General features: G+C 71.3%; 84 protein-coding genes and 1 pseudogene. 36 read left to right on the top strand and 49 right to left on the bottom strand.

Annotated elements, in window-relative coordinates; translation table 11 throughout:
* Positions 1 to 123 precede the first annotated feature (123 nt).
* Positions 124 to 741 carry a TetR/AcrR family transcriptional regulator gene (locus ACPA54_RS35210; protein ID WP_423536037.1) on the bottom strand — a complete coding sequence of 206 codons (618 nt, stop codon included), beginning with the start codon at positions 739 to 741 and terminating at the stop codon, positions 124 to 126.
* Between the two features lie 138 nt (positions 742 to 879).
* On the opposite strand from ACPA54_RS35210, the gene ACPA54_RS35205 reads away from it, so the two are divergent.
* Both ACPA54_RS35205 and ACPA54_RS35200 read left to right on the top strand, forming a co-directional pair.
* On the top strand, positions 880 to 1,812 hold the full coding sequence (locus tag ACPA54_RS35205) for an SDR family NAD(P)-dependent oxidoreductase (RefSeq protein WP_423536035.1): 933 nt from the start codon (positions 880 to 882) through the stop codon (positions 1,810 to 1,812).
* An 80-nt stretch (positions 1,813 to 1,892) separates the two neighbouring features.
* Positions 1,893 to 2,702: a methyltransferase domain-containing protein gene (locus tag ACPA54_RS35200; RefSeq protein ID WP_423536033.1), complete on the top strand. Its 810-nt coding sequence runs from the start codon at positions 1,893 to 1,895 to the stop codon at positions 2,700 to 2,702.
* A 127-nt stretch (positions 2,703 to 2,829) separates the two neighbouring features.
* Here ACPA54_RS35200 and ACPA54_RS35195 read toward each other — a convergent pair whose 3' ends face one another.
* Together ACPA54_RS35195 and ACPA54_RS35190 are read right to left on the bottom strand one after the other, a co-directional pair.
* Positions 2,830 to 3,546, bottom strand: a complete 717-nt coding sequence (locus ACPA54_RS35195; RefSeq protein ID WP_423536031.1) for a CBS domain-containing protein — start codon at positions 3,544 to 3,546, stop codon at positions 2,830 to 2,832.
* A gap of 276 nt (positions 3,547 to 3,822) precedes the next feature.
* Entirely contained in the window at positions 3,823 to 3,954 is a 132-nt protein-coding gene (locus ACPA54_RS35190; protein ID WP_423536029.1) for a hypothetical protein, read from the bottom strand.
* 618 nt (positions 3,955 to 4,572) lie between these two features.
* Here ACPA54_RS35190 and ACPA54_RS35185 point away from each other — a divergent pair.
* Positions 4,573 to 7,281, top strand: coding sequence for a bifunctional acetate--CoA ligase family protein/GNAT family N-acetyltransferase (locus tag ACPA54_RS35185; RefSeq protein ID WP_423536028.1), 2,709 nt, complete (start codon positions 4,573 to 4,575; stop codon positions 7,279 to 7,281).
* A 27-nt stretch (positions 7,282 to 7,308) separates the two neighbouring features.
* Here the strand turns inward: ACPA54_RS35185 and ACPA54_RS35180 are convergent, their stop codons facing one another.
* The 4 genes from ACPA54_RS35180 to ACPA54_RS35165 form a co-directional block, all read right to left on the bottom strand.
* On the bottom strand, positions 7,309 to 7,851 hold the full coding sequence (locus ACPA54_RS35180; protein WP_423536026.1) for a hypothetical protein: 543 nt from the start codon (positions 7,849 to 7,851) through the stop codon (positions 7,309 to 7,311).
* A gap of 100 nt (positions 7,852 to 7,951) precedes the next feature.
* The gene (gene bla, locus ACPA54_RS35175) at positions 7,952 to 8,857 is read right to left on the bottom strand and encodes a class A beta-lactamase (protein WP_423536024.1); all 906 of its coding nucleotides are present in this window, start codon (positions 8,855 to 8,857) and stop codon (positions 7,952 to 7,954) included.
* Between the two features lie 73 nt (positions 8,858 to 8,930).
* Positions 8,931 to 9,446 carry a COG4315 family predicted lipoprotein gene (locus tag ACPA54_RS35170; RefSeq protein WP_423536022.1) on the bottom strand — a complete coding sequence of 172 codons (516 nt, stop codon included), beginning with the start codon at positions 9,444 to 9,446 and terminating at the stop codon, positions 8,931 to 8,933.
* Positions 9,447 to 9,685: 239 nt separating this feature from the next.
* Positions 9,686 to 10,126: a MarR family winged helix-turn-helix transcriptional regulator gene (locus tag ACPA54_RS35165; RefSeq protein WP_423536020.1), complete on the bottom strand. Its 441-nt coding sequence runs from the start codon at positions 10,124 to 10,126 to the stop codon at positions 9,686 to 9,688.
* A gap of 85 nt (positions 10,127 to 10,211) precedes the next feature.
* Between ACPA54_RS35165 and ACPA54_RS35160 the strand changes: the two genes are divergently transcribed.
* On the top strand, positions 10,212 to 10,931 hold the full coding sequence (locus ACPA54_RS35160) for a GNAT family N-acetyltransferase (protein WP_423536018.1): 720 nt from the start codon (positions 10,212 to 10,214) through the stop codon (positions 10,929 to 10,931).
* A 28-nt stretch (positions 10,932 to 10,959) separates the two neighbouring features.
* On the opposite strand, the gene ACPA54_RS35155 is transcribed toward ACPA54_RS35160, so the two are convergent.
* Positions 10,960 to 11,313, bottom strand: coding sequence for a UBP-type zinc finger domain-containing protein (locus ACPA54_RS35155; RefSeq protein ID WP_423536016.1), 354 nt, complete (start codon positions 11,311 to 11,313; stop codon positions 10,960 to 10,962).
* A 227-nt stretch (positions 11,314 to 11,540) separates the two neighbouring features.
* Here ACPA54_RS35155 and ACPA54_RS35150 point away from each other — a divergent pair, with 227 nt between their 5' ends.
* The gene (locus ACPA54_RS35150; RefSeq protein ID WP_423536014.1) at positions 11,541 to 11,951 is read left to right on the top strand and encodes a hypothetical protein; all 411 of its coding nucleotides are present in this window, start codon (positions 11,541 to 11,543) and stop codon (positions 11,949 to 11,951) included.
* 25 nt (positions 11,952 to 11,976) lie between these two features.
* Here the strand turns inward: ACPA54_RS35150 and ACPA54_RS35145 are convergent, their stop codons facing one another.
* From ACPA54_RS35145 to ACPA54_RS35130, 4 genes are all read right to left on the bottom strand, one after another.
* On the bottom strand, positions 11,977 to 12,549 hold the full coding sequence (locus ACPA54_RS35145) for a dihydrofolate reductase family protein (protein WP_423536012.1): 573 nt from the start codon (positions 12,547 to 12,549) through the stop codon (positions 11,977 to 11,979).
* Between the two features lie 86 nt (positions 12,550 to 12,635).
* Positions 12,636 to 13,367 carry an SRPBCC family protein gene (locus tag ACPA54_RS35140; protein WP_423536010.1) on the bottom strand — a complete coding sequence of 244 codons (732 nt, stop codon included), beginning with the start codon at positions 13,365 to 13,367 and terminating at the stop codon, positions 12,636 to 12,638.
* Entirely contained in the window at positions 13,364 to 14,008 is a 645-nt protein-coding gene (locus ACPA54_RS35135; RefSeq protein ID WP_423536009.1) for an ArsR/SmtB family transcription factor, read from the bottom strand. The genes ACPA54_RS35140 and ACPA54_RS35135 overlap by 4 nt, the downstream gene beginning before the upstream one ends.
* A 136-nt stretch (positions 14,009 to 14,144) precedes the next feature.
* Positions 14,145 to 15,863, bottom strand: a complete 1,719-nt coding sequence (locus ACPA54_RS35130; RefSeq protein ID WP_423536007.1) for a serine/threonine-protein kinase — start codon at positions 15,861 to 15,863, stop codon at positions 14,145 to 14,147.
* A gap of 455 nt (positions 15,864 to 16,318) precedes the next feature.
* Here ACPA54_RS35130 and ACPA54_RS35125 point away from each other — a divergent pair, with 455 nt between their 5' ends.
* Entirely contained in the window at positions 16,319 to 18,343 is a 2,025-nt protein-coding gene (locus tag ACPA54_RS35125) for a N,N-dimethylformamidase beta subunit family domain-containing protein (protein ID WP_423536005.1), read from the top strand.
* A 31-nt stretch (positions 18,344 to 18,374) separates the two neighbouring features.
* Here ACPA54_RS35125 and ACPA54_RS35120 read toward each other — a convergent pair whose 3' ends face one another.
* Positions 18,375 to 19,484 carry an acyl-CoA dehydrogenase family protein gene (locus ACPA54_RS35120; RefSeq protein ID WP_423536003.1) on the bottom strand — a complete coding sequence of 370 codons (1,110 nt, stop codon included), beginning with the start codon at positions 19,482 to 19,484 and terminating at the stop codon, positions 18,375 to 18,377.
* 161 nt (positions 19,485 to 19,645) lie between these two features.
* Here ACPA54_RS35120 and ACPA54_RS35115 point away from each other — a divergent pair, with 161 nt between their 5' ends.
* Entirely contained in the window at positions 19,646 to 20,716 is a 1,071-nt protein-coding gene (locus ACPA54_RS35115; protein WP_423536001.1) for a tyrosine-protein phosphatase, read from the top strand.
* 102 nt (positions 20,717 to 20,818) lie between these two features.
* Here ACPA54_RS35115 and ACPA54_RS35110 read toward each other — a convergent pair whose 3' ends face one another.
* Both ACPA54_RS35110 and ACPA54_RS35105 read right to left on the bottom strand, forming a co-directional pair.
* Positions 20,819 to 21,781: a helix-turn-helix transcriptional regulator gene (locus ACPA54_RS35110; protein WP_423535999.1), complete on the bottom strand. Its 963-nt coding sequence runs from the start codon at positions 21,779 to 21,781 to the stop codon at positions 20,819 to 20,821.
* A 75-nt stretch (positions 21,782 to 21,856) separates the two neighbouring features.
* Positions 21,857 to 22,387: a pyridoxamine 5'-phosphate oxidase family protein gene (locus ACPA54_RS35105; RefSeq protein WP_423535997.1), complete on the bottom strand. Its 531-nt coding sequence runs from the start codon at positions 22,385 to 22,387 to the stop codon at positions 21,857 to 21,859.
* 205 nt (positions 22,388 to 22,592) lie between these two features.
* On the opposite strand from ACPA54_RS35105, the gene ACPA54_RS35100 reads away from it, so the two are divergent.
* From ACPA54_RS35100 to ACPA54_RS35090, 3 genes are all read left to right on the top strand, one after another.
* The gene (locus ACPA54_RS35100) at positions 22,593 to 23,069 is read left to right on the top strand and encodes a VOC family protein (RefSeq protein ID WP_423535995.1); all 477 of its coding nucleotides are present in this window, start codon (positions 22,593 to 22,595) and stop codon (positions 23,067 to 23,069) included.
* A 15-nt stretch (positions 23,070 to 23,084) separates the two neighbouring features.
* Positions 23,085 to 24,440 carry a glucose-6-phosphate dehydrogenase gene (locus ACPA54_RS35095; RefSeq protein ID WP_423535993.1) on the top strand — a complete coding sequence of 452 codons (1,356 nt, stop codon included), beginning with the start codon at positions 23,085 to 23,087 and terminating at the stop codon, positions 24,438 to 24,440.
* Positions 24,441 to 24,534: 94 nt separating this feature from the next.
* Positions 24,535 to 25,077, top strand: coding sequence for a gluconokinase (locus tag ACPA54_RS35090; RefSeq protein WP_423535992.1), 543 nt, complete (start codon positions 24,535 to 24,537; stop codon positions 25,075 to 25,077).
* Here ACPA54_RS35090 and ACPA54_RS35085 read toward each other — a convergent pair.
* Positions 25,022 to 25,477, bottom strand: coding sequence for an SRPBCC family protein (locus tag ACPA54_RS35085; protein ID WP_423535990.1), 456 nt, complete (start codon positions 25,475 to 25,477; stop codon positions 25,022 to 25,024). The two genes, ACPA54_RS35090 and ACPA54_RS35085, sit on opposite strands and share 56 nt — an antisense overlap.
* 199 nt (positions 25,478 to 25,676) lie before the next feature.
* Between ACPA54_RS35085 and ACPA54_RS35080 the strand changes: the two genes are divergently transcribed.
* The 6 genes from ACPA54_RS35080 (at position 25,677) to ACPA54_RS35055 (ending at position 33,160) form a co-directional block, all read left to right on the top strand.
* Positions 25,677 to 27,395, top strand: coding sequence for an AMP-binding protein (locus ACPA54_RS35080; RefSeq protein ID WP_423535988.1), 1,719 nt, complete (start codon positions 25,677 to 25,679; stop codon positions 27,393 to 27,395).
* Between the two features lie 84 nt (positions 27,396 to 27,479).
* Positions 27,480 to 28,085: a TetR/AcrR family transcriptional regulator gene (locus ACPA54_RS35075; RefSeq protein ID WP_423535986.1), complete on the top strand. Its 606-nt coding sequence runs from the start codon at positions 27,480 to 27,482 to the stop codon at positions 28,083 to 28,085.
* A gap of 156 nt (positions 28,086 to 28,241) precedes the next feature.
* Positions 28,242 to 29,420, top strand: a complete 1,179-nt coding sequence (locus ACPA54_RS35070) for a hypothetical protein (protein WP_423535984.1) — start codon at positions 28,242 to 28,244, stop codon at positions 29,418 to 29,420.
* Between the two features lie 133 nt (positions 29,421 to 29,553).
* A complete protein-coding gene (locus ACPA54_RS35065; RefSeq protein WP_423535982.1) occupies positions 29,554 to 30,348 on the top strand; it encodes an SDR family NAD(P)-dependent oxidoreductase in 795 nt (264 codons plus the stop codon).
* A gap of 400 nt (positions 30,349 to 30,748) precedes the next feature.
* Positions 30,749 to 32,254 carry an MFS transporter gene (locus ACPA54_RS35060; protein WP_423536045.1) on the top strand — a complete coding sequence of 502 codons (1,506 nt, stop codon included), beginning with the start codon at positions 30,749 to 30,751 and terminating at the stop codon, positions 32,252 to 32,254.
* 96 nt (positions 32,255 to 32,350) lie between these two features.
* On the top strand, positions 32,351 to 33,160 hold the full coding sequence (locus ACPA54_RS35055; protein WP_423535981.1) for an IclR family transcriptional regulator: 810 nt from the start codon (positions 32,351 to 32,353) through the stop codon (positions 33,158 to 33,160).
* Here the strand turns inward: ACPA54_RS35055 and ACPA54_RS35050 are convergent.
* The gene (locus ACPA54_RS35050) at positions 33,136 to 33,501 is read right to left on the bottom strand and encodes a hypothetical protein (RefSeq protein ID WP_423535980.1); all 366 of its coding nucleotides are present in this window, start codon (positions 33,499 to 33,501) and stop codon (positions 33,136 to 33,138) included. The two genes, ACPA54_RS35055 and ACPA54_RS35050, sit on opposite strands and share 25 nt — an antisense overlap.
* A gap of 278 nt (positions 33,502 to 33,779) precedes the next feature.
* On the opposite strand from ACPA54_RS35050, the gene ACPA54_RS35045 reads away from it, so the two are divergent.
* Positions 33,780 to 34,862 carry an ABC transporter permease gene (locus ACPA54_RS35045; protein ID WP_423535978.1) on the top strand — a complete coding sequence of 361 codons (1,083 nt, stop codon included), beginning with the start codon at positions 33,780 to 33,782 and terminating at the stop codon, positions 34,860 to 34,862.
* A complete protein-coding gene (locus tag ACPA54_RS35040; RefSeq protein ID WP_423535977.1) occupies positions 34,859 to 35,629 on the top strand; it encodes an ABC transporter ATP-binding protein in 771 nt (256 codons plus the stop codon). The genes ACPA54_RS35045 and ACPA54_RS35040 overlap by 4 nt, the downstream gene beginning before the upstream one ends.
* 349 nt (positions 35,630 to 35,978) lie before the next feature.
* Here ACPA54_RS35040 and ACPA54_RS35035 read toward each other — a convergent pair whose 3' ends face one another.
* Complete coding sequence (locus ACPA54_RS35035; RefSeq protein WP_423535975.1) at positions 35,979 to 37,394, bottom strand: DUF4437 domain-containing protein; 1,416 nt, start codon at positions 37,392 to 37,394, stop codon at positions 35,979 to 35,981.
* Between the two features lie 98 nt (positions 37,395 to 37,492).
* Between ACPA54_RS35035 and ACPA54_RS35030 the strand changes: the two genes are divergently transcribed.
* Positions 37,493 to 39,043, top strand: coding sequence for a class I adenylate-forming enzyme family protein (locus ACPA54_RS35030; RefSeq protein WP_423535973.1), 1,551 nt, complete (start codon positions 37,493 to 37,495; stop codon positions 39,041 to 39,043).
* A gap of 5 nt (positions 39,044 to 39,048) precedes the next feature.
* On the opposite strand, the gene ACPA54_RS35025 is transcribed toward ACPA54_RS35030, so the two are convergent.
* Positions 39,049 to 40,485 (bottom strand): dihydroorotase, encoded by a 1,437-nt coding sequence (locus ACPA54_RS35025; RefSeq protein ID WP_423535972.1) that lies wholly within the window; start codon positions 40,483 to 40,485, stop codon positions 39,049 to 39,051.
* Between the two features lie 135 nt (positions 40,486 to 40,620).
* Between ACPA54_RS35025 and ACPA54_RS35020 the strand changes: the two genes are divergently transcribed.
* The 7 genes from ACPA54_RS35020 to ACPA54_RS34990 all read left to right on the top strand — a co-directional run bounded on the left by ACPA54_RS35020 (position 40,621) and on the right by ACPA54_RS34990 (position 48,455).
* Positions 40,621 to 41,874, top strand: a complete 1,254-nt coding sequence (locus tag ACPA54_RS35020) for a CaiB/BaiF CoA transferase family protein (RefSeq protein WP_423535970.1) — start codon at positions 40,621 to 40,623, stop codon at positions 41,872 to 41,874.
* Positions 41,871 to 42,680 carry a cyclase family protein gene (locus ACPA54_RS35015; RefSeq protein ID WP_423535968.1) on the top strand — a complete coding sequence of 270 codons (810 nt, stop codon included), beginning with the start codon at positions 41,871 to 41,873 and terminating at the stop codon, positions 42,678 to 42,680. The genes ACPA54_RS35020 and ACPA54_RS35015 overlap by 4 nt, the downstream gene beginning before the upstream one ends.
* Complete coding sequence (locus tag ACPA54_RS35010; protein ID WP_423535967.1) at positions 42,677 to 44,134, top strand: MmgE/PrpD family protein; 1,458 nt, start codon at positions 42,677 to 42,679, stop codon at positions 44,132 to 44,134. The genes ACPA54_RS35015 and ACPA54_RS35010 overlap by 4 nt, the downstream gene beginning before the upstream one ends.
* A gap of 32 nt (positions 44,135 to 44,166) precedes the next feature.
* Positions 44,167 to 45,252 carry a nitrilase-related carbon-nitrogen hydrolase gene (locus ACPA54_RS35005; RefSeq protein ID WP_423535965.1) on the top strand — a complete coding sequence of 362 codons (1,086 nt, stop codon included), beginning with the start codon at positions 44,167 to 44,169 and terminating at the stop codon, positions 45,250 to 45,252.
* Positions 45,249 to 46,664 carry an aldehyde dehydrogenase family protein gene (locus tag ACPA54_RS35000; RefSeq protein ID WP_423535963.1) on the top strand — a complete coding sequence of 472 codons (1,416 nt, stop codon included), beginning with the start codon at positions 45,249 to 45,251 and terminating at the stop codon, positions 46,662 to 46,664. Before ACPA54_RS35005 ends, ACPA54_RS35000 begins: the two co-directional genes overlap by 4 nt.
* Before the next feature lie 94 nt (positions 46,665 to 46,758).
* The gene (locus tag ACPA54_RS34995; RefSeq protein ID WP_423535961.1) at positions 46,759 to 47,211 is read left to right on the top strand and encodes a DUF3598 family protein; all 453 of its coding nucleotides are present in this window, start codon (positions 46,759 to 46,761) and stop codon (positions 47,209 to 47,211) included.
* 140 nt (positions 47,212 to 47,351) lie between these two features.
* On the top strand, positions 47,352 to 48,455 hold the full coding sequence (locus ACPA54_RS34990; protein ID WP_423535959.1) for a Rieske 2Fe-2S domain-containing protein: 1,104 nt from the start codon (positions 47,352 to 47,354) through the stop codon (positions 48,453 to 48,455).
* Here the strand turns inward: ACPA54_RS34990 and ACPA54_RS34985 are convergent.
* The 13 genes from ACPA54_RS34985 to ACPA54_RS34925 all read right to left on the bottom strand — a co-directional run bounded on the left by ACPA54_RS34985 (position 48,430) and on the right by ACPA54_RS34925 (position 60,924).
* The gene (locus ACPA54_RS34985; protein WP_423535957.1) at positions 48,430 to 49,446 is read right to left on the bottom strand and encodes an LLM class flavin-dependent oxidoreductase; all 1,017 of its coding nucleotides are present in this window, start codon (positions 49,444 to 49,446) and stop codon (positions 48,430 to 48,432) included. The genes ACPA54_RS34990 and ACPA54_RS34985 overlap by 26 nt on opposite strands.
* 22 nt (positions 49,447 to 49,468) lie before the next feature.
* Positions 49,469 to 50,329, bottom strand: a complete 861-nt coding sequence (locus ACPA54_RS34980; RefSeq protein WP_423535956.1) for an HpcH/HpaI aldolase/citrate lyase family protein — start codon at positions 50,327 to 50,329, stop codon at positions 49,469 to 49,471.
* Positions 50,326 to 51,489, bottom strand: coding sequence for an acyl-CoA dehydrogenase family protein (locus ACPA54_RS34975; protein WP_423535954.1), 1,164 nt, complete (start codon positions 51,487 to 51,489; stop codon positions 50,326 to 50,328). Before ACPA54_RS34975 ends, ACPA54_RS34980 begins: the two co-directional genes overlap by 4 nt.
* A 1-nt stretch (position 51,490) precedes the next feature.
* On the bottom strand, positions 51,491 to 51,922 hold the full coding sequence (locus ACPA54_RS34970; RefSeq protein WP_423535952.1) for a Zn-ribbon domain-containing OB-fold protein: 432 nt from the start codon (positions 51,920 to 51,922) through the stop codon (positions 51,491 to 51,493).
* The gene (locus tag ACPA54_RS34965) at positions 51,919 to 53,067 is read right to left on the bottom strand and encodes an acetyl-CoA acetyltransferase (protein ID WP_423535950.1); all 1,149 of its coding nucleotides are present in this window, start codon (positions 53,065 to 53,067) and stop codon (positions 51,919 to 51,921) included. Before ACPA54_RS34965 ends, ACPA54_RS34970 begins: the two co-directional genes overlap by 4 nt.
* A complete protein-coding gene (locus tag ACPA54_RS34960) occupies positions 53,064 to 53,498 on the bottom strand; it encodes a MaoC/PaaZ C-terminal domain-containing protein (RefSeq protein WP_423535948.1) in 435 nt (144 codons plus the stop codon). Before ACPA54_RS34960 ends, ACPA54_RS34965 begins: the two co-directional genes overlap by 4 nt.
* Positions 53,495 to 54,007, bottom strand: coding sequence for an FAS1-like dehydratase domain-containing protein (locus tag ACPA54_RS34955; RefSeq protein WP_423535946.1), 513 nt, complete (start codon positions 54,005 to 54,007; stop codon positions 53,495 to 53,497). The genes ACPA54_RS34960 and ACPA54_RS34955 overlap by 4 nt, the downstream gene beginning before the upstream one ends.
* A complete protein-coding gene (locus tag ACPA54_RS34950; RefSeq protein WP_423535944.1) occupies positions 54,004 to 55,176 on the bottom strand; it encodes a Rid family hydrolase in 1,173 nt (390 codons plus the stop codon). Before ACPA54_RS34950 ends, ACPA54_RS34955 begins: the two co-directional genes overlap by 4 nt.
* On the bottom strand, positions 55,173 to 56,552 hold the full coding sequence (locus tag ACPA54_RS34945; protein ID WP_423535943.1) for a CaiB/BaiF CoA transferase family protein: 1,380 nt from the start codon (positions 56,550 to 56,552) through the stop codon (positions 55,173 to 55,175). Before ACPA54_RS34945 ends, ACPA54_RS34950 begins: the two co-directional genes overlap by 4 nt.
* Positions 56,552 to 57,076: a MaoC family dehydratase gene (locus ACPA54_RS34940; protein ID WP_423535941.1), complete on the bottom strand. Its 525-nt coding sequence runs from the start codon at positions 57,074 to 57,076 to the stop codon at positions 56,552 to 56,554. The genes ACPA54_RS34945 and ACPA54_RS34940 overlap by 1 nt, the downstream gene beginning before the upstream one ends.
* A gap of 174 nt (positions 57,077 to 57,250) precedes the next feature.
* Entirely contained in the window at positions 57,251 to 59,014 is a 1,764-nt protein-coding gene (locus ACPA54_RS34935; protein ID WP_423535940.1) for a hypothetical protein, read from the bottom strand.
* A 134-nt stretch (positions 59,015 to 59,148) separates the two neighbouring features.
* On the bottom strand, positions 59,149 to 59,931 hold the full coding sequence (locus ACPA54_RS34930) for an SIR2 family NAD-dependent protein deacylase (RefSeq protein ID WP_423535938.1): 783 nt from the start codon (positions 59,929 to 59,931) through the stop codon (positions 59,149 to 59,151).
* A 147-nt stretch (positions 59,932 to 60,078) separates the two neighbouring features.
* Complete coding sequence (locus ACPA54_RS34925; RefSeq protein ID WP_423535937.1) at positions 60,079 to 60,924, bottom strand: oxidoreductase; 846 nt, start codon at positions 60,922 to 60,924, stop codon at positions 60,079 to 60,081.
* Between the two features lie 95 nt (positions 60,925 to 61,019).
* On the opposite strand from ACPA54_RS34925, the gene ACPA54_RS34920 reads away from it, so the two are divergent.
* Both ACPA54_RS34920 and ACPA54_RS34915 read left to right on the top strand, forming a co-directional pair.
* A complete protein-coding gene (locus tag ACPA54_RS34920; protein WP_423535936.1) occupies positions 61,020 to 61,928 on the top strand; it encodes a LysR family transcriptional regulator in 909 nt (302 codons plus the stop codon).
* A 361-nt stretch (positions 61,929 to 62,289) separates the two neighbouring features.
* The gene (locus ACPA54_RS34915; RefSeq protein WP_345679840.1) at positions 62,290 to 62,673 is read left to right on the top strand and encodes a VOC family protein; all 384 of its coding nucleotides are present in this window, start codon (positions 62,290 to 62,292) and stop codon (positions 62,671 to 62,673) included.
* A gap of 78 nt (positions 62,674 to 62,751) precedes the next feature.
* Here ACPA54_RS34915 and ACPA54_RS34910 read toward each other — a convergent pair whose 3' ends face one another.
* Complete coding sequence (locus ACPA54_RS34910; RefSeq protein WP_423536043.1) at positions 62,752 to 67,443, bottom strand: BTAD domain-containing putative transcriptional regulator; 4,692 nt, start codon at positions 67,441 to 67,443, stop codon at positions 62,752 to 62,754.
* 544 nt (positions 67,444 to 67,987) lie between these two features.
* The gene (locus ACPA54_RS34905) at positions 67,988 to 68,566 is read right to left on the bottom strand and encodes a helix-turn-helix domain-containing protein (protein ID WP_423535935.1); all 579 of its coding nucleotides are present in this window, start codon (positions 68,564 to 68,566) and stop codon (positions 67,988 to 67,990) included.
* A 21-nt stretch (positions 68,567 to 68,587) separates the two neighbouring features.
* Here ACPA54_RS34905 and ACPA54_RS34900 point away from each other — a divergent pair, with 21 nt between their 5' ends.
* Complete coding sequence (locus tag ACPA54_RS34900; protein WP_479729432.1) at positions 68,588 to 69,316, top strand: AzlC family ABC transporter permease; 729 nt, start codon at positions 68,588 to 68,590, stop codon at positions 69,314 to 69,316.
* Positions 69,313 to 69,636 carry an AzlD domain-containing protein gene (locus tag ACPA54_RS34895; protein ID WP_423535933.1) on the top strand — a complete coding sequence of 108 codons (324 nt, stop codon included), beginning with the start codon at positions 69,313 to 69,315 and terminating at the stop codon, positions 69,634 to 69,636. The genes ACPA54_RS34900 and ACPA54_RS34895 overlap by 4 nt, the downstream gene beginning before the upstream one ends.
* Positions 69,637 to 69,653: 17 nt before the next feature.
* Here the strand turns inward: ACPA54_RS34895 and ACPA54_RS34890 are convergent, their stop codons facing one another.
* A complete protein-coding gene (locus ACPA54_RS34890; protein WP_423536039.1) occupies positions 69,654 to 71,192 on the bottom strand; it encodes an MFS transporter in 1,539 nt (512 codons plus the stop codon).
* A gap of 979 nt (positions 71,193 to 72,171) precedes the next feature.
* Between ACPA54_RS34890 and ACPA54_RS34885 the strand changes: the two genes are divergently transcribed.
* Both ACPA54_RS34885 and ACPA54_RS34880 read left to right on the top strand, forming a co-directional pair.
* The gene (locus ACPA54_RS34885; protein ID WP_423535931.1) at positions 72,172 to 72,999 is read left to right on the top strand and encodes an oxygen-binding di-iron domain-containing protein; all 828 of its coding nucleotides are present in this window, start codon (positions 72,172 to 72,174) and stop codon (positions 72,997 to 72,999) included.
* 612 nt (positions 73,000 to 73,611) lie between these two features.
* Entirely contained in the window at positions 73,612 to 75,606 is a 1,995-nt protein-coding gene (locus ACPA54_RS34880) for a hypothetical protein (RefSeq protein WP_423535929.1), read from the top strand.
* 53 nt (positions 75,607 to 75,659) lie between these two features.
* Here the strand turns inward: ACPA54_RS34880 and ACPA54_RS34875 are convergent, their stop codons facing one another.
* Complete coding sequence (locus ACPA54_RS34875) at positions 75,660 to 76,139, bottom strand: MarR family winged helix-turn-helix transcriptional regulator (RefSeq protein WP_423535927.1); 480 nt, start codon at positions 76,137 to 76,139, stop codon at positions 75,660 to 75,662.
* Positions 76,140 to 76,200: 61 nt separating this feature from the next.
* Between ACPA54_RS34875 and ACPA54_RS34870 the strand changes: the two genes are divergently transcribed.
* Positions 76,201 to 76,608 carry a VOC family protein gene (locus ACPA54_RS34870; RefSeq protein ID WP_423535925.1) on the top strand — a complete coding sequence of 136 codons (408 nt, stop codon included), beginning with the start codon at positions 76,201 to 76,203 and terminating at the stop codon, positions 76,606 to 76,608.
* 23 nt (positions 76,609 to 76,631) lie between these two features.
* Here the strand turns inward: ACPA54_RS34870 and ACPA54_RS34865 are convergent, their stop codons facing one another.
* The 6 genes from ACPA54_RS34865 to ACPA54_RS34840 form a co-directional block, all read right to left on the bottom strand.
* Positions 76,632 to 77,165, bottom strand: a complete 534-nt coding sequence (locus ACPA54_RS34865) for a GNAT family N-acetyltransferase (RefSeq protein ID WP_423535923.1) — start codon at positions 77,163 to 77,165, stop codon at positions 76,632 to 76,634.
* Positions 77,166 to 77,315: 150 nt separating this feature from the next.
* Positions 77,316 to 77,528, bottom strand: coding sequence for an e9imm peptide (locus ACPA54_RS34860; protein ID WP_423535922.1), 213 nt, complete (start codon positions 77,526 to 77,528; stop codon positions 77,316 to 77,318).
* 17 nt (positions 77,529 to 77,545) lie between these two features.
* A complete protein-coding gene (locus ACPA54_RS34855; protein WP_423535920.1) occupies positions 77,546 to 78,013 on the bottom strand; it encodes an SRPBCC domain-containing protein in 468 nt (155 codons plus the stop codon).
* 66 nt (positions 78,014 to 78,079) lie between these two features.
* Entirely contained in the window at positions 78,080 to 78,598 is a 519-nt protein-coding gene (locus tag ACPA54_RS34850) for a MarR family winged helix-turn-helix transcriptional regulator (RefSeq protein ID WP_423535918.1), read from the bottom strand.
* Positions 78,595 to 80,061 (bottom strand): MFS transporter, encoded by a 1,467-nt coding sequence (locus ACPA54_RS34845; protein WP_423535916.1) that lies wholly within the window; start codon positions 80,059 to 80,061, stop codon positions 78,595 to 78,597. The genes ACPA54_RS34850 and ACPA54_RS34845 overlap by 4 nt, the downstream gene beginning before the upstream one ends.
* A gap of 131 nt (positions 80,062 to 80,192) precedes the next feature.
* Positions 80,193 to 80,747 (bottom strand): CGNR zinc finger domain-containing protein, encoded by a 555-nt coding sequence (locus ACPA54_RS34840; protein ID WP_423535914.1) that lies wholly within the window; start codon positions 80,745 to 80,747, stop codon positions 80,193 to 80,195.
* 119 nt (positions 80,748 to 80,866) lie between these two features.
* On the opposite strand from ACPA54_RS34840, the gene ACPA54_RS34835 reads away from it, so the two are divergent.
* Positions 80,867 to 81,730 (top strand): NAD(P)-dependent oxidoreductase, encoded by an 864-nt coding sequence (locus ACPA54_RS34835; protein WP_423535912.1) that lies wholly within the window; start codon positions 80,867 to 80,869, stop codon positions 81,728 to 81,730.
* Positions 81,731 to 81,785: 55 nt separating this feature from the next.
* Here ACPA54_RS34835 and ACPA54_RS34830 read toward each other — a convergent pair whose 3' ends face one another.
* From ACPA54_RS34830 to ACPA54_RS34820, 3 genes are all read right to left on the bottom strand, one after another.
* Positions 81,786 to 82,373 (bottom strand): TetR/AcrR family transcriptional regulator, encoded by a 588-nt coding sequence (locus tag ACPA54_RS34830; protein WP_423535911.1) that lies wholly within the window; start codon positions 82,371 to 82,373, stop codon positions 81,786 to 81,788.
* Positions 82,374 to 82,521: 148 nt separating this feature from the next.
* Positions 82,522 to 87,210, bottom strand: coding sequence for an FG-GAP-like repeat-containing protein (locus tag ACPA54_RS34825; RefSeq protein ID WP_423535909.1), 4,689 nt, complete (start codon positions 87,208 to 87,210; stop codon positions 82,522 to 82,524).
* 68 nt (positions 87,211 to 87,278) lie between these two features.
* A complete protein-coding gene (locus tag ACPA54_RS34820; protein ID WP_423535907.1) occupies positions 87,279 to 92,180 on the bottom strand; it encodes an FG-GAP-like repeat-containing protein in 4,902 nt (1,633 codons plus the stop codon).
* A 380-nt stretch (positions 92,181 to 92,560) separates the two neighbouring features.
* Between ACPA54_RS34820 and ACPA54_RS34815 the strand changes: the two genes are divergently transcribed.
* Both ACPA54_RS34815 and ACPA54_RS34810 read left to right on the top strand, forming a co-directional pair.
* Complete coding sequence (locus ACPA54_RS34815; RefSeq protein WP_423535905.1) at positions 92,561 to 99,691, top strand: polymorphic toxin-type HINT domain-containing protein; 7,131 nt, start codon at positions 92,561 to 92,563, stop codon at positions 99,689 to 99,691.
* Between the two features lie 123 nt (positions 99,692 to 99,814).
* Positions 99,815 to 100,519: a hypothetical protein gene (locus ACPA54_RS34810; RefSeq protein ID WP_423535904.1), complete on the top strand. Its 705-nt coding sequence runs from the start codon at positions 99,815 to 99,817 to the stop codon at positions 100,517 to 100,519.
* A 166-nt stretch (positions 100,520 to 100,685) separates the two neighbouring features.
* On the opposite strand, the pseudogene ACPA54_RS34805 reads toward ACPA54_RS34810, so the two are convergent.
* From ACPA54_RS34805 to ACPA54_RS34790, 4 genes and pseudogenes are all read right to left on the bottom strand, one after another.
* Positions 100,686 to 100,840: pseudogene (locus ACPA54_RS34805) on the bottom strand (transposase); the annotation flags it as partial.
* Positions 100,841 to 101,387: 547 nt separating this feature from the next.
* On the bottom strand, positions 101,388 to 101,540 hold the full coding sequence (locus tag ACPA54_RS34800) for a hypothetical protein (protein WP_423535902.1): 153 nt from the start codon (positions 101,538 to 101,540) through the stop codon (positions 101,388 to 101,390).
* Positions 101,540 to 102,487, bottom strand: a complete 948-nt coding sequence (locus ACPA54_RS34795; protein ID WP_423535900.1) for an FG-GAP repeat domain-containing protein — start codon at positions 102,485 to 102,487, stop codon at positions 101,540 to 101,542. Before ACPA54_RS34795 ends, ACPA54_RS34800 begins: the two co-directional genes overlap by 1 nt.
* The gene (locus ACPA54_RS34790) at positions 102,409 to 105,435 is read right to left on the bottom strand and encodes an FG-GAP-like repeat-containing protein (RefSeq protein ID WP_423535898.1); all 3,027 of its coding nucleotides are present in this window, start codon (positions 105,433 to 105,435) and stop codon (positions 102,409 to 102,411) included. The genes ACPA54_RS34795 and ACPA54_RS34790 overlap by 79 nt, the downstream gene beginning before the upstream one ends.
* Positions 105,436 to 105,592: the final 157 nt, after the last annotated feature.

The raw sequence follows: 105,592 nt of genomic DNA, 5'->3' as shown, positions 1-105,592 counted from the left end.
GTCGCGCACAGCACCCCGTCGGTTAAGTCTGCGGGTCGGGGCGGCCGCTGGGAATCTTGTGGCCCGGCCCCGGGGGCGTGGGGGGGGGCGCGGGGTGCCGGGCCCCGGGCCCCCGCGGCATCGTCATGAGGCCCGCAGGCCGCGGAGCGCGGTCTCCACGACCGCGTCCGTGTAGGCCGTCGTGACCGGGCCGGTGCGCAGCAGCCAGCGGTTCAGGAGCGGGCCCCAGATGGCGTCGACGGCGACGTCGAGGTCGAGGTCGGCGGCGAGCTGGCCGGCCTGCTGGGCCTTGCGCAGCCGCGCGCGCTTCAGTTCGCGGACCGGCTCGTCGAGGCGTTCCGCATACAAGGCGGCGAGTTGCGGGTCGTGCGCGATCTCGGTGCTGAGCGCACGCATCGGCTCGGCGATCCGCGGGTCGGCCAACTCCTCGACGGTCGCCCGCAGGACGGCCTTCAGATCGGCTTCGATGTCGCCGGTGTCCGGGAGTTCGGCATCACCCTCCGGGCCTTCGCTGAGCATGAGTAAGGCGTCGAACAGCACGGCGCCCTTGGTCGGCCACCAGCGGTAGATCGTCTGCTTGCCCACCCCGGCACGGGCCGCGATGGCCTCGATGCTCAGCTTCGCGTAGCCCAGCTCGCCGGCCAGGTCGAACGCGGCGGTGAGGATCGCCCGGCGCGAGGCCTCGCTGCGGCGCGCGGAGTTGGGCCGGGCGGGGGCGGGGGATTTCTCGGCAGAGGGCATGGGAGCAGGCTAGCAGGGGGCTAGACGAGACGGTCCGTCTTGACTCGTGGCGCGTGGACGTGCATAGTGATGACTCGAAGCGAGACGATCCGTCTCGTCTCGAATGATTGAATCCTGACAAGAGGAGTTGACGCGCAGATGCGTACCACCGCGAACCCCACTGCCGCCGCGACCACCGCCGCCGACACCGCGGCCACCGAGGAAACCCGTTCCCGTGTCTGGCTCGTCACCGGCGCCAGCCGCGGTCTCGGCCGGGCCTTCGCCGAAGCCGCGCTGGCGGCCGGCGACCGGGTCGCCGCGCTCGCCCGCACGACGTCCGCGCTCGACGGCCTCGCCGCCGCACATCCCGGCCGCGTGCTGCCGCTGACCGCCGACGTGACCGACCACGACGCGGTGTTCGCCGCGGTCGCCGCCGCCGTCGACCACTTCGGGCGGCTCGACATCGTCGTCAACAACGCGGGAACGCTGTCGATGGGCATGATCGAGGAGTTCACCGAGGCCGAGGCCCGCGCCCAGATGGAGACCAACTTCTTCGGCGCGCTCTGGGTCAGCCAGGCCGTCATGCCGCACCTGCGGGCCCAAGGTGCCGGGCACATCGTGCAGGTGTCCAGCATCGGCGGACTCGGCGGATTCCCGTCGACCGGCATGTATGCCGCGAGCAAGTTCGCCCTGGAGGGCATGAGCGAAGGGCTCGCCATGGAAGCCGCCGGCTTCGGCGTCAAGGTCAGCATCCTCCAACCCGGCGGCTACTGGACGGACTTGTACACCGCGATGCGCACCACCACCCCGCTCGACGCGTACGCCCCGCTACGCACCGAACTCGAAAAGCAGTTCGCCGACGGCTCCATCGACAGCGAGCCCCGCCTCGCCGCCGAGGCGTTGCTCACGCTCGTGGACGCCGACGACCCGCCGCTGCGCCTGCTTCTCGGGAGCATGGTCTACGACTTGGCCTTCGACATCGCGCGGAAGCGGATGGCCACGTGGTCGCAGTGGGAGGACGTCAGCCGCGCCGCCGAGCACGCCGTTCCGCCGCCCGCCGACCTGCTCGAACGCCTCGGGGGAGCTTCGTGAGACGGCTGCCACGGAGAGCAGGTGTCCGCATAGTGAGAAATATTGTCCCGTATAGTGGATGGTGGGAGTAGGGTCTGGACATGGCTCGAGAAACCGCCGTTTACACACACGGCCACCACGACTCCGTCCTGCGCTCCCACCGTTCGCGCACCGCCGAGAACTCCGCCGCCTACCTGCTGCCCCACCTGCAGCCGGCCATGAAGGTCCTGGACGTGGGCTGCGGCCCGGGCACGATCACCGCCGACCTGGCGCGGCGTGTCCCCCAGGGCTCCGTCACCGCCGTCGACGCCTCCGCGGACGTCCTGACCGCGGCGAGCGCGTACGCGGCGGAACGCGGGGTGGACAACGTCGAGTTCGCCACCGCGGACGTCCACGCACTGGAGTACGCGGACGACACGTTCGACGTCGTCCACGCACACCAGGTACTGCAGCACGTGGGCGACCCGGTGCAGGCGCTGCGCGAAATGCGCCGCGTCTGCAAGCCCGGCGGCTTCATCGCCGCACGCGACGCCGACTACGGCGGCTGGTTCTGGTACCCGGACGTCCCAGGCCTGACCGCATGGCAGGACCTGTACCGGACCGTCGCCCGCGCCAACGGCGGCGAGCCGGACGCCGGCCGGCGCCTGCACGCGTGGGCACGCGAGGCGGGCCTGACCGACGTCACGGCGTCGACGTCCACGTGGACCTACGCCACGCCGGACGAGCGGGCCTGGTGGGGCGGCCTGTGGGCGGAACGCACGCTGGCGTCCACCTACCGCGAGCGCGCGGTCGGCGGCGGCCACGCGACGGACGCCGACCTGGAGCGCATCGCCGGTGCGTGGCGTGCGTGGGCCGCCGAGCCGGACGGGTGGCAGGTCATCGTGCACGGCGAGATCCTGTGCCGCGCTTGACGGTTGGCGGGGCGGCGGCGAGCCGGACGTTTGCCGGCCGAGGCGGCGTCCGGTGCGGCCGCGTCGCACGAGGCCGGCGGAATACCGCGGGTGCCCGGGTTCGCCCCGGGCACCCACGGTCGCCGTCTCAGAGACGGGCCATCCAGATGTCGGTGATGCCGCGCGGTCCGCGGGACCCCGGCCGGACGCGCGTGTCGTCGTAGTCGTAGCGGAGGTCGTGGGTCACCCCCACCACGCCGTCGACCGCCCGGCACAGCCGGACCACGAGCGGGACGAGGCTCCGCGTCTCCAGACTCCCGGCGAGGTGGACCCGCCCGGCGTCGACGGTGACGGACACCGTCGCCGGATTGATCCACAGCGCGCGGCGCAGCACGTCGCCGACGATTTCGTCGCGGATCTCCCGGTCGCCGCGCAGGAACACACGCAGGAGGTCGCAGCGGCTGACGACGCCTTCCAGACGGCCGTCGGCGTCCACGACCGGGAGGCGTTTGACGCCGCGGCGTTCCATGAGGCGGGCGGCGTCCACGACCGTGCCGTCCGCGCGGATGGTGACGGCGGGCGAGGTCATCAGGTCGCGGGCGACCTCGGCGCGGGACTTGTCGGCTGTGCCGCGGCCCCCGAAGAGCCGCCGCGCCGGAGCGCGGCACGCCTCGTCGGCGTGGGCTTCCTTGCGCAGCAGGTCGGCCTCCGAGACGACGCCGAGGATCCGGCCGTCGGCGGCCGCCACGGGCACGGCGCTGATCCGCGCGCTCCGCAGAGTCCGCACGATGTCGGTGAAGTGGGCGTCGGGGTCGATGGTGACGACGTCCGTGGTCATGACGGAGCGGACGAGCTGATGACCCATGGCGTGCCTCCGAACGTGGGTGGGACGGGGGATAGGCGCGGGGGAAGGGACGCGGAGCGGCGCCGTCGGGCGCATGATCGGCTCGGGCGGCACGGCGGCACGGCGGCACGGCGGCACGGCGGCAGGGGGCTCCTCGGCGTGGACCACCGCGGGCTGACAGCCATGCCGACGGCCGTGAACGGCGTCGGGCACGGTCACACCTCCGCCTTGGGCCCCCGGTCCGTGGGCCCGGCCCGGCCGGGCCTGGCGCGTCCGGCCGTCTGCCGGGGGCGTCGGTCAATGATGCCGCGGGCGGCGGTGGTGCCGCGGCGGGCCGCCGAGCGCGACGCCGGCCAGGAACGCGACCAAGCCCGCGCAGCCGACGATCAGACCGAAGACCGCCCAGAAGTGGGCGTCGAAGAGGAACACGGCCGACCCCTTTCCTTTTCCTACCGTTGCGCCCGGGCGGTCTGCCCGGTCGTCCTGGGAAAACCGTCGCGCGGCAGGGGAGTTCGCCCGCAGAGGCGGTGGACCCGACGTCATGGGTCGAATGGCCGGTTGGGGTGTGCGCCAGGCCGAGGCCGGATCGCCCACCCGGCGGGTGGCAAGGCAGGGGTCACCGCCCGCCGGACGGCAAAGCGGCAGGCAGCTTCGGGTCGGACCGGCGCGGGGACTGGGCATAACGATCAAAGGGACGCGCGGCACCGGGTCGGCGGCCGGCTCAGGCGCCGGCGGGCTCGGCCGAGGGACCTCGGCTCCGCCCCCCGCCTGCGGCGCGGCGTCCGCGACCCGGGCAGCCGGCTCGGTCGTCGGGCTGCGCCTTCCGGTGATTCGTCGCCGGGCCCCGCCAACGGGATCCGGGTGCCGAATTCCGTTGGCGGCCCGTCGGCCCGTCGGCCCGTCGGTCCGCACGGGCCGAACGGCCCTGTCCGTGTCGTTCCCCGACCCGGCAGGGTCGTGGCGCGAGGCCGTCGCGCCCACGGGGTGCGCCGCCCGTCGGCCTCGGGCGTGCCCGCCCGCAACTCCGCACCCGGAGGAACACCGCTCATGAACACCACCCCGCCCTTCGGAGCCCCCGCCGCGGCGGGCGAACGCCACGCTCTCGCCGCCGATGGCACGATGCTGCGCTTGGCCGTGCCCGATCCCGCGGACGAGCCCGCCGTCCGGGCGTTCTTCACGGGACTGTCCGACGAGAGCACGCGGATGCGGTTCTTCGGCGCGAGCCGCGTCGCCGGGACCCAGACGGCCGCCCGCATATGCCGTCCGCCCGCGGAAAGCGGCGCCCTGCTCGCGTGGCGCGGCGACCGGGTGGTCGGCGCCGCCGAGTTCCACGGCACCACACCGCACGAAGCCGAACTCGCCCTCGCGGTCGCCGACGACTGGCACCACCGCGGCATCGGCACGCTCCTCATCGAGCACCTCATCGACATCGCCCGCGGCCGCGGCGTGCGCCGCTGGACTGCCGACGTGCTCGCCGAGAACCGGGCGATGCTGCGCGTGCTGCAAGACCTCGGGCTGCCGCTGCACCGCCGTGCGGAAGCCGGAGTGGTCACCGCCGTGATCCCGCTCGACCCGGCCGCCGACGACCCCGGGCGCGAGGAGTTCCTGTCCGCGATGGGGCTGCGCGAGCGCCAGGCCGACACGGCCAGCCTGCTGCCGTTGTTCCGCCCGTCCGCCGTGGCCGTCGCGGGCGCCGGGCGGCGCCCCGACTCGATCGGCCGCGCGCTGCTGGCGAACCTGACCTCGGCCGGATGGCGCAACGGGCTCTACGTGCTGCACCCGACGGCCGAGTCCGTCGCGGGCGTGCCCGCCTACCGCCACATCGCCGATTTGCCGCGGCTGCCCGAGCTGGTGGTGGTCGCCGTCCCCGCCAAGGCCGTCCCCGATCTGGCCGAGGAATGCGGGCAGGCCGGCGTCGCCGCGCTCGTCGTGGTCACCGCCGGTCTGGACCCGGACCAGACCGCCCGGGTCCGCAACGCCTGCCACCGCTACGGCATGCGCATGATCGGTCCGAACGGCGTCGGCATCGCCGACACCGGCGGCCGTACCCCGCTCAACGCGAACTTCACCGGTATCCGGCCGGTCGCCGGGCACGCCGGCGTCGCCGTGCAGTCCGGCGGTGTCGGGATCGCGCTGCTGCGGCAGCTCGACCGGCTCGGCATCGGGGTGTCCACCTTCGTGTCGCTCGGCGACAAGTACGACGTCAGCGGCAACGACATGCTGCAGTGGTTCGAGACCGACCCGCGGACCGAACTCGCCGTCCTGCACCTGGAATCCTTCGGCAACCCGCGCAAGTTCTCGCGCATAGCCCGCCGCGTCGGGCGGTCCATCCCCGTGCTCACCGTGGACGCGGGCCGCTCGGCCTCGGCCCGCCGCGCCGCCGCGTCGCACACCGCGGCCGCGGTCACCCCGACCGTCGCCCGCGCCGCGCTGTTCCGCCAAGCCGGTGTCACCGCCACCCACTCGATCGGCGACCTGGTCGCGGTGTCCGCGCTGATGTCCGCACAACCGCTGCCGCGGAACAGCGCGGTCGCCGTCCTCGGCAACGCGGGCGGCCTGGGCGTGCTGGCCGCGGACGCGTGCGCGGATGCCGGACTGGCCGTCCCGTACCTCGGTGAGGAACTGGAGCGCGAGCTGAAGCAGATCCTGCCGCCCGGTGCGGTGTGCGCGAACCCCGTCGACACCACCGCCACCGTCACCGGCGAAAGCCTGCGCCGCGCGGTCGACGCCATCGCCGCGACCGGACGGATCGGCGCGGTCCTGCTCGCCCTCGCCCCGACGGCGCTGGGCGACCCGCTTGCCGAACTCACCCGGGGATCCGCGGTGCGCGGGATCCCGCTGGCCGTCGTCGCCCCGGAACGCGCCGAGGCCGTCGACCTGCTGCCCGCCTGGCACGGCGCGCTCCCGGTGTTCGCCGACTCGCGGACCGCCGCCGTCGCGCTCGCCCACGCCCGCGACCGCGCGCAATGGCTCGCCCGGCCGCGCGGTGTCGTCCCGCTCCTCCCCGGAATCGACCCGGACCGGGCCCGGGCGGTGGTCGCCGAGTACCTCGCCGGACACGAAGGCGGCGGCTGGCTGCCGCCGGAGGAGTGCGCCACGGTGCTGGCCGCCTACGGCATCCCGCAGGCACCCATGCGCTACGTGACGTCGGACGACGCCACGGTGCGGGCGTTCCGCGAACTCGCCGACCTGTCGCCCGCCGGGACCGTCGCGGTGAAGGCGTATGGTCCGGAACTCCCGCACAAGTCCGACGTCGGCGGCGTCCTCCTCGACATCGCCGACCCGAACGCCGCCCACGCGGCCTACGCCGAACTCGCGCACCGCCTCGGCCCGCGGCTGGCCGGCGCCGTCGTCCAGCCCATGGCGGCGCGCGGGGTGGAACTCATCGTCGGCATCGACCAGGACGAAGTTCTCGGCCCGCTCCTGTTGTTCGGCCTCGGCGGCACCGCCGTCGACCTCTTCGGCGACCACGGCGCCCGGCTGACCCCGCTCACCGACCTGGACGCCGACGACCTGCTCGGCGAGTCCCGCGCCGCCAAACTGCTTTACGGCCACCGCGGCGAACCGCCGTGCGACACCGACGCGGTCGCCGACCTGCTGCACCGGGTCTCGCGCCTCGCCGACGACCTCCCGCAGATCGCCGAACTCGACCTCAACCCGGCGATCGCCACCCCGGGCGGCGTCACCGTCGTGGACGCCCGCATCCGCGTCGCGGTGCGGCACCCGCGCGACCCCTACATACCGCGTGTGCGCTAGTAGCTACTGCGCTGGGCCAGGCTGCGGCTAGGCCGTCTCTTCCTCCGCCCCGGACAGCGCGTCGGCGATCATGCGGGTAGCGAAGTCGTGGTCGTCGGTCATGCGGTTGATGTGCTCGGCGAGGAGGAACGCGGTGGCTTCGAGCGGCGTCATCTCCTCGTTCGTCCAGTAGCCGTACTGCTTGCGCCACAGGTTCGGGCTCAGCCCGGTGCCCGCGGCGACGAGCAGGCCGGCCATCGTCGGAATGACCTCCGGGCGGATGCTCTTCGGCATCATCCGCATGGTGGCCACGAGGTTCGGCACCACGGCCTCGATGGGGTCCTGGTCGTGGTCCTCGTAGGCCTGCCGCAGCCATGCCATGAACATGTAGATGAGCGTGCACGTGCCGTCCAGCACCGCGTCCGCACCCTCCGGGCCGAGCGACGCGATGTACTGGTCGACCAACGCCTGTTCCTCGGGGTCCGGGCCGGCCTTGCCGTCGTAGATGCCTTTGAGGCGCGAGTCGATCAGCATCAGCGCGGCGGCGACGTCGCCGGCCGGAGCGTGCCGGGGGTCGCAGGGTGATGGCACGAGGTCCCCTCCTCGGGTGCGCGTCCGGGTAACGCGGCGTACACGTACCGTAGTCCGCCGGGGAAGCCCGCGTCTCGACCGGGTCGAGGCGCTGGGTCCGTCACGTGTGTGCGGCGACGACCGACGCCGCTGCGGCGAGCAGCGGTTCGTCCGCGGCCGCGGCCGCGTCGGGCTTGGTGGTCAGCACGGCAAGCACGAGAGGACCGCGGGAGGGCGGCCAGGCGAGCGCGACGTCGTTGGCGGTGCCGTAGCCGCCGGTGCCGGTCTTGTCGGCGACCGTCCAGTCGCGGGGCAGTCCGGCGCGGATGCGGTGGGCGCCGGTGGTGTTGGCGAGGAGCCAACCGGTGAGCAGCTCGCGGTGCCGGGGGTCGAGGGCGCGTCCCAGGGTGAGGCGGGCGTAAGTGGCGGCCAGGGCGCGGGGCGTCGAGGTGTCGGTGATCCGGTCGGGCTCCGCCGAGTTGAGGGCGGGTTCCCAGCGGTCCAGGCGGGTCACCGGGTCGCCGAGGGAGCGGCAGAAGCGGGTGACGGCGGCGGGGCCGCCGAGTCGGCGGAGCAGCAGGTTCGCCGCGGCGTTGTCGCTGTAGGCGATCGCGGCGGCGCACAGGCCGGCGACGGTCATGCCGTGCGCGAGGTTGTCGGCTTGGCCGGTGATCGGGGCGTAGCCCGCGGCGGTGGTGTCCTGTTCGGTGTAGTGCAGCCGGGTGGCCAGGAATTCGCCGTCCCGGTCGAGGTCGCGCAGGACCGCGCCGACCGCGAGCGTCTTGAACGTCGAGCACATCGGGAAGCGCTCGTCGGCGCGGTAGGCGACGCCGCGGCCGGTGTGCGGGTCGTGGGCGAAGACGCCGAGGCGGGCGCCGTGCGCCTGTTCGAGTGCGCGCATTTGTGCGGTGACACCCGCCGGTGCTGTTTCCCGGGCGAACGCCCGTGCGCCGGAGGGGTAGACCAGGGCGGCGCCCGCCGCGGTGAGGCCGACGAGTAACCCGCGCCGGCTCGGATTCCGTTCCATGATCCTCATACTGCCGCGCGGCGCGGGTCGGCAACCGCGCCTGACCCCTCGGCAGGCGTGTCGGCAACCAGCCTCAGTAGCCGCCGCCGGAGCTGCCGCCGGACGGGCTGGGCGCCGTGGTGACCGGGTTGCCGTGGGCGTCGAGCACCCACCAGGTGCCGCCGAAGGTGTTCAGGCCTTGGCCGTTGACGTCGCCGGGCTTGGCGTCCTGGGCGTAGGTGTAGACCGGATGCCCGTTGTAGGTGACCTGGCTGCTGCTGTCGTTACGCGGTGTGGATCCGACCTTGGAGGCGTCGACTTGGCCGCTGGTGGGGGCGTTGACCTGCGTGTCGGGCGGCCAGATGGAGGCGCATTCGCCATAGCAGTTGGACGTCGTGCCCGCGTCGGCGGTGAGGAGGTACAGCGTGCGCCCGGAGCCGTTGACGAGGATCTCGCCGTACCGCGAGTTCGCGGTGTGCAGCCCCGCGGCGCTCGTCGCCGCGGACGGCGTGGGGGACGAACTCGACGAGCTGGACGACGAACTGCCGCAGCCCGCGGCCAGGGCCGCGACGGCGACCGCGCCCGCGGAGAACGCGAGGAGTCGATTCATGACGGACTTCTTCCACGAGTGACCCGGCTCGCCGCGGCGCGGCGGCGTCCGAGGTCCGACGTCGTGGTTACGGACCGAAGGGCCCCGGCCGGACCCCTTCCGCGGGCCCGGGACTGAGGCCGTGCCACCGGACACGACCTGAGGGTCATACCCCAAGCCTTGCACCGCGCGCGGACCGCCCGCCGCTCGTGCCCGCCGGTCGTCCGGATTTCCCGACCTACCCGCGGCGGTTCGGCGGATCAGGTGGCGGGCCGGCGGTCCACGTTGCGGGCCAGCGTGGTGAGGAGCCCGGGCAGGCCCGCCGCGGTGCCGGCCGGAAGCCCCGCCACCGTCTCCTCGGCGAGGGTGCGCCACAGCTCCTTGACCTGTTCGGTCAGCGCCGCGCCGCGCTCGGTCAGCTCGACGACGCCGGCGCGCTTGTCGGACGGCGCGGGCGTGCGGCGCAGGTAGCCGGACGCCTCGAGCTTGCGGGTCATGAGCGTGACGCTCGGCGGTTCGACCCCGAGCGCCCGACTGAGCCTGGCCTGGATCATCGGGCCGCTTCTGGCCAGTTCGAGGAGCACCGCCTCCTGCCCGGGATGCAGGCCCAACGGGGCCAGCAACGCCGAGATCCGCGCGCGGTGGCGCAGGGTCAGCAGGCGGACGGCCTGGTTGACGGCGTCGGCTTCCTCGAAGTCCACGGGCTCTCCTCGACAGGTTGGTTATGCGGATAACCATCGACGGGGAATATTATCCGCACAACCAGGTGTGAGCGAGGAGAACGGCATGTCCGCACGTCCCAACGAATACGGCCAACCCGTCGGCCGCCCTCTGCCCGCCTGGACGGCTGTTCCCGCGCCCGCCAGGGTCACCCTCGAGGGCCGCTTCTGCCGGGTGGAGCCTTTGGACGCGGGCCGCCACGCCGACGACCTGTACGCGGCCTTCGCCCTCGCGGCGGACGGCAGCGACTGGACCTATATGTCGGCCGGCCCCTTCGACAGCCCGGCCGACTACCGCGCCTACGTGACGGCGACGACGCAGGCGGACGACCCCCTGCACTACGCAGTCGTCGACCCGCGCACGGGCAAGGCCGCGGGCAGTCTCGCCCTGATGCGCCAGGACCCGTCCAACGGCGTCGTCGAGGTCGGCAGCGTGGCGTTCTCGCCCCTGCTGAAGCGGACCCCGATATCCACCGAGGCCCAGTACCTGCTCATGTCCTACGCCTTCGACGAACTCGGCTACCGCCGCTACGAGTGGAAGTGCGACAGCCTGAATGCACCCTCGCGCACGGCAGCCCTGCGGCTGGGCTTCACCTTCGAAGGGATCTTCCGCCAGGCGGTGGTCTACAAAGGCCGCAGCCGCGACACCGCCTGGTACTCCGTCATCGACTCCGAGTGGCCGCGCGTCGGCGCGGCGCTGCGGGAGTGGCTCTCGCCCGGGAACTTCGACGCGGAAGGCCGCCAGAAACGGTCCCTGTCCGACATCCGTGTTCCGGGCGACGTGTGAACCGTCGAAGCTTCTCCCGGGCAGGAAGCTAACCCCCGAGCTGCTGCCGCCAGTCGTCCGGGAGCCGGTCCGCGGGGCCCGGTGTGGACTGGTCGACGGGGTGGTGCTCCGGCGGGGCGAGCGCGGGGCCGGACTCGTAGAACTCGGATGTGGTGTAGTCCCAGAACCAGGCCTCGCCCGGTTCGAAGCTGCGGATCACCGGATGCCCCGTGTCGTGGGCGTGCGCGGTGGCGTGCTTGCTCGGCGAGTCGTCGCAGCAGCCGATGTGTCCGCACCGCGCGCACCTGCGCAAATGCAGCCACCAGCCGCCGGTCGCGTCGCATTCGGCGCAGCCGGTGCCGCTCGGCGGCACGGTCGGGTCGATCGCCTTCTCGGGGTTCATCGGGACTCCTCCGCGGGGTCGGTGTCGGCTCGGGTCCGTGCTTCCGCTTCACAGGCTAGGCGGGGTGGCGGGAATCGGCCCGGTACGGCACGACACCGGTGTGTTGTCCGGGGCGCCGGGAAAACCCTTTGTCTTGGTCAACTCGTATGTTTGCCAAGTGGGTTACCATCCGCTCGGAGATCGTCCGAGAGGGGGCCGCGGTGCCGGCTGGGGGAAGATTCGTCGCGATGCTGGCGGCCGCGGGGGCGGTGGCCGTGGCGGGGGCCGTCGCCTCGGTCGTGGTGGCGACGTCCACGGGCGGGGGCGGCAACCGCGAACTGGAGAAGACCACGAAGGAGTTCCTGGCCGCGACGGCCGCGGGCGCGTCGGCGGACGGGTACTACGGTGTCTGCGACGGATCCCCCGACACCGGGGCGCCCCGGCGGCTCGTCGAGACGGAAGGCCCGGGGTTCACCTTCGACCTCACGTCGTCGACGGCGACGGGGGACACCGCGTACGTCAACCTCACCGTGGTCGGCCGGGACCGGTCCCCGACGCCGTACGCCGTGGACTTGCGGCGGGAGGGCGGGATATGGCGGGTCTGCAGGGTGGAGACCGGGAACATCCAGATCGACGTGGGAGGCCCCGGGTCGTGGTGACCCGGGGCCGGCGGCGGGAACCGGGTCAGCGCACGACGTCGAGGACCTGCTTCTGCAGCCCGTTGCCGTAGACCTCGTGCTCGACGATCTTCAGCTTCTGCGCGTCCTTGTCCGTGGTGCTGAACAGTCGCTTGCCCGCGCCGAGCAGCAGCGGGAAGACGAGCAGGTGGTAGCGGTCGATCAGGCCGGCGTCGGACAGGGCGCGGTTCAGCGATGCGCTGCCGTGCACGATGATCGGGTCGCCGTCGGTCTTCTTCAGCTCGGCGACCTCGTCCAGCGAGCGCAGGATCGTGGTCTCGCCCCAGTTGGAGACCAGCTGGTCGTCAGTGAGCGTCGTCGAGACGACATACTTCGGCAGCGTCTTGTAGCGCGCGAAGTCGGCCATGCCCGGCCATACGGGGCTGAAGGCCACGTAGCTTGCCCGGCCCAACAGCATGGCGCCGGCTTCCTCCTGCTCACGGCCCTTGATCTCGAACGCCTCGGGGAGGAACTCGACGTCCTTGAAGGTCCATCCGGAGTTGCGGTAGCCGGGCTCGCCGCCGGGGGAGTCGACGACGCCGTCGAGGGACACGAAGGCGGAGGTGATGAGGGTGCGCATGGGGTGCTCCTGGTGAGGTGTTCGTGTTCGTGTTCGCGTTTGTGTTCGTGTTTGTGTTCGTGTTCGTGTTTGTGTTCGGGCAGCGCTCAGGCGAGGGTCGTGGACAGCCACTGCTGCCACGCGGCTTCGGCGCCGTCGGTGTCGGTCTTCGGGCCGAAGAGGTGGTGGAACATGAGGGCGATGTCCGCGGAGTGGTGGAACGTGTAGAGGCCGTCGGCGCTGCGGACTTCGAAGCGCTCGTCGTCGGCCCAGACGACCTCGCCGTCGAGCGGCGGCCGGTCGGCCTGCGCGCGGGCGCCCTGGACCACCGGGATGCCGAGCCCGAGCGCGCGGGCCAGCGCGGCGCGGACCTCCGGTGCGGTGCGGTCGCCCGCCGGGGCCATGCCGAAGACCGGGACGCCGGTACGGCCGGCGAAGTGCGCGAGGTACTCGCGCAGCGTGTTGAGGTGGAACGGCCAGCCGCGGCGCAGCGCGTCGTACTCGTCCTGCCAGTCGTCGCCGAGCATGCCGCTGTGCACGACGCGGAGGACGGTGCTGCCCTGGTCGCGGCCTTCAACCAGGTACTCGAACGCCATGAAGCGGCCGTCCGGCGCGGTGCCGGTCCGGGTGGCCAGGCGCCGCCCGGGCTCGTAGGCGGTGATCGCGGCTTCCTCGCGGTGGCCGCCGGTGTCCATCGCGGCGGTGCCGGCCTCGGGGTCGACCTCGTTGCGCCCCATGAACCAGGAGTCGAGGCCCGGTCCGGTGGCGATGGCCTCCCAGACCTGCTCCGGGGTGGCGGGCAGCGTGGTCTCGAGGCGGATCTCGAAGGGCTCCGTCATGTTCCTGGTTCCTGTTCCGGTGCGGATTCGTGCGGGGTGCGGTCCGGGGCTCCGGGCGCCGGTGCGTCGGGGATCTGGTGGATGCCGACGACGACGCGGTGCCGTCGGCCGCCGGGCGCCGACTCGTCGTGGTAGCGGCTCACCAACGCGGCCACGGCCTGCGTCAGTTCCTCGGTGAACGCGGCCCGGTCGGCGGCGGACGCGAAGCGGACCTCGGAGTCGAGGCCGTACGTCGCCACCCGCCGCCCCACCCGCGCGGCCCCGGTCACCAGCCCCCCGACTTCCTGCACCAGCCGGGCGCCGAGGGCGACCAGCCACCGGGCGGAGAGCTGGTCGGGCGCCCGCGCCGGGTCGGGGCTGACGGCGGCCAGGGCGGCCGGCGAGATGACGTACGAGGCCGCGACCGCCTGGTAGATCCGCTCGTTGACATTGCCCTTGCGGCGCTCCTCGGCCAACTCGACCAAGCCGTGCCGTTCGAGTTCCTTGAGGTGGTAGTTCACCTTCTGCCGGGGCAGGCCCAGGCGGGAGGCGACCATCGCCGCCGACCCGGGCTCGGCCAGGGACGCCAGGATCTCGGACCGTATGGGGTCCAAGGAGGCCTCCGCGGCCGCGGATTCTTCGATCACGAGTACGTCGAGCACGCATCCAGAATCCCTCCGACAAAAAAATTTGTCAAGGAGGATCCGATTGTCGGTGATGGCCGGCGCCCCTGGCGGAAGGCGGCGCGGCCGGGTCCACCGTGGTGATCCCGACCGCGCCGTCCGGACGCTGTCCCCGCTATTCGCCCACCAGCACCTCGGATGCCGTCTCGACCCCCACCCGCCGCCAGTGCTCCCACCGCGTGCGGACGCTCCCCGGGTACGGATCCGTCGCCGGCAGCCCCGTCACCATCCACGCCAGCAGTTCGCCGTAGAGCCGCGCGGCGCGCCGCGGGTCGCCGGAGACGCCCAGCCAGTGGGCGTAGGCGTTCATCGCGTACAGCGCGACGTCGGAGCCGTCGCCCAACGTGCGGCGGCACTCGTCGACCAGGTGGGACAACTGGCGCACGGCTCGGGCCGGGTCGCCCGCGACGCCCAGCCACAGCGCGCGCTCGGTGCGGGCGGCGAGGGCCAAGGGGTACTGCCGGGTGCAGTCGGCGGTGAGGAGCCCCAGGGCATGGGCGGCGGTCTCGGGGTCGCCGGAGTGGCCCGTCCAGTACGTGTGTTCGCCGCGGAGCAGCAGCGTCCGCACGTCGCTGCGACCCAAGGCCCGCGCGGCGCGGTCCGCGGCGGTGCCCACCTGGTCGCGGGCGGCGCCGCACCAGCCCATCGCCCCGGTCATGTGGACGTGGCCGAGCAGCGCGAACACCGTCTGCGGGTGCCAGGGGCCGAAGTCCCGGGTCGTCTGGGCGTGGAGCGCGCGGAACGCCTTCCGGGCCTCGTGGTGCCGGTCGGCGCGGGCCAGTGCCGCCGCCGTGTCGTGCCGGGCCGCGCACGCGACCTCGGCGGCGGTGGCTGGGCGCGTGAACGACCGGAGGGCCGCGTAGCGGACGGCCCGCGGCTCGGGTGCGGAGACCGTGAGCGGCGGTGGAGCCGTCGGGACGGCCTTGGCGGCAGAGGCCATCGACCCGTCCCGGCCGCTCGCCGCTTTCGGCAGCGGCGGCATCGCCTCGCGGAACCGTTGCACCAGCGTCCACCCCCGCCGGTCCAGCCAGCCCTCGGCGTCGGCGTGCGCCGTGAGGTCGACCGCGTTCCCCAACGCGCGGATCAACGCCGCCGGCGTCGGCCGCTTGTGCGGCACCGGGCGCAGGCAGTCGGCGACGATTCCGCGCAGCGGTTCCGGGAGTTCGGCAGGCAGCTCGCCGGTGGGGGCGGCCGCCCCGGTGGCCAGGTACAAGGCGGTCTGCCCCAGCGCGTAGATGTCCGCCTTGGCGGTGACCGGCCGCCCGTGCACCTGTTCCGGCGCCATGAAAGACGGCGTGCCCACGGCCGTCGTCCCCCCGGTGGCGGCACGGCCCCCGAGTGCGTGCACGAGGCCGAAGTCGATGACCCGCGGTCCCTGTGCGTCCAGCAGCACGTTGGCCGGCTTGAGGTCTCGGTGCACGACTCCCGCGGCGTGGATCGACTGGAGGGCCTCGGCGATTCCCGCGGTCAGCCACAGCACGGTGTCGGTGCGCAGCGGGCCGCCGTCGGCGGTGAGCAGGTGCAGGGAAGGGGCGGCGATGTACGCCGTGGCGATCCACGGCACGGGGCCGTCCGGATCGCTGCCCAGGACGGGTGCGGTGAACATTCCGTTGACCCGTGCGGCGGCACGCCCTTCCTGTGCGAAGCGGTCGCGGAACGCCGGGTCGCCGGCGAACTCCGGGCGAATCGTTTTGACGGCGACCCAGCGGCCGGTGGCGGAGCGGGCGAGGAACACCTGCCCCATCCCGCCCGCGCCCAGCCGGGCCGTGACGCGGAACGGCCCGATGCGGAGCGGGTCTTCCGGGTCCACGGCGGACCATGGTGCAACCAGCATGACTTTCCCCCCAGGCTTGCGGCGGCGGCGCGTGGCCGTGGCCGCGGCCGATCCGCCGTCGTGATGCGCGGCATCCTCCCACGGCCCGCGACCCCCGGCGTGCGGTCCGCGCGGGACGGCAACCAGGCGCGCTCGCAACGGATGACGAGGTCATTTGATATGACGTATATCGCCCGTGCGGCGCATGATCCGGGACGAACTTCCGTGCCCTGTCAACCGACACGCCGATTCGTGTTGCGCAGAGTGCGCGCCAACCCGCCTGTAGCGTGTCCGATATGTCACTTTCTGTTGCTTTATGGTCTGGTGACGACTCGGGTAGTGCGGCGCTCTCCCGGCGGCGGGTCCTCCAGGGCACGGCGGCTCTCGCCAGTGCCGCGGTCCTTCCGGTGGGCCTGGCCGCCAACACCGCCTCCGCCGCAACGAATCCGGTCGATCCCGAGCAGAGCCAAACACGGATGGTTCCCGGGGGAAACGGGGTCATCTACAGCGTTCAAGCCGACGGCCGCCTGAAGTGGTTCCGCCACCTGGGGCGCGAGAACGGCACCGGAGTGTGGGTCGGCGGCGGCAGCCCCCGGGAGATCGGAACCGGCTGGCACATCCATACGAACGTGTTGGCGGCCGCCGACGGACAGCTGTTCGGCTTCTGCGGCGACGGCTCGCTCGTCTGGCACAAGTACCAGCTGGCCAACCAGGACACCGGCGAAGGTTCCTGGCATCCCAAGAGCAACACCGTCATCCACACCGGCTTCGGCGGCTTCGGCCAGATCTTCGGCGGCTGGGACGGCGTCATCTACGGGATCGACGCCAACGGCGACCTCTACTGGTTCAAATACCTCGCCGGTGACGGGTCGACCGGCTCCGGTGCCTGGGCGAACGGCGGCCGAGGGTCCCGCATCGCCGCCGGGCGCCGCGACTACGACATGCACTTCGCGGACTCGGACGGCGTCATCTACGGCGTCCGGCACGGCGCCACCCTCGACTGGTTCCGCTACCTCGCCGGCGACGGCTCCAACGGCTCCGGCGCGTGGGCCAACGGCGGCAACGCGATCCACATCGACGACGGCTGGGACTGGGGCTCCCTCACCGAACGCTTCGCCGACCACGGAACGTTCTACTCCGTGTGGCTCGACCGGAAGGATCCCCCCGGCCGCGACCACGAACTCCACTGGAGCCGGCTGACGAACTGGCAGACCGTCGACCGCGACGGCCGCGGCACCTGGGCGGGCTCGGCCGGCGCCCTCGTCGGCAACGGCTTCACCGTCGGCCGCACCGCGAACCTCCAGGGATACGCCGACCGCTGGTCGGTGGCCAACGGCCAAGCCCTCAACGTCTCCGTCTCGTCCGCGTTCGACCGGTACCAGGCCACCGTGCTCCGCCTCGACGGCCCGATCACCCCCGGCACCACGCTCGACCGGACGAACAGCCAAGTCGTGTCCGGCCCGACGAGCCACACGGGGCATCTCCGCAGCGTGCAGTCCGGCTACCGCACCAAGGGCTGCGGCTGGCCCACCGACTTCACCGTCCCCATCGCCCAGGACTGGAAGTCCGGGTTCTACGTCGTGCAGCTCACCGGCGACCGCGGCGTGCGACGCTACGTCCCCTTCGTCGTCCGCCCGCCCAAGCCGGTCGCCAAGATGGCGCTCATGCTGCCGTTCCTCACGCACAGCGCCTACAACCACTGGGGCGGCCACTACCAGTACAGCTGGGACAACCCGCCGCACAACCGCACGCACACCATGCTCCGGCCGTTCGCCAACGCCTACATCGAACCGCCCGGCCACATGGACGTGCGCTTCTACGGCGACCTGCTGCTGCTGCGCTGGCTCGCGGACAACAGCGTCGCGTACGACTGCTACCAAGACCTCGACCTGCACAACGACGACACCTGGCTCGGCGGCTACAAGGCCCTCATGCTGGCCTCGCACCCCGAGTACTGGACCGACACGATGCGCACCCGCCTCGAGGCCTACCTCACCGGCGGCGGACGCGTGATCTACACCGGCGGCAACGGCATGTACGAACGCGTCGAACCCTCCGTCAACGGCACCGCCCTCACCCACCGCAACGAGCGCGGCGACCGCTGGCTGTGGCGCGACCAAGGCCACTCCGAGAAGAACATCCTCGGCGTGGCCTACAACGGCGCGTCCTTCATGGAGTTCGCGCCGTACGAAGTCGACGCCGACCACCCGTTCCTGGCCGGCACCGGCCTGCAGCCCGGCGACCAGTTCGGCAGGACCGGCTACAACTTCGCCGCCAGCGGCTGGGAAGTCGACACCTGCGACGAGAACGGCGCGCGGCTGCCCGGCGTCCAACGCATCGCCCACGGCACCCAGCAGGGCGGCTCCCACATGGTGTACTTCGAGCGCGGCAACGGAGGCTGGGTGTTCTCCGCCGGCTCCTTGTGCTTCAACGGCGCACTCGCGCACGACCGGGCGCTGGCGGGGATCCTGCGGAACGCCGTCAACGCGGGGGTGCAGTAGCCGCCCCGACTCGTCCCCCGCAGACCGGGCGTTACGCCCCCGTGCCCTCCATCAGCCCCTTGCCGATCATGTCCCGGCACACCTCCACCGAGAACGCCATCAGCGCGCCCGCCTGGGCGTCGCGGAAGTGACGTTGGATGGGGGAGGTGCGCAGGAATCCCGAGCCGCCGCCGACCCGGACGCCGAACTCGGCGATCTCCTTGGCGACTTGGTTCGCGTACAGCTTGGCCTCCATGGCTGCCGGGAGGCAGCCGGGGTCCTTGCGGTCCGCGAGCCACATCGCGCGTTCCGCGAGCGTGCGGGCCGCGAGGAGTTTGACGTGCGAGTCCGCCGCGTCGAACTGCACCCACTGCATCGCGCCCACCGGCGCACCGGTGCCCGGGACGATGCGGGTGCGCGCGTGATCGGTCAGCGCGTCGAGCGCGGCTTCGGCGATGCCGATGGACAGCCACGGCAGGCCGAGCCCGATGATGTTCGGCGCGAGCGGGTCGACCATGTGGGCGCGGTTCTCCGCGCGCAGCAGCGTCCCGCGGAAGTTCAGCAGCTGGCTGCGGGTGCCGCGCAGGCCCATCGAGTCCCAGATCGGGACCATCTCGACGGAGTCGTCCCGGTCCACGCCGAAGAACGCCGGGACGTCGTCGACCAGCGCGTTCACCAGGAAGTGGTCGGCGATCTCGCAGCCCGACACGAAGCGCTTCGCGCCGTCCAACACGTAGCCGCCGTCGGCCGGTTCGGCGTGCTGCAGGGGCATGAGGAAGCGGTTGCCGCCGCTGGGCTCGGACAGGGCGTTGGCGAACCGCTCGCCCGCGCGCAGCGCGTCCGCGTACCGCGGCGGCCCGAACGAGACGAGGGCCTGCGCCGCGCCCAGGTGCATCGTCCAGATGCACGCCGTCGCCGGGCAGGCCTTGCCGACGATGCGCAGGATCTCGCCCAGCGCCTGGTACGACATCCCCGACCCGCCGCGCTCCTCGGGCATCGCGGCCATGTCCAGCCCGGCCGCGTGCAGCGCCGTCAGGTTGTCCACCGGCAGGGTCGCCTCGTGGTCGTGGGCGTCCGCCCGTGCGGCGAACTGCGGGGCGAGGTCCCGCGCCGCGTCGACGAACCGCCGGTCGTTCCCGGGAACCGCAAACGGTGAGTTCACCGGGACAGCTTAGGGCGGTGGAGCTGCGGCGCGGGCCGAACCGGGGCATCCCGTCCGCCGGCGGCGGCGCGGGGCTCAATCGTTTAAGCGCCACGTGATCATCGCGTCCGCGCTCGACGGCGTTCACCGCCGGTTTTCCCGGCGCCGCCAGCATTCCCGGCATGAAGTCGTTCCCTCGTGCCACCGTCGTCCTCGCCCCCGCCCTCGCGTTCGCCGCGCTGGCCGCATCCGCGCCCGCCGCGTCCGCCCACCCCGCGAAGACGCCGGACGCCCAGCACATCCCGTTCACCGCCGCGACGGTCACCGCGCAGTCGGACGGTTCGTTCACCATCGCCTGGGACGCGCCGGGTGTCCGCCGCGTCGTGATCCGCGCCGAAGGCAAGACCGTCGCCTCGGGCGGTGGCCGCGGAGAAGCCGTCGTCCGCGGCCTGCGCGCCGCCGACCGGCAGTGGTTCGACCTGGAGCCCGACCACGGCGGCTCGCTGCACCTCGCCGACCGGCTGGTCAAGCTGGACGGCACGGTCAACTTCCGCGACGCGGGCGGCTACCGCACCGCCGACGGCCGCTGGGTGAAGATGGGCGAGATCTACCGCTCGGACGCGCTCGACAAGCTCACCGACGCCGACCGCGCCAAGCTGCGGCGCCTCGGCATCACGACCGTGTTCGACCTGCGCCAGACCACCGAGCGCGCCGCCGCACCGGACCGCCTCCCGGCCGGGACGGACTACGTCGTCGCCGACGTCCTCGCGGGCGGCGGCGGCATCTTCGCCATGCCGAAGACCGCCGGGGAAGCCGCGCAGATGATGGTCGACGGCGAGCGGTTCATGGTCTCCGGCGCCACCGCCAAGACCGCCTACACCGCGGTCTTCCGCGGCATCGGCACGGACGGCGCGCACGGCGTCGTCTTCCACTGCACCGCGGGCAAGGACCGAACCGGTTGGTCCGAGGCCGCACTCCTGACCGCCCTCGGCGTGCCCCGCGAGACCGTCATGGCGGACTACCTCGCCAGCAACGACTACCGCGCCGCGGCGAACCAGGCGGCCCTCGACCAGATGCCGCCCGCCCAGGCCGCGGTCTACAAGCCGCTGCTCGACGTCCGGCCCGAGTACCTCAACGCCGGCTTCGACGAGGTCCGCAAGCAGTACGGCTCCTTCAACTCCTACCTCAAGCGGGCACTCGACCTCGACGCCCGCGACGTGCGCGCGCTGAAGAACGACCTGCTGGTGGGCTGACCCGGCGAGCCGCCTCCGCGGCCCGCCCCGGGCAAGCGGCGCCGGAACCCCGCACGGGCGGGTTCCGGCGCCGCTGTGGTTGCCGGGTCGCTGCGGTTGCGGTCACGCCGTCGGGTGGTCGTCCGCGTACAGTGCCGCCGCGCGGCGGGTTGCCTCGGCGACGCGGTCGCGGAGGTGCGGCGGGTCCAGGACCTCGGCTTCCGGGCCGAAGCGCAGGATCTCGAAGTAGCCGATCTCCCACGACTCGACCGGCAGCGTGACCGTCACCCAGCCTTCCGCGTCCGGCTCGCCCGCGGTGGCGAGCGCGTCGGCCGCGGCGGTGGCTTCCAGCAGCACGGCCAGGTGTGCGACGGCGATCGGGCTCAGCCGGACTCGCGCTTTCTCGCGCAGCATCGAGCGCGCGAAGTCCCGCGACGCCTCCTCCCAGTAGCCCGGCAGATCGAACTCCGGGTCGCGGGCGAACTTTTCGCCGCCGACCTCGGCGCTGGTGAACCGGTCGACGCGGTACGACGCCATCCGGCCGGACGGGCCGCGCGCCGCGACGTACCACTGCCCGGCCTTCAGCACGAGGCCGTATGGCTCCAGCCGCCGCTCCCGGCCGCCGTACCCGCCCCGCAGCACCCGGTCCTCCCAGACCGCACGCGACACCGCGCCGAGCAGCGGCGGGGTGTCGGCCTCGCGGAACCAGGCCGGCGCGTCCAGGTGGAACCGCTGCGTCGCCGCCGCGGGCGCGTCGCCGAGCGCCGCGGCGACCTTCAGCCGCGCCGCGAGGGCCTGCCCGGCCAGGCCCATGTCCCGCAGCGGGCCCGGCAGACCGGCGAGGAACAGCACCTCGGCCTCGGGCCGCTCGAGGCCGGTGAGGCGGGTCCGGTAGCCGTCGACGAGGCGGTAGCCGCCGGCCCGGCCGCGTTCGGCGTACACCGGCACGCCCGCTTCGGACAGCGCCGCGACGTCGCGCTGCACGGTGCGCTCCGAGACGTCCAGCTCGGCGGCCAGCTCGGCCGCGGTCATCGCGCGGCGGGATTGGAGCAGCAGCAAGAGCGCGATGGCCCGGCTCGCGCGCATGCTGCTCCTCTCCGGTGTGTGTGGTGCCCGGTCGTCTCGTCCCCGGCCGGTGCGGCGACCCTACCGAAGGGCCGGTTAGGCCTTCCGGGCCGCGAGCAGCTTGGCGAAGTCGGGCGCGAAGACGGTCATCCAGTGCGGGTGCAGGCGGAAGTAGACGATGTCCCGCTCCCAGTCGAAGGCGTCCGCGCCGTAGAAGTCCTTGAAGTACGCGAGCAGCTCCGGCCAGTCCGCGGCGGGCTCGCCGTCCGCGGGGTTGAGGATCTCCACGGTGCCGTGGGTGAACACGCCGAGGTCTTCGCCGACCATGTGCGCCGCGCTCGCCGCCGGCCGGGCGGCGAGGTGGCGGGCTTTGGCCGCGGTGCGGGCCGTGCCGAAGTGCCATTTGCCGTGCAGGAAGTGGCCGTCCACGCCGCTGATCCGCGGCTCGCCGTGCGCGGTCACGGTGGACAGTGCCAGCGTGCACATGCCGGTGAGGACCTGGGTGAGCTGGTCGGCGGTGAGGCTGCGTTCGGCGTTGATGATCGAACGGAGGTGGGACGTCGCGCGGGAGAGCGAGGCGTCGAGGAGTTCTTGGAGCGCGTCCAGCTCCGCGGGAGTTTCGTACATGGTCGTCCTTGCCGGTCGGTGCGGTGACGGTTCCCACGATCGCGCCCATACCCGACGTCTTGTGTCGGCATTTCCGGCGGCTTTTTCGCGGCATTGGCCCGTCCGGTCGATACGCCGGGGCACGCCGGGGTGTCGCCGTTCGCGCGTGCCTCCGAAATGTCAGGATTATTGCTCTTTGGTCGTCACTCGAAGGAAGGCGGAATCCGTGAGCGTGAAGCCGATCCCGGAGAACTACCCCCGGATCACGCCGTACATCTGCGTCGACGACGCGGCCGCCGCGATCGACTTCTACGTCGCGGTCCTGGGCGCCGTGGAGCAGGTGCGGATGGCGGGGCCGGACGGCCGCATCGGCCACGCCGAGATCCAGCTCGGCGACGGGATCGTCATGCTCGCCGACGAGTTCCCGGACATGGACTTCCGCAGCCCCAAGTCGATCGGCGGCACCGCGGTCACGCTGCACGTCTACGTCGAGGACGCGGACGCCGTGTTCGCCGCCGCGGTCGCCAAGGGCGCGAAAGCCATCCGGCCGGTCGCGGACCAGTTCTACGGCGACCGCAGCGGCCAGTTCGAGGACCCGTTCGGGCACCGCTGGAACATCGCCACCCACGTCGAGGACGTCCCGCCGGACGAGATGGCCCGCCGCGCCGAGGCGGCCATGCGGTCCGCACCCGGCGGCGAGTGAGCGCACGCGCACCCGATGATCGAGCGGCTCGTCCTCTTCGGCGCGACCGGTGACCTCACCGCGCGCTACCTGCTGCCCGCGCTGGCCGCCCTGCACGAAGCCGGACAGCTCGGCGCCGCCGTGCGGCTCACCGGGGCGAGCCGGGAGGACCTGGACTCCGCGGACTATCGCGCGTGGATCGCGGAGCAGCTGGAGCGGCACGGCGGCACCTATCCGGCGACGGCCCGGGAGGCCGTCGTGGCGATGGCCGACTACCGGCGTACCGACGTCACAGACCCCGCCGCGGTCGCCGACGCCGTCGCGGGGGAGGGGCCCGTCGCGGTCTACCTCGCCCTACCCCCGGTGCTGTTCCCCGGCGTCGTCACCGCCCTGCACGCGGCTCGCCTGCCGGCCGGGAGCCGGATCGTCCTGGAGAAGCCGTTCGGCGACAACCTGGCCGGGGCCCGGGAGTTGAACCGCATCCTCGGCGAACTCCTCCCGGAGAACGCGGTGTTCCGGGTCGACCACTTCCTGGCGATGACGACCGTGCAGAACATCCTCGGCAGCCGCCTCGCCAACCGGATCCTGGAACCGCTGTGGAACGGCGTCCACATCGACGAGGTCGAGATCGTCTGGGAGGAGACCCTCGCGCTCGAAGGCCGGGCCGGCTACTACGACCACGTCGGCGCGCTCAAGGACATGATCCAGAACCACCTCCTCCAACTGCTCTGCCTGGTGGCGATGGAACCCCCGATCACCCTCGGCGAACGCGACCTGCGCGACCGCAAAGTCGACGTGCTGCGCTCGGTGCGCCCGCTGACCGAGGACGACGTCGTCCGCCGCACGCGCCGCGCCCGCTACCTGCCCGGCCGCATCGGCGACCGGGACATCCCGGCCTACGCCGACGAGGACGGCGTCGACCCCGGCCGCGGCACCGAGACCTTCGCCGAGATCCGGCTCGAACTCGGCAGCCGGCGGTGGGCCGGCACGACGTTCCGGCTCCGCACCGGCAAAGCGCTGGCGGCCGAGCGCAAAGAGGTCGCGGTGCGGTTCCGCCCGGTGCCGCACCTGCCGTTCCGGCACGCCGGCGACGTCCTGCCCAACGTGCTGCGCTTCGGACTGGAACCCGAGGGGCTCACGCTCGACCTGACCGGCACGGGCGCGCGCCCCCAGGAACTCGCCGCGCTGTCGCTGACCGCGCACATGGAACCGCCCGCCGTGCCCGCCTACGGCCGGCTCCTGCTCGACGTCCTGACCGGCGACGCCGCACTGTCCATCCGCGGCGACGAGGCCGAGGAGTCGTGGCGGGTCGTCGAACCCGTGCTCGCCGCCTGGCAGAGTGGCCTGGTCCCGCTGGAGGAGTACCCGGCGGGCTCGGCCGGCCCGGCCTAGGCCGGGCCGGCGGACACGACCCCGTCCGGGAGACGGCCGCCCCCGAAGACGGCCGGCCCCGGAGACGCCCGGCCCGGAGACCAGGAGGGACGCGATGCCGCACGCCGAAGCCGAGCCGCCGACCATCGTGGTGATGGGCGTCTCGGGCACCGGCAAGACCACGGTGGCCCGGCTCCTCGCCGAGCGGCTGGGCGTCCCGTTCGCCGACGCGGACGACTTCCACCCGCGCGCCAACATCGTCAAGATGTCCGCAGGTATCCCGCTCGACGACGCCGACCGGCGGCCCTGGCTGCAGTCCATCGGCCGCAAAGTCCGCGACTGCCGCGCCGCGGGCACCGGCTGCGTCATCGCCTGCTCGGCGCTGAAACGCAGCTACCGCGACATCCTCCGCGACGTCTGCCCCGGCATCTGGTTCGTGCACCCGACCGCGCCCCGCGACGTGCTCGCCGCCCGGATCGCCCGCCGCACCGACCACTTCATGCCCGTCTCGCTGCTCGACTCCCAGCTCACCGAACTCGAACCCCTCGGACCGGACGAGCACGGCGTCACCCTCGACGCCGGACCGCCCCTCGACGTCCTCGTCACGAAGGCCCTGCAGGCCTTGCCGTACCGGCCTCCGCCGCCCGCGCCAGCTTGACCAGCATCGCCCGGTTGCGCAGGTTGACCGCCCACTCGATCGGCAACCCGTGCATCCGCCCGCCCAGGCCGCGCAGCGGATGCCAGTCGAACACCACCAGCGTGTCCGCACCCCACGGGATCAGCCGGATCGCGATCCGCGCCGCCCCGAAAGGCGACGCCTGCGCTTCGAGCTCCAGACGGCGCACCGGCTCGCTGATCCGCACCGTGCACGTGTCCTCCAACGAGACCGGCCCCGCACCCACGCGCACCCGCAGGTGCGCGCCCGCCCGCGGCCACTCCGGCTCCACGTACGTGATCCGCTGCGCCCCGCTCACCCACTCCGCGTAGCGGTAGCCGTCGGCGAGCAGGTCCCAGACCGTGCGGGGCGGGCATTCGATCAGCTGGTGGCAGCGCGCCATGGGGCGGCTCCTTCCGCGTCGGACGGCCGGGGTTTCCCTCCAGGGTTCGCCGGGTCGCACGCCCGCGCACGTCGGCGAAATCCCACGTCACGTGCCCATTGCCTTCTCCGAAGAACCATGGGAATGTCCCCAAAGGCTTTGGGAAAGAGTTGTGGGAACGGCTCGGCCGGCACCACCGTGAGCACCTGATGGAGGCGACGTGACCGGGGTTGACGTGCGTACCGGAGGCGGGGAAGCGGCCGCGGCGCCGCCCGCGACGATGGCGGAGATCCTGCTCGCCCGCCGTGGCGACCAGGCCCCCGGCCTGCTGCACGAAGACCAGGTCTGGACGTGGGACGAGGTCGTCGGCGAAGCCGCCGCCCGCGCCGCGGCCGCCGCGGAACTGCGCCCGGCCGGGGGCCCGGCCGAGGGGCCGGCGCATATCGGCGTGCTGCTGGACAACGTGCCCGAATACCTGTTCTGGCTCGGCGGCGCCGCGCTCGCCCAGACCGCGCTGGTCGGCATCAACCCGACCCGGCGCGGCGAGGAACTGGCGGCCGACATCGCGTTCACCGACATCGCCGTGGTGATCACCGACGACGCCGGGGCGGAGATCCTCAAGGAATGCGGCACCGACGTGCCCGTCCTGTCCGTCGAGTCCGCCGAGTACGCGGCGCTCCTCGCCCGCCACACCGGTGCCGAGCCGCCCGCCGGCCCGTTCGACCCGCAGGCGCTCTACCTGCTCCTCTTCACCTCCGGCACGAGCGGCGGCGCGTCCAAGGCGGTGCGGTTCTCGCAGGGCAAGCTCGCCCGGTCCGCGCCGCACGTCGCCAAGCTGCACGGCATCGGCCGCGACGACGTCTGCTACTGCCCGATGCCGCTGTTCCACGGCAACGCCCTGATGGTGGTGTGGCACCCGACCATGGTCAGCGGCGCGCGCATGGTGCTGCCGCGCAAGTTCTCCGCGTCGAAGTTCCTCGACGACGTACGCCGCCACAAGGCCACGTTCTTCAGCTACGTCGGCAAGGCCATCACCTACGTCCTCGCGCAGCCGGAGACCCCGTACGACGGCGACAACGCGCTGGTCCGGGCCTTCGGCAACGAGGCGTCCGCCGCCGACATCCGCGAGTTCCGGCGCCGCTTCGGCTGCGAACTCGTCGAGGGCTACGGCTCCAGCGAAGGCGGCGTCGTCCTCGCCCGCACCCCCGAAACCCCCGACGGCGCCCTCGGCATACCCACGATCGGCGACGTCGCCGTCGTCGACCCGGTGACCCGCGAGGAATGCCCCCGCGCCCGCTTCGGCCCGGACGGGCAGTTCCTCAACGCCGCCGAAGCCATCGGCGAACTCGTCAACCGCGAGGGGGCCCCCGGCTTCGAGGGCTACTACAAGAACGAAGAAGCCATGGCCGAACGCCTGCGCGACGGCTGGTTCTGGTCCAACGACCTCGCCTACGTCGACGAGGACGGCTGGTTCTGGTACGCCGGACGCGCCGCCGACTGGCTGCGCGTCGACGGCGAGAACTTCCCCGCCGTGCCCGTCGAACGCGTCCTCGTCCGGCACCCCGACATCATGCTCGCCGCCGTCTTCCCGGTCCCCGACCCGCGCACCGGCGACGAGGTCATGGCCGCGCTCGAACTGCGCGACGGCACCCGCCTGGACCCCGCCGCACTCCCGGAGTTCTTCGCCGCGCAGACCGACATGGGCACCAAGTGGCTGCCGCGCTACCTGCGCGTCGTCGACGTCATGCCGTTCACCGGATCCAACAAGGTCCTCAAGAAGGAACTGCGTGCCGAAGCCTGGGCCCGGCCCGGGACCGACACCGTCTACTGGCGGCCGGACCCCCGCTCGGACACCTTCCGGCCGATGGACGAAGCGGACCGCGACGCGCTCGCCGCACAACTGCGCGCACACGGCCGCGGCCACCTGATGGGCTGGTGAGCACGGACCCCCGTCCGTGTGCGATCTTGGGGCGGACGCCGCCGGGGAACCCGCCCGGTGGCACCGGCGTGCGGAGGAGGCCCGATGGCGGGCGGTGAGCGGCTCGACCGCACGGCGGTGATCACCGCCGCCGCGCGGCTCGCCGACACGGATGGGGTCGGCGCGCTGACCCTCTCCCGGCTCGCCCGCGCCCTCGACCGGCACGTGGCATCGCTCTACACGCACGTCAAAGGCATCGACGGGCTGTACCGCGACGTCGCGCTGCTCACCCAGCGCGAACTCGGCGCCCGGCTCTGGCAGGCCGCCGTGGGACGCTCCGGGCCCGACGCGATCCTCGCGCTCGCCGAGGCCTACCGCGGCTACGTCGTCCGATACCCCGGCCGCTACGAAGTGCTGGTCCGCTACCACCACCCCGCCGACGACGAGGAGTTCCAGGCCAACGCGCAGTACGTCGCGGAACCCATCCGCGCCTCGCTGCGCTCGTTCGGCCTGGGCCCCGCCGAAGTGTCGTCCGCACTCCAAGTGTTCAGTGCTTCGATCCGCGGCCTGTGCCTCAACGAGTCGGTCGGCTTCCACGGCGACAAGCGGCAGGGTCCGGAACACACCCTGCGGCAGTTCGTCGCCCTGTTCACGACCGGACTGGCAAGCGGTACATGGCCGGTGGCGAAGGACGCCGATCCGGCGGACTGACCGCCTTTCCGGCGCGGCCGGCACGAGTGCGGCGGGAGCCCGGCGCGAGACCAGCCCGAGGGAAGTCCCTCTGCGGTGATCGCCGAGGCTGCGTATATTCGCCGGGACCGACGGGCGACGGCCGGTGTTGCCCGCGCGATTCGGGGAGTACGGCGCATGCCGGAAGAGTTTCATGACACGGCACGTGCCGCCGCCGCGAACGTGGCGCGGGCGATGGGAACGGACGCGTGGCCCCGGCTGCGCCCGGCACTCCTGGAGCTGCTGGCCCGCCACGGCACCGACCCGGCCGCGGCCGACTGGGCGGACGGCTTCGCCGACATGATCGCCAACGCGCGGGGGGCGGAGCAGAACAGCCTCCGGGACGCGGTGTACGCGCGGTGCGAGACGACCTTCACGAGTCTGCTGGCGGCCCGGCCGGAGGCGGCGGGGGAGCTGGCCTGGCTCGCCGGGTCCGGGGCGTCGGCCGGCGGGCCGGGGTCGGCGCCGGCCGCGGGACCACCGGCGGGGACGCCCGGGGCGCCGGGGGCGCCGAACTTCGCGAAGCCGCCGGAGCAGGTGCCCGCGCCGGGTGGGTCGTACGGGCCGCCGCCGGTCGCCGCTGCGCCGCCGGTCGCGTCGCAGCCCCAGTTCCCGCCGCAGCCGCAACCGCAGCCCCAGCCGCAGTTCCCGTCGCAGCCTTTCGCCGCGCCGCCGCCTCCGCCCGGTCCGCCGGGCCCGCCGCCCGGTCCGGCCGGGTATCCGGGGGCGCCGGGGGCGTTCCCGCAGCAGCCCGGTCCGTACCCGGCGCCGCCGCAGCCTGCCGGCGCCTACCCGTCGGGCCCGTACCCGGGCGCTCCGGGCGCCCCGACCGGCGCGCGCAACAACAACAAGCTCGTCCTCGGCGGCATCCTCGCGGTCGCCGTGATCGTCGGCGGGGTCTTCGGCGGCATCGCCCTGTTCGGCGGCGATGACGACGACAGCGGCAACGCCTCCGGACCCGGTGCGACCGGCCCGGCGAAGCCCGGGGGCTCGGACGGCTCCGGCGGCGAGGTCGAAGGGCCGTGGATCGGCACGTACTCCAACCAGAAGCCGGTCAAGGCGAACGGGCCCGTGTCGGTCGTCCTCACCCAGGACGGCGACGAAATCACCGGCGATCTGCAACTCGAAGCCCCCGGCTGCGACTTCACCGGTCCGGTCACCGGCAAGGTGAAGGGCTCGAAGATCACCCTCGAGTCCGGCCCCGACACGGCCTACCGCATCCAGATGGAAGGCACCGTCTCCGGCGACCGGATGTCCGGCAGCTACACCACGACCTGCGAGAACGCGTCCGGGACCTGGAAGGCCGACAAGGGCTGACCGGTCGGCGATTCACCCGCCTGCCGGGTGGGTTGCGCGTGCCCCCGGCGGACGTGTCGGTTCATGCTGGCCGGGTATCCGTCGGCGGGCCGGCCGGGCCGCGGGGCCCGCAACCAGGAGGCGACACCGGTTCATGCGTGTGGATCTGAGCGGCAAGACGGCCTTGGTCACCGGCTCCAGCCGGGGGATCGGCTTGGCCATCGCCACCGAACTGGCACGCGCCGGGGCCCGGGTCGCGGTCAACGGCCGCCGTGCCGATGCCGTGGACGCGGCGATCGCCAAGGTCCGCGAGGCCGTGCCCGACGCCGACACGGTCGCCGCAACCGCCGATGTGGCCACCGCCGAGGGAGCAGCCGAGCTGGCCCGGCTGCTCCCCGACGTCGACATCCTCGTCAACAACCTCGGCATCTTCGGCGCGGTTCCGCCGCTGGAGATCACCGACGCGCAGTGGCGGGAGTACTTCGACGTCAACGTCCTCGCCGCCGTGCGCCTGACCCGCACCGCCCTGCCCGGCATGACCGCACGCGGGTGGGGGCGGATCCAGTACATCGTCAGCGACTCCGCGGTGGTCATCCCCGCCGAGATGATCCACTACGGCATGTCCAAGACCGCGCTGCTGGCGGTCTCCCGCGGCTTCGCGAAGACCGCCGCCGGGACCGGTGTCACCGTCAACGCCGTCGTCGCGGGCCCGACGCACACGCCCGGCGTGGAGGACTTCGTCTACCAGCTGGTCGACCGCGACCTGCCGTGGGAGGAGGCGCAACGCGAGTTCATGCGCCTCCACCGCCCGCAGTCGCTCTTGCAACGACTCATCGAGCCCGAGGAGATCGCCCACATGGTGGTCTACCTCAGTTCCCCATACGCCTCGGCGACCACCGGCGGCGCGCTCCGCGTCGACGGCGGCTACGTGGACGCGATCCTGCCGTAGGCCGTGCCGGCGACCCGGCCCGAACGTTTCCTCGGCTTGCCAGGCCCGCACGGGCCTCGTCGTCGTGCGCCGCGCCGGGCACCGCGACCACGGTGGTCGGCAGCACTGCCGGTCAGTCCGAGCGCGGGGAGGATACGTCGCACCGTCGTCTCCTGTCGTCAAGACGCGGAAGGGGTCGGCCGAGTCAATCCGCGGCAGACGACGCGGCCTGCCGGCCGAGTCGGCCGACTGATGAACCTCGGGAGAACGTACGGACGTTGGAGCGAGGAGTCGGCCGCCCCGCGCGCCGGCTTGCGACGATATGTGCCTTCCCGCCGTATCCGGCCTCGGTATGCGCCAATCCCGGCCGCGCCTTGCCACCCCGGTGTGGTGGCGGGCATCGGACACGTGATGTGGATAGATTCATCCCTGTTTGTCTGATCCGGCGGCCGGCACGGCCGACGACGTGAGGAGACGCGTGGGCAGGGACGACGTGCTGCGCATGGAGGACATCACCGTCGTCGACCCCAAGACCGTCGACACAGCGGTCCGCGCCACCATGCTCGGCAACGCCATGGAGTGGTACGACTTCGGCATCTACGCCTACATGGCCGTCACCATCGGCCACGTTTTCTTCCCGTCCGGCAACGACACCGCGCAAGTGCTGTCGTCGTTCGCCACCTTCGCCGCCGCCTTCGTCGTCCGCCCGCTCGGCGGCTTCTTCTTCGGACCGCTCGGCGACCGCATCGGCCGCAAAAAAGTCCTCGCGACCACGATGCTGATGATGGCCGGCGGCACCCTCAGCATCGGACTGATCCCCAGCTACGCCACCATCGGCTTCGTCGCACCCATCCTGCTGGTGCTGTTCCGCATGGTCCAAGGCTTCTCCGCCGGCGGCGAGTACGGCGGCGCCAGCACCTTCATCGCCGAATACGCCCCCGACAAACGCCGCGGCTTCTACGGCAGCTACCTCGAATTCGGCACCCTCATCGGCTACATCAGCGCCGCGAGCCTGGTCACCCTGCTGAAGGCCCTCCTCGACGACAGCCAGATGGAAGGCTGGGGCTGGCGCATCCCGTTCCTGCTCGCCGCGCCGATCGGCATCGTCGGCCTCTACCTGCGGCTCCGCCTGGAAGAATCGCCCGCGTTCACCAAGGCTCTGGAGGAACACGCGGCGGCGGGCGGCGCCAAGGGACAGCGCGCCGACGCGGAACGCGGCGCGGAGGTACCCGACAAGAACCTCGACGCGGGCTCGTTCGCCGAATTCCGCCGCATGTTCGCCGAGCAGCGCAAACCCATGCTGCTGTGCGTCGCGCTGGTCGCCGCGTACAACATCAACGACTACATGCTGCTGTCCTACATGCCGACCTATCTGTCGGACACCTTGGACTACGACGAGACCCACGGCCTCCTGCAGATCGTCGTGGTCATGCTCGTCCTCCTCGCCGTCATCCACCCGCTCGGCGCCTACACCGACCGCATCGGGCGGCGCCCCGTCGTCATCGCCGGGTGTGTCGGCTTCATCGTGCTGTCCGTACCGTGCTTCGCACTCATCCAGAACGGCGGCCTGGTCACCATCTTCCTCGGGCTGCTCATCCTCGGACTCGTCCTCGTGTGCTTCCTCGCCACGATGTCCGCCGCGCTGCCCGCGCTCTTCCCCACCGAGATCCGCGCGGGCGCCCTGTCGGTGTCGTTCAACATCTCGGTGTCCGCCTTCGGCGGCACGACACCGTTCGTCGCCGAGGCGCTGGTCAGCGGAACCGGCAACAACTACACACCCGCGTTCTACATGATGTTCGCCGCAGCGGTCGGCCTCGTCGCCGCGTGGATGATGGAGGAGACCGCCGGCCAACCGCTCATGGGCTCGCATCCGTCGGTCGCGACGGACGAGGAGGCCCGCGAACTCGTGGCGACGGCACAGGAGTAGCCCGTATCCGGTCCGAGGCAGACCGCCGTTCCGCAGCGCGAAACGGAACCCGCCCCCTCGCTATGATGGAAGCCCCGTCCACGCGAGGAGTGCGCTGTGCCCGGAGCCGTCGACGCCGACACCGAGGAAACCACCGGCAAGTCGATCGCCGCCGTCGAACGCGCCATCGACGTCCTGCTGCTGTTCGGCCGCAGCGGCCGCCCCGACCTCGGCGTCACCGAGATCGCCCAGGAACTCGGCATCACCAAAGGCGCCGTGCACCGCATCCTCACCGCGCTGCGCAGCCGCCGCCTCGTCGCCGCCGACCCGGCCACCCGCCGCTACGCCCTCGGGCCGGCCGCCGTCGCTCTCGGCCGCGCGTATCTGGCCCGCACCGACCTGCGGATGACGGCCGCTCCCGAACTCCGCGCGCTGGCCGCGGAACGCGGCGAAACCGCGACCCTGTCGGTACGGCGCGGGGACACCCGGATCTACGTCGACCAGGTCGTGCCCGCCAGCGAGTTGCGCATAGAGGTCGCCATCGGCAGCCCGTACCCGCTGCACGCGGGCGCGTCGTCGAAGGCGATCCTGGCGTTCCTGTCCGACGCGGAAATCGACGCCTACCTCGACCGGTCCCGCCTCGAAGCCCTCACCGCCCGCACGGTCACCAATGCGGCCGCGCTGCGCAAGGAAATCGCGCTGATCCGCAAGCGCGGCTACGCGACCTCGGCCGGCGAACGCCAAGAAGGAGCCGCGGCCGTCGCCGCCCCGGTGCTGGACCACGACGGCGGCGTCATCGCGGTGGTGAGCCTGGCCGGACCGCAGTTCCGCTTCCGGCAGCGGCTGACCGAGTGCGCGCCGAGCGTCCTGCAGGCCGCCCGGCGGCTGTCCGCCGAATTCGGCTACGGGCTCGCCGACGCCGACTGACCGCGCGCGAACCCGACCGGCACCGGGCAGTCGGTGACGATGCGCGTGTCCAGGAACTCCCACCAGTCATCCTGGCTCACCCGCTCCGACTCCCAACCGGTGTCGGCCTTCAGACCGGACAGCGCCTTGCGGTACGCGCCCCACGCCGCCTCGTCGTCGAACGCGGCCCAGTTCTCCAGCACGTACACGTCACCGATCACGCTGTAGTACCAGCGGACTTCGCGCACCATCGGCAGGTCGCGGTAGAACCATCGCTCGCGTTCCTCCAGCCACGCCCAGAATTCCTTCTGGTTGCGGCGCGACCGCTCGGTCATCTTCATGCGGTAGACGAGATAGATCACCGGCCGAACTCCCCAGCGTGCGGCGATGGTTCGATCCCGGCATGCTATGACCGCGGAACACGGTTCCACAACAAGGAACAGGCCTGGGCGTGACCGGCCTTCCGCGCGTCGGCCTGCCGCGCGGGCTCCATCCATCGAAAGGTTGATATTCGCCTGCATCCTTCGATCCCGGCGGCACCATCCCGCGCGCGATGTGCATCCTTTCCGGCCCGGCGAGAGTGGAGACACGCTCACCCCCGGCGGTGAGTCCGCCCCCTGCGTCTGGAGGATTCCGCGTCGTGTTCGTCGCCCTGCGAGACCTGCGCTCGGCCCGCGGCCGGTTCGCGTTGATGACGCTCGTCGTCGTCCTCATCACGGCGCTGGTGGTGCTGCTGTCCGGCCTCACCGCGGGCCTCGGCCGGGAGAACACCTCGGCGATCGACGGCCTCAACGCCGACCGGCTCGCCTTCTCCGACACCGACGGCGGCATCTCCTTCGGTGCCTCGTCGGTACGCGAGCAGACCTGGCAGGACTGGGCCCGGCAGCCCGGTGTGGATTCCGCGTCGCCGCTCGGCATCGCCATGACCCGCCTCGGCGCCGACGGCCGCACCGCGGGCGCGGCCGCGTTCGGCATCGACCCGGCCGGCCCCCTCGCCCCCGACGGCGCCCGCCCGGCCCCGGGCAGCGTCGTCCTGTCCCGGCCGCTGGCCGACGACCTGCACGTCACGACCGGCGACACCATCGCGCTCGGCCCCACCGGAAACGTCCGCGTCGGCGCCGTGGTGAGCGGCGCGTCGTTCAGCCACGCGCCCGTCGTGTGGACGGCCTTGTCCGACTGGCAACCGCTGATGCCGGGACCGCGCGCCCCGGAAGGCCTCCAGGCCACCGTCGTCGCCCTCGACCTGGGCAAGGGCGCCGACCTCGCGGCGGGCGACACCGCGCTGCACACCGACACCGTGACGAAGTCGGACGCGCGCACCGCCATCGGTTCGTACACCTCCGAGAACGGCTCGCTGCAGCTCATGCGGGGCTTCCTCTTCGCCATCTCGGCCCTGGTCATCGGCGCGTTCTTCACCGTGTGGACAGTGCAGCGCTCCGGCGACATCGCCGTCCTCAAGGCCCTCGGCGCCTCCACCGGCTACCTGGTCCGCGACGCCCTCGGCCAAGCCGCCGTCGTCCTGGCCGCGGGGACGGCTGTGGGCACCGGCATCGCGGCGATCGGCGGACGGATCGCGGAGAACACCGTGCCGTTCGTCATCGACGCGGGGACGACCGTGCTGCCCGCCGCCATCATGATCGCCCTCGGCCTCGCCGGCGCCGCGCTGGCCGTCCGCCGCGTCACCTCCGTCGACCCCCTGATCGCCCTGGGAAGTGCCCGATGAGCCTCCGCCTGACCGGCGTCACCCTCACCTACCCGGACGGCGACCGCCGCCTCACCGCCCTCGACGACGTCAGCCTCGACGTCCCCGCCGGCACCTTCGCCGCAGTCGTCGGCCCCTCCGGCTCCGGCAAATCCAGCCTCCTCGCCGTCGCCGCAACGCTGATCACGCCCGACAGCGGCGACGTCGACATCGCCGGCATGCCAGTCCGCGCCCTGCGCCCCGCCGAACGCGCCGCGCTGCGCCGCCGCAGCCTGGGGATCGTCTTCCAGCAGCCCAACCTGCTCGGCTCCCTGACCGCCCGCGAACAACTCCAGGTCATGGCCCACATGGACGGCCGCTCCCCGCGGCAGGCGAAGACGAAGGCCGCGGAACTCCTCGACGCGGTCGGCCTCGCCGACCTGGCCGACCGCCACCCCCAGCGGATGTCCGGCGGCCAGCGCCAGCGCGTGAACATCGCCCGCGCGCTGATGAACGACCCGGTGGTGCTCTTGGTCGACGAGCCCACCAGCGCCTTGGACCACGAACGCGGCACAGCTGTTGTGGAACTGCTGGCACGGCTGACCCGCGAGCGCGGCACGTCCACGGTGATGGTGACGCACGACCGGAGCCAGTTGACACACACGGACGCGGCGTACGAGATGGTGGACGGGCGGCTGGCGACGGCTTCGGGGACGGCATCGGGGGCGTCGTCGTCGGCTTCGCCGACGGGGGAGTGGACGGGGGAGCAGAGGGGGAGCAGACGGGGGTGCGTAGCTGAGGCAGGATAGGCCTGGGCCTGGGCGTGGGGTGCCGGCTGCGTGTTGCGGCGAGGCGAAGCGACCGGTGTTCGAGCCGACCTTCGAACGCGGTGTCGCTCATGCGAGAACGGGTGCGTGACGTTTTCGGCTGCCGTTCGTTGGCGGAACAAAAGGAGCCTCGCAAGCCGGCCGGAACGGGTCTGCCGCGGGGGCAATGGTGCCGGGCTGGTCGTTGGTGTTGGGGGCTGTGTACCAGACGTCGGTTTCCCGACCCCGGTTTCCCGGGCCCGGTTTCCCGACCCCGGTTTCCCGACCCCAGCTTCCCGGGCCCGGTTTCCCGACCCCAGCTTCCCCGACCCCGGTTCGCGCCCCGTCCCCCTTACATCCCGTCCCCGTCCCACCTCCCCAGCGACCGGCTGCGCACCGGCAGCGTGGAGATGATCGGCGGGACCGGCCGACTCACGCCGCGCTGCCACGGCCGCCCCGCGCCGCGGTTGTGGCGCCTGCCGTCCGTGCGCTCGTCCTCGTGCTCCAGCGTGTCGGGGGTCGGCCAGCCCAGCGCGTCGTGTGTCGGCACGTGGGCGTCGTCGTGGGCGTGGTCGTGGTTGTGCCCAAGGCCCCCGTCCTGCGCGTGCTCGGCCCCGTCCCCGTGTGTGTGGCCGGCCGCCTCCCGGTCCCCGTGCGCGTGGCCACCCGCGCCCCCGGCCGCCTCCCGGTCCCCGTGCGCGTGGCCACCCGCGCCCCCGGCCGCCTCCCCGTCCCCGTGCGCATGACCGCCCCCGCCCCCGCCATGCCCCTCCCCGAGCCGTGCCAAATCGAACGCCCTCGCCATCGCCACCAGGCTTTGGTCCGCCCCCGTGCCGTGCTGCGCATAGTCGGTGTCCGGAGCGCCCTGTTCCTTCTGGTAGTTCAGCGCCTTGTGCAGGACCCCCAGGTCCTCGTCCGACCGCCAGCTCGCGCCGCCCGCCAGGTCGTGCGACGAGTACGACCACGTCATCCGGCCGCCGTTGGGCCCGTAGTTGACCGCGTCGCCGCCCCAGCGCACCCACTCGTTCTGCGTGTACCAGTTCTCCAGCTCGCCGTCGGAGCGCATCAGCCACGTCGTGCCGCCCTCCATCGCGACGAAGTGGCCGTGCTTGACGCGCGCCGGGCGGAAAAAATACGTGCCGGGGTCCAAGTCGCCGAAGTTGTAGGACATCTTCCCCTCGGTCGTGTACGCCTCCTCGTAGCAGGGGTGGTGCGCCAGCCGGTGGTCCGCCCACCCCTCCTGCGCGTACACCAGCCGCGTATAGAACCCGCTGACCGGGTCGATGTGCAGGTACTTCACGAACAGCCCCGGCATCGGCCCCGCGTTCGGCACCGCGATCCACTCCATGCCCGCGCTGTCGTGCACGGTGACGTCCTCGCGGGCCGCCCGCGCCCACCGCGGCGCGGCAAGCGAGTCGACCGGGTCAAAGCCCGCGTCGCCGTACTCGCGGTAGTGCAGGATCCGGGTGCCCTCCGCGAACCGCACCGCATCCGTCGGCACGCCCCGCGGCGCTTGCACGTATCCGCCTTTGCCGATCACCCGGTCCCCGTACCGCATTTCGCCGTCGAGGACGTAGTACTCGGTGTCGGCATGGTGGATGCCCGGTCCGCGCCCCCAGTCGGTGTGGAAGTCGATGCGGAGCGACGACGACCCGTCCTCCTCGTCGACGGACAGCCGGCGTTCGCTCGCCCGCCCCTCGCCGGCCACCAACTCCGCGGCGTGCCAGATGTAGTCCGTTTCCTGGATGGTCTCCACGTGGGGTCGCATTGGACATCCTCACCCGGTAGAAATGTTCCGATAGACGGGACGTCGTTCCAATCTTGTGCATCCATGACGGTAGGCCGCCACCCTGCGGGAGGACAAGAGTGGGCATCAGCTTCGGGGGTGCGCCCCTGACGATCGTCGACGGCGTCCGCGGTTTCGCCGCCGCCCAGCCGGACACCCCCGCCGTCCGGGACGGCAATCGCATCCTCACCTACCGCGAACTCGACTGCCGGGCCAGCCGCTTGGCAAATGCCCTCACCGAGACAGGCGCCTCGCCCGGCGCCCGCGTGGCCGTCCTCCTCGGCAACCGGCTGGAGTACTGCGAGATCGCCGCCGGGATCGCCAAAGCCGGCCTGGTCATGGTCCCGCTCAACCCGCGGCTCGCCGAAGCCGAAGTCCGCTACATCCTCGGCCACTCCGGCAGCACCGTGCTCATCGCCGACGACACCGCGGCCGCGGCGGTCGCCCCAGCCGTGACCGGGATCGCCACAACGCTGACCATCGACGGCACCCGCCACGGCGACCCCTACGAAGCCGCCCTGTCCGCCGCCCCCGACACCGACCCCGCCCACCCCCTCGCCGAACACGAGCCCTTCTGCATCGCCTACACCTCCGGAACCACCGGAAACCCCAAGGGCGTTGTCATCTCGCACCGCTCCCGCGCGCTGACCTTCCACATGAGCGCCCTCGAATGGAACCTCGGCATAGGCCGCCGCTCGCTGGCCGTCGCGCCGATGTACCACGGCGCCGGATTCGCCTTCGGCTACGCCCCCGTGCACACCGGCGGCACCGTCTCGATGCTCCGCGCCTGGGACCCGCAAGGCTGCCTCGCCGCGATCGAACGCGACCGCATCCAGTCCCTGTTCCTCGTCCCGACCCACGCGCACATGCTCCGCGCCCTGGGCGCCAAGGCCATCGCCGGATACGACCTCACCAGCCTCGACACCGTCTTCTTCAACGCCGCCGCCTTGCCCGCCCCGCTCAAAGCCTGGGTGCTCGCCGCCTTCCCCGGCGTCGGCGTCCACGAGCTGTACGGCTCCACCGAGTCCGGCATCATCACGAACCTGCGCCCGGCGGACGCTCGCCGCAAGACCGGATCGGTCGGCCACCCGTGGTTCCACACCGAGATCCGGATCGTCGACGCCGAGGGCGCCCCGGTCGCCCCGAACGAGCCCGGTGAGCTGTTCAGCCGCTCGCCGTACCTCATGAACGGCTACCTCGACGACGCCCCGGCCACCGAAGCGTGTACCACCGACGACGGCTTCCTCACCTGCGGCGACATCGCCATCCGCGACGCCGAGGGCTACATCTACCTCGTCGACCGCAAGAAGGACGTCGTCATCACCGGCGGCAGCAACGTGTACCCGCGCGAGGTCGAGGACGCCGCCCGCGCGCACCCCGCCGTCGACGACATCGCCGTCGTCGGTCTGCCCGACGAGAAATGGGGCGAGAAGGTCGCCGCCGTCGTCGTCCTCGCACCGGGCACGACCTTGGACGGCGACGAGCTGGTCGCATTCCTGCGCCCGCTGCTCGCCGGCTACAAACTTCCCCGCCACGTCGCCATCGCCGCCGCCTTGCCCCGCAACGCCGCCGGCAAAGTCCTCAAGCGCGAGCTGCGGGCCCGGCTCATCGACGAAAGCCGACGCCCGTAGACGGGTCAATGCCGCCGCAGATATGCGCCCGTCGGCTCGCCCACCACCTCCCCGTCCCGCAGCCGCACCCGTCCGCCGACCGCCGTGTGGACCGGCCAGCCCGTCAGCGCCACGCCCTCGAACGGGCAGTGGTCCTGCCCCGAGCGGCACAGTTCGGCCGTGACCGTCTGGGTCTTCGCCAAGTCGACGACGGTCAGGTCGGCGTCGTAACCCGGCAACAGGTTGCCCTTCCCCGGCAGGTTGAACGCCCGCGCCGGGTTGGCGGACACCGCCTCCACGATGCGCGGCAGCGGAATCCCGCGCTTCAGATGCCCCTCCGAGATCAGCACCGGATACAGCAGCGCCGTCCCCCCGAACCCCGGGGCCGCCGGCCAGAGCCGATCCCCCTTCAACTCCTCCAGGCAGCACGCGTGGTCGGACGCCACCCAGTCGAGTTCCCCGGCCGCGAACCGCGCCCACAGCGCCACATTGTCCGCCGCCGTGCGGATCGGCGGATTGACCTTGCCGCCGAGCCCGCCCCGCGCGTCGAGGGTGTCGTGGTCGAGGCACAAGTGGTGCAGCGTGGTCTCGAAGCGCATGTCGACGTGCGGGTACGCCTGCCGGGCCTGCGCGGCGGCCTGCGCCGCGTCCCCGCTCGACAGATGCAGCAGGTTGATGTTCGTCCCCGTGTGCGCGGCGATCGTGGTCGCCTCGCCGATGGCGACCTGCTCGGTCAGCGGCGGACGGCCTTCGTGGTACGCCTTGAGCGTCTGCGGATCCCCGGCCGCCTTCACCCGATCGATGAACACCCGCATCAGCTCGCTCTGTTCGCAGTGCAGCGACAGCGACAGCCGCAACCGCGGGTACTCGGCCTGCACCTCGGCGATCTTCTCCATCATCAGGAACAAATGCCCGAGGTCGTACTCGTCGCCCATCGTGAACGCCTGCGCGTCCCGGCTGTTCGACGCCAGGTCGAAGCCCTTGTAGAACATGTAGTACTTGAACGACGTGACGCCGTGGTCGCGCACCAGCGCGGGGATCTCCTCGATCTGCGCCACCGTCATCGGTGCGAGATGGAAGCCGTAGTCCGTCCAGGCGTGGCCGTCGACGGCGGCCAACACCTCGGGAAACAGGTCGAGATAGGGCCCGGTCTTGTTCAGATAGTGCGCCCCGGTGCGGAAGTACGAGACCACCGTGGTCGCCCCGCCGACCAGCGACGAGCGGGTCTCCTCGAAGGCGTCGACGGCGAGGTCCCGGTAGATGCCGAGGTGGAAGTGCACGTCGACGGCGCCGGGCAGCACGACCTTGCCGCGGGCGTCGAGGACGTCGTCGGCGTCCGCGGTGGGGATGCCCGCGGCGATCGCCGCCACCTTGCCGTCGCGGGCCGCCAGGTCGGCGCGGATCGCACCGCCGCCGGGCAGGACGATCGTGCCGTTCTTGACCAGGAGTTCGTAGCGCGCCATGGGTGTCGGTCTCCGTCCGTGACGAACAGGTCCGCATGAATGGGACAGCGTTTCGCTGGATGGAATGCTCTGGCATGATGACGATACGGCCGCCGACGAGGCCCGCCAAGGGACATGGAGGGAGCGCCCCCTGTCATGACGACCCCAGCGCACGCGGCCGACGACCCCCGGGACCCGCCGCTGGCCGGCGTCCGCGTCCTGGATGCGGCCACCTTGTTCGCCGGCCCGATGGCCGCGACCATCCTCGGCGACTACGGCGCCGACGTGGTGAAGATCGAGCACCCGACCCGCGGCGATCCGGTCCGCGACCACGGCCCGAGCAAGGACGGAATCGGCCTGTGGTGGACCCTCCTCGGCCGCAACAAGCACACCGTCGGCCTCGCCCTCAACACCCCCGAAGGCGCGGATCTGCTAAGGCAGTTGGCCGCGCAAGCGGACGTCCTCGTGGAGAACTTCCGGCCCGGCACCCTGGAACGCTGGGGGATCGGCCCCGACGTCCTGCACACCGCCAACCCGCGGCTGGTCGTCGCCCGCGTCACCGGCTTCGGCCAGTTCGGCCCCTACGCGCGCCGCCCCGGCTTCGGCACCCTCGCCGAATCCATGAGCGGCTTCGCCGCCATCACCGGCGAAGCCGAAGGCCCCCCGACCCTGCCGCCGTTCGGCCTCGCCGACGGCATCGCCGCACTCACCGCCGCGCAGGCCGTGATGACCGCGCTGTACGAACGCGACACCCGCAGCGGCCGTGGCCAAGTCGTCGACCTCGCCATCATCGAGCCGATCCTGGCGGTCCTCGGCCCGCAGCCCACCGTGTACGACCAACTCGGCATCGTCCAGACCCGCACCGGCAACCGCTCGGTGAACAACGCCCCCCGCAACACCTACCGGTGCCGCGACGGCAAATGGGTCGCCATCTCCACCTCCGCGCTCAGCATCGCCGAACGCGTCCTGCACCTCGTCGGACACCCCGAGGTCATCACCGAGCCGTGGTTCGGATCCGGTGTCGAACGCGCGGCACACGCCGACGAGTTGGACGCCTGCGTGGCCCCCTGGATCGCCGCCCGCGACCTGCCCGACGTCCTGGAGGCATTCGCCGCAGCGGAGGCCGCCGCCGCGCCCGTCTACGACATCGCCGACGTCTTCGCCGACCCGCAGTACCAGGCCCTCGACACCGTCACCACCGTCGACGACCCCGTCCTCGGCCCGGTGCGCATGCAGAACCTGCTCTACCGCCTGTCCGCCAGCCCCGGCCGTATCAACTGGACGGGGCGGCCGCACGGCGCCGACACCTTCCGGGTGCTGCGCGACCGGCTCGGACTCGGCGACGACGACCTGGCCCGGCTCGCCAAGGCCGGCGTGATCGCGGGGGAGACCGCAGGGGAGGGCGCATGACGTTCGACTGGTCCGCACTCGCGGACGCGCAGGTGTTCGACCTGGCGCAGCCGATGCGCCGCGGCATGCCGCAGTCGCCGAACCATCCCGCGTTCCACATGTCCCTCGTCCGGCGGCACGGCGACCACGTCCGCGCCGACGGCTCGTCCGCGGCCAACGAGGTCATCATGACCGGCGGCCACGTCGGCACCCACGTCGACGCCCTGGCCCACGTCAGCCACGAAGGCCGCCTGCACGGCGGCGTCGACGCGGCCGCCGCGGCCTCCCACGAAGGGTTCGCCCGCCTCGGCATCGACGGCTTCGCCCCCTACGTCGGCCGCTGCGTGCTCCTCGACGTCGCCCGTCTGCACGGCGTCGCCACCCTGCCGCCCGGCTACGGCGTCACCGCCGCCGACCTCGCCGCCGCCGAGAAGGCCGCCGGCACCAGCGTGCGCCCCGGCGAAGCCGTCCTCGTCGGTACCGGCTGGTCACGGCTGTGGGACGGCGGCGGCGACTTCGCGGGCATCCGCGGCGGCGTCCCCGGCCCTGACGAAAGCGCCGCCGCGTGGCTGGCCGCCACCGGCGCCCGTCTCGTCGGCGGCGAAACGATCGCGTTCGAGCAGATCAAACCGGGCGTCGGCCACGCGCTCCTGCCGGTGCACCGGATGCTCCTCGTCGAGCACGGCGTCACCCTTGTGGAGACCATGCGCCTCGCCGCGCTGCTCGACGCCGATGCCGCCGAATTCCTGCTCGTCCTCGCCCCGTTGAACATCGTCGGCGCCACCGGCGCGCCCGCCCGGCCGCTGGCGCTGGTGGCGGCGCGGTGACCCGGACCCAGGTGCGGACGCTCGCGGACTTCGCCGTCGCCTGCCGCGACACCCCGCTGCCCGCCGAGGTCGTCGACGACGTCGCGCACCGCATCCTCGACGTGATCGGCAACTGCCTCGCCGGCCGCGCCGAGTCCGCCGACGCACCCACCGCACCCGACAACGCCGTGCTGCGCGTCCTGACCGGATGGGGCGGCACCCCGGAAGCCACCGTCATCGGCAGCGGCGAACGGCTCCCCGCACCTGCCGCCGCCCTCGCGAACGGCACCTTCGCGCACCTGCTCGACTTCGACGACACCCACCTGCCGAGCATCCTGCACCCGTCCGCCAACGTCGTGCCCGCCGCCCTCGCCGCCGCCGAAGCCGCCGACGCGACCACCCGCGACCTGCTCGCCGCCACGGCCGCCGGCATCGAGGTGACGAACCGCCTCGGCATGGCCTCCTACCTGCCCGAGCTGGGCAACTCCGGCTTCTTCGAGAAAGGTCTGCACGCCACCTCCATCTGCGGCACGCTGGGAGCCGCCACCGCGGCCGGGCTCCTGCACGGCCTGGACGCGTCCGCGCTGGCGTCGGCACTCGGCATCGCGGCCAGCATGGGTGCGGGCCTGCTGGAGGCCAACCGCACCGGAGGCAGTGTGAAACGCATCCACTGCGGCTGGGCCGCGCACGGCGGGGTGACCGCCGCCGCACTCGCGGACGCCGGAATCACCGGACCGGAGACCGTCCTGGAAGGCCGGTTCGGGTTCTTCCACGCCTACCTCGACGGCGCCTACGACGCCGACGCCATGCTCGGCGGACTGGGCGAACGCTGGGAACTCCTCCGTACGGTCTACAAGCCTTACCCAAGCAACCACTTCACCCACCCGGGCATCGACTGCGCGCTTGCGCTACGCGCCGCGGGACTGTCCGCGACCGACGTCGCCCACGCCGAACTCGGCGTCGCCGCCCCGGTCTTGCGGACCATCGCCGAGCCGCGCACGCTCAAGATCCGGCCGGAGAGCGGCTACCACGCCAAGTTCAGCGGCCCGTGCACGGTGGCGCGCGCCCTGCTCGGCGGCGGCGGACTCGGCCTGCACCTGGCCGACTTCACCGACGCGCAAGCCGCCGACCCGGCACTGCACGCACTCGCCGCCCGGATCGACGTCGTCGCCGACGAACGGGCGACCCGGCTGTTCCCCGGCGCCTTCGCCGCCGTCCTCCGGGCCACGACCCACGACGGCCGGGTGCTCGAACACCGGGTCGACTCGTCGCGCGGAGGACCGGGCAATCCACTGTCCCGCGCCGACGTCCTGGACAAGTTCCGGCTCAACGCGGAACGGGCGCTGTCCGCCGACGACACCGCCCGACTCGTCGACGCGGTCGCCGGAATGGCGGCCGGACACCGCGACTTCGGCGACGTCCTGAAGCTCACCTGTCCCGCACCCCGGCCGCAGTTCCGGGACAATCCGACGTAAAACCGTCCGCCGACACGATCGGAGGTCCGGCGATGCCCACACCGTCGCCTTCCGCACCACCCGCCCCGACCCCGGCGTTCCGCGCCGTCGCCCTGCAAACGCGGACGCGCGCCGTCAACGCCCTCGGCACCGACGAAGCCCGCGCCGCCATCGTCGACGCGATCGACCGGATCGGCGCCCAAGTCGCCGCCGCCGTCTCCTGGCACGGCCCCGACACCCGCCTGGTCGTCTTACCGGAGTACGCCCTCACCGGCTTCCCGATGGGCGACACGATCGAAGGCTGGGCCGCGAAAGCCGCACTCGCCCCCGACGGACCCGAATACGACCGCTTCGCCGCCGTCGCCCAACGCCACCGCATCCACCTCGCCACCAACGCCTACGAGACGGACCCGCACTACCCCGGCCTCTACTTCCAGGCCACCGTCGTCTTCGGCCCCACCGGCGCCACCGTCCTCCGCTACCGGCGCCTGCACTCCCTCTACACGCCGAGCCCCTACGACGTCTGGGACTCCTACCTCGACCACTACGGCCTCGACGCCGTCCTCCCCGTCGCCCGCACCGCCATCGGCAACCTCGCCGCCGCCGCCAGCGAAGAGATCCTCTACCCCGAACTCTTCCGCGCCCTCGCCTTCCGCGGCGCCGAGGTCTTCCTGCACCCCACCGGCGAAGCCACCAGCCCCGACCCCACCGTCAAGGAACTCGCCCGCCGCTGCCGCGCCGCGGAGAACATCGCCGCCGTCGTCACCGCCAACAGCGCCGGAATCACCGGCATCCCCCTGTCCGGCGACTCCACCGACGGGCACTCCGAGATCGTCGACCACACCGGACGCTCGCTCGCCCGCGCCGCCTCCGGCGAATCCCTCGTCGCCGCTGCCGAAATCGACCTCGCCGCGCTGCGCCGCGAACGCCTCCGCCCCAGCATGAGCAACCTTCCCGCCCGGGTGAAATCCGCCCTCTGGGCGAGCGAATACGCCGCACACCCCGGCGACGAACCCAACGGCCTCAAAGGCGTCGCCCCCGAACGGGCGTTCTTCGCCGCCCGACACGCCGACAACATCGCCCGCGCCTACCGCAGCGCCCACCCGACCACCGACCCCGGCGACCGGGAGCAGCCGTGAACCCGACCGGCGTCCGCGACCCGCGCACCGGCCGCGTCGAACGCCTCCTCACCCCGCCCACCGACGACGAACTCGCCGCCACCGCCGCCCGCCTCCGCACCGCCCAACCCGCGTGGGAAGCCCGCGGTCCGCGCGGCCGCGCCGCCGTCCTGCACGCCTGGGCCGACGTCCTCGACAAACACACCGACGCGCTCGTCGACGCCCTGGTCCGGGACACCGGCCGGACCCACGAATCCCGCATGGAAGCCGCCCAGATCCCCGCCATGGCCCGGCGCTGGGCCGCCACCGCCGAACGGCTCCTCGCCCCCGCCGAACGGTCGTCCTCCGTGCTCCCCGGCATCACCCTGGAAACCGGATCACGCGCCTACCCGCTCGTCGGCGTCGTCAGCCCCTGGAACTTCCCCCTCCTCCTCGGCCTCATCGACGCCATCCCCGCCCTCGCCGCGGGCAGCACGGTCATCGTCAAGCCGAGCGAAGTCACCCCGCGGTTCATCGCCCCGCTGCGCCGCGCGATCGACGAAGTCCCGGATATCGCCGACGTGCTGGCCGTCGTCGAAGGCGGCGCGCCGACCGGTGCCGCGCTCGTCGGTCTGGTCGACCTGGTGTGCTTCACCGGCAGCGTCCCGACGGGCCGCATCGTCGGCGCGGCGGCGCAGCGGCGCTTCATCCCCGCCTTCCTCGAACTCGGCGGCAAAGACCCGGCGATCGTCCTGCCCGGCGCCGACCTCGACCGCACCAGTTCGGCCCTGCTGTGGGGTGCCTGCGCGAACGCCGGACAGTCCTGCCTGTCCATCGAACGCATCTACGCGCACGCCTCGATCCACGACGACCTGGTCGACCGGCTCACCGCCAAAGCCGCACAGGTCGCGTTGGCCCACCCCGACCCCGCCGACGGCGCCATCGGCCCGCTCATCGACCCCGACCAGGCCGCCGTCATCGCCGCCCAACTCGCCGACGCCACCGCCAAAGGCGCCGTCGTCCACACCGGCGGCCGCATCGAACGGCACGGCGGCGGCCACTGGATCCGCCCCACCGTGCTCACCGCCGTCGACCACACCATGACCGTCATGCGCGAGGAGACCTTCGGCCCGCTCATGCCCGTCATGCCCTTCACCACCGAAGACGAGGCCGTCGCCCTCGCCAACGACTCCGACTACGGCCTGTCCGGCGCCGTCTTCGGCCCCGACCCGGCCACGGCCCGCGCCCTCGCCCGCCGCCTCGACGTCGGCGCCGTCAGCATCAACGACGCCGCCCTGACCGCCCTCGTCCACGAAGGCGAAAAGAACTCGTTCCGGTACAGCGGGCTGGGCGGCTCCCGCATGGGCGACGCCTCGCTGCGCCGCTTCGTCCGCCGCCAAACCCTGATCGGCACCACCGCCACGGGCCGCGACCCGTGGTGGCACACGCCCTGAAGCCCAGGGCCGCAGCCCCCGACGGAACCCCCGACCCCGGACCCCGAACGGCGAACCTGAACCCCGAACCCCGAACCCCGAACCGAGGAGCGTCATGGGAATCCGCGAAGGCATGCCCCTGCTCGCCAAGCACGAGGGCGACTGGGAAGGCACCTACACACACGTCGACCCGGAAGGCAAGATCCTCGACCAGCACAAGTCCCATCTGACCTGCGCCTTTCCGGAAGACGGCGACTACCCGTACCACCAGACCAACACCTACACCTGGCCCGACGGCCGCACCGAAGTCCACCAGTTCCCCGGCACCTACGACGGCTACGGCCGCATGCACTTCGACACCGACCGCATGAAGGGCGTCACCTGGGGACTCGACGAGAACACCATCTACCTGACCTGGATCTACAAGGCCGAAGGCGAGGACCTGCGCCTGTTCGAAATGATCGTCCTCTCCGACGACGGCCGGCACCGCACCCGCACGTGGCAGTGGATCCGCGACGGCAAGGTCGAGATGCGCACCCTCATCAACGAAACCCGCGTCGTCGGCTGACCCGGGCCGACACCCTTCGGTGGACGGCTCCCTACCGGCACGCGACGATGAAGGTCGGGCCGCCTTCACGGCAGCAGACGCCGACCGCGCCCAGGCGCGGGCGGCCCGCTCGAGACCGGTGAGGCGACGGAGGCCCGCCCATGACCGAGACCCGAACGCGGATCGAAACCGACCTGCGGCGCATCGGCATCGACCCGGACTTCTGGTACCCGATCGCCTTGTCCCGCGCCATCGCGGCGGGCAAGGCCGTCGCTGCCTCGTTCGCGGGGGAACGCATCGCGTTGTACCGGGGAACGAGCGGGCGACTGTACGCCTTGGAAGACCGTTGCGCACATCGGCAGGTCCCGCTCAGCATGGGCGTCGTCGAAGGGGACATCCTGCGCTGCTGCTACCACGCCTGGGCGTACCGCGGCACCGGGCGGATCTCGCAGATCCCGTACCTGCCCAAGGGCGTCACGCGGCCGCCGCGCGGCGTCCGCGCCTACCCCGTGCACGAGGCCTACGGACTGGTCTTCGTGTTCCCCGGCAACCTCGCCAAAGCCGCGGTCATGCCGCCGCCCGAGCTGCCCGCCTGCGTGTCGCCGCGGCACCGCACCATGACGTTCTCGCGCACCGTGCTGTGCCACTACTCGTTCCTGCACGAGAACCTGCTCGACATGAACCACCAGTTCCTGCACCGCGGCATCCTCGGCAAGATCGAGCCCACCCTGCTCCGCTACGACACGGGCCCGACGTCCGTGCAGGCCCGCTACCGGTTCACCCACAAGGCGGGCAAGAAGGATCGCGGCGCCGGGCTGCTCGCCGCCGAACGCGTCGGCGGCGCCGACAACCCCGACGTCATCACCATCCGCACCGAATACCCCTACCAGACCCTGACGCTGGTACCGGAAGGCGCCGACCTGCCGGCGTTCTCGCTGTGGGTCGCCTACGTGCCCGAAGACGCCGAGCAGCGCCGCAGCCACGTGTACGGCCTGCTCTCCATCGAGAAGCCGCGCGTGCCCGGCGCCCTGCACCTCGCCTGGCCGTTCATCCGCCGCTTCACCGAACGCGTGTTCGCCGAGGACCGGATGGCCGTCGAAGCCGAACAGCGCGCGTGGGACGAGCAGCGCGGCGACCGCAACCACGAGGTCTTCCCGCTGATCCTCGACGTCCGCGACGTGCTGCGGAACAACGGGCTGCCGTTGGCGGCCCCCGCGGGCGGCTGCGGGTCCTGCGCGGTCACAGAACCGCCATCAGGGCAATGAGCCGGTCCTGGCACGCCCGGATCTCCGACGGCGCCATGCCGTGCGACGCGGGGGACAGCTTCACGCTGTCGGCGATCCCGTCGAAGGCCAGAATCCGGCGGCGTACGTCCTCCGCCGTCCCGGCCGCGGTCACCGCCTCGACCATGCGGTCGGGTACGGCGGCCGCCAGATCGTCGGCGGCCGCACCCGCGCGGAAAGCCCCCAGCACGGCGTCGTGCTCTGCCGCGAGGCCGTGCGCCGCCCAGAAATCCGCATACGTGCGCACCGAGCCGTAGAACCCGACCGTGCCCGCCGCCCAGCGCCGCGCCACCGCCGGATCGTCGTCGACGGCGCACAGCACCGATGCGACGACGTCCAGGCTGCCGCGCGGCCGCCCGGCCTGCGCCAAGCCCTCCGCGAGATTCGGCAGCACCACGGTCGCCAGGTACTGCGGCGAATGCAGCTCGTGGGAGATCCAGCCGTCCCCGATCTCCCCGGCGAGGCGGGTCATCATCGGCCCCATGGCCGCGAGGTAGACCGGGATCGCCTCGCGTTCCTGGTGGAACAGCCGCCGATAGCCGCGGATGCGCATCGGCTCGTGCACGCCGGGCAGGTCGATCGCCTTGCCCGTGCGGGCTTCGGCCCAGAACGCGCGGATGTTGCGCACCGTCTCCCGCATGTGCGCGACGGGTTTCCCGAAGCGCGCGTGGTGCCAGTCCTCGTTGAGCCGCCGCACCCCGCTGCCGAGCCCCAGGACGAACCGGCCGCCGGAAATCTCGTCCAGATCGAGCGCCTCCAGCGCCGTCACCAGCGGACTCCGGGTGAACGCCAGCGCAATCCCGGTGCCGAGCCGCGCCGACTCGGTCGCGTAGGCCAACGCCGCAACGGGCACCGTCGCACTGCGGTAAAGCTCCGGAACCCACACGACCTCCGCCCCGGCCCGCTCGGCACGCCGCGCGGCGTCCGCCAGCTCGTCGATCGTCTCGCCCCACGGGCCATAGGTGATCCGCACCGCGCGCGCCCCCTTCGCCGGTCTACCGCGCCGCCGCGACAGTGCGCTGCGCGCTGCGCACCACCGCGAGGTCGACCATGCGGCCGTGCGCATCCACGAAGACCCCGCTGCCCGCGGCGACGGCCGCCTCGTACCCGGCGACCAGCGCCCGGGCCCGCGCCACTTCCTCGGCGGACGGAGTGAACACTTCGTGCACGACCCCCAGTTGCGCGGGATGAATGCAGGCCCGGCCCCGGTAGCCGAGACGCCGAAGGGCTTCCGTAGAGGCCCGGAGCGCCGCGAGGTCGCTGAAGTTCGTGTCGGCCGGCGCGACCGGCGGCTCGATTCCGGCCGCGGCCGATGCCAGCACGATCTGGCTGCGGACCCAGAGGAGTTCGCGTTCGTCGGCGCCCGGCTCGACGCCGAGTTCGGCGCAGAGATCGGCCTCGCCGACCTGGAGCCGCCGCACGCGGGGCGCGCCGGCGATGTCGCGCGCGGCGAGGACGGCCGCGGCCGATTCGAGCAGGGGTGAGATTGCGACCTGTCCGCTCGGGATGCCGCGGTCGTGCTCCAACTCCCTGATGATGTGCGCGACTTCGCCGATCTCCGTGGCGGATTCCGCCTTCGCCATGCAGATGCCCGCCACCGCCGGCCCCAGCACTGCCTTCAGATCCTCCCGCCCCGCCGCGCCGGGGTTGATCCGCACCCACAGCGCGGGCCCTCCGGCCTTCTTCGCGGCGTTCAGGAAGTCCGCGACGATGCGCCGCGCTTGCTCCTTGCCCGCGGCCGGGACCGCGTCCTCCAGATCGACGATGAGCGCGTCGGCGCCGCGTGCGGCGGCCTTGGCGAGCACATGCGGCCGATCCCCGGGCACATACAGGTGCGAGCGCAACGCGGCCGTCATCCGATCCGCTCCCTGCCGCCGACGAGGGCGCGGGCGATGACCGTGCGCATGATGTCGCTGGTGCCTTCGCCGATGACCAGGAGCGGGGCGTCGCGGTAGAGGCGTTCCACGGTGAACTCCGGGGAGTAGCCGTGGCCGCCGTGGATGCGCATGGCTTCGAGGGCGGCGGTGGCGGCGGTTTCGGAGGCGAAGAGTTTCGCCATGCCGGACTGCATGTCGACGCGTTCGCCGCGGTCGGCGCAGGACGCCGCCCAGTAGACGAGCAGGCGGGACGCCTGGATGTTCGTCGCCACGTCGGCGAGCTTGAGCTGGACGGCCTGGAACTCGGCGATCGGCTGTCCGAAGGCGTGGCGTTCGCGGGCGTACTTGAGGGCGGCGTCGTAGGCGGCCTGGGCGACGCCCAGCGAGCGGGCGGCGACGTTGATCCGGCCGGTCTCCAAGCCCGACAGCACCTGCTGCATGCCGCGGCCTTCCACCCCGCCGAGCAGGTTCGCCTTCGGCACTCGGGCGCCGTCGAAGACGACTTCGCAGGACTCGGGGCCCTTGTAGCCGAGCTTGGGCAGGTCGCGGCTCACCGTGAAACCGGGCGTGCCCTGTTCGACGAGCAGGACGCTCATGCCGCGGTGGGCGGGGGAGGCCGTCGGGTCGGTCTTCACCAGCACGGGGAGCGGGTCGGCGTGGCGGGCGTTGGTGATCCAGGTCTTGCTGCCGGTGACCACGTACGCGTCGCCGTCGAGGACGGCGCGGGTGCCGACACCTTGCAGGTCGGTTCCGGCGCCGGGTTCGGTGAGGGCGAGGCCGGAGCGGCGCTCGCCGGTGGCGAGTTGCGGCAGATAGCGGTGTTTCTGCTCGTCGGTGCCGTGCCGGGCGATCAGCCCGCAGGCCAGCGAGTGCGAGCCGAGGATGCCGGCGACGCCCATCCAGCCCTTCGAGATCTCCTCGAACACCAGGGCGAAGCTCACCATGTCGATGCCCAGGCCCCCGTACGCGGCGGGCACCGTCATGCCGAACAGCCCCAGCCGCTTCATGGTCTCGACGATCTCGGTCGGGTAGCGGTTCGTGCGCTCCCACTCCTGGGCGACCGGGGTGATCTCCTTCGCCACGAAGTCGCGGATCGTGTCGCGGAACAGGCGTTGTTCGTCGCTGAGTCCGAAATCCATGTCACCCTCCCGGCGGACGCGCGGGGGCCGCCGCGCGTGCGGTGAACGTGGGCAGGTGGCGGCCGTCCGGCAGCGGCTGCCAGTCCAATGCCACCGCGGCGCCGAACGCGGACGCGTCGTCCGGCACTCCGGTGAGCCGGGTCAGCAGCACGGGGCCTTCGGCCAACCGGACGCGCGCCACCGTGTACGGGACCTCCACACCGGGCGCGGAAGCGCGGTGCACGACCGTGTACGTGTCGACGCTGCCGCGACCGGACGCCTCGATCCACCCGTACGCCTCGACCGCCCCGCACGCCGTGCACAGCAGCCGCGGATAGTGCTGCACATGCCCGCAGCGCTCACACCGCTGGAGCAGCAGCCTGCGGTCGCGGGTGGCGTCCCACCACGGCGCGGTCACCCGGTCGATCGGGGGCAGTCCGTCGTCGGTCGTCACCGCTCCACCCCCAGCAGTACGGTCGCGGAGTGGCTGAAGATGCCGCCCGTACCGTGCGCCACCGCGACCTCGGCACCCGGCACCTGGCGCGGCCCGCATGAGCCGCGCAGCTGGCGGACGGCCTCCACGAGCAGCAGCACCCCGTACTGGCCGGGATGGCAGTACGACAGCCCGCCGCCATTGGTGTTCAGCGGCAGCTTGCCGCCCGGCCTGGTGTGGCCGTCCGCGACGAACGCCGCGGCCTCGCCCGGCGGGCACAGGCCGAGCGCTTCGAGGGACAGCAGGGGAGTGATGGTGAACGAGTCGTAGACCATCGCCAAGCCGACGTCGTCCGGTCCGAGCCCGGCGCGGCGGTAGGCGGCCTGCGCGGCGCGCTCGGCACCGGTGTCGAGGATGTCGTCGCGGGTCGCCATCGCCGCGTGGCTGGTCGACTCGCCGTAGCCGAGCACCGCGACCGGCGGATGCGGCAGATCCCGGGCCCGGTCCAGGGACGTGAGGACGACGGCACCGCCGCCGTCGGTGACCAGGCAGCAGTCCAGGGTCGTCAACGGCGACGAGACGAGCGGCGCGGCGAGGACGTCGTCGACGGTGAGCGGGTCCGCGCCGTACCGGAACGCCGCCGGGTTCAGCAGCGCCCACTCGCGCGCGGCGACCGCCACGTCGGCGAGCTGCCCGCGGGACACGCCGTACCGGTGCAGATAGGCCTGCGCGGCCATCGCGTAGTAGGAGATCGGATACAGCGGACCGTACGGCGCCTCGAACTGGGCTTCGGGCACGGTGTCGTCGAACACCCCGCCGAGCCGCCGCGACCGGGCCGAACGCTGGTTCGAGGCATACGAGACGACCACCACCTCGGCCTGCCCCGCGGCAATCGCCTGCACCGCCCGCGCCACATACGCCTCGAACGCCGACCCGCCGACGAACGACGACTCCACCCACGCCGGACGCAGCCCCAGACAGTCGGCGAGCGACGTCGTCGAGAACCGCCCGACGTTGTTCGTCGCCAAACCGTCCACATCCGACAGCCGCAGCCCGGCATCGGCCACCGCCCGGGTCACCGCCTGCACCTGCAGTTCCAGAACCGACAACCCGGTACTGCCGAGATCGCACTCGGCCGCCCCCGCAATCGCCACGGACGTGCTCACCGCAACTCCACCTCCAGTCCCGCCGGCGCCACCGCGACCCGCGCCCGCTCCCCGACCACCTCGACCGACGCGGCCACCGACACCCGAACGGTGCCGTCGGGCTGCCGCTCGCGGGCGGTCACCCGCGCCGCACACATGACTGTTTCCCCGGCGAACACCGGACGTGCGAAACGGAAATGCAGTCCACGGACGAACGCCTTCGGCCCGAACGCTTCCTGCGTCTGCCGCACGAGCAGCGCGCCGAACAACTGCCCGTCGACGACCGGCGCGGGCAGCCCGTGCGCCGCCAGATACGCCGGGTCGTAGTGCAGACGGTGCCAGTCCCAGGTGGCACCTGCGTAGACGATCAGATCGGTGAGGGTGAGCGTGGTGCGCAGCGCCGGAAGTTCGGCGCCGACATCGGGCAGCGGCACCGGAACAGGGGCGCTCATGCCGCACCGCCTCCCGTCGCGATGTGGATGGTCGTCTCGGTGTTGGTCAGGATGGGATCGCCGTCGGCGCCGGTGACGGCGGCCTCGCTGGTGACGATCAGCATGGCCTGCCCGGCGGCGTTGACGCGCTCGGTCATGTCCAGCAGGCGCCAGGTCACCGTCACGGTGTCGCCGGGATGGGCCGGGCGATGGAAGACGTAGCGGTTCCCGCCGCGCACCATGCGGCAGTTCGGCGGGGCGATGCCCCAACTGTGACCGGCGAAGCCGTCGTCGTCGCGGACGGCGTCCGCCAGGTACTGGTTGCTGTCGCACAGCAGCGTCGGCGGGGCGACGACGTCGCGCCACCCGGCGGCCTTCGCCGCGTCGGGATCGGTGTAGACGGGGTTGGTGTCGCCGACGGCGACGGCGTAGTAGCGGATGGACGCCGCGGACAGGGGCTCCGGCGCGGTGTAGGAGCGCGTCTCGCCGATCCGGGCACGGAGTTCGTCGGTGAGTAGCGGCACGGTCACGCCTCCCCGGGGGCGGCGACGGCGGGGATGGCGGCGACCGCGGCGACGTCGAGGAGTGCTCGGGGGTGCGCCATGCGGGTGCAGACGATGCCGGTGGAGACCGGGTACGGCTCCTTGAGCAGGGCACGGCGTACGTCGGCGACCGCGCGGTAGTCCGGCAGCGCGTCCACGGCGACGAACTCGACCGTGGAGAGCAGGTGCTCCGGTCCCGCGCCGACCGCTTCCAGGGTGCGGAGGACGGTGCCGTAGAGGCCCTCGGCTTGATGACGCAGGTCGTCGTCACCGTCGGCGAGCGGCCCGAAACCGCTCAGGAAGAGCAGGTCCCCGGCACGGACCGCCGGGCTGCGGTCGGGCAGCGCGTCGGCCAGGCCGAGAGGGTCGACAGCCAGCGGTGTGTGCTGCGAGGCGACCGCTTCGACGGCGACGTGGATGCCGCCGTGGTGCTGTTCCGTCGTCAGGACCCGGGTGCCCGCGGGCGGCACAGGACCGAGCAGGTCGGCGCGTATCCGGTCGAGGTCGGGGGCGGCACGTTGGCCTGTCGGGGTGACGAATTCGGTGGTGGTGACGAGGCGCGCACCGCCGACGGGTTCGAGCAGGGCTGCGGCGCGTTCGAGGCAGTAGGCGTACTGGCGGGCCGGATCGTCGGGGGCGACGACGGTGCCGTGGGCATCCATCGGAAGCAGGGTGGGGAGCAGGATCGAACCGTTGCGCTCGACGCTCACTCGCCCGGTGGATTCGGCTCCGTCGGCTGACGCATGGACTTCGATTTCGACGAGCGCGGTCCGGCGCACCAGCCGGTCCACGACGACGGTCACCACCACGGGTGACCGGTCGCCGAACAGTTCGCGGCGGACTCGCTCGGCTTCCGCGTAGTGTGGCAGCCCGGCGACGGTGACGTTCTCCACCACCCGGGTGACGTGGCGGAGATCGAGACCCGCCGCGGCCAGTACCGCGGCCTGCTTGGCGTAGGCGATCCGGGCCTGGTCGGCCATGCCGCCGCGGATGCCGGGGCGGCCGGTCGCCGGGTCGCGTGCGGAGCCGGAGTGTCCGGAGCACCACACGTCCCGGCCGAGCCGGAGGCCGAGCGAGAAGGTGAAGCCGGCGGGGTCGTACCACGGGAAGTCGGCGGGGGCGACGGTGATCGGGGTCGCCCCCGCGGGCGTCGTCATGCGGGCTCCTTGCCGCCGGCGTCGTCGTCGATCTCCGCGGCTGCGCCGGACGGTTCGGGGAGTCCGGCGAGTCCGGGGAGTCCGGGGAATTTGGGCAGTCCGGGGAGACTGGGCAGTCCGGGTGTGTCGTCCGGTGGCCCGAAAGCCCCCGCGCGGATCAGTTCGGCGATCCGGGCGTCGGAGAAGCCGGCGACGTCCGCCATGACGTGCCCGAAGTCCTCGTTCCGGCGCGGTGCGCGGCGGGTCGGCCGCGGGAGGTCGCCGACGCGGGCGGCGGTGGCCGGCAGACGAAGTCGGCCGTAACGCGGATGGTCGGTTTCGACGAGCATGCCGCGCGCCTCGGTGTGCGGGTCGGCGAGGGCCTCGGGGATGGTGTTGACGGGGCCGCAGGGCACGCCCGCGGCGTACAGGTCGTCCAGCCACTCCGCCGCAGTTCGGGTGGCGAACAGCGGTTCGAGGAGGCTCAGCAGCTCGGTGCGGTTGCGCTCGCGGTCGGCGAACGTCGCGAACCGGGCGTCCGCCGCCCACTCCGGATGCCCGACGACGCCGGTCAGCCGCTGCCAGAACTTCTCCTTCGGGCAGCCCACCACGATCCACGCGTCGGCGGCCTCGAAGAGCTGGAACGGCACCAGCGACGGATGCGACGAGCGGCGCGTGCGGTGCGGCGTGTACCCGGCGTTGAGATGCCACGCGGCGGGATAGTTGAGCAGCGCGAGGGCGGTGTCGAACAGCGACACGTCGCAGTCCATGCCCACGCCGTCGCGGCGCGCCGCGTGCACGCCCGCCAGCACGGCGATCGCGGCAACGAAGCCCGCCGAGTAATCGACCAGCGAGAGACCGGACTTGGTGGGCGGGCCGTCCGGTTCGCCGGTGGCGTCCATCCAGCCGAGCAGGCCTTGCAACACGTAGTCGTAGCCCGGCTCGGCGATGCGCGGGCCGGTCATGCCGAAGCCCGACAGCGAACAGCACACGATGCGCGGGTTGAGGTGCTTGAGGGCGTCGTAGGTGATGCCGATTTTCGCGGGGACGTCGCCGCGCAGGTTGGAGTAGACGACGTCGGACACGCAAACGAGTTCGTCGAACACCGCACGCCCGGCAGCGGTCGACAGGTCCAGCGACAAGCTGCGCTTGTTGCGGTTGAAGACTTCAAAGAACAGCGAGTCCTCGCCTTCCGCATACGGTGGCACGTAGCGGCCCACATCGCCGCCCGCCGCCGGGTCCTCGATCTTGATGACCTCGGCTCCGAGATCGGCCAGGTGCAGCGATCCCCACGGCCCGGCACCGTACTGTTCGACCGCGACGATGCGGACGTCCTCCAGCGGACGCCGGGCACCGTCCGCCGGACTCCCCGGAGGCCTTCCCGCCGGGCTTCCCATCAGGCTTCCAGCGGGCCCGCGGTGCAGGCCGGGAAGTAGTCCTGCCCGAGGCCGGACGCGCGGCTGGGGACCAGCACCGAGCGCGTCCAGGTGACGAGTTCGAGCCCGTCCTGGTTCAGCCCCCGCGTCTTCATCGTGAGGATCCCCATGTCCGGACGCGAGGCGCTGGCGCGGTTGCCGGTGATGAGGCTTTCGGCGTAGACGGTGTCACCGACGTAGACGGGGCTGCGGAGCTTGATGTCCGTCCAGCCGAGATTGGCGACCGCGTTCTGGCTCGTGTCGATCACCGACAGACCGAGGACGAGCGCGACGGTGAGGCCCGAGTTGACGATGATCCGCCCACCGGTGATGGGGTTGTCGGCTGCCAGATGCGCGTTGAAGTGGTTCTGGTTCGTGTTGCACGTCAGCAGCGTGAACCACGTCGAGTCGGCTTCACTGATGGTCCGGCCGAACGGATGCCGGTACACGTCCCCGACGGTGAAGTCCTCGATGAACCGCCCGAGTTGGGCCGGGTGAACGGTCATGGCCAGGATCCCTCCCGGGTCGCCCTACGGCCGCGCATGTTCCGCCATGGTAAATAGCGTTCCACTCAGTGAACAAGCATCCCGGCCCGCGATCAGCCCACCGGAAACACCAACGCGACCCGCGCGGCATCCACGAAACGGGATTTGGCCTGGTCGAAGGTGGTGGGGTCGGCGTCAGTGCGGGGGCAAGTCGAATGACGTCGAGGTGACGTCGATGGTCAGGCGGGCGGTGAGCGCGGGGCCTGCGGACACCTCGATCTGCGGGTGTTCGCTGGTGTCGACGGCGTCGAGCCAGGCGAGGAGTGCTGCCGCGGCGATCATGGAGGGCAGTGCTGGGGTGCTGCCGTCGGGGTCGGTGGTCGCGTGGAGTTCGCGTACGTGATTTCGCCCGGTGCGGGCCCACACGCACCACGCACCCGGACGGCCCGGGGCCGCGGCTGCCCGGCAGCCCGGGTGGCGGGTGAGCAGGTCCAGCGCCCATGCGGTCTGGGGTGGCGCGGTGCTGTGCCCGGCCGGGGGCGAAGCGATCAGGATCTCGGCATTGTTCGCGACGGACGGGTTCGGTTCGGAGGCGTCCGCGACGAGGACGGCGTCGGCGGGGATGTGCGGGCCGCGTGCGGGGTGGGCGTAGCGGCGGACCCGGATGCGGTTGCCGGTCTCGCGGACCGCGTGGACCAACTGGGCCGCGTGGTAGGGACGCGGCGCTGGTGCGGCGGCGTTGTGTGACGACGGCAGCGCCGGCACGGGCACGGTCGCCGAGCCCGCCGGCTCGTCGAGACCCAGCGTCCGGTACACCACCTGCCGCAGTACCGCTGCTGCCCCGCCGGGCTCCGACGTGACACACGACGCCTCCGCGGCCTCGGCAAGCCGCAGGACGTCGGCCGCGGCGCGGCGTAGTTGCCCGGCCAACGGCAGGTCCGCGGCGAAGCGCGGCAGTACGCGGCCAAGGGTTTCCATGGGGGAGCCGGGCGCCACGGAGGCTTTGTCGAATGCGCCGAGCAGGGTGGGCAGACGCATCCAACTGCCGTAGGCGGTGAGCGAACCGTGGTCGCCGAGGAGGCAGTCCGCCGCGATCAGCGCGCACTTCCAGTCCTCGGTGGACGGCTCGGGCAGCAGCAGACCGGCGTCCAGCAGCGGCGCCAGCCAGGAACGGACCTGCCAAGGGCTGTGCCGGTGCCACACGTTCGGATGTACGGCCAACAGCACGCGGTACTCGTCGACGGGAAGCTCCGCGACCGCCCGCTCCACAACCTGCGGTGCCGCGCCCAGCAGGCTTGCGGGTCCCCACGTGGACGACACGACGACCAGCGCAACTCCGTCGGGGACCCCGAGCGCCGCGCGGTAGGCCGCCCGGAACGGGCGAGCCGCGGCGAGCTGGTCGGCACACGGGTCACCCGCCACGACGGCCCGGGGCACCGCCTCCGGGCAGTCGAGACGCAGGCGGTCGATCTGCTCGTGATGTGAGACCAGGAGAACCGAGGGGACGACCGCGCCGTCGTGCACGAGCCAGTCCCGCGTGAGGCCGAAAGCGCCGGGACCGGGTATTCGATGCGCCGACTCCGAGGGGAGTGTCTTGTTGAATCCCGCGCCATGGGGCGTATAGATCAACGCTGCTTGCAGGGCGTGGAGTTCGCCTCCGCGGCTGGTGGATATCGCGGCGTCGAAGCGCTGGGCGACGGCGTCGGCCCACGGCAGGTGGACGATGCCGCGGGCGTCGAAGAACTCCGTCAGGCCGTCCGGGAACGCCGACGAACCGGGGGAGGTGAACGACGTGGCGACACGGCGGTCGCCACCGACGACGCGCAGCAGGTCGAGGAGCCGCGTCGCCGCGGTCACGTTGTGGGCCACGGCCAGCAGCCGACGACCCGGCGGGACGGTGTCCCAGCGGGACCCGGCCCGTGCCTGCTGCGCGCTCGTTGCCGTCGACTCCTGTCCCACCGCATCCCCCTGTGCACCGCCGAGCCCGCCGTCGTACCGGTGTACAGCATGACGTCGTCGCAGCCTTCGTCGATGGACGAGGTGTGCGTTGCGGCCCTCGCAGGCTGGACCAAGGCGGCTGGCCGATGCCCTGCCTACCGCCGCGAGACGGTCCGATCCCGGCGCTCCTGCCGCTGCTCCGCGTACACGTCCTGGAGCAGGTCGGCCAGCATTTCGGCTGCATCGCCCAGGACTTCGCGGTCGAAGGCGGCGGTGTTGCCGGGCCACGGCTCGGCGTTGACCAACACCCGGGATGCGTCGCGGCGGCTGTGGTCGATGAGCCCGGCGGCCGGGAAGACCGTGCCCGAGGTGCCGATTGCCATCCACACGTCGGCCTTCCGGGCCGCATCGACTGAGCCGCGCAGCTTCTTCGCCGGGACCGACTCGCCGAACAAGATCACGTCGGCGCGGGCGATCCGCCCGCAGTGCGGACACGTCGGCACCGTGTCGTGGACCTCGCGGTCCGGCCACGCGCCGTGCCGGGCATGGCAGGCACGCCGCGAGCAGCGGCTGCGGAAGAGGCCGCCGTGCAGTTCGGTCACGCCGGTGGATCCGGCCGTCTGGTGCAGGCCGTCGATGTTCTGCGTGGTGATGTGCACATCGAACCACGACTCCGCGGCGGCCAAGGCCCGGTGCGCCGGGTTCGGCTGCGCGAGGAGGGCGGCGCGGCGCAGGTCGTTCCAGTGGTTCCAGGCCTGTTCGGCTTTGCCGTACCAGCGCGACGCGGTGGTGATCTTGGCCAACTCCGGGTCGCGGTCCCACATTCCGTCCCCGCCCCGGTACACGGGCAGTCCGGAAGGCGCCGAAACCCCGGCTCCCGTCAGGACGGCGAGCCGGGGTTTGGCGGCAGGCGAGGGGGCATCCGCGTCGTCGGTCACGGGGGCAGTGTCGAGGGCGTGGGGGAGCGGGCGACAGCGGTTTTCGGTATGGGTGCGTGATCGGGATCAGGGCGCCGCGGGGTGTCCTTGCGGGGGACTTGCCGGCTTACTGCCGCTGTCTCGACTTAGCGACGGCCGACCGCCTGCTTACTCCTCGTCGAAGTCCGTGCCGCGGGAGACCTTGTCCCACGCCGCGAGTTCCGCCCGTACCGCGTCCAAGTGCCCCGTGATCGCGTCGACCGCGTCGCCGCCCAGCGCCAGGCGCAGGGGAGTGTCGTCCGCGTCCAACGCCGTCCGGATCGCCGCGGCGGCCTTGGCCGGGTCGCCCGGCTGGGTGCCGCCCGCGTTCTCGACGAGCCTGCGGGTGGCGCCGGACGTCTCCGCATATGCCGGAAGCTCCGCGGAGAAGTACGCCGCACCCTTCGCGAACAGGTTCGTCCGGAACGCGCCCGGCTCCACGATCAGCACCTTGATGCCGAACGGCGCCACCTCGTCCGCCAACGCCTCCGACAGCTGCTCCAACGCCGCCTTGGTGGCGCTGTACGCCGAGAACCCGGCGAACGACAGTTGCCCGCCGAAACTGCTGATGTTCACCACCGCCCCGCCCTTCCGCTCCCGCATGTGCGGCAGCAGCGCCCGCGTCAGGCGCGCCGGACCGAACACGTGCAGGTCGAACAAGGCGCGAAGTTCGGCGTCCGTGGTCTCCTCGAACGCACCCACCTGCGTGCGCCCGGCGTTGTTCACCACGACGTCGACCCGGCCGTAGCGTGCCAGGACGTCCGCCGCGACGGCGTCGACGCGCTCGCCGTCGGTGACGTCCAGCGCCACCGCGTCCACCCGGTCGGGGTACGCGGCGACCAGGTCCGCCAGCGCCTCGGGCCGCCGCGCCGTGCCGACGACCGTGTCGCCCGCCGCCACCGCGGCCTCGGCGATCGCCCGGCCGAAGCCGCTGCTCGCGCCGGTGATGAGCCAGACCTTGCCGGTGCCCGTCATGATGCTCTCCTGTTGGTGCGTGCTCCGTTGTTCTGCCTCCATCCTTCGACCGCACCCCGCCCCGCGTCCAAGACCTGCCGTGATAACCATGGGCTATGGATGTTCACGGACGAGACCTGCGCTACTTCGTGGCCATTGCCGACGAACTGAGCTTCACCCGCGCCGCGGAACGCTTGTACGTCTCCCAACCCGCGCTCAGCAAGCAAATGAAGATGCTCGCCAAGCAGATCGGCGCCGAGCTGTTCCAGTGGGACGGCCGTACCGTCCGCCTCACCGCCGCGGGCGAAGCCCTGCTGCCGCACGCCCGCGGCATGTTGGACGCCTGGCAGGCCGCCGAAACCGCGGTGGCCGACGCCGTCGCCGCCGAACGCCACACGCTGATGGTCGGCATGTCCACCAGCCCCGGCCGCGGACTGCTGCCCGCGCTGCGCACGCGCCTGCTGGCCCAGCACCCGGCGGCCCAACTGGTCCTCCGGCAGGTCACCTGGGCGGACCCCAGCGCCGGGCTGGCGGACGGCACCAGCGACGTCGCCTTCGTCTGGCTGCCGCTCCCCGACGGCGACCGCTACCGCTACGCCGTCGTGGCACGCGAACCACGCCTGGTGGCTTTGCCCGCCACGCACCCGCTCGCTGCGCGTGCGGCGGAATCGGGCGGGGCGGTGGACTTCGCCGATCTGCTCGACGAACCGTTCCTCGCCCTGCCCGCGGACGCCGGCCCGCTACGCGACTACTGGCTCGCTCTCGACGCCCGCGGCGGCCGCCCGCCGCGCATCGGGGCGGTCGTCGCCAGTGCCGAGGAAACCCACGAGGCCGTCGCGAACGGCCAAGGCGTCGTGCTGCTTGCCACAGGCAACGCGCCCCTGATCGCCCGCGACGAGGTGATCGTCCTGCCGGTACACGGCATCGCGCCGTGCGAACTCGCGGTGGCGGCGAGGCGGGACGACGACCGCGCGCTGGTGGAGGCGTATCTGGCGGGAGCGCGGGCGGTGGGGGTCGGCGGGTAGCGGCGGAGGCTTGGCCGCGTGGCTTGCCGGTCGGATATTCGGATACGGCGTGGCGGTATACGTCGGCGCGGCGGCGTGCAGTCTGGGGTGCTTGGGCCGGGCGGCTTGCCCGCCGGGCCGCGGCGTGGGGCTGTGGCGGTCGGGCGGGCAGGGTGCAGTCCGGCGCGGGCGGCTGCCGCCGGGCTGTCGGTCGGTGGCTCGCGTGCCGCTCCGGTGGTCGGCCGCCCCGCGGGAAGACCTATCAGCTCGCCCTACCCCACCCGGCCCGATAGCGTTTCGCCCGTGTGTCCGGTGCGGGAACCCACAAGGTTCCCGGCGTGGCCTCGATGTCGGTTACCCCGCGGAAAGTAGGTTGTCGTCCATGGCATGTCGTATCGGTGAGCTGGTCTTCGGTTGCCGCGACCCCGAAGCGCTGGCCCGGTTCTGGTGTGAGGTCCTGGACTTTCAGGTGGTCGGGCGCGAGGACGACGGCAGCATCGAGATCGGCGCGAGCGACGGGTTCGGCGGCAAGCAGCCGACCCTCTTCTTCAGCCGCCGCGACGAGCCGGAGCCCGGCAAGTCCCGCCTCCACATCGACCTCAACGCCACCGACCGCGACCAGGACGCCGAACTCGAACGCCTCCTCAAGCTCGGCGCCCGCCCGGCCGACATCGGCCAGACCGGCGACGAGCAGTGGCACGTCCTCGCCGACCCGGAAGGCAACGAGTTCTGCCTGCTCAGGGCGCGGATCGAGCCGATCGCCTGAGTTTCTCGCGGTGGTGTCCGGCGGAGCCGAGGCGCATTTCGGCTCCGCCGCCACCGCTCCCGGCGTTCGTCCTGGCGCTTACTCCGGCATGTCGTCCACCAACTCGGCCAGTTTGCGTTCGCTGCGGGCCTGCCACGGGAGCGCGCCGTAGGCGGCATTGGCCGCGACCGCCGCACCGAGTTCGCGGATGGCTTGCGCGCGGTCACCGCACGCGGCGGCGCCCACGCCCAGGAAATAGCGGACCGAGCCCAGGTAGGCGATGCTGCCGTACACGGCCGGCCCGTCCGCGTGCGGGCGAATCCGGTCCATCGCCACCCGCACCTCGTCGATGCGGCCCAGCCCGGCCAGGACTTCGACCCGCAGGCAATCCGTGGCCAGCGACTGCCAACTCCCCGCGAACGCCGGCGGCGAAGCGGGCGGCAGATGCTGCGCCGCCAGATCGGGACGTCCGGACAACAGCGCCGCCCGCGCGACCTGGGCATGGAACGCCGGATAGGGCGACCCCTTCACCAGCTCGATCAGCTGCGGCAACGCCCCCGCCAGGTTCCCCTCCAGCTCCGCGACCTGCGCCAGCGCGTTGCCTTCGCACTCCGCATGCCCCACCAACGTCGTCGCGCGATGCTGCCGCACCGCGGCCGGAAGTATCGCCGCGAGATCCGCCGTACGCCCGGCCATGTGCATGCGCAGAAAATCCCACCACTGCATCTGGATCGCCGAACTGCTGCGCCGCAGCCGCGCCACCAACGCGGCACACGCGGCCCGCTGCTCGTCGGACTCCGCGACCCGCCCGAGTTCGAGCAGCACGATGCCGCGGAAGAACCGGGCCACCAACTCCACGTCGGCATGTCCGGAGACGACGGCCAGGTCCGTGAGTTCCTCGGTGGTCGCCAGCCGCGCGGCTGCCGTGCCGGGGAACCACGTGGCGAGGTAGTGGCAGCCCAGCGCGTAGGCGAGCGTTTCCGGGTCGCCCAGCTCCCGTGCTTCGGCGACCGCCTCCGTGGCAAGCGTGTCGGAACGCTCCGCGTCCCACGTGAAGACGAGTTCGACCGCGAGGCCGGCGGTCGCCCGGCAGCGCAGCGGGCCGGGCGGCAGCTCCGTACGGCACTGTTCGAGTACGGCGATGACCTCGTGGTCGACCTCCGTGTACTCGCGCCAGTTCCACAACTCCGTCCCGCCGACCGCGATAGCCGCCAACGCCACCAACTCGATGTCGGCCAGCTCCCGCGCCAACCTGATTGCCTCGCCCAACGCCCGCTTCGCACCCGCAAGATCCCCCACCCGGCGACGCGCCACCCCGAGTCCGTGCATGACGTCGAACCGCACCCGCGCGTCGACACCACGCCGCCCCGCGACCAGATCCGCGGTCCGCTCCCAGCGCGCGCACGCGTCGTCGTACGCGTACTGCAGACCCGCCTGCCGCGCCGCGGCGATCCCGTGCCGTGCCGCGGAACCGACCAGCGCCGGACGCAGCGCCGCGCCGAACGCCAGGTGGTAGGCGACGCTGTCGAGGAGCTCGGGACGCTCGGGCAGCCACACTTCGAGGACGGCGCCTATGTCTCCGTGCATGCGTCCGCGCCGTCCCGCACCGAGGTCGTCATAGAGCGTCTCGCGGACGAGCGCGTGCGTGAACCGGTAGCGCGCGAGACCCGTCTCCTCGAGGAGCCCGTGCACGACCGCGGCATCGCACGCGTCCACGAGATCGTCAAAGGGCGTGCCCGACACCGCGGCCAGCAGATCGACGTCGACGTCGCGCCCCACGACCGACGCGAGACGCAGCAGCGTCCGCGTCGTCTCGGAGATCAACCCGACCCGCCTGCGCACCACATCGCGGACGCCGTCCGGGATGGCCGACGAGTGCAGGTCGAAGTCCGCATCCCGCCCGAGCAGCCGCGCCAACTCACGCGCATAGAACGGATTGCCGTCCGCCCGCGCGTGAATCAGATTCGCCGTCGCACCGTCGATGTCGGTACGCACGGACTGCCGCAGCAGCTCGCCTATCTCGGCCGGATCCAGCCCCGACAGCCGCAACCGCAGCGGATGCAGGCGCGCCAACGTCGCCAGACAGGCGTCCAGCGCGGAATCCGACCGCGCATGGTTGTCCCGCAACGTGACCGCCAGCAGCACCGGCTGCCCGGCCAGCATTTCGGCTGCATAGCCGAGCAGATGCAGAGAGGACGGGTCGGCCCAGTGGATGTCGTCGAGCACGACGGCGACCGGGCCATTGGCCGTGGCATCGGTGATCAGGGCATGAGTGACGGACTCGTAGACGCGCAACGGCGCACTGGCGGAAGCGAAGCCGACAGCGTCGGCGGACGGGTCGTCGGGGAGCGGGCCGAGGACGGTGGGAGGTGACGCGTGGGCTGGTGCGGGCCTCGGCATGGGCGTGGGCGCCGGTGTCGCCGGCCTGAGGTTCCGCAGAACGGCATGCCACGGCCAGAACGCCGGGGCTGCGTCGGTCTCCGGACACCGCCCCCGCAGCACCCGCACCCCGACCTCGCCCGCAAGCCGCTCCAACTCGGCCAACAGCCGCGTCTTGCCGATGCCCGGCTCACCGCTGATGACCACGAGCGCACCATGCCCGGCACGGGTGTCGGCGAGCGCTTGCGCCAGAGCGTTGCGCTGGGGGTAGCGGCCGATGTGGGGGAGTGGGCCGCCGGGGGGAGGGATGAAGGTCGCGCGGCGGCCATCGGGATCACGCGGTGGGAGGGACGTACCGCGAGGCGAGGCGTCTTCGGGTGCTCCGTTGGTCAGGGGCGAGAGGACGTTTGGTGTGTGGGGGTCGTTCGGGGGCGCGGATGTCGGTGTCGGACGGTGAGTTTCGTGGGCCTGTGTTGCCGCGGAGGTGGGAGCTGCTTGCGGGCCTGTGCCGGTGTGCGTTTGGGGGGCGGCGCTCGTGCTTGCGTCGGCCGCCGCTGCCGCCCCCGCGCGTGCGTCCGCCTGTGTGCGTGCGCGTGCCGGTGTGTCGGTATGCGCCTGCGTGCCTGAGTCTTTGTCTGTGCCCGCTTCCGCGGCGGCGCTTGCGTGCGCTTGCGGGCCACTGGTCGCTAGCCCGCTTGTGCTTGCGCCCGTTTCCGCGCGTCCCGACGTGCCCGGTTCTGCGCCGGTGTGTGCTTGCGGGCCCACGCTCGTGCCCGCACGTGCTGCCTGGTCTGTGCTCGTGTACGGCTGCGTGTGGGCGTGTGGCACCGCGCCGCCGCTCGCTTGCGCGTCTCTGTCCGTGGTCGCGCATTCTTGCGCGTGCGCGTGCCGACCCGGTTCCGGGCCTGCGTTCGGGCCGGTCTCCGCGCCTGCGTTCGCGCCCGTCGCCGTTTCGGCGCCTGCGCGCACAGCCGGCTCGGCGCCGGCTTTCGCACTTGGCCCCATGCTCGCTGGGGTGCCCGTGCTCGACCCCGCGTTCGCCGGGGTACCGGCGCCCGCGGTCGTCTCCATGCTCGTGCCAGTGCGCGCGTGCCGACCCGTATCTGTTCTCGCGCTCGCTTCCGCGTGTGCGCCTGGTGTCGCGCCGGTGCGCACCTGCGCGCCGCGGTCCGTCGTCGTGTCCGCTCCCGTGGTGGCGCCCGTGGCCGTGTCCACTTCCGCGCCGGGGTGGGTGCCTGTGTGTGGGTCCCCGGTTGCTTGTGTCCCTGTACTTGCGCCGACGCCTGCTTCCACGCCCGGCGGCCTCGCACCGGCTTGCGTGCCCGAGCCTGCACCCGCGCGCGCATCTCGGGCTGCACCGGCTCCCGCGCCCGGCACCGCATCCGCTTGCGAACCCATGCTCGCGCTGGCGCCCACGCCCGTGCCTGCTACCGAGCCCGTGCCTGGCCCCACTTTCGCTGGCGTGCCGGGGCCCTCGTTCGCCTCCGTGCCTGGACTTGCTTCCGTGCCCGTGCCCGTGCTCGCCTGCGCGTGCGAGCCGGGCCTCGTCCCCGCTTCCGTGCCGGATCCCGCGTTTGCTTCCGCGCCCGCGCCTGCGCTGGTGCCCGCACCCGCACCCGCTACACCCGCGCCTCCCGCCTGCGGTCCCGTTCCCCTGCCGACCTCCGCTCCGGACGCCAGCCAGGTCTGCGTTCCCGCCACCACCCCCATCCCCGTGACGTCCCCGACATCCAATCGCGGCGCCTGCCGCAGGATGTCCCGTTCCAAGTCGCGCACGATCGGGCACGGGTCCACGCCCAGTTCGTCGGCCAATCGGCGCCGGTTCGCGGCCAGCACGGCCAGTGCGTCGGCCTGCCGCCCGCCCCGATACAACGCCAGCGCCCACAGCTCGGCCAGCCGCTCGCGGAACGGGTGTTCGCGCGTGAGCCGCTCGGCGTCCAGAACCACCTCGGCGTGGCGGCGCAGTGCCAGCAGTGCGTCGAGGCGCATTTCCGCTGCCGCCAGCCGAAGTTCGGTCAGGCGTCCGGCTTCCTCACGGGGTCCGGGAAGGTCCGCGGTGTCGGCGTACGCCGCGCCCTTCCACAGCGTGAGCGCGGCGTCGACGCGACTCAGCGCAGCGGCCGGGTCGCCGTCGGCCGCCGCGGCCTGCGCGTCGTCGACCCCCGACACGAACCGGTCGGCGTCCACGGCGCCCGCGGGCGGCCGCAGTTCGTATCCGACCGATGTGGTGACGAGCAGCTTCGACGGCGTTCGAGGCCGCCGCCCCGGTTCGAGCGCGGACCGCAGCCGCGACACGCAGACTTGCAGGGCGGTCAGTGCCGTCGTCGGCGGATTACCGCCCCACAGGTCGTCGACGAGCCGTTCCGGCGCCACGGACGACGGCCGCGCGGCGGTCAGAGACGCGAGGACCATGCGTTCCCGACGCCCCGCAATCGCGACGTCCGCGCCGTCCAGCGACACCGCCAACGGCCCGAGCACCGAGATCCGCAGCTCCGGTCCGGAAGGTCCCGGCGAGGGCACCGCCGAGCCCGGAAGATTCTGGGACACCCCGTCCCCCCAAGTGTGCGTGTGATGTGGTCCGCTCCCCACCCCTAAGGAACGTGCCCACATGATCGCGCACCCCGCCGGCGAAATGGACCCGTCAAGTCCGGCCCTGTGGATAACCCGGCGTTCCGGGGGGAGAAGGCCCGCCCGTCATTCACAGCGGGCCCGCACGGTGGTCGCGCTGTCCGCCGACCAAAACGAAACCGGCGCTCTCACCGTCGCCTTCGGGACGATGGCGTGCGCACCCGAATCGTCCTTGCGGCCCACGAGCATCACCCGCCGACGTTCGGCGTCGCTCACGCAGCCCAGCCGTTGCCGTGCCGAACTCGTCAGCCTCGCCCCGAGCCCGCCGTCGGCCCCGCCTCGCCGAGTCTGCTCAACCGCCGTCTCCGGAAGGGGGCGCAGGCCGCCCTCACACGTGTTCCAACACCAGCACCGCGCGAGTCCCCGCCTCCAACGCCCTGAACACGTGCGGAACATCGCCCGGATAGGCGATGTAGTCCCCGGGCCCCAGCTCGACCGGCTCCTCGGCCGTCCCCACCAGCGCACGGCCCGCGCCGATCACCACGTGTTCCAGCACCCCGGGCATGTGCGGATCGGAGGAACGCCCGGGACCCGGCTCGGCGGCGATGTTGTACACATCCCGGCGGGCGCCCGGCGGCGATGCCGAGAGCAGGATCGCCTGATAGTCGGACTCTGCCGAGTGCACCGCGGGCCCCTGCCCCGCCCGGATCACCCGCGTCTCGGGCCGACCCGGAGCGAGCAGCCGCGAGAACGGGATCTCCAAGGCGACGCACAACGCCCAGAGCGTCTCCAGGCTCGGATTTCCCGTCCCCGACTCCAACTGCGACAGGGTCGACTTGGCCACCCCCGCCCGGCGCGCGACTTCGCCCATCGACAGGCCGACACGGACCCGCTCGCGGCGCAGGGCACTGGCGATCAGCTCGATGGGGGCCCGGAACGGGGCGGCATCCTCGGCCAAAGTGTTCACTCCAGCGTCTCGTCGTTCGTCTTGACGAACACCCTATCGGTGTTCACTATAAACGCCATGCGTTCGATGTGGAGAACACTCGACGGCGCCCAGGCCCGCGACATAGCCCTCGTCTGCCTGGCCGTGGGCGTGATCGGCGTGTCCTACGGGGCAGCGTCCGCCTCGGCCGGATTCCCGTGGTGGTTCCCCGCCTTGACCGGGATGTTGGTGCTGGCCGCCTCCTCGGAATTCCTCTTCCTCGGCATCCTCGCCGCCGGCGGCAGCCCGCTCGCCGCACTGGGCGCGGGCCTTCTCGTGAACGCCCGCCATCTGCCCTTCGGCTTCGCCGTCCCCGACGTCCTCGGCCACGGCTGGGCGCGGCTGCTCGGGACACACCTCATGAACGACGAGACCGTCGTCTTCGCCGTGGCCCAAGACGGCCTCCCGCGCAAACGCGCCGCCTACTGGACCTGCGGCCTTGGCATCCTCGTCTGCTGGCCTGCCGGTGCGCTCCTGGGCGCACTACTCGGCAGCGTCGTCCATGACACCGCCGCACTCGGCCTTGATGCGATGTTCCCCGCAGTGATCGCGGCCCTGATCCTGCCCGCCCTCAAGGTGCGCACCACCCGCCGGGCCGCCACGGCGGGAGCAGCGCTCGCCCTTGCGCTGACCCCCGCCCTGCCCGCAGGGCTCCCCGTACTCGCCGGGCTCGCCGGGCTCGTCTTCTGCTGCAACACCGCAGCCCCGGACCCCGGGAGCGACCTGCCATGACAGCGACTTCCCCCATCGTCGCCGCCATGCTGGCCCTGGCGGCCGGCACCTTCCTCCTCCGCCTCGCCGGCCCCGCACTACGCGCCCGCATCCGCTTCCCGCCGCCGGCCGAACACCTGCTGGAAGCCTCCGCCGTCGTCCTCCTGGCCGGACTCCTCGCCGTCTCCGCCTGCTTCGAAGGCCACAGCCCCGCAGGCCCGGCGCGCCTGCTCGGCGTCCTCACCGGCGCACTCCTCGCCTGGCGACGAGCCCCGTTCCTGGCCGTCGTCCTCGGCGCGGCCACGACCACCGCCCTGCTGCGCCTCGTCGGACTCAACTGACAACCACACCTGTGGGCTCAGTGCCCCACCGACGACTCCAGCCGCGCCCGCCGCAGGACGAACCACGCCCCGACGGCCGCCAGCAGAATCACCACCGACCCGACCGCGGCCGCGATGTGCAAACCGTCGAGGAAAGCGCCCTGGGCAGATGCCGACAGCGCCGAACCCATGTGACGGGTCGCGGCGTCGACGGCACCCGCGAACGAGTCATTCGCCGCATGCGTCGTCCCCGCGTCCATGCCCGCGGGGACCGCCAAGTGGCTGCGGTACACCCCGGTGATCACCGAACCGAGCAGGGCGATGCCCAAAGCCGCGCCGAGTTCGTACGCGGTCTCCGAAATCGCCGACGCCGCACCCGCGTTCTCCTTCGGCGCGTTTGACATGATCAGGTCGGCGGTCACCGTGAACGACAGGCCCGCGCCAAGGCCCACGAGCATCAGCGCCACACCCACCAGCGGGTACGGCGTCGAGGCATCGAGCACCGGCAGCACGCCCAGACCCAGCCCCACCGCGGCAAGCCCGGCCGTGACCGCGACCCGCGGCGAAACTCGCCGCGCCACCGAACCGGCGGCCAGACCGGTCACGATCGAACCGATCGTGGCCGGCAGTTCGGCCAGACCCGCCTGCAGCGGACTGCGCCCCTGCACGAGCTGGAAGTACTGGGAGAGGAAGAACACCACACCCGCAAGGCCGAACACCGTCAGCAGATCGGCGAGCACCGCCCCTGAGAACGTCCGGTTGCGGAACAGCCGTATGTCCAACAGCGGTACGCGCAGGGTGAACTGGCGGCGCGTGAACCAGACGAGCGCGGCGACACCGGCAAAGCCGACCGCCACCACCTCGACGCCGACGCCATTGGCCGCAGCGTCCTTGATCGCATACACGACCGCCACCATGCCGACCAGTGACAGCAGCGCGCTCGGGATATCCCACGGCCCGGGGGAGGGATTCTTCGACTCGGGCAGCAGGCGGATGCCGACCACGATCAGCAGGGCCATCACCGGCAGGTTGATCAGAAAGACCGAGCCCCACCAGAAGTGCTCCAACAGGAACCCGCCGACGACCGGCCCGACTGCCGCGCCCGCCATCGACATGGCACCCCACACGCCGATCGCGAAACTGCGCTCGCGTGCGTCGGGGAACAGGTTGCGGATCAGTGCAAGCGTGGACGGCATCAGCGTCGCACCGGCGGCACCCATCGCCGCGCGAGCGGCGATCAGCGCCTCGGCGTTCGGCGCGTACGCCGCCACGACCGACAGCGCACCGAACGCCGCCGAGCCCCACAACAACAGCTTCTTCCGGCCCCACCGTTCGCCGAGCGTGCCCATGGTGACCAGAAGGCCCGCGATGACGAACGAGTAGGCGTCGCCGATCCACAGCAGCTGCTCACCGGACGGGTGCAGGTCGGCGCTCAGGAAGGGAATCGCCAAGCCGAGGACAGTGGCGTCGATCGCGACGAGCAGCACCGCGAGGACCAGCACGGGCAGCGCGACCCAGCGGCCGGGGTGCCCGAGGGCGGGCGGCTTCTCGGCGGACGTCGGCGAGTCGCCGAGCATCGTCGTCCCGGCAGCACGCGCGGGATTCCCCGCCGGGCCGGCCATCGGACCGCTGGTCGAATTGTCTACGGGCTTGCTCACGTTGATGTCCGGGGCTGTGAAAGGTGCATGGCTGTGGGTTGCTGCGGCCCCGCGGCGACACGGGCCGCCCGATCAGGCAGGTCGGGAGGCCCATCGTCAGGGCATTGATGCGATCTTAGCTCATGTGAGACATGTATGTCTCATCAGATACCGGAGCGTTGCGTGAGGTGCTGGATGACCGCGTCTTCGCCGCCTTCCACCACGGAGTCGACGCCGCTCCGGGGGCAGCCGACGTCCTCGCCGGACCGCGGCGCCGGAAGTTGCCCAACCGCGTCGCGTCGTCCTCCGACCACGCCTGGATCGACTGGATCGACCTCACCCTGGGCCGCTCCGGCCTGCGCGGTCGCCTTCCGGCCTCTGGTCTTCAGCGCCGAGGACGTCGCGGGCGTTGTGAGCGTCGGCAAGCCCGCGCCCCAAGGTCTTCCTGCCTGCCGCCCGTGCGATGGGCATGGCCCCCATTGACTGCTGCTGGTCGTGGAAAGCCCAAACGGCATGTTCGCCGCCGGTGCCGCGCGGATGAACTTCCTCGGCTACACGCACTGATGCCTACCGACCGACTCACGGCGGCCGGGGCGATGGGACTGATCGGCGACCCGCGTGAGGTCCTCGGTCATGTGTCCTGAGTGGGCCGTGCACCGTGGGCCGTGTCCCGCGGCCGGCGCCCCGCGCCCTGTGTGGCCCTCGGTACGTCCCGGTCCCGGCCCGGTAAGTCGCCGCTTAGTCGGCGGTAAGTCAGGACCTTCCTTCGGCCCGGCAGCCGGTAAGTCGACCGCAGGTCACCGGTTAGCCCGGTGCGGGAATCTCGTCACGTCGGCAGGACAGGGGGGGCCGGCGACACCGACCCGACCGGGCGCGCTCCTCGCTTGCCGACGCGCCCCAAAGTACCGAGGAGATGGCCATGAACACCGCCGTGCCCCGCTGCACTCCATACCGCATCGCCGCCGAAACCTGGCTGGTGCCGCGCCTCATCGCGGCCGGCGACGCCGGGTTCGTCCCGGTCAACTCGATGGTGATCACCGGCGAGCAGCCCGTCATCGTCGACACCGGCGCACCGATGCACGCGGAGGCCTGGCGGGAGGACGTGTTCGGCATCGTCGCGCCCGAGGACGTCCGCTGGATCTTCGTCTCCCACGATGACACCGACCACACCGGCAACCTCGCCACCGCACTCGACCTCTGCCCGAACGCGACCGTGGTCACCGACTTCGGAGCCTGGCAACGGCTGTCCGTCCACCTGCCCATCCCGACACACCGCATGCGCTGGCTCAACCCGGGCGAACGCCTCGACATCGGCGACCGCACCCTCCTGGCCATCCGCCCGCCGCAGTACGACTCACCGACCACCCGCGGCTTCGTCGACACCGCCACCGGCGCCATGTGGGCTGTCGACGCATTCGCCCTGCCCACCCCCGGCGAGGTCTACGAACGCACCGACCTCCCGCCCGGGCTATGGGAAGACCTCTTCGTCCCCTTCAACAGCATGTCCAACCCGTGGCTCGAATGGGTGGACGCCGACCGCTACGGCCGCCACCTCGACGAACTCGCCGAACTCCCCGTCACCGTCGCCGCCTCCTGCCACGGCCCGGTCCTTCGTGACGGCGCCCTGACCGACGCGTACATCCAAGCCCATGCCATGGCCGCCAAGCCCGCCATCCCGGCGCCCGGACAGCCCGTCCTCGACCAGATCCTCGCAGCCGCCGGTCTCCAAGACCCGATACCGGCCTGAACCGCCCCGCCACCGCACCCGGCTGCCACGCGCCGCGGGCGCGGCAGAGCGCCCACCGAACAGCACACCGAGGCGCCACCGACGCCCACATGAACAACCGCGCGGGGTGGGGGGATGGGAGTGACCCCCGCGCGGCAGGCCGGTGCCTGGGGAGGACCACCGGCCTGAAGACCGGCCCGGTGCGCGGCACACCCCGTTGCCGCGTACCGGGCCGGCACCGACCGATCGACCGCGGCGGACATCGGCCCGCAGAGGAGGACCGACACGAACAGACGTAGATGGCAGACGGGCTTGATGCGGCTCCGGCACGTGTGCGTGGGCCCACTCCCGCTCGGGATCGCCGGGCGGCGAGGAAGGGGTGCGGACGTTGCGCGAAGCGCATCCGCTCCGGCCAGCCGACACCCTCACGGGCTCGTCGATTCCGCCCGCGTGCGACCCGCGCGCGACCCGACAGCGCGACGGACCCCGCACCCCACGGTGGGCGGCGAACACAGGCTTCGGCGCGTCGGGCGGACAACCGTCCCCGGGACCCAAAAGCGACCTCTCACGCCATCAACCTCCTTACTGGGCAACGCTCCTGACGGCCAACCAGTCATACGCCATACTTCCCCGGTGACCGACCCGACTCCGCCCCGCCCGGACTCCCGCCTCCACGGAATCAGGAAGTGGACGACAGCGGACGAGGATGCCTCGCGCCGACGCCGGTTCCGCGCCCTCGCCCCGGGGTTCGCGGCCGTCGCGGTGCTGGTGGTGGCAGCCGCGATCGTGGCGGACGCGCCGAGTTCCGTGTGCGCGGGGTCGGACGACCCGTCCGGTGGGATTTCGGGCGCAGGTGGTCCCGGGGACGTCTCGGTCCGAGGCCTCTTCGGCAGCTACACGAACCACACCACGGTCATGGCCAAGCTCGGTCCGTGCGGGCCCGGCGTGGCGGATCCCGTGGTCCTCGGCCTCCTGGTGCTCTTCGCGGGAGCGCTGCTATGGGTGCCGTGGTTGGCCGTTCCGGCCGCGCCGGCGGTCCTGCTGGCGAGCGTCTGGAGGGACCCGGCCGTCTCGGTCGCCTCAGGCCCGTGGTGGTGCGTCCTCGGCGTCCTGCTGTGGGGTCTGGCGGCGCTGGGTGCCCGGGAGTACACGTCCCGGGGCAGGCCGTGGCACGAGAATGCGGTCAACGACCGGCCCCTCGCCGCCCTGCCGAAGGACGGCCGAGGGGAGCGCCGCTACGTCCACCGCGCCGCCGCCTTGGTCGGCGCCGCGCTGCTCGTCGTCGCCGTGTCCGTCAGTCAAGGCATCGCCGACGACCCCGCCGCGCCACCCGCGGCCGCATCACGCAGCGCGGGCGGCGCGGATTCCCAGGCCGGGGCCGCACTGCCCTCCCGCCAGTGGACTACACACACCCCGGACTCGGAGCTTTACGCCTACGCGATCAAAACGACCCCGGGCGCGGTGGCCATCGTCATCGAAGCCTCGACGACCACCGCTCACCCGTCCGGCTCTCGCTTCCGCGACTCGACCACCCATCTGTGGCAGTTGGCGGCGGCTCTCGCCGCCGCCGCGGCCCTCCTGGCCGCTCTTCAGGGTGTTGCCGGGCCGACGCGGATGGCCCTGCTGCGGCGGCGCGGACGCGTCCCGGCCCGAATCGTGCTCGCCTACGTCCACCGGCCCGGCGAAGCCGTCGTCTATCCGGCCGACGACCCGCACGGCCGCCGTCCGATGTTCCGCTGCCGTATCCCCGCCGGCCCGACCACCGCGCCGGACCGCCCCCGCGAAGCCGTCCTGTACGGCGAACTCCGCGGCGGCGCAGCGGCGGTCCTGGCCTTCACGGACGCGACCGACGCAACGGACGCAACGGACGCAACGAACGCGCCCGACACTCCGCCTCCGCCGCCGACCCCCGCGAATGCCGACGCATCCCCGACCATGGCGCCGCCCCCCGCCGACTCGACCACCACCCTCGACAACGCGGACACCACCACCCCGCCCCCACCGGCCAACGGGCCCGAGCACCCGCACCCCGGCCGCTACCAAACCGCCACCGGTCTCCACCCGGTCTCCCCGTCCCGGGCCCCCGAGTTCCGAGCCCGGGGTCTGGAGGTCACGTCCGCGCAAATGGCGCCGCGCGACAAGCCGGTCGTCTGGACGGCCGCACCGCGTCACCACCGGTGGGGCTTGCTCTCCGCCGTGGGTGCCGCGGCGATCGCCCGCGCCGTGGCCGCGCTGCGTCCCGAACCTCTCGCCGCCTGCGCCGCGCTCGTGGTCGCCGCCCTGCTCCTGGACCGGGCCGCGATTCTGCTTGCCTGGACGGTTTCCGCCGACCGTACGGGAATCCGCCTCCGTGCCGGCTGGCGCGCCGCGACCGTCGCCTGGCCGGACCTGACCGCGGTCGGCTATCGCGCCGGCACCGTCGTCGCCCGGACTTCCGCCGGCGGCCGCCGGTTCCTCCCGCTCGGCGACCCCGAACTCGCCCACGCGGCAGCCGTCTGCGACGCCATGCGCGCCCGCCCCGAGCTTCGCCCCACCGAAGACGACGACGCCCCCGCGGGCTACCCCGGCGTCCACCTCGCCGTGGCCATCACCGCACTTGCCCTCGCGACCTGGTGGTGGACGTCTTAGGACGTGTCCGGTGGATATTCGTGTGAAGGCCCACCGGACACACCCTGACCCCGTCAGCGATCCCCAATTCCGCCGTACACCTTGACCAGCAGCGCATGCAGCGCCGCCCGCTCCCCGGCATCGAGCGGCGCGAGCAACTCGTCCTGAACCCGTTCCGCATCCGCGGTAAGCCGGTCGAGCAGCGCGCGCCCGTCCCCGGTCAACGCGACCACGACGCGCCGCCGATCCGCGGGATCGCGCGTACGTTCCACGTGCCCGCCCCGCGCAAGCTGTTCGATCACTTTGGCCATATCGCTCGGGTCGACGGACAGCCGCGCGCCCAAGTCCCGTTGCGCGTGCGGCCCGAAGTCCGCAAGCGCCGCGAGCACGGCCATATGCCACAGCCGCAGTCCCTGCCCGGCCAGCCGCTCGGCCAAGCGGCCGCGGGCGGCCTTGCCGGTCAGCGACAGCAGGTACGTGCTCAGCCCCACCAGCGAAGGCGGCGCCGCCCGCCCGGCGTCGGCGCCACGGTCATCTCCATCGAGTTCATCCACGCCAATATCCTAGGCGGCACCCTATAGTGGGTGATCACCCACTAATATTTCGGGAGCCCCGATGGACGTGCTCTACCCCCGCCTGCTCACCACCGACTTCGCCGCCGACTTCGGCTTCTACGACGCGGTCATCCCGCCCCTCACCGGCGGTCACCTGGTCAAAGGCGCCGCCGACGGCCCGTACGCCAACTGGGACTTGGGCAACGAAGCCCTGCTCGTCCTCTACGACCGCGCAGCCCTGGCCGCCGCCATCGGCACCGCCGGGCTCCCGTCCACCCCGCCGCCGGCGCAGGACGCCGCCATGCTGGTCTTCCGCGTCGACGACGTTCCGACCGCCTTCGCGCTCTGCCGCGCCCATGGCGCGACCCCGGTCACCGAACCGGCCACCCGCCCCGACTGGGGACCGACCCTCCGCACAGCCCACGTCCGAGCCCCCGGCGGCACCCTCATCGAACTCCAGTCGTACTAAAAGGAGTCAAACCCCGGGGGCGGTTACCACACATCCCCGTCACGCCAGTCGCACGCAATCGGCACCGTCACATCCGGCGCAGCGGTGCCCGGCCACACGAACACCGCGCCGTCCTCCTCCGGCGTCGGCGCAATCCCGTCCGGAGTGAACACCGACGTCGGCCCTTCCCAGACCCGCCACCCCCGGGCCCGGTAGAACCCCACGGCCTCGTCGCTCGCACACAACGCCCCGAAGTCGTACGCGGACTCGATCACCCGCTCCAACTCCGCCATCATCGCCCCGGCATACCCCCGCCGCCGCAGGTCGGCGCGTACCGCGACCCCTTCGACGTATCCGCACCGCAACGCCCGCCCCCGCACCAGCATGCTCCGCTGCGCCACCGCCGCATGCCCCGCCAGCACGTCCCCGTCGAACGCCAACGCGTGCACCCCGCCCAAACAGTGCCGCCAATCCTCCTCCGACATATCCCCGTCGAACGCTTCATCCAGCAACCGCCGTGCGTCGTCCAGCACGGCGGGCTCCACATCGGCGGTGTGGGCAACACGAATCCGCATCATCCCGGCATCCTTGATGATCCCCGCGCCGACCGCCAACGCTTTCGACGGCCCGATCGCCCTCGACCGGGGCCGGGCAACGCCCACGGCACGCGGGACGGTCTACGGCCGACCGGCGCGGTCCTCATCACCAGGCCGACGTCCGAATCCGCCTCACAGCGCAATCGGCCGGTAAGCCAGCGCCCGGTCGACGAGCTCCGCCGCCGTCGGCTCCGGCCCGTCCGGCCAGTACACCAGCCCCGCAACGTGGCCGCGGGGGCAGCCGAACGCCGCGTCCAGACGCTCGAGTGCGTGCTCCAGCTCCGCTTCGGCGAGTTCGCCGCTCATCACCGACTCCACCAGCGCGACAGCCGCTCCACGCGTCATCGAAGGCACGTCGGCGCTCAAGTCGCCGCCCCCTCCACCCACGCCGCCAGCTTGTCCAGTGCCATCCGCGTGCCGAGTTCGTTGTCGGCGGCGGGGATCGCGTCCGGCATGCCGGTGTGGGTGATGGTCACGTCGGTGGTGCCGTCGCCGACGGGGTGGAGGGTGGTGGTCATGGTGATGGCGCCCGCCAACGACGGGTCCGGGGTTTCGAACTCCACGACTTCGACGACCTCTTCGCCGTCCGTCAACCGGGTGAAGCGGCCGTGGTAGGTATCTGTGTTCGCGGCGGTCTTGCCCTGGGCGTCGGGGGCGTCGTAAGTCAGCGACACGCGGAATCGGCCACCTTCGCGCGGCTCGAACGTGTGGACTTCGCTGGTCATCCCGTCCGGCACGCGCCACGCGGCGACGGCTGCCCGGTCGAGCAGGGCGTGGTAGACCCGTTCGGGTGAGGCCTGGATGCGGCGGGACACTCGGGTCGTGTACATGCGTCGACTCTAAGCGAGCCGTATGCCAATCCGAGGCAGCCGAAGGCCCCGGTATGCCGCCGCGCCCTACCGGATCGCGATCTTGCTCAACAGCTCTTCCAAAACGGCGAGTTCCTCCACCGACAGAGCCTCCCGCAGCGCGGTCGGGGGCCGGGACAGGATGTGCGTCGCCAGGTCTGCCATCTCGCGTCCGGCGTCCGTGACGCTGACGACCTTGGCGCGGCGGTCCTGCGGCGACACCGTGCGGACGACCAGGCCGCGCCGCTCCAGATCGTCGACGATCAGCGTCGTGTACGGCTTGTCGGTGGCCATCTCCGCCGCGAGTTCGGTCATCCGCATCGGCTTGCGGGCCAGGCGGCGCAGCGCCCGGCTGCGGGAGAAGCTCAAGCCGGTGGCGTCGGCGACCTCGCGGCGACGGTCGTCGGAGCCGAGGACCAGGTTCCGCATCGCGGCGAAGGCCCGGTACGCGGCCGCGTACGCCGGATCGTCCCGCTCGTCCGGCATCGCTCCCGCGCCCGCCGGCTCGGTCGATCCGGCGGATGCGGGGGAGGAGTCGGCGATGCGGCCGCGGGCGGGACTGTTCATGGCGTGGAGATCGGTGTCCTGGAGTCGGGCGACGGCGCGGGGGAGGGCGCCGCGAGACGTTCGGCGACGCGGGCGGCCGACCGCATCGCGGCCGGGCCCGTCGTGAGGATACCGAGCACGACGACGACCAGGCCACAACCTGCGACGATCGCCCAACCGACGTGGCTCGCCGCCGCGAAGCCGCTGCCGAGCGTCCCGTGCACCGACGACACGACCACCGACACGATCACCGCGATGCCGAGCGACTGCCCCGTCATCCGGCTGGTGGTGGCGACCGCGGCCGCCACGCCCGCCTGGCTGCGCGGCATGCCGGACACGGCGGTGTTGGTGATCGGCGCGTTGATCAGGCCGAACCCGATGCCGAAGACGACGTAGGCGGCCATGAGCTGCGCGACCGGGGTGTGGTTGTCGAGGTTGGTCAGCATCAGGGCGCTGACGGATATCGCGATGCCCGCGACGACCAGCGACGGGCGGGGTCCGCGTGCGGCCACGAGGCGGCCGGACAGGGGAGCGCAGATCACGGTCATGGCGGCCATCGGCAGGACGTAGAGTCCGGCGCGCAGCGCGCTGTAGCCGAGGGCGTCCTGCAGGTAGACGGTGTTGAGGAACAGGAACGCGGACAGGGAGGCGAACCCGCACACCGCGGTCACCGTCGCCCCCGACAGCGGCACGCTGCGGAAGAACCGCGGGTCGATCAGGGGTTCGTGGCGCCGCAGTTCGTAGCGGACCAGGGTGCCCAGCGCGGCCACGGCGAGCGCGAAGCCGCCGAGGGTGCGGGCCGACGTCCAGCCCGCGTCGGGCGCTTCGATCAGGGTGAAGGTCAGCGATGCGAGGAGGACGATCATCAGGCCTTGTCCGACCGGGTCCGGCCGGCGCGGGTGGTCGGCGCGCGATTCCGGGATGTACCGCTGGGCGAGCGCCATCGCGGCGAGCCCGAAGGGGATGTTGATCCAGAAGATCGACTGCCAGCCGACCGACCCGACCAAGAGCCCGCCCGCCACCGGGCCGAGCGCCATGCTGATGCCCGCGACGCCGCCCCACACGCCGATCGCGCGGGCCCGCTCGGCCGGGTCGACGAACGTGTTGACGATGATCGACATCGCCACCGGGTTGAGCATCGACCCGCCGACGGCCTGCACAGCACGTGCGGCGACCAGCCAGCCGAGGCCGGGAGCGAGGCTGCACAGCAGCGAACCGAAGGTGAACAAGGCCAGGCCGGTCTGGAACGTCCGGCGTCGGCCCAGCCGGTCGCCCGTCGACCCGGCCAGCATGAGCAGGCTCGCGAGGACGACGGTGTACCCGTTCACGACCCATTGCAGCCCGGACACGGACGCGCCCAAGTCGTCCTGGATCGATGGCAGCGCCACGTTCACGATCGTGATGTCGATGCCGACGATGAACAAGCTCATACAGCAGATCGCCAGGACCAGCGCCCGGCGGCGCGGGGTGGATGTCTCGGGCACGGCGGCTCCCGTAATGGTTGTAGAACAATAATCATTATGATCGTACAACTAATAAGCGGGGTCGCCAAGGGGCATGGCGCGTTCGACGGGCCCGCTCCGGCCCTGTCGGATCAGTTCGCGGCCCTGTCGGGTCAGTTCGCGGCGATGCGGGACTTCTTGACCTTGTTGCCGCAGGTGTTCATGGAGCACCAGCGGCGGTTGCTTCCGCGGCTGGTGTCAAGGAACAGCCCCGCGCAGCCCGGGCCTTCGCAGTTCTTGATGCGGCCGCGGTCGGGACCCCCGAGGATGCGGACGGCATCCGTGGCCAAGACCCCGAGTGCGTCGCCGACCGGGGTCGTCTCGGTCAGGAGCCATCCTGCGCGTTCGCGTTCCAGTACGGCCTTCGCGTGCCCGGCCACGGCGATCGTGTTCAGGGTGCGGACATCCCTGTTCGCCGGCGGTCGGCCTCTGGCTATCGCCGACCCGATCCGGTAGATCGCCTCGCGCAGTTCGACGGCGTCCTGCAGGTCGGTCGGCGAAACGTCCCGGACGTGGAGTCCCGTGGCCTCCAGCCACATCTGCAGCCGTGCGGTATCGGTGAGCCGCTCCCTCGGGGCCGGGCCGGCGCGATCGCTGACGGTGGCGGTGAACCGGAACGCCAAAACCTCGTTGTCCATCCGGAACACGCGGCGAACGTCCTCGGTCATGCCAACCTCCGGAATGAGCAGCAACGCGCGGTGAACCGCTTCAGACGGTTCCGTGCGATCGTAACTCCATGGCATGCTTGAACCGCCTGAGACGGTTCAGAGCGGAAGGAGTGCTCGGCGTGAGCAGCATTGCGGTCATCGGCCTGGGGGCCATGGGGAAGCCCATCGCACGCAACCTTGTGAAGGCCGGCCACGACGTCGTGGTGTGGAACCGCTCCGACGGGCCCGCGGCCGAACTGGCCGACGCGGGTGCCCGACGTGCCGCCTCGGTGGCCGAGGCCATGCAGGCGCCGGTGGTTTTCTCGGTCCTGTCCGACGACCGGGCCGTCGCCGAGACGTTCCTCGACTCCGGCGTCCTCGCTCGGACGCCGGGCGGGACCGTCCACGTCAACCTCGCCACGGTGAGCACCGGCCTGGCCCGCCGGGCCGACGCGGCACACGCCCAGCACGGCGTCGGCTATGTCGCGGCACCGGTCTTCGGCCGCGTCCCGGTCGCCGAAGCCGGGGCGCTCAACGTCCTTGCGGCCGGTGAACACGAGCTGCTCGACCGCGTGCAGCCGTTCCTCGACGTGATCGGCTCGCGGACCTGGCGACTGAGTGACCGCCCGGAGCAGGCCAACATCGTGAAGATCACCGGGAACTACCTGATCGCCTGCGCGATCCAGTCACTGGCCGAGGCCGTCAGCCTCGCGGAAGGCGCCGGTGTCGACTCCGGGCAGTTGGTCGAGGTGCTGACCTCGACGCTCTTCCCGGGCGGCGTCTACACCGGCTACGGATCGATGATCGCCGAACGCCGTTACCAGCCCGCCGGATTCACCACCGTCCTGGGCCGCAAGGACCTCCACCTCGCGCTCGATGCGGCGACCGACCACGGCATCCCTCTGCCGATCGGTGAACTGCTGCGCGTTGTCTTCGACGAAGCCATCGCCGACGGCCGCGGGGCGGAGGACTGGGCGGTCATCGCGGAACGGCAGCCGCGGTGAAACCGACGACGCACGGCGCGGGCAACGCCGCGACGCCCCGGGCACGTCCGGCCTCCTACGGCCGACGCGCCGCCGCAACTCCGAGCAACGCCATCAGATCCTTCACCGGCTGCTCCATGTCGATCGACCGGTCGTTCAGCCACTGGAGCTGGATGCCGTCCGCGACCGCGAGCATCAGCACGGCCAGCCGCTCGGGCGGGACCGGCACGCCATCGAGGGCGCCGGCCGCCGCCAGCTCCTCGAAGACGCCGGTAAGTCGTGCGCGGAACTGCGGATAACGCTCGGCGAAGAACGCGTGTGCCGGGTGCTCGGGATCGCCGCCGGCCGCCGCCATCGACACGAACAGCTCGACAAGCCCCGGCGTCCGCGCGCCCTCGCGGATGCTCTCGGTGTGCGGGTCCGGGCCGGTGTAGGCCTCCATGTGCGCGCGCCCGGCCTCGTCGCGGGCGCGCAGCACCTGGGTGAGCATGTCCTCTTTCGAGGCGAAGTAGTGCATGAGCCCGGGCAGGCTCAGGTTGCACCGGGCCGCGACCTTGCGCAGCGAGGTGCCGCGGTAGCCCTCCTCCGCGAAGACCTCCAGGGCGACCCGGAGGATCTCGCGCCGCTTGGCCTCGCCCTTCTCGTAGGGGCCGCGTTTCGCCATGGGGGTCACCTTAGCGGCGGGTTGGTGACGGGTTGATCCAGCCGGCGGGGCTGGGACCGATCGTGTCCGGCGCCGGAAAGCCCGTGCCGGGCCGGCCCCGCGGATGCAGGGCGACCCGGCACGGACAGCCCGCCGAAGCGGACTCCGGTCAAACGAAGTACAGCCTCCCCTGCCCCGGGTTGCCGAGGTAGTTCTGCCAGCCTTGGCTGATGGCCACTCCGCCGCCGAATCCGGCGCCGTTGCCGTAGTTCAGCCGCTTCTCGACGGCGCCGCCGGTGCCCAGCACGAGCAGGTCGGCGCGGTTGTCGCCGTCGACGTCGGCGAAGTACAGCTTGCCCTGCCCGGCATCACCCAGGAAGTTCTGCCAGCCTTCGCTCACTGTGGTGCCGCCGCCGAATCCGGCGCCGTCGCCGTAGTTCGGACGGACCTCGATACCGCCCGCGGTGCCGAGGGCGAGCAGGTCGGCGCGGTTGTCGCCGTCGACGTCGGCGAAGTACAGCTTGCCCTGCCCGGTGTTGCCGAGGTAGTTCTGCCAGCCTTGGCTGATGAGCACCCCGCCGCCGAATCCGGCGCCGTTGCCGTAATTCAGTCGGCGCTCGATGCTCCCGTCCTGGCCCATCACGAGCAGGTCGGCCCGGCTGTCGCCGTTGATGTCCGCGAAGTAGAGCCTTCCCTGGCCGGCTTCGCCGAGGAAGTTCTGCCACCCCTGACTGATGACCACTCCACCGCCGAATCCGGCGCCGTCCCCGTAGTTCAGCCGGCGCTGAATCGTCCCGTCGGTGCCGAGCACCAGGAGGTCCTTGCGGTTGTCGCCGTCGACGTCGGCGAAGTACAGCTTGCCCTGCCCGGTGTTGCCGAGGTAGTTCTGCCAGCCTTGGCTGATGGCCACTCCGCCGCCGAATCCGGCGCCGTCCCCGTAGTTCAACCGCTTCTCGATGCCGCCGCCGGTGCCCAGTACAAGCAGGTCGGCGTGGTTGTCGCCGTTCATGTCCGGACGGGTGGCGGGGAGGGGCGCGTAGGGCGACGACGTCACCGTGCCCGTCACCGCATCCCACAGGATGAAGCCGTTCTCGAAGTTCGAGCGCGCCCCGCCCGGTACGGCGAACTCGTCGGACGTGGGCCAGCCCAGCGCCGAGTTCTCCCAGCCCTGGCCCGCCCAGGAGCCGCGGATTGCGTTCTTCACCAGATGGGAGCCCGTGGCCGCGCTCCAATACAGCGACGAGGTGTCGGATGCCGCGCCCAGCGGGCGGAAGTGCACGTAGGTTCCGGACTTCGGGGCGGTGACGGACTCGTCGGCCGACGGATAGCCGAGCACCCGTGGACCGCCCAACGCCACGAAGCGGTCGTAGGATGCCCCGTGCAGTTCGTGTGATCCCGTGGCGCCGGAGTAGAGGACCGCCCCGGGTGTCTTGCCAAGGCCCCCAGCGAACGTGCTGATGAAGCCTTCACCGCCGGAGCCGGGGACGACCTGCTCGTCCGCGTTCGGGTATCCGAGATGCCCGGATTCCCCTCCGGTGCTCAGCCACTTCGCTCTGGTGCCTCCGTGCGTATACCAGGCCCCCGTCGTCGGGGACCAGTGGATGGAGCCGTTCGCGGCCGTGCCGGTGGTGCCCTGCCCTTGGAAGTGGGCGAACCGGCCTGCCCCGTCCGCGGCCGCGACCACGTCCGTCGTCGGATAGCGCAGCCGGCCGGCCGGGCCGCCGAGAGACAGGTACTTCGTCAGCAGCGGCCCGCAGAGAGTGTGCGTCCCGGCATCGGACGAGCTGAACGTCTGGCAGTCGCTCCACGAGCGGCTGTTGACGACCAGGGTCCTCGCCGACCCGAATGCGGAACCGCCGGACAGGGCGCGTCCCGGGAACTCCACGACGCGGCCGTCCGGGTCGGTGCCCCACAGGTCCGGGTACCGGGTGCCCGGCGCCTTGTTCTCCAGGTCACCCGCACTGGTCAGCTGCGGATAGGCCGCCGCGGTGAACCCGGAGCCGATCTGCACGCGCGCGGCCGGGTCGGCGTAGGCGCTCGGATCGAAGTTGCCGTTCGCGTCGGTGCGGCTGCGGTATTCGTAGACCAGGCCGCTGCCGTTCTCGCGGACCCACAGCTCGGGCAGTCCGTCGCCGGTGGTATCGCCCGGCGTCATGACCGTCTTGTCGCCCCAGGCGGCGTCACCGATCGACACCGGGTCCAGCATGCTGTCCAGGTAGGCCTCTTTGCTGCCGTAGTACAGCCAGAGCTTTCCGTCGGACAGCAGAAGGAGGTCGGCCCAGTCGTTGTCGTCGACGACGCCGTCCGGACCCAAGCCCCCCGGGCCGGCGTCGTCGTTCACGCTGCCCAGCGAGACGACCTGGCCGCCCTGAGCCCAGTGCTTGTTGGCGCCCGCATACACGCGGAACTCGGCTTCGCCGAGGTCCCGATGCCGCAACGTCCCGTCACCCGCGTTGTCGCGGCGGAAGATCGCCGGAAGGCCGTCGGCGCCCGGGCGCAGCACGATCAGATCCTCGTAGCCGTCCTCGCCCCAGTCCCCGCGGTGGGTGATGCTCGCCTTCAGGTAGCCGGAGTTGTCCGCGTCCTTCGACAGCCCGAACCCGCCGGTTCCGTCGCCGGGGTGCATCCGCAGCTGTCCGCCATCCCGGTCGACCGTCCACAGGTCCGTGGTTTCGTCCCCGTTGATGTCGCCGGGTTTGTCGCGGGACGCCGAACGTGCCGCGTAGAAGAGATAGTTGCGGACATCGGACCGGTTGCCCGCAGCATCGAAACTCGTCACGTAGAGGAAATGCGGACCGGTGACCAGCGGAGTGAAGGTGAAGGACGCGGGCCCTCCGGCGCCCTGCGCGGGCACGCTGCGCGGTGCTGTGTCGAAGTCCGTGTACCACTCGTACCGGACGACGTCCGTGACACCGCTCGCACCGAGGGTGAACGTGCCCGGCGTACGGGCGGGAGCCCCCCACGTTCCGCCGTCTCCGTCGGGGAACTCGGTCGACGAGACGGTCGGCGGTCGGCTCGGGCGGGTCTTGTCGATGGTGAAGCGGCATTGGCCGGCCCACGCGCCGTAGTCCCGGTTGTCGTACGCACGCACGTCCCACACGTAGGTGCCGTTGTCGAGGGATGTGGTCGGGATGCGCACCGAAGCCACGTTGCCGCGGACCACGGCCGTCCACTGCTCGGCGACCGCGCCGCCTTCCTTCCAGTACGCGAACTGCGCGGACACGCTGTTGTCTTCGTCGTCCCACAGCCGGCTGCGCAGGGTCACGTAGTCGGTGAGTCCGAAGCTGCCGCCCGCGCACGGCACCGACGGGTCGGTGGACCGGTCGTACGGGGTCGCCGGGGGAGTGTTGTACGTGACCGAGACCCGGGCGCTCGCGGCGTCAAGCCTGCGCCAGGACACGTCCACCGTGTCGGCCTGCGACTTGAGCCCGAACGCCCACGTGTCCGAACCCTTGGCGGTCTCGGCGCGTACTGCGGTCGTCACGTTGAACTCGACCAGGTCGTCGCCGGTCGGGCAGTTGCGGCCGCCGAAGGACTTCCCGCTGGCGTCGATCTTCGTGTTCCACGGCGGTTGGTGGGCCCAGGTGGTCGTCGACTCGATGCGGCCGGTGCTCCACACCTCGATCTCGCCCGACTGGCACGAGTGGGAGCCGGCGTAGTTCTGCTTGATCCGCAGCGTCGCGTCGATGACCTGCTTGCCGAGCAGCGCGCGCGTGCTCACGTGGAAGAACGTCTTTGCGCAGACCTTGGCGTTGCCGTAGCCCGGGTCGAGGGCACATCCGACACGGGCTTCCTTGCTGAGTGAACCGCCGTTGATGTAGGGCGTGTTCTCCGATCCCGCGACACCGTCGTTCTTGTAGGCGATCGCCCACAGATCCTTCCAGTCGGTGCGCACGGTCGGGTCGATGACGACCGGGTACACCGTGTCGACCGCGTGGAGCAGCGCAGGATCTGCGGTGAGTGTCATGGTGCCGGGCCGGATCTCGACCTTGACGTCGGCCTGCTTCGCGGTGTCCGCGGCGCCGTCGGCCGGATCAGCGTCCGTGGGGGCGGCCGCGGCGCGGGCCTGCGTTCCGGCGGCCGAGCCTTTGCTGTCCCACATCTTCGCGGGTGGTGAGGAGAACACCGTCTCGCCGGCGGGGTCGACCGCGGTCATCGAGCCGTCGGGTGTGGATCCGACCTTCACGCCCGTGGCCGCGAGCCCGAACTCGAGCCGCGCCAGTGCGGGGTTCCGGCCTGCCTCCGGTGTTTTGACGACGAGGACGTGCGAGAAGGAGTCGACCTCGGAGATGATCTTCAGGTCGACGCCCGGCAGCACCTCCGGGTAGGTGGCAGTGTCACCGTCGAGGGCCGGTTTCGGGAGCTTGCCGGGCCACGTGAGCGCCAGCTCGCGGCCGTCCTTGCGGACGACCGCCAGCGGTGCCTTGCTACCCCCGCCGGAGAACGCGAAGTCCGCACGCGCGGCCTTGGGGCGGACGGTCCCGTCCTTGCCGGCCACCAGGGTGTCGTCGCCGGGGACGAACGCGCCGTTCTGACGCACGTGAACAGGCCGCACATAGCGGTCCATCGTGAATGTGCCGTCGGGATTGGCGTACGTCTTGCTGTTCTCGGTCCGCTGCGTGGCGATCTCCACAGGGCTGCCGGACGCCGCGGCCCGGTCGAGTGATCGCCGGGTGTCGGACAGTTGGGCGTCGGGCGAGGAGAGAGTCCCATCGGCCCGGGCCATCGGACCCGCGGCATCGGCCGGGGTCTCGGTCGCGGTCAAGACGCCGGCCGCGAGTGCCGCGGCCAAGCCGAAGGCCACGGCTCTGCGGGAGCTGGGCGGCCCCGAACATCGGGACCGGATTCGGACGGTCACGTGTGTTTCCTTCCTGAGGGTGGCCCGGCCGGTGACGGCTGCCCGTCACCGGCCGGACCGTTGAGCCGTTACCAGGTGCCGAGCGCGGCTTCCCAGCTCTTCGCCCCGACCGCGAGCGTGCCGTCGGGCTGCGCGCGGAACGTGTAGGCCGTCCAGCCGCCTTCGGGTCGGGCGTACACCGTGTAGAGGTCGGTGCGGCCGTCGCCGTCCACGTCGCCCGTCAGTGCCCGGGCTCGGTCGGCGGTCCAGCCGGACTGGCCGGTGGCCGGGCTTGCCGACGGCGAGGCCAGCTTGCCTGTGGCGTCCGCGACCCACGTGGTCACGGTGACCGGTGCGTTGGGCGGCGTGTAGAGCATGACCAGATCGGCGCGGCCGTCCCCGTTGGTGTCACCGCCCTTGATCTGGACGCTCGCCCGGTCCCACCCGGCGCCTGCTGCCGTCCAGTTCGAAGCGGGCGCGGCAAACGTCCGGTTGGGTCCGGCGGTCAGCGTGAACACGGTGGGGGTGCCGTCGGAGTAGACGTAGGCGGCGGCGATGTCGGTCTTGCCGTCGCCGTTGAAGTCACCTGTGGTGTACCGGGCGCTCTCGTAGTACCACCAGCCGGGATTGGCCTCTTCCCAGCCCGTGACCGGGGCGGTGAACCCGCCGTCCGTTCGCGACGGGAAGGTCAGGAACTTCACGCGGCCGTCGGCGAAGCCGTAGGCCGCGATGAGGTCCGACCTGCCGTCGCCGTCCTGGTCGCCGGCCATGAGGGTGGTCCGCCCGTAGTCCCAGCCGGACGTCTGCTCCCAGCTCAGGGGCCCGTCGACGAATCCGCCGTCGGCGCGGGCGAGCTTCGTGTGCAGCTTGACCGACCCGTTCCCGTAGTCGTACATCGCCGCGATGTCGTCGCGTCCGTCGCCGTTGAAGTCGCCGGTGACGTACTTCGCGGAACCGACGCACCAGTACCCGACCTGGTTGGTCCACGATACAAACGGCGAGGCGAACGTCCCATCGGCGTTGCCGAGTTGCGTCCACATCCCGGCCGCGCAGTTCCCGTGGTCCATCACGGTCGCGATGTCGGCGCGCCCGTCGCCGTTGAAATCACCGTCCAGGGTGACCCGGAGGCCTCCGCTCTCCTGGTTCTTCTGGTAGGCGGTCGACGTCTGGTTCGCGGAGTTCCAGCGCAGGTATCCGCCTTCGAAGTCGGCCCGCCAGCCGTTGGCGACCTGGTATTCGTTCGACGTCGGGAAGCCCAGCCAGCCGTTTTCCGACCCCAGCTCCGCCCACTTGGAGCGGTTGCCGCCCAGGACCTGCCACGTCCCCGAGTTCGGGCTGTAGTAGATCGAGGACGTCTCCGACGTGGCACCGGGCATCCGAAAGTGGTTGTACCGGCCGTACTTGACCGGTGTCGCGGTCTCGTCCGTGGAGGCGTACCCGACCTGGCGGGTCCCGCCGAGCGCGATGAAGCGCTGGTAGATGAGACCGTGGATCTCGTGCGTGCCGGCGTCGGGCGCGTAGGTGATGGCCCCTGGCCCTTCCCCGCCGGCCCCGGCGAAGGTGCTGATCCGGCCTTCGTACGACGCGGAGCCGGGCGTCTCGTCCGAGGTCGGATAGCCCAGGAAGCCCTGCTCCCATCCGAGGCTCGCCCACTTGCCCCGGATGGCGCCGACCACGCTCCAGGCGCCCGTGCCGGGCGACCAGTAGATCGACGCGTAAGGGTCGGCCGCGGTGCGGGTCCCCTGGAAGTGCGCGTAGCGGCCGGTGGCGTCACCTGCAGCGGTGACGTCGGTCGTCGGGTAGCGCAGCGCTCCTGTCGGGCCGCCGAGGGCCAGGTACTTCGTGAGGATCGGCCCGCACAGACTGTGGGTCCCGGTGTCGGCCGAGGTGAAGGTCTGGCAGTCGTTCCATGTGCGGCTGTTCACGACCAGGTCGCGCACCGGGCCGAACGCGGAGTCGCCGACTCGTGCCTTGCCGGGGAACTCGACGACGCGGCCCTCGGGTGTGACTCCCCACAGGTCGGGATGGCCGGCCGTGCCGACGGCGTTCTCCAGATCGCCGTTGGAGGTGAGGCGGGGGTATGCGGCAGCGGTGATACCGGAGGCGATCTTCGTGCGGGTCGCCGCCGATGCGTAGGAACCCGGGTCGAAGTTGCCGTTGGCGTCCTTGGCGCTCGGGTATTCGTGGACGTCGCCGGTCGCGTCGTCCCGGACCCAGAGGTCGGGAAGGCCGTCGCCGGTCGTGTCGCCGGGCGTCATGATGGTCTTGCCGGCCCAGGAGGCGTCGCCGATCTGCACCGCGTCCTGGAGTTCGTCCAAGAACGTGCCCTTACTGCCGTAGTACAGCCACAACCGGCCATCGGACAGCACCAGGAGATCCGCCCAGTCGCTGTCGTCGACGACGCCGTCCGGGCCCGCGCCACCGGGTCCGGCATCGTCGTTGACACTGCCGAGGGAGAGGACCTGGCCGCCGTTCTGCCAGTGCTTGTTCGCGGACGAGTAAAGGCGGAACTGCGCCTGCCCGGTGTCCCGGTTCTCCAGGATGCCCGAGCCGGCGTTCGCCCTGCGGAAGATCCCCGGCTGGCCGTCGGGTCCGCGCTCGAGGAGGATGAGGTCCTCGTAGCCGTCCTCGCCCCAGTCCCCGCGGTTGGTGATGCTCGCGGTGATGTGGGTGGCCTTGTCCGCTTCCACGGACGCGCCGAAGGTGCCGGTCCCGTCGCCCGGGTGCATGCGGAGCTGTCCGCCGTCCTTGTCGATCACCCACAGGTCGGTGAAGCCGTCGCCGTTGACGTCGCCGGGCTTGTCGCGGTTCGCGGAACGGGTCGCGTAGAACAGGTAAGTCCGGGTGTCGGAGCGGTTGCCCGCGGCGTCGATGCTGGTGACGTACATCGTGTGCGGTCCCGCGCGCAGCGGTGTCGCCGTCACGGACGCCGGGCCGCCGGGTGCCTGGGCAGCCGCTTGGCGGGGCGTGAGGTCGAATTCGGTGTACCACTCGTAACGCACCACGTCCGACACGCCGTTGGCGCCGAACGTGAAGGTGCCCGGGGTGCGCGCGGGAGCGCCCCAGAGCCCGCCGTCGCCGTTCGGGAACTCCGTCGACGCCACCGTCGGCTGTTCGCCGGGGCGCTGCTTGTCGATGGTGAACCGGCACTGCCCGGCCCACGGCGAGTAGTCCCGGCCGTCGTAGGCGCGCACGTCCCAGACGTAAGTGCCGTTGGTGAGGCCGGACACCGGGATCCGCACCGAGGCGACGTTGCCGCGTACGACCTGGGTCGTCTGGGCGATCGGCTGCGGGATGCCGTCCTTCCAATAGTGGAACTCGGCCGAGACGTTGTTGTCTTCCTCGTCGTCGACGCGGGCTCGAAGTGTGACGTAGTCGGTGAGTCCGAAGCCCGCCCCGGTGCACGGTACGGACGGGTCGGTCGACCGGTCGTAGGGGGTGGCCGGGGGTGTGTTGTAGCTGGTGGAGATGACCGCGGTCTCGGGGGCGAATCTGCGCCACGACACGTCGACGGTGTCCGACTTCGACTTGAGACCGAAGGCCCAGAAGTCCCATTGGTTGGTCGCAGCCGACCGTGTCGCCGCCGTCACGTTGAACTCGACGATGCCGTCGCCGCCGGGGCACGCGCGGCCCCCGAAGGACTGTCCGCTGGAGTCGATCCGGGTATACCAGGCGGGCTGGTTGCCCCACGTGGTGTTTTCCTGGATCCGGCCGGTGTCCCACACCTCGATCTCACCGGACTGGCAGCTGTGCGAGCCTGCATACGTCTGGCGGATCCGCAGCGTCGACTCGATGACCTGCTTGCCCCAGACAGCCCGGGTCGGGATGTGGAAGAACGTCTTGGCGCAGACGACCGCGTACCCGGCGTCTTGGTCCTTGGCACAGCCGACACGGGCTTCCTTGGACAGCGTCCCGCCGTTGATGTAGGTCGTGGTTGGCGTGGACGGGTAGGCGTTGTGCTTGTAGGCGATCGCCCAGAGGTTCTTGTAGTCGTCGCGCCAGACCGGATCGATGACGACCGGGAATACCGTGTCGGGCGCGGTCAGAAGCGTCTGGTCCACGCCCAGGTCCAAGCGGTCGCCGGAGAGCCGGACGGCGAGTTCGGCCTGCTTGCCGCTGTCGGATGCCCCAGCCGCGACGCCGGCGACCGGAGCGGCAGTCGGGGCTGGTTGTCCCGAACCGCCGGCCTGGCGGGACACACCTTCCGGCTGCGAAGTGCCTGTGCTGTCCCACATCTTGGGAGGCGGCGCGGTGAACACCGCCTGCCCCGCCGGGTTGACGGCGGTGAGGGAACCGTCCTCCGCCGCCTTGATCTCCAGCCCCTTGGCCTTCAGCCCGAACTCCAGCCGCGCCAACTTCGGATTACGGGCGGCCTCAGGGGTCTTGACCACGAGGACGTGCGAGAAGCTGTCGACATCGGCGACGATCTTCAGATCGACACCAGGCAGGACCTCGGCGTACGTGGCGGTGTCCCCGGCCAGCGCCGGCTTGGGGAGCTTGCCCGGCCAGGTGAGGGCGATCGCGCGGCCGTCCTTGGTGACGGTCGCAAGCGGTGCTTTCTCGCCGCCGCCCGAGAAGGTGTAGTCCGCGCGGGCCGCTTTCGGCCGGACGGTGCCGTCCTTTCCGGCCACGAGCGTGTCATCGGCGTCAACGAACCTGCCGTTCTGCCGGACGTGTACCGGGCGCAGGTAGGTGTCGCGCCGGAATGTACCGTCCGGGTTGGCGAACGTCTTGCCGTCCTCGGTGCGTTCGGCCGCGATCTCGACTGCGGAGCCGGTCGCCTTGGCCTTGTCGACCGCGTCGGTGACGCCCGCCTCCCGGACCGCCTGCGTGGCGAGGGTGCCGTCGGCTGAGATGGCCGGAATCGGCGCCTTAGCCGATGGTGCGGCAACGGCTACGGAGCCGGCCGCGAGGGCCATGGTCAGGCCGAAAATCGTCGCCCCGGAGAGCGCGGAACCTCGTCCGCGGATTCGTTCACGAGGATTGTTCACGCGTCATTCCTCTACTCCTCTGTGGTGTTAACGAGTCGGATGCGATAGCAGGCGCTTTACCTAGTGAAAGGCCTGTGATGGCCGGGACTCGTGCGCTGATGGAGACTCTTACCAGGTCACATGAGCGCATGCGAACATCCCCCCGGTTGGGGCGAATCGGGCATTTACCTTCTCTTGCCCTTGTCATTACGTACAGCAATCGCGCCAGAAGGAATTGTGAATATCCCGACCGCGGGGTTTCCGGGTCTTCTCAAGTTTCGTTCGATCCTGCTACGTTTCGGCGGCCGCATGTGATCTTGGGGGTTGTCGTGGGTGTCTTTCGGCTGCGTGTTTTCGGGGCAGGGGTGTCCGCCGGGCAGTTCCGTTCCCCAATAAGACCGTTGCCCCGCCGAGTCTCGTTCGGCCTCGCCGGCGTGCTCGTGCTGTCCGGGCTCGTTGCGGTGGAGGCAGGGCCGGCGAAAGCCGCCGTCCCGCCGCTTCCGGCGCTCCAGCAGACCGAATCGGTGCCTGGGACAGCCGTGGTGAGCAAGCCGGCCCCGGCGCCCAGCGAATCGCAGGTCAAGCCGTGGACCCCTAGTGCCGCCGGCGCTGCGGCCTGGCCGGCCGCGGGAACCGCCGAAGTCGACCTCGCCGGGGCGGAGTCCGGGAAGTCTGCGGCGCGTTCGTCCGCCGACGGACCGACCGGCGATGCCGTGAAGGCCGGCGGTCTACCGGTCAGGATCGCGTCGGCCGCACCGTCCGGAACCGCGGACACGGCCGAGTCCGTCAAGACCGGAAAGTCCGCTGCGGCCGCCGGGACTTCCGCAACGGGGTCGGCCGGCCGGGTCCGCGTTCAGGTCGCCGACCGCGCCGCCGCCCAGCGTGCGGGCGTCGACGGGGTCCTGCTCGGCGTCGGCCGCACCGACGCCGCCGCGCTGAACGCGCCGGTCACCGTGGAACTGGACTACTCCGGCTTCAGGAACGCCTATGGCGGCGGCTGGTCGTCACGGCTGACGTTCGTCGCGCTGCCCGGCTGCGCCCTGACCACGCCGGAAGCGCCGGAATGCCGAACGCGGACGCCTTTGGTCACCAAGAACAACGCTCGGACCGGCACCCTCACGGCCCAGGTGGACGCCGCGCCCGCGGCATCGGCAGCCGACCCGCAAGCCCGCAGCCTGGCGGGGGCGGGATCCGCCACCCCCACAGGCGGCACCGTCCTCGCCGCCGTCGCCGGCCCCTCCGGCCCGCAAGGCGACTACAAGGCCACCTCGCTCGCGCCGTCCGGCACATGGCAAGGCGGCGGCGCCGCAGGCGACTTCTCCTGGTCCTACCCCCTCGAACTGCCCACGTCGCTGGGCGGCCCCGGCCCCAACCTCGGGCTGAGCTACTCGTCGTCCGCTGTGGACGGCCGCACCTCGGCGTCCCAGGCCCAGGCGTCCTGGATCGGCGACGGCTGGGACCTCGGCTCGTCGTTCATCGAGCGGACCTTCCCGTCGTGCGCGGACGACAAGAGCGGCAGCCCGCGCAACAACCCGCAGACCGACACCGGCGACGTGTGCCAGGGAGCGCCCATCGTCGCGATGTCCCTCAACGGCGGTTCGACGCAACTCGTCCTGGACGACGCGACCAAGAAGTGGGTGCCGGAGGCCGACGACGGCTCCAAGGTCGAACTGCTGCGCGGCGCGCCGAACGGCGACAACGAGGGCGAGTACTGGGTCGTCACGACCATGGACGGCACGAAGTACTACTTCGGCCAAAACCACCTCCCGGGCTGGGCGGCCGGGAAGGCCGAGACCAAGTCCGCGTGGACGATGCCGGTCGTCGGCAACAACCCGGGAGAGGACTGCTACCAGACGCAGTTCAAGGACTCGTTCTGCACGCAGGCATACCGGTGGAACCTCGACCTCGTCGTCGACCCGCGCGGCAACGCCATGGCGCACTACTACGAGACCGAGACCAACTCCTACGGCAGCAACGTCCAGACCGACGGCACCTCCACGAACCGCTCGTACGTGCGCGGCGGCTGGCTCCTGCGCACCGAGTACGGCCTGCGCGCCGACAACCTGTACGCCCCCGCGCCCGCACAGGTCGACTTCACCGTCGCCGAACGCTGCGTCCCGCTGGCCGGTGTCGACTGCGCGCCCGGAGCGCTGACCAAGGACACCGCGAAGAACTGGCCCGACGTCCCGTTCGACCAGAACTGCAACGTCGGCGAGGACTGCAAGAACCGCTGGGCGCCGACCTTCTGGTCCCGCAAGCGGCTCGCCGACATCACCACGCGCGTCCGCGTCAACGGACAGCTCCGCGACGTCGACACCTGGACGCTGACCCACGACTTCCCCATGTCAGGTGACGGCAGCGACCGCGCGCTGTGGCTGGCGCAGATCCAGCGCACCGCGAAGAACGGCACCACGCCCGGAATCGCCACTCCGCCGGTTCTTTTCGGCGGCAAGCAGCTCCCGAACCGCGTCGACAACAACGGCGACGGCTCCCCGCCCTACTTCCGCTACCGCATCGACTACATCCACACCGAGACCGGCCAGTCCATCGGCGTGGTCTACGCCCCGACCGAGTGCTCCACCGTCGCGCCGGTCAAGCTCCCCTCGAACCCCGAGACCAACGGGATGCGCTGCTACCCGGTCATCCAGGAGCAGAAGAACCCGTCCGACCCGAACGCGCCGCCGACGTACAAGAAGGACTGGTTCCACAAACACCTCGCGATCCAGGTCCGCGAGGAGGACCGCAACGGCAACTCGCCGAACAAGGTCACGAACTACGAGTACGTCGGCACCCCCGCATGGGCCTACGACGACGACAACGAGCTGACCAAGCAGGCCCTCCGCACCTGGAACCAGTGGCGCGGATACGAACGCGTCCGCACCCGCACCGGTGAAGCCCCGGACGTGCCGTCGCTGGTCGAGAACCTGTACTTCCGCGGCATGGACGGCGACAAACTCCCCTCCGGCAAGCGGTCCGTGGAAATCACCGACGGCGACGGCGGCACAATCCACGACACCGAGGACTTCGCCGGACAGGTCCGCGAAACGCTGTACTACAACGGTGACGGCGGCGCACTGCTCTCCGCCACCATCTACACCCCCTGGGTCTCGGACGCCAACGCCACCCGCGTCCGCACCGGCCTCGACCCGCAGACCGCGCGCGTCAAGCAGACCGTCGAGGTCGCATCGCGCACCGCGCTGTCCGACAACCGCGGCTGGCGGCGGACCAAGACGAAGAACACCTTCGACAACCGCGGGCTCCAGCTCACGAACGAGGACTACGGCGACACCGCCAAGGACGACGACAACAGCTGCACGCGCATCACGTACGCGCCGATCGACGCCCTGCACATCCTCAACCTCGTCGGGCGCACCGAAACCGTCGCCAAGCTCTGCGGCGAAACGCCGGCCCGGCCCGGCGACGTCCTCGGCGACCAGCTCGCCCACTACGACGCCGTCGGCAACTCGACCGGCGGCGAGATCCTCGACCACTACGAGGGCACGACGCCGAAGTACGTCGGCAACGGCTCCGTGACGGTGGACAACTACGGCCGGCCCAAGTCGGTCACCGACCGGTACGGCGTCACCACCACCAACACCTACATCCCGGCGGCCGGCGAGATCGTCGCCAAGATCGAGTCGGTCAACAACCTCGGCCACAAGACCGTCCTCGAAGTCGATCCCGGCCGCGGCACGCCGCTCGCCCAGACCGACCTCAACGGCCGCAAGACCGTGATGCAGTACGACCAACTGGGACGCACCACCAAGGTGTGGACACCGGACCGCGACCCGGCGACGAAGTCGCCCGACGCGGAGTTCTCCTACGACGTACGCGTGGACGCGCCCGTCGTGGTCACCACCAAGCGGCTCCTCGAAAGCGGGGAGTACCGCACCACATACGAGCTGTACGACGGCATGCTGCGCCTGCGCCAGACCCAGCAGCAGGCGCTCGGCGGCGGCCGCGTCATCGCCGACACCTTCTACAACAGCCGCGGCGAGGTATGGAAGGAGAACGCGGCCCACTACAACAGCGACGCGCCCGCGCCGGTGCTGTGGGCGTCGCAGGACAACAAGGTCCCGTCCTCGACCCGCACGTACTTCGACGGCCTCGGCCGCGCGACGGACGTCGCCGCGCGCAAGCTCGGCGAAGAGACGTGGCGGACCACCACGACCTACGGCGGCGACTGGGTCGCGGTCGACCCACCGGCCGGAACCGCCCCGACCAAGGCGTTCCTCGACGCGCAAGGCCGCAAGACCAAGCTTCAGCAGTACCCGGGCGACGCGCCGACGGGCACGACGTTCGACGAGACCACGTACACGTACGACAAGCGCGGTGCCCTCAACAAGCTCACCGACCCGAGCGGCACTTCCTGGGAGTACGAATACGACCTGCGCGGCCGTCTGGTCACCACCAAGGACCCCGACAAGGGGACCACGACCATGACGTACGACGACGGCGACCGGCTGCTCACGACGACTGACCAGCGCGGCAAGACGCTCGCGTTCGCGTACGACGTGCTGGGCCGCCCGACCGAGACTCACGAGGGGTCGCTGACCGGGCCCAAACTGACCCAGCAGACGTACGACACGGTCGCGGGTGCCGTCGGCCTCCCGGCGTCGTCGAGCCGGTTCGTGAACGGGAACGAGTACAAGCAGGAAGTCACCGAGTACGACACCGAGTACCGGCCCACGGCGACGCAGATCGTCATCCCGCAGTCGGAAGGCAAGCTCGCCGGAACGTACGCCTACACAAGCGGCTACGGCGCGAACACCGGACTGCCGCTCTGGACCAAGTCACCCGCCGCGGGCGGCCTGACCAGCGACCGCGTCACCACCGAGTACAACGGCCTGGACCTGCCCCAGCGCACCACCCTCAACGCCGCGACGTTCGTCGACTCGGTGACGTACTCGCCGCTCGGCAGCGTGCAGCGCACCGCCGTCGGGCCGTTCGGCAAGCAACTCTGGTCGACTTACGAGTACGACGAGCAGACCGGCGCCAACACGCGCGTCATCAACGACCGCGAGGTCGCACCGCAGCGCATCAACGACGTCCGCTACACGCGCGACGTGTCCGGCAACATCCTCAAGGTCACGGATGCCGAAGGCCCCAACCCGACATCCGCGACCACCGACACGCAGTGCTTCTCGTACGACTACCTGCGGCGCCTCACCGACGCGTGGACGGCCACCGACGACTGCGCCGCCAAGCCCGGCGCGGTGGGGCCGGGCGGCACGCCGCAGGTCGGCGGGCCGAGCGCGTACTGGACGTCATACACCTACCGGGCCGACGGCAGCCGGCTGACCGAAGTCCAGCACGACACCACAGGGGACGCGAGCAAGAACGTCACCCGCGACTACACCTACCTGACCGGCACGAAGTCCCACCAGCTGGAGAAGGTCACCACGTCCGGCGCCGCCGGCTCGCGGGAAGAGAAGTTCCTCTACAACGAGGTCGGCGCCACGACCAAGAAGACCGTCCAAGGCGACGACCAGATCCTCGACTGGGACTCCGAGGGCCACCTCGCCAAGTCCACCAGCGCGGGGCGCCCCACCGACTTCGTGTACGACGCAAGCGGCCAACGCCTCATCCGGCGCGACCCGGACAACGTCACGCTGTACCTGCCCGGCACCGAACTCAAGCTGAACGTCGCCTCGCAGAAGGTCACCGGCACGCGCAGCATCGGCGGCGCCGGCGGCGCGGCGATGGTGCGGACGAACGAGTCCGGCTCCCTGGTCGTGTCGTACCTCCTCGGAGACCAGAACGGCACGGCGAACACGTCGGTCGACGCGGCCACGCAGCAGATCACCCGCCGCAAGTTCACCCCGTTCGGCGACACACGCGGCACCGCGCCGTCGGTCTGGCCGGGCGAGAAGGGCTTCGTCGGCGGCACGGTCGACAAGACGACCGGTTTCGTCCACCTGGGCGCACGCGAGTACGACCCGACCATCGGACGATTCATCTCGGTCGACCCGATCATGGATCCGACGGATCCGCAGCAGATGCAGGCGTATTCGTACGCGAACAACTCACCGGTGACGTTCTCGGACCCGACGGGGCTTTGGTCGCGTTGCTACACAAACTTCTGCAGAGGCGGCCCCGGAGACACGGCACCGAGCAACGCCACGCCCTCCGTGGATGTTGGGCCTCCGCCGGCCGCACCCCCGGCCCGCACCACGAGCGACGCCGACGTCGCCCGCGCCCGATTCCTCGCCATGCAGAGCAAGTTGGACTACGCGGCCCAGGTGGCCAAGGAAGTCCTCAAGGACATGAGCGGCTACAACGACATCATGTCCTGCATCGGGGGCAGTGTCGGCTCCTGCGCAATGCTCGCGGCCGAGGCGGCGTTCTGGTTCGCCGGCAAGGCGAAGAAGATCTTCAAGGCCTTGAAGAAGGTCAAGAAGGCCCTCGACAAGTGGAGCGAGGAAGTCAGCTGGGCCCGCGGCATCCTCAAACGCGCGGACGACGAGGCGGCCGCCTCGGCCCGCTACGCCGAAGACCTCGCCGCCTACAACAAGCGCCGCGACGACGCAGTCGCAGCAGCAAAACAGGCAGACTCGGACGCCGCGGCAGCCGCAGCCAAACAGGCAGACGCCGACGCGGCAGCCGCAGCAGCAAAACAAAGCGACGAAGCCGCCGCGGGCGCGAAACAGGCGGACAAGGCCGGCGACGCGGGAGGCTCATGCGCCCGTAACAGCTTCGTTCCCGGCACGCTGGTCTTGATGGCCGACGGCACCACAAAGCCGATCGAGGAAATCCAGCTCGGCGACGAGGTCTTGGCCACCGACCCGGAAGCCGGCACCACCGAGGCCGAACCCGTCGCCGCCCTCATCATCGGCAACGGCCAGAAGAACCTGGTCGAGATCACCGTTGACACCGACGGCGCGGCTGGCGACCAGACCGACCACATCACGGCAACCGACGGCCACCCGTTCTGGGTTCCGGAACTCGCCAAGTGGGCACGCGCCGACGAACTCGTCGCCGGCAACTGGCTCCGCACCTCATCCGGCACCTACGTCCAGATCACCGCAGTCGCCAAGTGGACCCAACAGGCCAAGGTCCACAACCTGACCGTCGCGAGCCTCCACACGTACTATGTGCTCGCGGGCGCTACGCCGGTACTGGTTCACAACATCAGTTCGGAGCAGTGTCAGCGTGCTGTGCAGGAAATGGACCACGTGGCATCGGGAGTTCTTGACATCCAGGTGGATGTCGTCCCGTTCGCGAGCGGTGGTCGCGGTTCGGGCGGATTCGTTGACGATATGGGCGATCGAGTTCCCGGCATGACGAGTTCGAATTTTCACCACGTTGAGATGCAGGCCGCCGCCTATATGCGCAGAAATGATATTCGACGCGGAGTGCTTTACATAAACCACCCTGAAGGCATTTGTCAATTCTGCAATGGATTGGCGTATACGCGCCCTGGCGGAATCCCAGTCCGCCCTATCGAGGATGCACTACCCAGTGGTGCCCAAATGTGGATCTATGATCAGAATCGAAAATTCCTCGGCTTGTTCACGGGGAATTCTCGCTAGTGGTGAGTTGAGCGTTTCGGCAAGGCTCGACAGGAATCCTGTCGAGCCTTGCAGTGAAATGTGCATGCGCGACGTTTATCAAACATGTCGCTAGGCTGAGTCAGTGGCGTATACTCTGGGATCGTGGATGAGCTCCTTTCGATTAACTCGGATAGCATCGGACGTTTCCTGCGGCGCTGGTACGGCACTACGCAGAGTGTGGGCGATACTCACATCGACGCGCACCCCTTTATGCCTGCCGAACTGATTGAGTGGCACTTGGCGGCAGCGCTTGCCAACGGCCCCGTGACGTTCCATGACCGACCCGTCGCGCCTCAGGATCTTGTGCCGGACTCTCGAGGCATGCTCGAATTCTGGATTGAGAATCAGAATGGCCATTTTTGGGCCGTAGACCTCGATGATGACAGACTCGAGGTCTTCTCCAGGGAGGCGCGAGATGGCGACTGGGCGGGAACGGGCGAGGTTCTCGGTGATTTCCTTCTGCATTGCACCGTGCGGGAAGCTGTCATCGGAGGTGCATCTAAGTTCACTACCTTTGTTGATGCTTCAGAAATCAACGATGCTCTGGATTTGTTCGAGCCGCTGAATTTCGCGGCGTTGGGCAGTGAAGAGCCTCAGGTCAAGCTGTGGTGTAGTGAAGACGCCCTGGTCCGCATGGCGCCTCCGCCAACGGGATATGCGGGTCCCGGTCAGCAGTTTTGGATGCTGACGTTTGCGGCTCCGGCTGATCCACATATCGAGCGATATAGGTCGCGTTTCGGTCTTGAGGGTTTGGCTGTTGCCGAGCCTTCCCATGCAGAGCTTCCGTACGAGTCGCCGCCGTTCTAATTGACCTCGATGTTTCGTGACGGGCCGTCATCTTGCTGACAGCCCGTGCGTTTTGTGGTGCTATACGGCTTTCGGGGTGTGGGCGTGGTGGTAGCGCGGTTGTCGCATCGGGCCGGCGCGGTTCCGGGGTGGTGGCGTGTGTTCGTCGGCCGGGTGAATGGGCTGGTCAGCCGGGGTTCGGGAGCGTGGCCAGGCGGTTGACGGCCTCGGTGAAGACGTGGGTCCAGGACCAGTGTGGGCGAGCCGCAAGATCTTTCGGCGTGCTGTGGTGACGAGGTGCGCGGCGGCGGAGAAGAGTCGCAGGCGGAGCTTCTTGGGTTCCCCGGCGAGGCTTCCAAGAATTTCCACGAAAGGGGAGGTGCGCGCACATCGGTCAATTGGTGGGAACGTCTGGTCCGGCGTGTGGCCACCAGAGTCGCCGACGATTCCGGCGGCTCGGTATGTTGCGGCGATTTCTGCACAGCCCGTACACGCCGACTGTGACGCATTGATCCGACGGCCCCAGAGCCACGTACTCCGGACGAGGCTGCTGTGCTGGCCGGGCGGAATTCGCCTATTCCGTGGGGAGTTTGCGAAACGCAGCTGGTGGATTGTCGCATCGGCGCAGCCGACCCACTCTGCTCGGGCGGCGGTCTTGGTGATCGGCACTTGGGCGGGGACGTGAAATCCCTCGAAACTGTGGTCGAACCAGCAGGGCACGAAGATGCCTTGGTGAAAGAGTTGTGGGGCGGTGATCAGGGTGCCCCTGGGCGAAGCACCGTTCTCAGGAACCTCCTGCGGGCTTATGCGGCGGCGTCCCCGGGCAGCGATTCCGCTGCCCGGGGACGCCGTCATGTCATGTCAGGTCATGCTCGTCCGGATCCCCAGGTCACCACACTCCCCACGGCACCGACCAGCTGCTCGAGCCGTTGTCGAATCCGCCGGAGGCCTGGCCCTTGAAGGTGAAGGCCGTCCATCGGCTGGTGCGGTAGTCGTAGATCGTGTAGACGTCCGCGTGTCCGTCGCCGTCGACGTCGCCCATCAGGGGCTTGGAGTGTTCGCATTCCAGTTCCCGGCGGGGATGTCGGTGCTCATGACGGGGCCGTTGAACCCGCCGTCGGTTTTGCCGGTCAAGGTGTACAGGGCCATGCGGTCGTTGGGGTGGGCGTACATCATCGCGATGTCGTCCCGTCCGTCCCCGTCTACGTCGCCGGCGTTGAGCTGGACCGCGGGGCGGTACCAGCCGGCTCCTGTGGCGGCCCAGCTCTGGAACGGCTGCCCGAGGGTGCCGTCCGGGTTGGCGAGGGCGGTCTGCGCAGCGACGTTGCCGTTGTCGTACATGTAGACGGCTCCGACGTCGGTGCGTCCGTCGCCGTTGAAATCGCCCGCGGTGTAGCGGGCGTTCTCGTACCACCAGTTGCCGGCGGTCACGGTCTCGTAGCCCTTGAGGGGGGCGTTGAAGCCGCCGTCCGTGCGCGACGGGAACGTGTAGAGGGTGATGCGGCCATTGCCGTAGCCGTACACGGCGATCAGTTCCGAGCGATGGTCGCCGTTGGTGTCGCCGGCGAGGAGCGTGGTGCGGTCCCAGTCCCAGCCCGAGGGCTGTTCCCAGCTCATCGGACCGTCCTGGAACCCGCCGTCGGCGCGGGCGAGTTTGGTGTGCAGGATCACCCGGCCGTTTCCGTAGTGGTAGAGCGCGGCGATGTCGTCGCGGCCGTCGCCGTTGTAGTCGCCTACCGCGTACTTGGCGGAGCCGACGCACCACCAGGTCGTGGGGTTCGTCCACGACTCGAACGGCGGAGTGAACCCGCCGGATGCCTCGCCAAGGTGCGTCCACAGTCCGGCGGCGCAGTTTCCGTAGTCCACCATCGTGGCGATGTCGGCGCGGCCGTCACCGTTGAAGTCGCCGTTCAGCGTGACGTGGGGGGCCGGTACCTCGGCGCCGTACTGGTACCCGGAGGCCGTGAGGTTGGCCTTGTTCCAGCGCACGTACCCGCCTTGGAAGCTGCTTCGGCGCCCGTTGGCGACATCGAATTCGTTCGAGGCGGGAAGCCGAGCCAGGAGTTCTCCCAGCCCGCGTTGGCCCAGGCCGTGCGGATACCGCCTTGGACATGCCATGCCCCGGTTTGCTGGCTCCAGTAGATGGAGGCGTAGTCCGCCGACTGGCCCGGCCAGCGGAGATGGTTATAGCGCCCGGGCTTGGCGGCAGAAGTTGCCGTCTCGTCGGTCGACGGGTATCCAACTGCGCGAGGGCCGCCCATCTCCATGTACCGGACGTAGATGCCGCCGTGGATCTCGTGGGTGCCCGCCGATGCGGTGTGGGTGATCGCGCCGGGCGCGTTGCCGGGCGATCCGGCGAAGGTACTGATCCAGCCGTCCGCGGCGCCGGGGATGGATTGTTCGTCGGCGATCGGATAGCCGAGGATGCCCTGTTCCCAGCCGAGGGTCGCCCATTTGGCGCGGATAGAACCGCGCACGGACCACGCGCCGGTGCCCGGCGACCAGTAGATGGACCCGTTGGGTGACGTGCTGCTCGCGTCCTGGAAGTTCGCGTAGCGTCCGGTGCCGTCGGGGGGTGTGGTCACGTCGGTGGTCGGGTATCCGAGCGCGCTGGTGGCCGGCCCGCCGAGCGCGAGGTACTTGGACAGGATCGGGCCGCACAGTGTGTGGGTGCCGGTGGCCGGGCCCGTGAAGGCTTGGCAGTCGCTCCAAGAGCGGCTGTTGGTGACGAGGGCGCGCGGCGGGCCGAACGCGGATTCGCCGGAGAGGGTCTTGCCGGGGAACTCGTAGACGCGGCCTTGGGGATCGGTGCCCCACAGGTCCGGGTATGACGTGCCGCCGGCGAATTTCTCCAGGTCGCCGTCGCTGGTGAGCTGGGGATAGGCGGCGGCGGTGAAGCCGGTGCCGATCTTGACGCGCTTCTGGGCGTTGGCGTAGGAGGCCGGGTTGAAGTTGCCGACGTCGTCTTTCCCACTCGGGAACGCGTACACGTTCCCGGTGTCCGTCTCACGAACCCACAGCTCCGGCAGACCGTCGCCGTCGGTGTCGCCCGGCGTCATGATCGTCTTGTTGCCCCAGTCGGTGCCGCCGATCGCGACCGGTGGTTCCCTCTCGTCGAGGAACTGCGACTTCGTGCCGTAGTACAGCCACAGTTTGCCGGCGGACAACACCAGGAGGTCGGGGTTGTCGTTCCCGTCGACCGTGCCGTCGCCATTGTCGTCGTCGACGCTGCCGAGCGAGAGCACCTGTCCGCCCGCGTCCCAAGTACGGTACTCGGGTGTGTAGGTGAGGAACTGCTGCTCACCGACGTCGCGGTTCTGCAAGATGCCGCGGCCGTCGTTGTTGCGTCGGACGAGCGCGGGGTTTCCGTCCGGGCCCTGCTTGAGGGCGATCAGGTCCTCGTAGCCGTCCTCGCCCCAGTCGCCGCGGTGCGTGATCACGGCGCCCGCGAAGCTCGAGTTGTCGGCATCGGCCGAGAGCCCGAACGTGCCGTCTCCCTGGCCCGGGTGCACGCGGAGCTGGCCGCCGTCCTTGTCGACGGCCCACAGATCCGGGTTGTGGTCGCCGTTGAGGTCCCCGTAGTCGTCGCGGGCGGTCGCACGCGACGCGTAGAAGAGGTAGTTGCGAAGGTCGGAGCGGTTGCCGGCGGCGTCCACGCCGACGACGTAGAGGTGCTGCGGCCCCACGCTCAGCGGGGTGAACGACACCGTGGCCGCGGCACCGGGCGACGGCGCGGCGGCGGTCGCAACCCGGGTGTCGAAGTCGGTGTACCACTCGTACTTGACCACATCCGTCTCGCCGTTGGCGTCGAATGTGAATTGGCCGCCGGTCCGGGCCGGGTTGCCCCAGGTGCCGCCGTCGCCGTTCGGGAACTCCGCGGAGGTCACCCTCGGCGGGCTGCTCGGGCGGCTCTTGTCGACGGTGAACCGGCACTGCCCGGCCCAGGGGGAGATGTCCCGTCCGTCGTGGGCCCGGACGTCCCACACGTACGTGCCGTCTGCCAGGTCATTCCCGCTCACTTGCACCGAGGCGATATTGCCGCGGACCACCGTGGTGTTGCGCACGGTCGGCCAGGCCGCGCCGTCCTTCCAGTAGTGGAACTCGGCGGTGACCTGGTTGTCCTCGTCGTCCCACACTCGGGCGCGCAACGTGACGAAGTCGGACTGCCCGATTGTGCCGCCTTGGCAAGGCGCGTACGGGTCGGTGGAGCGCTCGCCCGGCGTGGCCGGCGGCGTGTTGTACTGCGTGGAGATACGCGCGGTCTCCGGGGCGAGTCGGCGCCACGACACGTCGACCGTATCGGTAGCCGACTTCAGGCCGAACGCCCAGAAGCCCCAGTGGCGTTCGGCCGCCAGCCGGGTCGCCGTGGTGACGTTGAACTCGACCAGATCCTCGCCGCCGCCGGTGGGGCAGTTGCGGCCGCCGAACGACTTGCCGGAGGCGTCGATCATCGAAGCCCACGACGGCTGGTTGTTCCACGTGGTGTTGCTCTTGATGCCGCTGGTGTCCCACACCTGGATCTCGCCGGACTGGCAGCTGTACGAGCCCGCGTAGTTTTGCTTGATCCGCAGGGTGGACTCGATGATCTGCTTGTCCCAGAGGGTGCGCGTGTCCACGTGGAAGAACGTTTTGGCGCAGACGACCGCGTTGTTGCGGTCCGCGTCGCGGGCGCAGCCGACCCGGGCCTCCTTGCTCAGCGTTCCGCCGTTGATGTACGGGGTGTCCGCTGAGCCGGCGATGCCGTTGTGCTTGTAGGCGATGGCCCACATGTTCTTGTACTCGGTGGTCCAAATCGGGTCGATGACGACCGGGAAGGTGGTGTCCGGGGCGGTCAGGAGCGCCTGGTCGGGCGCCAAGGCCAAGGAATCGCCTTTGAGTTCGACCTTGATGTCCGCCTGCTTGGCGGTCTCCGAAGCGCCCTTGGCCGGGTCGGCCACCGGAGCCGCGTTCGCGGCGGAGTCCCCGGCCGCCTCGGCGGATTTGGCTGCCTGCCCCGGAGTAAGACGTCATCTCATTTGGTGAGTCTGCGATAGCAAATGAGGGTGCAGGCGATGGCGGTGAAGGCGAGGAAGTGTTCGGGCTTGCGTTCGTAGC

It is taken from the genome of Uniformispora flossi (assembly GCF_049534875.1).
Taxonomy (GTDB): Bacteria; Actinomycetota; Actinomycetes; order Streptomycetales; family Streptomycetaceae; genus Yinghuangia; species Yinghuangia aomiensis.
This window is presented reverse-complemented; position numbering and strand designations above follow the sequence as displayed.

Coding starts and splice junctions, on each gene's coding strand:
- ACPA54_RS35130 (WP_423536007.1), bottom strand. CDS start 15,863: ATGCTGGTTGCACCATGGTCCGCCGTGGACCCGGAAGACCCGCTCCGC.
- ACPA54_RS35200 (WP_423536033.1), top strand. CDS start 1,893: ATGGCTCGAGAAACCGCCGTTTACACACACGGCCACCACGACTCCGTC.
- ACPA54_RS34925 (WP_423535937.1), bottom strand. CDS start 60,924: ATGACGGGCACCGGCAAGGTCTGGCTCATCACCGGCGCGAGCAGCGGC.
- ACPA54_RS34950 (WP_423535944.1), bottom strand. CDS start 55,176: ATGACGACGCCCGCGGGGGCGACCCCGATCACCGTCGCCCCCGCCGAC.
- ACPA54_RS35040 (WP_423535977.1), top strand. CDS start 34,859: ATGAGCCTCCGCCTGACCGGCGTCACCCTCACCTACCCGGACGGCGAC.
- ACPA54_RS34960 (WP_423535948.1), bottom strand. CDS start 53,498: ATGAGCGCCCCTGTTCCGGTGCCGCTGCCCGATGTCGGCGCCGAACTT.
- ACPA54_RS34995 (WP_423535961.1), top strand. CDS start 46,759: ATGGGAATCCGCGAAGGCATGCCCCTGCTCGCCAAGCACGAGGGCGAC.
- ACPA54_RS35115 (WP_423536001.1), top strand. CDS start 19,646: ATGAAGTCGTTCCCTCGTGCCACCGTCGTCCTCGCCCCCGCCCTCGCG.
- ACPA54_RS35020 (WP_423535970.1), top strand. CDS start 40,621: ATGACGACCCCAGCGCACGCGGCCGACGACCCCCGGGACCCGCCGCTG.
- ACPA54_RS34945 (WP_423535943.1), bottom strand. CDS start 56,552: ATGGGAAGCCCGGCGGGAAGGCCTCCGGGGAGTCCGGCGGACGGTGCC.
- ACPA54_RS34920 (WP_423535936.1), top strand. CDS start 61,020: ATGGATGTTCACGGACGAGACCTGCGCTACTTCGTGGCCATTGCCGAC.
- ACPA54_RS34990 (WP_423535959.1), top strand. CDS start 47,352: ATGACCGAGACCCGAACGCGGATCGAAACCGACCTGCGGCGCATCGGC.
- bla (WP_423536024.1), bottom strand. CDS start 8,857: ATGGAACGGAATCCGAGCCGGCGCGGGTTACTCGTCGGCCTCACCGCG.
- ACPA54_RS35210 (WP_423536037.1), bottom strand. CDS start 741: ATGCCCTCTGCCGAGAAATCCCCCGCCCCCGCCCGGCCCAACTCCGCG.
- ACPA54_RS34840 (WP_423535914.1), bottom strand. CDS start 80,747: ATGACCGAGGACGTTCGCCGCGTGTTCCGGATGGACAACGAGGTTTTG.
- ACPA54_RS34890 (WP_423536039.1), bottom strand. CDS start 71,192: ATGCTCGGCGACTCGCCGACGTCCGCCGAGAAGCCGCCCGCCCTCGGG.
- ACPA54_RS35185 (WP_423536028.1), top strand. CDS start 4,573: ATGAACACCACCCCGCCCTTCGGAGCCCCCGCCGCGGCGGGCGAACGC.
- ACPA54_RS35205 (WP_423536035.1), top strand. CDS start 880: ATGCGTACCACCGCGAACCCCACTGCCGCCGCGACCACCGCCGCCGAC.
- ACPA54_RS34850 (WP_423535918.1), bottom strand. CDS start 78,598: ATGAACAGTCCCGCCCGCGGCCGCATCGCCGACTCCTCCCCCGCATCC.
- ACPA54_RS35125 (WP_423536005.1), top strand. CDS start 16,319: ATGGTTCCCGGGGGAAACGGGGTCATCTACAGCGTTCAAGCCGACGGC.
- ACPA54_RS35140 (WP_423536010.1), bottom strand. CDS start 13,367: ATGACGGAGCCCTTCGAGATCCGCCTCGAGACCACGCTGCCCGCCACC.
- ACPA54_RS35170 (WP_423536022.1), bottom strand. CDS start 9,446: ATGAATCGACTCCTCGCGTTCTCCGCGGGCGCGGTCGCCGTCGCGGCC.
- ACPA54_RS35145 (WP_423536012.1), bottom strand. CDS start 12,549: ATGCGCACCCTCATCACCTCCGCCTTCGTGTCCCTCGACGGCGTCGTC.
- ACPA54_RS34860 (WP_423535922.1), bottom strand. CDS start 77,528: ATGACGCGTGGAGCGGCTGTCGCGCTGGTGGAGTCGGTGATGAGCGGC.
- ACPA54_RS34915 (WP_345679840.1), top strand. CDS start 62,290: ATGGCATGTCGTATCGGTGAGCTGGTCTTCGGTTGCCGCGACCCCGAA.
- ACPA54_RS35150 (WP_423536014.1), top strand. CDS start 11,541: ATGCTGGCGGCCGCGGGGGCGGTGGCCGTGGCGGGGGCCGTCGCCTCG.
- ACPA54_RS34910 (WP_423536043.1), bottom strand. CDS start 67,443: ATGGTCCTCGCGTCTCTGACCGCCGCGCGGCCGTCGTCCGTGGCGCCG.
- ACPA54_RS34830 (WP_423535911.1), bottom strand. CDS start 82,373: ATGGCGAAACGCGGCCCCTACGAGAAGGGCGAGGCCAAGCGGCGCGAG.
- ACPA54_RS35025 (WP_423535972.1), bottom strand. CDS start 40,485: ATGGCGCGCTACGAACTCCTGGTCAAGAACGGCACGATCGTCCTGCCC.
- ACPA54_RS35005 (WP_423535965.1), top strand. CDS start 44,167: ATGCCCACACCGTCGCCTTCCGCACCACCCGCCCCGACCCCGGCGTTC.
- ACPA54_RS35155 (WP_423536016.1), bottom strand. CDS start 11,313: ATGAACCCCGAGAAGGCGATCGACCCGACCGTGCCGCCGAGCGGCACC.
- ACPA54_RS34895 (WP_423535933.1), top strand. CDS start 69,313: ATGACAGCGACTTCCCCCATCGTCGCCGCCATGCTGGCCCTGGCGGCC.
- ACPA54_RS35090 (WP_423535992.1), top strand. CDS start 24,535: ATGCCGCACGCCGAAGCCGAGCCGCCGACCATCGTGGTGATGGGCGTC.
- ACPA54_RS34940 (WP_423535941.1), bottom strand. CDS start 57,076: ATGACCGTTCACCCGGCCCAACTCGGGCGGTTCATCGAGGACTTCACC.
- ACPA54_RS34885 (WP_423535931.1), top strand. CDS start 72,172: ATGAACACCGCCGTGCCCCGCTGCACTCCATACCGCATCGCCGCCGAA.
- ACPA54_RS35085 (WP_423535990.1), bottom strand. CDS start 25,477: ATGGCGCGCTGCCACCAGCTGATCGAATGCCCGCCCCGCACGGTCTGG.
- ACPA54_RS35105 (WP_423535997.1), bottom strand. CDS start 22,387: ATGTACGAAACTCCCGCGGAGCTGGACGCGCTCCAAGAACTCCTCGAC.
- ACPA54_RS35070 (WP_423535984.1), top strand. CDS start 28,242: ATGCCGGAAGAGTTTCATGACACGGCACGTGCCGCCGCCGCGAACGTG.
- ACPA54_RS34855 (WP_423535920.1), bottom strand. CDS start 78,013: ATGTACACGACCCGAGTGTCCCGCCGCATCCAGGCCTCACCCGAACGG.
- ACPA54_RS34800 (WP_423535902.1), bottom strand. CDS start 101,540: ATGGGCGACGTCGACGGCGACGGACACGCGGACGTCTACACGATCTAC.
- ACPA54_RS35160 (WP_423536018.1), top strand. CDS start 10,212: ATGTCCGCACGTCCCAACGAATACGGCCAACCCGTCGGCCGCCCTCTG.
- ACPA54_RS34975 (WP_423535954.1), bottom strand. CDS start 51,489: ATGGATTTCGGACTCAGCGACGAACAACGCCTGTTCCGCGACACGATC.
- ACPA54_RS35110 (WP_423535999.1), bottom strand. CDS start 21,781: ATGCGCGCGAGCCGGGCCATCGCGCTCTTGCTGCTGCTCCAATCCCGC.
- ACPA54_RS34980 (WP_423535956.1), bottom strand. CDS start 50,329: ATGACGGCCGCGTTGCGCTCGCACCTGTATGTGCCCGGGGATCGGCCG.
- ACPA54_RS35065 (WP_423535982.1), top strand. CDS start 29,554: ATGCGTGTGGATCTGAGCGGCAAGACGGCCTTGGTCACCGGCTCCAGC.
- ACPA54_RS35035 (WP_423535975.1), bottom strand. CDS start 37,394: ATGCGACCCCACGTGGAGACCATCCAGGAAACGGACTACATCTGGCAC.
- ACPA54_RS35075 (WP_423535986.1), top strand. CDS start 27,480: ATGGCGGGCGGTGAGCGGCTCGACCGCACGGCGGTGATCACCGCCGCC.
- ACPA54_RS35095 (WP_423535993.1), top strand. CDS start 23,085: ATGATCGAGCGGCTCGTCCTCTTCGGCGCGACCGGTGACCTCACCGCG.
- ACPA54_RS34870 (WP_423535925.1), top strand. CDS start 76,201: ATGGACGTGCTCTACCCCCGCCTGCTCACCACCGACTTCGCCGCCGAC.
- ACPA54_RS34865 (WP_423535923.1), bottom strand. CDS start 77,165: ATGATGCGGATTCGTGTTGCCCACACCGCCGATGTGGAGCCCGCCGTG.
- ACPA54_RS35015 (WP_423535968.1), top strand. CDS start 41,871: ATGACGTTCGACTGGTCCGCACTCGCGGACGCGCAGGTGTTCGACCTG.
- ACPA54_RS35195 (WP_423536031.1), bottom strand. CDS start 3,546: ATGGGTCATCAGCTCGTCCGCTCCGTCATGACCACGGACGTCGTCACC.